The sequence below is a fragment of the Streptomyces sp. GLSS-08 genome (genome assembly GCF_056387915.1).
This window is the reverse complement of record NZ_JBWJAQ010000014.1, coordinates 1-115,343: the sequence shown is the minus strand read 5'-3', so window position 1 is coordinate 115,343 and position 115,343 is coordinate 1. Positions and strand designations below refer to the sequence as shown.

The window sequence follows — 115,343 nt, the reverse complement described above, 5'->3', positions numbered from 1 at the left end:
GGGGTCGCGGGCCTCTCGCACAACCGAACCAGGCCGAACCGGCGGACTAGCCCTTCGACGCCTTCTTCTCCGCCGCGTCCTGGATGACCGCCTCCGCCACCTGCTGCATCGACATCCGCCGATCCATCGACGTCTTCTGGATCCACCGGAACGCCGCCGGCTCCGACAGCCCGTACTCCGTCTGCAGCACCGACTTCGCCCGGTCCACCAGCTTCCGCGTCTCCAGCCGCTGACTCAGGTCAGCGACCTCCTTCTCCAACTCCTTCAGCTCCGTGAACCGCGACACCGCCATCTCGATCGCCGGCACCACGTCACTCTTGCTGAACGGCTTCACCAGGTACGCCATCGCACCCGCGTCACGCGCCCGCTCCACCAGATCCCGCTGCGAGAACGCCGTCAGCATCAGCACCGGCGCGATGCTCTCCTCGGCGATCTTCTCCGCCGCCGAGATCCCGTCCAGCTTCGGCATCTTCACATCGAGGATCACCAGGTCCGGCTTGTGCTCCCGGGCAAGCTCAACGGCCCGCTCACCGTCGCCCGCCTCACCCACGACCGTGTAGCCCTCTTCCTCCAGCATCTCCTTGAGGTCGAGACGGATCAGGGCCTCGTCCTCGGCGATGACGACACGGGTCGTCAGCGGAGGCACGTGCGACTTGTCGTCGTCGGGCGCGTCCACGGGCTGGGGCGACTCGGGGGCGGTCACGGGGGCTCCTCATAACGGGCCGGGCAGGTAGTGCTGCTAATGAAGACTACCTAGGGGCGGCCGCCTGCGATGACCCGGTATGCTTCCGCAGAGCTACTCACGCCGGGTTGGTGGAAGGGTATACACGGAGGTCTCAAACACCTCTGCCTGAGAGGGCTTGCGGGTTCGAATCCCGCACCCGGCACAGATCCCGCAAAGCGGATGTCCACCTTCTCGTGAACATCCGCTTTTTGGTGCACACAGTCACGGTCAGTGACTCAGGGTGCTCACATGAGCTACCACAGCACAGAGGTACGACAGAGGGCGCTCACACTCCTGCGGGGCGGAGCCCGGAACGCCGACGTCGCGCGACGATTCGAGATCCCTCTCGGGACGATCAGCTATTGGAAGCACATGGACCGCGCGAAACGTGGCGAGTGTCCCGGGCGCATTCAACCGTCGTGCCCTCGATGCGACGACGAGCTGGATTTTCCTGCCTACGCGTACCTTCTGGGCCTGTATCTCGGTGACGGCCACATCATCCAGAACCGAGCGATGCACGTACCGAGCCTGTCCGTCTCCTGCGCCGATGCTCACCCCGGACTCATGGACGAGTGCGAGCAAGCAATGCGCCGGGTTCTTCCAGCAAACTCGGTCTGCCGGATCCGCCGGAAAGGCTGCCACGAGGTGAAGCTCTACTCCAGACACCTTTGGTGCCTCTTCCCCCAGCACGGGCCCGGGAAGAAGCACGAGCGGGCGATCGTGCTGGCGGGCTGGCAGCGGGAGATCGTCCACGCTCACCCCTGGGAGTTCGTCCGGGGGCTCGTCCACTCCGACGGGTGCCGGATCACCAACTGGACGACCCGCGTCGTCGCCGGTGAGCGCAAGCGCTATGAGTACCCCCGGTACTTCTTCACCAACGTCTCCGACGACATCCGCCGGCTGTACACGGACACCCTCGACAAGCTCGGCATCGCGTGGACGCACTGCACCCGGCACGGGAACGCCTACAACATCTCCGTGGCCCGCAGGGACGACGTGGCCCTGATGGATGCGCACGTAGGTCCCAAGTACTGAGTCCGGCGCGGTGGGCCCCTCCTCATGAGGGGCCCGGGGCCGGTCACTTGGGGGCGTCGTCCTCGCCGATGTGGTGGACGCGGACGAGGTTGGTCGAGCCGGAGACGCCGGGCGGGGAGCCGGCGGTGATCACGACCATGTCGCCCTGCCGGCAGCGCCCGATCTTCAGGAGCTGCTCGTCGACCTGGTCGACCATGGCGTCGGTGGATTCGACCTGCGGCCCTAGGAAGGTCTCGACGCCCCAGGTGAGGGTGAGCTGGGACCGCGTCGCGGGGTCGGGCGTGAACGCCAGGAGGGGGATCGGCGAGCGGTAGCGGGACAGGCGCCGGACGGTGTCGCCGGACTGGGTGAAGGCGACGAGGAACCTGGCGCCGAGGAAGTCGCCGATGTCGGCGGCGGCACGGGCGACGGCGCCGCCCTGGGTGCGGGGCTTGTTGCGCTCGGTGAGGGGCGGGAGTCCCTTGGCGAGGATGTCCTCTTCGGCGGCTTCGACGATGCGGGCCATGGTGCGCACGGTCTCGACGGGGTACGCGCCGACGCTGGTCTCGCCGGAGAGCATGACGGCGTCGGTGCCGTCGATGACGGCGTTGGCGACGTCGGAGGCCTCGGCGCGGGTGGGGCGGGAGTTCTCGATCATGGAGTCGAGCATCTGGGTGGCGACGATGACGGGTTTGGCGTTGCGCCGGGCGAGTTTGATGGCGCGCTTCTGGACGATGGGGACCTGTTCGAGGGGCATTTCGACGCCGAGGTCGCCGCGGGCGACCATGATGCCGTCGAAGGCGGCGACGATGTCGTCGATGTTGTCGACGGCCTGGGGTTTTTCGACTTTGGCGATGACGGGGAGGCGGCGGCCTTCTTCGTCCATGATGCGGTGGACGTCGTCGATGTCGCGGCCGCTGCGGACGAAGGAGAGGGCGATGACGTCGAAGCCGGTGCCGAGGGCCCAGCGGAGGTCTGCTTCGTCCTTGTCGGAGAGTGCGGGGACGGAGACGGCGACGCCGGGGAGGTTGAGGCCCTTGTGGTCGGAGACCATGCCGCCTTCGATGACGGTGGTGTGGACCTGGGGGCCTTCGACGGCGGTGACTTCGAGGCAGACTTTGCCGTCGTCGACGAGGATGCGTTCGCCGGGGGTGACGTCGGTGGCGAGTCCGTCGTAGGTGGTGCCGCAGGTGTGGCGGTCGCCTTCGGTGTCGGGTTCGACGGTGATGGTGAAGGTGTCGCCGCGTTCGAGGAGTACGGGTCCTTCGCGGAAGCGGCCGAGGCGGATCTTCGGGCCTTGAAGGTCGGCGAGGATTCCGACGCTGCGGCCGGTTTCGTCGGAGGCTTTTCTTACGCGCTGGTAGCGCTCCTCGTGCTCGGCGTAGGTGCCGTGGCTGAGATTGAATCGGGCTACGTCCATTCCGGCTTCGACCAGTGCTTTGATCTGGTCGTACGAGTCGGTGGCGGGCCCCAGAGTGCAGACGATTTTCGCTCGGCGCATGGTCTGAGCCTAGGCCTTACCGGTGGGTAGCGAATTGGGTGTGTGTGTCTGCCCAACAGCCTTTGGATGAAGGGCTGTTGACGAGTGTTGAATTGTGCATGGGGTCGCTCCGATGAGCGCTGCGGTACTACAAATTCGGGGGTGCCATGGTGAATCGGGCGGTGACCTCGGCGTGGATGTGCTGGCGCTGGGGTTCGAGGTCGAGGGGTGCGGTGTCGTCGGGGGTTTCGCCGGCGTAGGTCATGGTGCGCAGGGTGCGGTCGGCGGGGTGGGGCCGGGCGGGGTCGGTGTCGGTGAGTTCGATGAGTGAGGTGAGGGTGGTGTCGAGGGCTTCGGCGTATTCGCGGGCGCGCTGGACGGCGTCGTGGACGGCTTGGCGGCGGGCTTCACGGTAGGCGGGTGAGGTGGGGCGCAGGGTCCAGGTGGGGCCGTCGACGCGGGTGAGGTCGAGGTCGGCGAGGCGGGTGGTGAGTTCGCCGAGTGCGGTGAAGTCGGTGAGCTCGGCGGTGAGGTGGACGTGGCCGTGGTAGGCGCGGATGCGTTCGCCGCGGCCGTGTTTGGTGAGTTCGGGGCTGATGGTGAGGGTGCCGGTTTCGAGGTGTTCGACGGCGTCCGCGTAGGTTTTGACGAGGTCGAGGGTGGTGGTGTTGCGGCGAGTGAGGTCGGCGAGGGTGTCGTGCCGGTTGGTGCCGCGGGCGCTGACGGTGATGTTGATGCGGGCGGTTTCGGGGGCGGTTTCGAGGTGGGCTTCGCCGCGGACGGTGAGGTGGGGGGTGTCGGGGGTGCCGTGGGCGGGTGTGGTCCTGGGGTCGTCCGGGGTGGGGGTCATACGTCCTACTGTGGCACTGCTGGGCGGGTTCCGGGGGTTTGCTGGTCACCAGATCGAAACCTGCGGGATCTGTTCGGGGGCGTGGTGGGTGGGTGAGAATCTACGCGCGTCGTTGACCATCGCCCCAGGGAGCCACAGAGATGCCGTTGAACCGCCGGAAGTTCCTGAAGAAGTCCGCTGTGACGGGTGCCGGGGTGGCGTTGGCCGGTGGGGTCGGTGCGCCGGCTGCCGAGGCTGCGGCCGGGGGGAGCGGGAAGCGTCCGAAGCGGTATGCGCTGACGGTGATGGGGACGACCGATCTGCACGGGCATGTCTTCAACTGGGACTACTTCAAGGACGCGGAGTATTCCGACGCCAAGGGCAACGCGATGGGTCTGGCGCGGATTTCGACGCTCGTGGACCAGGTGCGTGCGGAGAAGGGCCGCCGGAACACGTTGTTGCTGGATGCGGGCGACACGATTCAGGGCACTCCGCTGACGTACTACTTCGCGAAGGTGGATCCGATCACCGCGAAGGGTGGTCCGGTGCATCCGATGGCGCAGGCGATGAACGCGATCGGTTATGACGCGGTGGCGCTCGGCAATCATGAGTTCAATTACGGGATCGAGACGCTGCGGAAGTTCGAGTCGCAGTGTGATTTCCCGTTGCTGGGTGCGAACGCGCTGGACGCGAAGACGTTGAAGCCGGCTTTCCCGCCGTATTTCATGAAAAAGTTCCATGTGCCAGGTCTGCCGCCGGTGCGGGTGGCGGTGCTGGGGCTGACGAATCCGGGTATCGCGATCTGGGACAAGGCGTATGTGCAGGGGAAGTTGACGTTCCCGGGGCTTGAGGAGCAGGCGGCGAAGTGGGTGCCGAAGCTGCGGTCCATGGGTGCGGACGTGGTGGTGGTGTCGGCGCACAGTGGTTCGTCGGGTACGTCGTCGTACGGTGATCAGTTGCCGTACGTGGAGAATTCGGCGGCTCTGGTGGCGCAGCAGGTGCCGGGGATCGACGCGATTCTGGTGGGTCATGCGCATGTGGAGATTCCGGAGCTGAAGGTCACCAACGCGGTGTCGGGCCGGACGGTCGTGCTGTCGGAGCCGCTGTGTTATGCGGAGCGTCTGTCGTTGTTCGACTTCGAGTTGGTGTTTGAGAAGGGGCGGTGGCGGGTCGAGTCGGTGGCGGCGTCGTTGCGTGATTCGCGGACGGTGGCGGACGATCCGCGGATCACGAAGCTGCTGGGTGCTGAGCATGCGGCGGTGGTGAAGTACGTCAACCAGGTGGTGGGGACGGCGACTCGGACGTTGACGACAGTGGAGGCGCGGTTCAAGGACGCGCCGATCATCGATCTGATCACGAGGGTGCAGGAGGACGTGGTCAGGGCGGCGCTGGCGGGGACGGAGTATGCGTCGTTGCCGGTGATCGCGCAGGCGTCGCCGTTCTCGCGTACGTCGGAGATCCCGGCGGGTGAGGTGACGATCCGGGATCTGTCGAGTCTGTACGTGTACGACAACACGTTGGTGGCGAAGTTGCTGACGGGTGCGCAGGTGCGGGCGTATCTGGAGTACTCGGCGGAGTATTTCGTGCGGACGGCTGCGGATGCGGTGATCGACACGGAGAAGCTGACGAACGCGAATGGCCGGCCGGACTACAACTACGACTATGTGTCGGGGTTGACGTATGACATCGACATCGCGCAGGCGCCGGGGTCGCGGATCAGGAATCTGTCGTACGACGGGGCGGCGTTGTCGGACGGGCAGCAGTTCGTGTTCGCGGTGAACAACTACCGGGCGAACGGTGGTGGTGCGTTTCCGCATGTGGCGTCGGCGAAGGAGTTGTGGGCGGAGTCGACGGAGATTCGTACGCGGATCGCCGAGTGGGTGACGGCGAAGGGTGTGCTGGACCCGGCGGAGTTCGCGTCGGTGGACTGGCGGCTGACGCGGGACGGTGTGCCGGTCTTCTAGGTCCGGGACGTTTTGAGTTGCTGTTCGGCCGGGGCGCGGTGGTGGTGGCGCCCCGGCCGCGTGTGTGTCGGGTCAGTGTCCGGTGGGTGGCAGCAGGGAGTTGATGTTGCTGCCGTTCCGGGTGATCAGGGCGTCGTCGTAGCGCAGGAGTTGGGGTGAGGCTCCGTAGTCGGGGCCGGTTTGGGTGTCGATGTGGGTGTAGACGACGCCGTCGCGCACGGCGAACGGGCCGTTGCTGCCGTCGCCTTCGCGGTTGGCCTTGACCGTCCACAGGCGTTTTCCGGTGTTGGCGTCGAACTTGGCGGCGTCGTACTTGGTTCCGCTGCAGCAGGTCTTCGGCGGCGTGCCGGTCCCCTCCGGTGAGCAGTACCGCGAGCCGTAGCAGCGCGGTGGAGCGCATGGCTACGAGCTCGCGGAACTCGTCGTGACTTGAGGCCTCCATCGACCCTCCCCTTCTCGCATCCATCACGACGTGGTGAGCGGTCTGCGGCTGTCCCTCGTGGGTGAACTGGTGTCGCTTTTCAGCGTTCGTCGATCAGGGGGGTGAGGACGGGGGTCTGGCGGGCGGTGGGGATGTGGGGGCGGGGTTCGAGTCCGAAGGTGGTGAAGGACGTCCGTTCGGGGAGGGGGTAGGGGTCCTTGCCGGTGAGGGCGTTGAGGATGGTGGCGCTGCGCCAGGCGGCGAGGCCGAGGTCGGGGGTGCCGACGCCGTGGGTGTGGAGTTCGGCGTTCTGGACGTGGACGCGGCCGGTGACGCAGGGATCGAGGACGAGGCGGAACCGGTCGTCGATGCGGGGGCGTTCGGCGGTGTCGCGGCGGAGGTAGGGGTCGAGTCCGGCGAGGATGCCTCCGAGGGGGCGTTCGCGGTAGCCGGTGGCCAGGACGACTGCGTCGGTGGTGAGGCGGGAGCGGGTGCCCTGCTGGACGTGTTCGAGGTGGAGTTCGACCTTGGTGGTGGCGACGCGTCCGGCGGTGCGGACGTTGACGGCGGGGGTGAGGACGGCGTCGGGCCAGCCGCCGTGGAGGGTGCGGCGGTAGAGCTCGTCGTGGATCGCGGCGAGGGTGTCGGCGTCGATGCCTTTGTGGAGTTGCCACTGGGCGGCGACGAGCCGGTCGCGTACGGGTTCGGTGAGGGCGTGGAAGTAGCGGGTGTAGTCGGGGGTGAAGTGTTCGAGGCCGAGTTTGGAGTACTCCATGGGGGCGAAGGCTTCGGTGCGGGCGAGCCAGTGGATCTTCTCGTGGCCCGGGGGGCGGTTCTTGAGCAGGTCGAGGAAGACTTCGGCGCCGGACTGTCCGGCGCCGACGACGGTGATGTGGCCGGCGGTGAGGAAGTGTTCGCGGTGTTCGAGGTAGTCCGCGGCGTGGATGACGGGGGCGCCGGGGGCTGCGACGAGGGGTTGGAGGGCTTCGGGGATGTGGGGGGCGGTGCCGACGCCGATGACGATGTTGCGGGTGTGGGTGCGGCCGAGGGCTTCGGCTTCGCCGTCGGTGTCGAGTTGGGTGAAGTCGACTTCGAAGAGGGCGCGTTCGGGGTTCCAGCGGACGGCGTCGACCTGGTGGCCGAAGTGGAGTCCGGGGAGGTTGTCGCTGACCCAGCGGCAGTAGCTGTCGTATTCGGCGCGCTGGATGTGGAAGCGCTCGGCGAAGTAGAAGGGGAAGAGGCGGTCGCGGGCTTTGAGGTAGTTGAGGAAGGTCCAGGGGCTCGTGGGGTCGGCGAGGGTGACGAGGTCGGCGAGGAAGGGGACTTGGAGGGTGGTCCCGTCGATGAGGAGGCCGGGGTGCCAGTCGAAGGCGGGGCGCTGTTCGTAGAAGACGGTGTCGAGTTCGGTGAGGGGGTGGGCGAGGGCGGCGAGGGAGAGGTTGAAGGGGCCGATGCCGATGCCCACGAGGTCGCGTGGGGCTTCGGGTTCGTGTGGGGGGTGGGGTGTCGGGCTCATCGGGCTGTGTGTCCTTCCACCAGTTTCAGGAGTGCGGCCAGGTCGTCGGGCCGGGTGTGCGGGTTGAGGAGGGTGGCTTTGAGCCAGAGGCGGCCGTCGGGGGTGGCGCGGCCGAGGACGGCGCGGCCTTCGGTGAGGAGGGTGCGGCGTACGGCGGCGACGGTGTCGTCGGTGGCGTGGGCGGGCCGGAAGAGGACGGTGCTGAGGGTCGGCCGGTCGTAGAGGTCGAAGGCGGGGTGGGCTTCGACGAGGGTGGCGAGTTCCTGTGCGTGGGCGCAGACGCGGTCGACGAGGGCGCCGAGTCCTTGGCGGCCGAGGGTTTTGAGGGTGACGGCGATTTTGAGGATGTCGGGGCGCCGGCTGGTGCGCAGGGAGCGGCCGAGGAGGTCGGGCAGTCCGGCCCGGGTGTCGTCGTCGGCGTTGAGGTAGTCGGTGGGGTGGTTCAGTACGTGCAGGTCGTGGGGGTTCTGTACGGCGAGTAGGCCGGCGGCGACGGGTTGCCAGCCGAGTTTGTGCAGGTCGAGGGTGACGGTGTGGGCGCGGGCGAGGCCGTCGAGTCTGCTGCGGTGGCGGTCGCTGAAGAGGAGGCCGCCGCCGTATGCGGCGTCGATGTGGAGGCGGGCTCCGTGGGCTGCGCACAGGTCGGCGATGTCGGTCAGGGGGTCGATGAGTCCGGCGTCGGTGGTGCCTGCGGTGGCGGCGACGGTGAACGAGCCGCGGGGGCCGTGCAGTTCGGTGAGGGCGGCGTCGAGGGCGGCGGGGTCCATGGTGCCGGCGGGGGCGGGGACGACGACGGGGTCGGGCAGGCCGAGGAGCCAGGCGGCGCGGCGCAGTGAGTGGTGGGCGTTGGCTCCGCAGACGAGTGTGGTGCCGTGGTGGGCTTCGCGGGCGAGGAGGAGGGCGAGCTGGTTGGATTCGGTGCCGCCGGTGGTGACGACGGCGGCACCTTTCTTCGGTTGTGTGTTCGCTTCGAGTGGGTCGGCGTCGCCGGGGCCGGCCGGTGTGGGTGCGTAGATCTCCGCGGCGAGGGCGTCGGTGACGAGTGCTTCGAGTGCGGAGGCGGCGGGGGCCTGGTCCCAGGAGTCGAGGGAGGGGTTGAGGGCGGAGGCGGCGAGGTCGGCGGCGGTGGCGACGGCGAGCGGCGGGCAGTGCAGGTGGGCGGCGCACAGGGGGTCGGCGGGGTCGGCGGCGCCTGCGGCGAGGGTGCGGACCAGGAGCCGCAGGGCGTCGTCGGAGCCTTCGCGGGGCAGCACCTCGCCGACGGTGTCGCGTACGTTCCGGGCGACGGCCTGGGGGCCGCCCGCGGGCAGGGGGCCGCCGCGTGTCTCGGCGCCGTCGCGCAGCGCGTCGAGGACGGTGTCGAGCAGCGGCCGCAGTGCGGCGGAGCCGCCGGGACCTGAGGCGAGGGGCGGCGAGCTCATGGGCGTCCTCCGAGGGCCGCGGGGCGGGGGGCTCCAGCGTGTACGCGCGAGGACCGCCGTGCCCGAAAAGCTCCACGACGCAAACCCGAAAGGGGGTACTGCCACGTGGGAGGAACGTGCGGGGGACTGTGGGGTGCTAGGGGCACCGTGGGGCAGGGTTCCCTGTGTGCCGGGGTTCGGCGGGGGCGGGGTTCGGCGGGGGGCGGATTCCCCCCGCGTGCCGAGGTCCGGCAGGGGACGGGATTCCCCGGGTGCCGGGGTTCGGCGAGGGGGCGGATTCCTGCGTGCCGAAGTCCGGCGCAGGGCCGGGCTGACTGCCTGCCCGGTTCGGCCAGGGGCGGGACTCCCCGCGTACCGGGGTGGGCGCGGGGCCGGTTCCTTGCGCGGCCAACTCGGCAGGGGCCCGTCGCCGTGCGTGCCCCGGCTCAGCACGGGCTCGATCCCCCGCGTACCGGGGTCCGGCGCGGGACCCGGCTGCCTGCGTGCCCGGTTCGGCGCGGGGGCCGATTCGCCGCGTACCGGGGTCGGCGCGGGGCCGGATCCCTGCGCGCCCCGCTCGGCACAGGCCCGACGCCCTGCGTACCCGGCTCAGCACGGGCTCGATCCCCCGCGTACCGGGGTCCGGCGCGGGACCCGGCTGCCTGCGCGCCCGGTTCGGCGCGGGGGCGGGACTCCCCGCGTACCGGGGTAGGCGCGGAACCGGGTCCCCCCGCGCCCCGCTCGGCGCGGACCCGATTCCCTGCGTGCCGGGGTCCGGCGCGGAGCCCGGCTCCCCCGCGCGCGACCGGTTCGGGGCGGAGCCCGGCTGCCCGCGCGACCGGTTCGGCGGGGGGCCGGGTCCCCGGTGTGTGCGGCCCGGCGCGGGTGCGGGAGGGGGCGTTCGGTTGGTTCCGGGCGCCCCCTCGTGTCGTACGGCGCCGGGACCGTGTCCCGTTCCTACGCGTGCCTCACCCGCAGAGCCCGCGCCAGGTCGTGGAGCTGGTCGGCGAGTTTGCGGCGGAGGGCGGGGATGGGGTCGGCGTCGCGCAGGCACTCTTCGCCGAGGTGGAGGGTTTCCGCGGAGACGGCGGTGACGGGGAAGGCCCAGCGTCCGGCGGCCTCGGCGATGGCGGGGCCGCGGCGGGCGGCGACGGCGATCGCGTCGTGCCAGTACCGCTCGACGTAGGGGCGGAGCAGGTCGGTCTGTTCGGGCTGCCAGAAGCCCTGCGCGGTGGCGGTGAACAGGTAGTTGGAGAGGTCGTCGGAGGCGAACATCTCGTCCCACGCCTTGCTCTTGGCCTGCGGGTCGGGCAGTGCGGCGCGGCAGCGGGCGGCGCCCTCCTGGCCGGTGGCGCTGGGGTCCTGGACGAGTTCGGCCTCGATGACGGCGTCGTCGATGGCGCCGAGGACGGCGAGCCTGCCGAGGATGCGCCAGCGCAGTTCGGGGTCGAGTTCGGGTCCGCCGGGGACGGTGCCCTCGGAGAACCAGGCGCTGATGGTGTCGGGGTGGGCGGCGACGTCGATGCAGTGGCGTACGGCGGTGAGCCGCAGGCCGGGGTCGGAGCCGTCCTCGGTGCGGCGGATGAGGTCGCGGCACAGGTCGGTGAGGGTGGCGAGGGCGGCGGGGCGGTCGGTGGCGGGGAGGTAGCGGTCGGCGACCTGGACGGTGGCGAAGGACAGCACGCCCTGGACGACGGCGAGGTCCGTCTCGTGGGGGAGGTGGGCGCGGGCGGCCTCCAGGTAGGCGGCAGGGGGCAGTTCGCCGTCGCGTACCGCGTCGCGCAGGGCGTTCCACACCACGGTGCGGGTGAGCGGTTCGGGCAGGCGGCACAGGGAGGTGCGGAGGGTGGCGAAGGATTCGGGGTCGAAGCGGATCTTGGCGTAGGTGAGATCGCCGTCGTTGAGGAGGAGCAGTGCGGGCCGTTTGCCGATGGGGGTGGGGGCGCTCTGCGGTACGTCGAGTGCGAGGCGGGTGCGCGGGGTGAGGCGGCCGCCGTGGGTGAGGTCGTGGTCGTAGAGGCCGACGGTGATGCGGTGCGGGCGGCTGCCCTCGCGGTCGACGGTGAGGGTGCAGGTGCCGTCGGCGCCGGCGGTGACGGCGGGGGTGAGGGTGTCGACGCCGGTGGTGCGGAGCCAGGCCTGGGCCCAGGCGTGCACGTCGCGTTCGGTGGCGTCGGCGAGGGATTCGATGAAGTCGGCGAGGGTGGCGTTGCCGAACTTGTGGCGGGCGAAGTGGGTGTTGATGCCGGCGAGGAAGTCCTTCTCGCCGAGCCAGGCCACCAGTTGGCGGAGTGCGGAGGCGCCCTTGGCGTAGGAGATGCCGTCGAAGTTGAGCATCGCGGAGGCGGTGTCGGGGACGGCGTCGGGGTCGGGGGCGACGGGGTGGGTGGAGGGGCGCTGGTCGGCGTCGTAGCCCCAGGATTTGCGGGCGACGCCGAAGTCGGTCCAGGTGTCGTCGAAGCGGGTCGCTTCCGTGAGGGTCTGGTAGCCCATGTACTCGGCGAAGGACTCGTTCAGCCAGATGTCGTCCCACCAGCGCAGGGTGACGAGGTCACCGAACCACATGTGGGCCATTTCGTGGGCGATGACCATGGCGCGGGTCTGCCGCTCGGTGTCGGTGACGGCGGAGCGGTAGATGAACTCGTCGCGGAAGGTGACGAGTCCGGGGTTCTCCATGGCGCCGGCGTTGAACTCGGGGACGAACGCCTGGTCGTAGGAGTCGAAGGGGTAGGGCTCCTCGAACTTCTCGTGGTAGCGGTCGAAGCAGGCGCGGGTGACGTCGAGGATCTCGTCGGCGTCGGCGTCCAGGTGGGGGGCCAGGGAGCGGCGGCAGTGGATGCCGAAGGGCAGGCCCTGGTGTTCGGTGCGTACGGAGTGCCAGGGGCCGGCGGCGACGGCGACGAGGTAGGTGGAGACCGGTGGGGTGGGCGCGGCTTTCCAGCGGCCCTCGCCGAGGTGTTCGGTGATGCCGTTGGCGAGGACGGTCCAGCCGTCGGGGGCGAGGACCGACAGCTCGAAGACGGCCTTCAGGTCGGGCTGGTCGAAGGCGGCGAAGACGCGCTGGACGTCGTCCATGAAAAGCTGGGTGTAGAGGTAGGTCTCGCCGTCGGTGGGGTCGGTGAAGCGGTGCATGCCCTCGCCGGTGCGGGAGTAGCGCATGGCGGCGTCGACGCGCAGTTCGTGCTCGCCCGCGGTGAGTCCGGTGAGCGGCAGCCGGTTGCCGGTCAGGGTGGCGGGGTCCAGGCGCTGCCCGTCGAGGGTGACGGAGCGCAGGTCGGCGGGCTTGAGCTCGACGAAGGTGTCCGCGTCCGCGCGGGCCGTGAAGTGGATGACGGTGCGGGAGTCGAAGGTCTCGTCTCCGCCGGTCACGTCGAGTGCGATCGTGTAGCGGTGGACGTCGAGGAGCTTGGCACGGGTCTGCGCTTCGTCGCGCGTCAGTACGGACATGGGGGACATGCTGCCTGATGCCCCCGGGATGGCACAGCGTCGGATCGGTACACGGCCTTTGTCCGCGGGGCGGCGGCGGCCGTGTCCCGGGTGGGTCGCGGGTCCCGGACGGTCACGCCAGGTGGCCGCGCCCGACGGGCGTGCGGATCGTGCCCGCGGGGCCGGCTGTCACTCCCCCGGGTCGGACGGGCCGCTGCCCGCGGGGCCGGCTGTCACTGCCCCGGGTCGGACGGGCCGCTGCCCGCGTGGTCGGCGATGTGCTCGTGGTGGCGGATCACCTCGGCGATGATGAAGTTGAGGAGTTTCTCCGCGAAGGCCGGGTCGAGTTTCGCGTTCTCGGCGAGCTGGCGCAGCCGGGCGATCTGGCGGGCTTCGCGGGCGGGGTCGGCGGGCGGCAACTGGTGCTCGGCCTTGAGGTGTCCGACCTGCTGGGTGCATTTGAAGCGTTCGGCGAGCATGTGGACGACGGCGGCGTCGATGTTGTCGATGCTGTCGCGGAGCCGGCCGAGTTCGGCGCGCACGGCGGGGTCGGTCCCGCCGTTGCCGCCCGGGGTGGTCGCTTCGTTGGTGTTGCCGTGGGTCATGGGGGTCCACCTTAAGGGGCGGCCGGCCCTTCGATGATCGGCGGATCGTCGGTGTCCGGCCGCTCCGGTGTCCGGTCGCTCCGGCCGCTCCGGTCGCCGGGCACGGTGCGGCCCTGCTGTTCGCGGAAGCGGACGGGTGCCGTGCCGACCTTGCGGGTGAACGAGCGGGAGGGCCTCGCCCCGGCCGGGTGCGGTGAACGCGCAGGCCCGGCGCGCGGTCGCCGGACGCGTACGAGCGCGGGTGGCGGCGTACGGCAGGACGCCCGCGGTGCGGAAGGACACCCGCGAGCCGGTCACGGGCGTCCTGTGTGCCGTGTGCGGGCGTCCCGTGCGCCGTGCGCCACCGCGGGCGTCCAGTGCGCCGTGTGCGTCGGCTCCGGCGGCCGTCGGGTCTAGAGTCCGGCCGCCGCTCGGGCTATGTCCGCCGCGAAGGTCGACACCTCGCTGTAGACGCCCGGGTAGCCGGCGCGCGCGCAGCCCTCGCCCCAGCTGACGATGCCGACCTGGAGGTACGCGCCGGTGTCGTCCTTGCGGAACATGGGGCCGCCGGAGTCGCCCTGGCAGGTGTCGACACCGCCCTGCGGGAATCCGGCGCAGATCTCGTCGCCGGGGACGAGGTCGCTGCCGTAGGCCTGGCGGCAGGTGGCGTCGTCGACGAAGGGGACGGTGGCCTTGAGCAGGTACCGCTGCTGGGCACCGCCCTCGCGCGCGGCGCCCCACCCGGCGACGGTGAAGTTCCCGCTGTTGTAGGCGGTGGTGGTGGCGATCTTCAGGGTGGGCTGTTCGATCGGCCTGGCGAGTTTGATGAGGGCCCAGTCCTTGCCCTTGCCGTTGTAGCCGGGTGCCTGGAGGACCTTGGTCGATTTGACCTTGGTCGCGCTGCTGCTCTGCAGGTCGACGACGCCGGCGGTGGCGGTGATGGACGTGTTGTTTCCGGAGCCGTTCACACAGTGCGCGGCGGTCAGGACGACGTCCTTGGCGTACAGGGCGCCGCCGCAGCCCATGGAGAGGCGGACCATGAACGGGAACTCGCCCTGCGCCGCCCGGGTCCCGCCGACGACGGGCTGCGGTGCGGCCTGCGCGGACAGGGGCTGGAGGGAGACGGCGGCGAGGGTCACGGCGCCGGTGGCGAGCAGGCGTCTGAGTCCGGTGAGCTTCTGGAGAGTCTTCAACGTGCTTCCTTTCGTGGGGGGTTGCACCACGAAGCCGAGTCGCATGGCATGGCCCCGACAACGTGGGGGTTGGATTATCGAGATCCGCGCGCTCGTCCCACAAGGCGCCCTTTCCGGCCACGGCGGACGGCGCTCTAGAGTGGAGAAGAGGAGTCCAGGTCCCCCCAGGGCCTGTTCCGGCGTCTTCAGGGGGTGCGGACGTGGCGAACGGCGGACCGGTCGAGCACGGCTACCCGCACCTGGACACCGTGCGGGCGTCGATCACCGCGCTGTACCGGCGGCTGTCCTGCGACACGGTCCAGACGTTCGCGGCCAGCGTGGCCCCCGCCGACGTGGCCTTCTGCGACACCGACGACCTGCATCTGGGCGCCCAGCGCGTCGCCCGCGAGTTGGTGCGCCACTACCGGTTGCCGGACGCCCGGATGGTCGTCGGATTCCGCGAGATGACCCATGCCGCGAACGTCGAACTCACCGCAGGGCCCGAGTACTTCGTGGAACTCAACGACCGGTTCCGCACCCATCGGCGTGACATCGGGGCCGCCCTCGCCCACGAGGTGATGCACGTCTACCTGCACCGTCTGGACCTCTCCTTCCCCGGCACCCGGGACAACGAGATCCTCACGGACACGGCTGCGGCGTATCTCGGCGCGGGGTGGCTCCTGCTGGACGCCTTCCGCGAGGACGCCGCCTCCTCGCAGAAGCTCGGCTACCTCACCCCGGAGGAGTTCGGTTACGTCCTCGCCAAGCGCGCCCTGGTCTTCGGCGAGGACCCGTCGGTCTGGTTCACCAGTCCGCAGGCGTACACCGCGTACACCAAGGGGCTTCAGCAGGCGCGCAGGGACGAGCGGCAGCCGCCGCTGACCGCGGCGGGCTGGGCGGGCCGCCGCCGCTACGCGCAGGACCGCAGGCACGCCCAGGCCCACGGGACCTGGCCTGACTCCCGGCCGGACGCGCCCTACACCTTCGCCGCGGACGACGGCGGGCCGCTCCGCGTCTCCTTCCCCTGCCCCACCTGCCACCAGCGCATCCGCATCCCCGTCCGCGGTCGCGTCCGGGCCCGCTGCGCCCTGTGCCGGACGGTCCTGGAGTGCGACACCTGAACGGGCGACGGGGCCCGGGCGGACCCGGCGGGGGCGGGCACCGGCCTCCCGGCGGACTCCGGCTCGCGCGCGCCACGGCACCCCGGCCGACTCCGGCTCGCGCGCGCCACGGCACCCCGGCCGACTCCGGCTCGCGCGCGCCACGGCACCCCGGCCGACTCCGGCTCGCGCGCGCCACGGCACCCCGGCCGTCGCGATGCCCCCCGTCGCTGCAGCACCTCGTCCCGCTACAGCACCCCGTCTCTCGCTACAGCCCCCGTCCGTCGCCACAGCCCCCGTCCGTCGCCCCGTACACCGCCGCCGGACGGACCGCTTCCGCCAGTAGTTCCCTGGCGGTCTCCCCGGCCTGGACGGGTGTCCATCGCGCGCACTTGTCGGCGGTGGGGCCCGGGCGCCAGCCCTCCATCACCGTGATGCGTCCGCCCTCCGCCTCGAAGACCCGTCCGGTGACGCCCGCGCAGGCGGCGGAGCCGAGCCAGACGACCAGCGGCGACACGTTCTCCGGGGCCATCGCGTCGAAGGCGTCGGGGCTGCCCGGCGCGGCCATGGTCAACGCGAAGGTCCGTTCGGTCATGCGGGTGCGGGCCGCCGGGGCGATCGCGTTGACCTGGACGCAGTACCGCGCGAGTTCGGCCGCGGCGACCAGGGTCAGCCCGAGGATCCCGGCCTTCGCGGCGCTGTAGTTGCCCTGTCCCACCGACCCCGACAGGCCCGCCCCGCTGCTGGTGTTGACGACGCGGGCCCGCGGCGGGCGCCCCGCCTTCATCTCGGCCCGCCAGTGCGCGGCCGCGTGCCGGAGCGGCAGGAAGTGACCCTTGAGGTGGACGCGCAGTACGGCGTCCCAGTCGTCCTCGTCGAGGTTGACCAGCATCCGGTCGCGCAGGAAACCGGCGTTGTTGACGAGGGTGTCGAGGCGCCCGTAGGCGTCCAGGGCGGTGCGTACGAGGGAGGCGGCGCCCTCGGTGGTCGCGATGTCGCCGCCGTGGGCCACCGCCGTACCGCCGGCCGAGCGGATCTCCTCGGTGACCCGCGCGGCGGGGCTGTCGGGGTCCGGGGTGCCGTCGAGGCCGACCCCGAGATCGTTGACGACGACGCGGGCGCCCTGCGCGGCGAACGCGAGGGCGTGCGCCCGGCCGAGTCCGCGGCCCGCGCCCGTCACCACCACGACCCGCCCCTCGCACAGCAGCGGTGCACTCATGTCAGCTCCCCTTGTTGACGTTCGCGGCATCGAGGAACGCGGGCCGTTCCCCGCCGCCGTGCACGAGCAGGCTCGCGCCGGTGATGTAGGCGGCGGCGTCGGAGGCGAGGAAGACGGCGGCCCGGCCCACGTCGCCGGGTTCGGCGAGGCGGCCGAGCGGGACGGTCCGTGCTACGGCGGCGACCCCGTCGGCGTCGCCGTAGTGCAGGTGGGAACGCTCGGTGCGGACCATGCCGACGACGAGGGCGTTGACCCGGATGTCGGGGGCCCACTCCACGGCCATCGAGCGGGCCAGACTCTCCAGGCCCGCCTTGGCCGCGCCGTAGGCGGCCGTGCCGGGTGAGGGCCGGGTGCCGCTGACGCTGCCGATCATCACGATCGCCCCCCTGCTACGGAGCAGCCGGCGGCGCGCGGCGAGCGAGGCGGTCAGCGGCGCGGTGAGGTTGAGCTCGATGACGCGGGCGTGCCGCTCGGCCTCCGACTCCGCGAGGAGCCGGTGCGGTGTGCCTCCGGCGTTGTTGACAAGGACGTCGACCCGGGGCAGGTCCTCGAAGAGGTCGCGGACGGCGGCCGGGTCCCTCAGGTCGACGGCGGCGAAGCGGACGCCCGCGAGGGGCCGCGGCGGCGGCCGGCGCGCGCAGACCACGACGTCGGCGCCCGCTGCGGCGAAGGCCCGCGCGATCCCGGCGCCGACCCCCCGGGTGCCGCCCGTGACGACGACGGTCCTGCCGCCGAGATCCGCGTTGTCCACAGGGCCTCCCGCTCGGATGCGTTCGCTGCTAGCTTCGGCAGTGCACCTAACAAACGTTTGGTGGAAAGGTAGCTGATGCGTCCATGGGTGTCTCCACCTCGTCCCCGGAAAAGGGGATTTCCGTAGTCACGGTCGACTACCCGCCGGTGAACGCGCTGCCGGTGCGGGGCTGGTTCGCGCTGGCCGACGCTCTCCGGTCGGCCGGGCGCGACCCCGAGGTCCGCTGCGTCGTGCTGAGGGCCGAGGGGCGCGGGTTCAACGCGGGCGTCGACATCAAGGAGCTGCAGCGGGACACCGGCGGTCACGGCGCGCTGATCGGGGCGAACAGAGGCTGCTTCGAGGCCTTCGCCGCGGTGTACGAGTGCGAGGTCCCCGTCGTCGCCGCGGTGCACGGCTTCTGCCTGGGTGGCGGCATAGGCCTGGTGGGGAACGCGGACGCGATCGTGGCCAGCGAGGACGCCACGTTCGGGCTGCCCGAGCTGGACCGGGGCGCGCTCGGCGCCGCCACGCATCTCGCCCGGCTGGTCCCGCCGCACCTCATGCGCGTCCTGTACTTCACCTCGCGCACCGTGACCGCGGCCGAGCTGCTCGCGCACGGCTCGGTCTGGCAGGTCGTGCCGCGCGGTGGACTCGACGCGTCCGCGCGGGCGCTGGCCCGCGAGATGGCCGCCAAGGACGGCGGTCTCCTCCGGCTGGCCAAGGCCGCGATCAACGGCATCGACCCCGTCGACGTGCGGCGCAGCTACCGCTTCGAGCAGGGCTTCACCTTCGAGGCGAATCTCAGCGGGGCCGCCGGCCGCGTCCGCGACACCTTCGGCGCCGGGCAGGGCAGGCACGGCAGGCAGGAGGAGGCACGGTGAGCGACAAGACGATGTCGGCGGAGGAGGCCGTCGGCCGGCTGGAGAGCGGGATGACACTCGGCATCGGCGGCTGGGGCTCACGCCGCAAGCCGATGGCTCTGGTGAGAGCGCTGCTCCGGACGAACATCGGTGATCTCACCGTCGTGTCGTACGGCGGGCCGGACGTCGGTCTGCTCGCCGCGGCCGGGCGGATCCGCAGACTCGTCGCCGCCTTCGTGACCCTCGACTCGATCCCGCTCGAACCGCACTACCGCGCGGCGCGGCAGCGGGCGGACTTCGAGCTGACCGAGGTCGACGAGGCGATGTTCATGTGGGGGCTGCACGCGGCGGCGAACCGGCTGCCCTTCCTGCCGGTGCGGGCCGGGCTCGGCTCGGCCGTGATGCGGGTCAACCCTGGCCTGCGGACGGTCACTTCGCCGTACGCCGACGCGTCGACGGGGATCCGGGAGGAGTTCGTCGCCATGCCCGCACTGCACCTGGACGCCGCGCTGGTCCACATGAACCGCGCGGACCGCCTCGGCAACGGCCGGTATCTGGGCCCCGACCCGTACTTCGACGACCTGTTCTGCGAGGCCGCCGACGCCGCCTACGTTTCGTGCGAACGGCTCGTGGACACCGCCGCCCTGACCCGGCAGGCCGCGCCCCAGACGCTGCTGCTGAAGCGGTCGTACGTGACCGGGGTGATCGAGACGCCGAACGGCGCGCACTTCACGTCCTGCGCCCCGGACCACGGCCGTGACGAGGCCTTCCAGAAGCTGTACGCCACCACGCCGTACGCCGAGTTCGCCGCGCGTTTCCTCGACGGCGACGAGCGGGCCTACCAGCGCGCCGTCCAGGCCTGGCAGAAGGAGCGGACCCCGTGAGCACGCCCGCGGCACCCCCGCCCCCGGCCCCGCCCGCTCCCCCGCCCGCCGGGGCGCCGCCGGCCGGGTCCACGGCACCTCTCCCGCCGCCCACCCGCGCCGAGTACTGCGTGATCGCCTGCGCCGAGGCCTGGCGGGGCGACGGTGAGGTGCTCGCCGCCGCGATGGGTGTGATCCCGTCCCTGGGCGCCCGGCTCGCCAGGCACACCTTCGCGCCGGACCTGCTGCTGACCGACGGCGAGGCGATGCTCGTCGGGCCGGACGGCACTCCGGAGGGCTGGCTGCCCTACCGGCAGCATCTGGCCATGGTGACGGGTGGCCGGCGGCACGTGATGATGGGCGCGAGCCAGCTCGACCGCTTCGGCAACCAGAACATCTCGTGCATCGGCGACTGGTCCCGGCCCGCCCGCCAGCTGCTCGGCGTGCGGGGTGCTCCGGTCAACACCCTGAACAATCCGACCAGTTACTGGGTGCCGAAGCACTCCCCGCGCGTCTTCGTCGTAGCGGTCGACGTGGTGTGCGGGGTGGGGTACGACAGTGCCTCGGCGGCGGGACCGAGCGCCACCCGCTTTCACCGCATCCCCCGGGTCGTCTCCGACCTCGGCGTCTTCGACTTCGCCACCCCGGATCACGCGATGCGCCTCGTCTCCCTGCATCCAGGTGTCACGGTCGAGCAGGTCAGGGCGGCGACGGGGTTCGAGCTGCACGTGCCGGACGAGGTGCCCCGCACCAGGGAACCGACGCGGGAGGAGCGGGAGCTGCTGCGCGAGGTCATCGACCCGGAGGGCGTCAGGGACCACGAGGTTCCCGACGCCGGCGCGGTCGCAGGTCCGGGCACGGCCACCGGTCCCGGCACCATCACCGCGCGTGGGGCCGGGCGCTGATGGAGACCTCGTTCACCCGGCTCGTCGGCGTCCGGTACCCGATCGTGCAGACCGGCATGGGATGGGTGGCCGGCCCGCGCCTGGTCTCCGCGACGGCGAACGCGGGCGCCCTCGGGATCCTGGCCTCCGCGACGATGACGCCCGACCGGCTGCGGGAGGCGGTACGGGAGGTCAAGTCCCGTACGGACGCGCCGTTCGGGGTGAATCTGCGGGCGGACGCGGGGGACGCGCGCGACCGGGTGCGGATCCTCGTCGAAGAGAAGGTGCGCGTCGCGTCCTTCGCCCTGGCCCCCTCGCGCGAGCTGATCGCCGAGCTGAAGGCGGCGGGCGTGGTCGTCGTCCCCTCCGTCGGGGCGCGGCGGCACGCCGAGAAGGTGGCCGCCTGGGACGCCGACGCGGTGATCGTCCAGGGCGGCGAGGGCGGCGGGCACACCGGCGAGGTGGCGACGTCCGTACTGCTGCCGCAGGTGGTGGACGCGGTCGGTGTCCCGGTCGTCGCGGCGGGCGGCTTCCACGACGGCCGGGGGCTGGTGGCCGCACTGGCGTACGGCGCGGCGGGCGTGGCGATGGGCACGCGCTTCCTGCTGACGTCCGACTCGACGGTCCCGGACGCCGTGAAGGCGAGGTACCTGGCGGCGGCGGTCGGGGACGTGACGGTCACGACGGCCGTGGACGGACTGCCGCACCGCATGCTGCGCACGGACCTCGTCGACTCCCTGGAGGGCGCGGGCCGCACGGCGTCCCTGGTCCGGGCGCTCCGCCGGGCCGCCGGGTTCCGGAGAGTCTCCGGTCTCTCCTGGTCCCGGATGATGCGTGACGGGCTCGCCATGAGACACGGCAGGGACCTCACCTGGAGCCAGGTCCTGCTCGCCGCCAACGCGCCCATGCTGCTCAAGGCGTCGATGGTCGACGGGCGTACGGATCTCGGGGTGATGGCGGCGGGGCAGGTCGCGGGTGTGATCGAGGATCTGCCCTCGTGCGCGGAGCTGGTCGAGCGGGTGATGGCGCAGGCCCACGCGACACTGCACGCGCTGCCGACACCCGAGGCCTCGGCCCCCGGGGCGCCCCCGTCCGGGGCACCCACCCTCTGAGTCCCGCGCCCTGGGCACCCACACCCTGAGACCGCGCGTCGAACACCCACCCCCGAGAGACCCGCCCCCGGAGCACCCACCCCCTCGCACCCGCCCCGAGACACCACCCCGGAGCGCCCACCCCCGAGACACCCCCCCGGGACACCCACCCCCAGATCACCTCCGTCCGGACCGGCTGTCCCGGGTGGGCCCGCCGGTCCGGGGGAAGTTCAGAGCCGCTCGATGATCGTCACGTTCGCCTGGCCGCCGCCCTCGCACATGGTCTGGAGCCCGAAGCGGCCGCCGGTGCGCTCCAGTTCGTGCAGCAGGGTCGTCATCAGCTTCACGCCGGTGGCGCCGAGGGGGTGGCCCAGTGCGATCGCGCCGCCGTTGACGTTGACCTTGTCCGGGTCCGCTCCGGTCTCCGCGAGCCAGGCGAGGACGACCGGTGCGAAGGCCTCGTTGATCTCGACGAGGTCGATGTCGTCGAGGGTCATGCCGGTCTTCCTGAGGGCGTGCGCGGTGGCCGGGATGGGCGCGGACAGCATGCGGACGGGGTCCTCACCGCGTACGGAGAGGTGGTGCACCCGGGCGCGCGGGGTCAGCCCGTGGTCCCGTACGGCCCGCTCGGAGGCGAGCAGCATCGCGGCGGCGCCGTCGGAGACCTGGGAGGAGCAGGCGGCGGTGATCGTGCCGCCCTCGACGACCGGCTTCAGGGCGGCCATCTTCTCCGGCGAGGTGTCCCGGCGCGGGCCCTCGTCGGCGGTGACCTTCCCGTACGCCACGGTCTCGCGGGCGAAGCGGCCCTCGTCCAGGGCGCGTACGGCCCGCTGGTGGGAGCGGAGCGCGAACTCCTCCTGGGCGCGGCGGGTGATGCCCCACGTGGCGGCGATCAGTTCTGCGCCGTGGAACTGGTTGACGGGCCGGTCGCCGTAGCGGGACCGCCAGCCCTCGCTGCCCGCGAAGGGGCCCTGGGTGAGGCCGAGCGGTTCGGCGGCCTGCCGGGAGGCGAAGGCGATGGGGATCTGGGTCATGTTCTGGACGCCGCCCGCGACCACCAGGTCCTGCGTGCCGGAGAGGACCGCCTGGGCCGCGAAGTGGACGGCCTGCTGGGAGGATCCGCACTGGCGGTCGACGGTGACACCGGGCACCTCCTCGGGCAGTCCGGCCGCCAGCCAGGAGGTGCGGGCGATGTCCCCGGCCTGCGGGCCCACCGTGTCCAGGCAGCCGAAGACGACGTCCTCGACGGCGGCCGGATCCACCCCGCACCGTGCGACGAGGGCCCTGAGGACGTGCGCGCCGAGGTCCGCCGGGTGGGCGCCGGCCAGTCCCCCGCCCCGTCGCCCGACGGGTGTGCGGACCGCTTCGACGATGTAGGCCTCGGCCATGACGGTGTCCCTCCGGGGTTCACGTGTCGCGTAGGGAGATCCCGTCCAGCACCATCGACAGGTACTGCCGGGCGATCTCCTCCGGGCTGTGCTGCCCGCCGGGCCGGTACCAGGACGCGGCGACCCAGACCGTGTCGCGCACGAACCGGTAGGCGAGCCGGATGTCCAGGTCGGCGCGGAAGACCTCGGCGGCGACACCGCGCTCCAGGGTGCTGAGCCACGCCTTCTCGAAGTTGCGCTGCGACGCGGCGAGGAAGGCGAAGCGCTCATGCGCGGCGAGGTGTTTCGACTCCTTCTGGTAGATCGCGACGGCGGCGCGGTGCCGGTCGATCTCCCGGAAGGACTCGGTGACCAGGGCCTCCAGGGTTTGTCTGGGGCCGAGTTCGGCGGCGAGGACGGTGTCGTAGCCGTCCCAGAGCTCGTCGAGGAAGGTCCGCAGGATCTCCTCCAGCATCGACTCCTTGGAGTCGAAGTGGTAGTAGAGACTGCCCGCGAGCATTCCGGCGTGGTCGGCGATCTTGCGGACGGTGGTGGCGTTGTAGCCCTGTTCGGCGAAGACCTCGGCGGCCGTGCCGAGCAGTTCACGGCGTCGCTCCGGTGACGCGGTCACCTGGGACTTCTTCTTGGTAGGCACGGGTCCATTGTGGTCCCTCGGCCCTTCGTCCTACGCATGCCGGCTGCTGACGGAGACGACCTCGCCGGTCATGTACGAGGAGTAGCCGGACGCCAGGAAGACGATCACGTTGGCCACCTCCCAGGGCTCGGCGTACCGTCCGAAGGCCTCCTGGGCGGTGAGTTCCGCCAGGAGTTCGGGGGTGGTCACCTTCACCAGGTGCGGATGCATCGCGAGGCTCGGGGCGACGGCGTTGACCCGGACCCCGTGGGCGGCGGCCTCCACGGCCGCGCACCGGGTGAGCGCCATGACCCCGGCCTTGGCCGCCGCGTAGTGCGCCTGCCCGGCCTGGGCGCGCCAGCCGATGACGGAGGCGTTGTTGACGACCGCTCCGCCCCGGCCGTGCGCCGCGAACCGGCGCAGTGCGGCCCGGGTGCACCGGAACGTGCCGGTCAGTGTCACGTCGAGCACCTTCGACCACTGCTCGTCGGTCATGTCGACGAGGGGTGAAGTGCCGCCCAGGCCCGCGTTGTTGACGACGATGTCCAGGCGGCCGTGGAGTCCGGTCGCGGTGTCGAAGAGGGCCTGGACCTCGGTCTCGTCGGTGACGTCGCAGGGCAGCGCGGCCACGTGCGCGGCGCCGAACTCCTCGGCGAGGGCGGCGGCGGTCTCCTGGAGGCGGCGTGTGTGCGCGTCGCTGATCAGCACGCGCGCGCCCTCCTCCAGGAAGCGGCGTGCGGTGGCCCCGCCGATGCCGGCGCCCGCCGCGGCCGTGATGACGGCGGTGCGGCCCCTCAGCAGCCCGTGCCCGGGCACGTACGCCGGACTCTCGACGTCGCTCATGCCTCCAAGCTAACCTACCAAACACTTGTTAGGGAAGCCGGGCCGCGATCGCCCCGCGGCTTCCGTCGTCCCGCGACCGCCGCCGTCCCGCGGCCACCAGCGCCCGATACCGGCCATCGCCCCGATTTCCGCCGCCGTCACGATTCCCGCCGCCGTCACGATTCCCGCCGCCGTCCCCAGCCCGCCACCGAAGGGTGCCGTCCATGGACCTCACGCACTCCCCCGCCGACGAGGCGTTCCGCGCCGAGGCCCGGGCCTGGCTCGCGCGCCACGTCCCGCCGGCGCCGCTGCCCTCCCTGGAGACCGCTAAGGGCTTCGCCGCGCACCGCGCTTGGGAGGCCGAACTGGCCGCCGACCGCTGGTCGGTGGTGTCCTGGCCGGCGAAGTACGGCGGCCGGGACGCGGACGTATTCCAATGGCTGGTCTTCGAGGAGGAGTACTACGCGGCCGGCGCCCCGGGCAGGGTCGGCCAGAACGGCGTCAGCCTGCTCGCCCCGACGCTCTTCGCCCACGGCACCGAGGAGCAGCGGGCCCGCGTGCTTCCCCCCATGGCCCGCGGCGAGACCGTCTGGGCGCAGGCGTGGTCCGAGCCGGAGGCGGGGTCCGACCTGGCCTCGCTCACCTCCCGCGCGGTGCGCGCCGACGGGGGCTGGCTGCTGAGCGGGCAGAAGACGTGGTCGTCGCGGGCGGCGTTCGCGGACCGGGCGTTCGGACTGTTCCGCAGCGACACGGCCGCGCCGAAACGGCACCTGGGGCTGACGTATCTGATGTTCGGTCTGCGGGCGCCCGGCGTCACGGTCCGGCCCATCGGCCGCCTCGACGGGAAACCCGCCTTCGCCGAGATCTTCCTGGACGAGGTCTTCGTGCCGGACGAGGACGTGATCGGCGAGCCGGGCGACGGCTGGCGGGTCGCCATGTCGACGGCGGGCGACGAACGCGGTCTGACGCTCCGCTCCCCCGGCCGTTTCCTCGCCGCCGCTGGCCGGCTGACCGCGCTGTGGCGCGCCCACGCCGATCCGGCGGACACGGCCCTGCGGGACCGGGTGGCGGACGCGGTGATCGGCGCCCGCGCCTACCAGCTGTTCGCCTGCGCCCAGGCGTCCCGTCTCGCCGCGGGCGAGGCGCTCGGAGCGGAGTCCAGTCTGAACAAGCTCTTCTGGTCCGAGTACGACATCGCGCTGCACGAGACGGCGCTCGATCTGCTGGGCGCGGACGGGGAGTCGGCGGGCACCGGCTGGGCGCAGGGGTACGTCTTCGCGCTGGCCGGCCCGCTGTACGCGGGCACCAACGAGATCCAGCGCGACATCGTCGCCGAGCGGCTGCTCGGCCTGCCGAAGGGCCGCCGCTGATGCGTTTCCTCCTCGACGCCGAGCAGCGGGCCTTCGCGCGCTCGCTCGACGCGATGCTGACGTCCGCGGACACACCCGCCGTCGTCCGGGCGTGGGGTGCGGGCGACCGCGCGCCGGGCCGCGTCCTGTGGTCCCGGCTCGCCGACGCGGGCGTCTTCGCGCTGCCGGTGTCCGAGACGTACGAGGGGGTCGGCCCGCTTCCCGTGGAACTCGCGGTGGCGTTCGTCGAGTTGGGGCGGCACGGGGTTCCCGGGCCGCTGGTGGAGACGGCGGCGGCCGCCGTCCTGCTGGCGGAGCTCGGCGCCCCGGGGCCGGCCGGGCGTCTGCTGCCGGCGCTGGTGTCGGGCGGGACCCTCGCCACACTGGCCCTCGGGGACGCATGCGTGCTGGACGGCGAGGCGGCCGGGGTGATCCTGGTGGTGACCGGGGACGAGCTGCGGGCGGCCCCAGGGCACGGTCCGGTGCACGGCTCCCTGGACCGGGCCCGCCGGCTGACCCGCCCCCTGCCGGGCGGTGAGGTCCTCGCGGCGGGTCCCGGCGTCACCCGCGCGAGCGCCCGCGCCCTCCTCTGGGCCCGGCTCGCCACCGCCGCCCAGGCCCTGGGCATCGGGCTGGCGCTGCTGGAGCGGACCGTCGCGTACGTGGGGCGGCGCACCCAGTTCGGTGTTCCCGTCGGCTCGTTCCAGGCCGTCAAGCACCGGCTCGCGGACGCCAAGACGGCCCTGGAGTTCGCCCGGCCGCTGCTGTTCGGCGCCGCCGTCACCATGGACCCCGCCGACGTGGCCGCCGCCAAGGTCACGGCCTGCGAGAGCGCGTACGCGACGGCACGGGCGGCCCTCCAGCTGCACGGCGCGATCGGCTACACCGCGGAGTACGACCTCTCGCTGTGGCTGACCAGGGCCCGCGCCCTGCGGACCGCGTGGGGCACGCCGTCCGAGTGCCGGGCCGGTGTCCTCGGTGGGGGTGGTCGCGGCCGGTGAGTTCCCGGTACTGCTCCCCGTCGGAGCCGTGATCCGCGTCCCCGGCCCGTACCGGGCGCGGGCAGGCCGGGCGCGCCGCCGGCGGGAAGGGCGACCCTGCGCCCCTGACGGCGCGGGAGTCGACGACCGGGCGGATCTCCCGGGGCTGTCAGTCCCGCGGCACGTTGCCGATGACGGCCGTGCGGCCCGTCGCGCGCAGGACGGTTGGCGCGCCGGTCAGCAGCACCGCGTCGTAGGGGCCGAGGGTCGCTCCGGCCACCTCGGCGCTCCCGTCGAGCGCGACGACCAGCGCGGGCGCGGCGGTCAGGGGCAGCGTGCCGCGTACCACCGCGACGGTCGGGGCGGGACGGCCGCCGTCCCTTCTCCACATGACGTTGAGGTTCACCACCGGCCCGGCGATGAGCCGGCAGTGGGTCGGCTCGTCACCGCGGAAGTGCTGCGGGGCGTGGCGCGTGTCGACGAGCCGGCGCTCGCCGCCCACCGTCAGGTCCATCCCGGCGCCCTCGACGAGGGTCAGGGTGCGGTCGACGCCGGGGAACGCGGAGAACGGTCCGTCCGCGCCGACCTCGGCGAGGCTCACCCGGCAGGCGAAGTCCGTCATGTCCGCGCCCTGCGGCCAGGCCGCGATCTCGCGCGTGGCGCCGCCGCCGTCCTTCCAGGGCACGGCAACCCGCCCCGCGGCGGGCAGCGGCCGGATCACCGGACGATCCCCCGCGCGCGTGCCGCCGCCAGCCACTGCGGGAACTCGCCGACCAGGCGGTCGTACAGCTCCGCGTCAGAGACCTCGCGCGGTTCCTGGCCCGCGTGGAAGAAGCCGGCGTTGTCGACGACCCGCTTCTCGGGTACGGCGAGTTCGTCGAGCTTGTGCAGGAACTCGAACTGCCTGCTGCCCGGGTCGCCGAAGCCGATGAACTGCCAGAACAGCGGCAGTTTCGCGGCCTTGCACAGGTACCGTTCGGCGGCGAGCTTGTTGATCGGTCCGCCGTCGGTCTGGAAGACGACGAGGGCCGGGTCCGTGGAGCCGCTGTCGAGGTAGTGGTCGATGACCGCGTCCATCGCCAGGTGGTAACTGGTCCTGCCCATGTGCCCGAGCCTCGCCGCGATCTGCTCGATGCGGCCCCGGTGCCCGGCGAGCGCGATGTCGGTGACGGCGTCTATGCCGGTCGAGAAGAAGACGACCGGGACCGTCCCGTCGTCGTCGAAGTGCGCCGCGAGACCGAGCACGCGGTCGGCGAGCGCCTGCACGCTGCCGTCCTTGTAGTACGGCTTCATCGAGCCCGAGTAATCGACGACGAGGTAGACGGCGGCCCGCTGGCCGTCCAGCCCGTTCCTGGTGAGGGAGAGCCCCGCGGTCTTGTACAGGCTGACCAGGGCGGGCGCCGTCTCCGCCACCTCGGTGAGGCTGATTCCGGTCATACGGGCTCCCTTCCCGGGGCGTCGTGGGGTGACGCGGGTGCCGAGATTACGTCACCGTGCCCACGTCACCCGGGGCCCACCCCACCCCTCCGGCCTGCGTTCGCTGTTCCTGGCCGGGTCCGCTGCCTCGCGGCCGGCGGCGCCCGGCCCGGTCCGCCTCCGTGCCCGGTGCCGCCGTACCCTGTGCTGCATGAAACGTGCCGTCGGCCTGCTGTGGGCCACCGTCCCTCTCGTGGCCGCGGCGGCCGTCTCGTGCGCGCCGGCCGGTCACCCCGGCACGCAGCACGACAAGGGCCGGGCCACCGCGTCACGGCACGCCGGGCCCGGGAGCGCGAAGGCGGAACCGGCGGCCGGCGGCGGGCGGACCGCCCGCCGGCAAGCCGGGCTGGCGGCGCCGGACAAGAAGGAACTGGCGCAGCAGCTGGTGTCGAGTGCCGAGAACTCCACGCTCGACTGGCGCGGACAGTACGGCTACATCGAGGACATCGGCGACGGGCGGGGCTACACCGCGGGCATCGTCGGCTTCTGCTCCGGCACCCACGACCTGCTGACCGTGGTGGAGCGCTACACGAAGGGCCACCCCGGCAACCGCCTCGCCCGCTACCTCCCGGCGCTGCGCGACGTCGACGGCACGGACTCCCACCGCGGCCTCGGCCCGGGGTTCACGGCTGCCTGGCGGGCGGAGGCCGGCGTCGCGGCGTTCCGCCGGGTTCAGGACGCCGAACGGGACCGCGTGTACTTCCGTCCGGCGGTCCGGCGCGCCGAGCGCGACGGCCTCGGCACGCTCGGGCAGTTCGTCTACTACGACGCGATGGTCATGCACGGCGCGGGCCGCGGCCCCGACGGCTTCGACGGCCTGCGCGAGCGGGCCGTCGCGGAGGCGGACACCCCGGCCGAGGGCGGCTCCGAGAAGGAGTACCTCGACGTCTTCCTCGACGTCCGCCGTCGCGCCATGAAGGCCTCTGCCGACCACCGCGACACGACCCGCATCGACACCGCCCAGCGCCGCTTCCTCTACGACGGCAACCTGGATCTGGACACCCCGCTGGAGTGGAAGGTGTACGGGGAGCCGTACCGGGTGGAGTAGCCGGCCCGGGTGCGGACGCACCACGGCGCCCGCCCAGGTCCGGTCGGGGACGGGGCAGGCGCCGCGTTCAGTTCCGCACGCCTTTGTACGGGACGTCTGTGGGGGTGGAGCGTCCGGCTCTCAGACCATCAGGGAACGGTCCGTCGGGCGGATCGGCGCCGGCAGGTCGCTGGCACCGGTCAGGAAGCGGTCGACCCCGCGGGCGGCCGAGCGGCCCTCCGCGATGGCCCACACGATGAGCGACTGGCCGCGGCCCGCGTCACCGGCGACGAAGACGCCGGGCACGTTGGTCTGGTAGTCGCCGTCGCGGGCGATGTTGCCGCGCTCGTCGAGGTCGAGGGCGAACTGCGAGACCAGGCCGTTCTGGACGTCGGTGCCGGTGAAGCCCATCGCCAGCGTCACCAGCTGGGCGGGGATCTTCCGTTCCGTGCCCGGCTTCTGGGTCGGCCTGCCGTCGACGAACTCGACCTCGACGAGGTGCAGCCACTGGACGTTGCCGTCCTCGTCGCCCTCGAAGTGGGTGGTGTTGACGGAGTAGACCCGCTCACCGCCCTCCTCGTGCGCGGAGGTGACCTTGTAGAGCATCGGGAAGGTCGGCCACGGCTGGTGCGGGGCGCGGTCCTCGCCGGGCCTCGGCATGATCTCCAGCTGCGTGACGGAGGCGGCGCCCTGACGGTGGGCGGTGCCCACGCAGTCGGCGCCCGTGTCACCGCCGCCGATCACGACGACGTGCTTGCCCTCGGCGGTGATCGGGGGCGTCACGAAGTCGCCCTCCTGCACCTTGTTGGCGAGGGGCAGGTACTCCATCGCCTGGTGGATGCCGCTCAGTTCGCGGCCCGGGACGGGCAGGTCACGGGCGGTGGTGGCGCCGGCGGCGACGACCACGGCGTCGTACCGCTTGCGCAGGTCCGTCGCCTTGAGGTCGCGGCCGATCTCGATGCCGGTACGGAAGCGGGTGCCCTCCGCGCGCATCTGCTCGATGCGCCGGTTGATGTGCCGCTTCTCCATCTTGAACTCGGGGATGCCGTACCGCAGGAGGCCGCCGACGCGGTCCGCGCGCTCGTACACCGCGACCGTGTGACCGGCCCGGGTGAGCTGCTGGGCGGCGGCGAGACCCGCCGGTCCCGAGCCGACGACGGCGACCGTCTTGCCGCTGAGGCGCTCGGGGATCCGCGGGGCGACGTCCCCGGTGTCCCACGCCTTGTCGATGATCGAGACCTCGACGTTCTTGATGGTCACGGCGGGCTGGTTGATGCCGAGGACGCAGGCCGACTCGCAGGGCGCCGGGCACAGGCGGCCGGTGAACTCCGGGAAGTTGTTGGTCGCGTGCAGGCGCTCCGAGGCCGCCTGCCAGTCCTCGCGGTAGGCGTAGTCGTTCCACTCGGGGATCAGGTTCCCAAGCGGACAGCCGTTGTGGCAGAACGGGATGCCGCAGTCCATGCAGCGCGAGGCCTGCGTGGGGATGATCGGCAGCAGCGAGCCCGGGACGTAGACCTCGTTCCAGTCCCTGACGCGCTCCTCGACGGGGCGGGACCTGGCGACCTCGCGCCCGTGGTTGAGAAAGCCCTTGGGATCAGCCATTGGTCGCCGCCTCCATCATCTTCTCGGTGATCTCGGTCTCGGAGAGACCGGCTCGCTCGGCGGCGTCCTTGGCGGCGAGCACTGCCTTGTACGTACTGGGGATGATCTTGCTGAAGCGGCCCACCGCGGTGTCCCACTCGGCCAGGAGCTTCTCGGCGACGGTCGAGCCCGTCTCCTCCTGGTGGCGGCGCACCACGTCGTGCAGCCACTGCTTGTCGGTGTCGTCGAGGGCCTCGACGGCGTTCACGTTGCCCACGTTCACGTTGTCGCGGTGCAGGTCGATGACGTAGGCGACGCCGCCGGACATGCCGGCCGCGAAGTTGCGGCCCGTCTCGCCGAGCACGACCGCGTGACCGCCGGTCATGTACTCGCAGCCGTGGTCGCCCACGCCCTCGGACACCACCGTGGCACCGGAGTTGCGGACGCAGAAGCGCTCGCCGGTGCGGCCGCGCAGGAAGAGTTCCCCGCTCGTCGCGCCGTACGCGATCGTGTTGCCCGCGATCGTGGAGTACTCGGCGAGGTGGTCGGCGCCCCGGTCGGGACGGACGATCACCCGGCCGCCGGAGAGGCCCTTGCCGACGTAGTCGTTGGCGTCGCCCTCCAGGCGCAGCGTGACACCGCGCGGCAGGAAGGCGCCGAAGGACTGGCCCGCGGAGCCGGTGAAGGTGATGTCGATGGTGTCGTCGGGCAGGCCCGCGCCACCGAACTTCTTCGTCACCTCGTGGCCGAGCATGGTGCCGACCGTGCGGTTGATGTTGCGGATCGCGACCTGGGCGCGGACCGGCTGGGCCTCGGTGGCGGAGTTCGCGGCCAGCGCGTCGCCGGCGAGCCTGATCAGCTCGTTGTCGAGCGCCTTCTCCAGGCCGTGGTCCTGCTGGATGACCTGGTGCAGCGCCGCGCCCTCGGGCAGCTCGGGCACGTAGAACAGCGGGGACAGGTCCAGGCCCTGCGCCTTCCAGTGGTCGACGGCGCGGGCGACGTCGAGCGCCTCCGCGTGGCCGACGGCCTCCTCGATGGAGCGGAAGCCCAGCTCGGCGAGGATCTCGCGGACCTCTTCGGCGATGAACTGGAAGAAGTTCACGATGTACTCGGCCTTGCCGGCGAACCGGTCCCGGAGGGTCGGGTTCTGCGTGGCGATGCCGACCGGGCAGGTGTCCAGGTGGCAGACGCGCATCATGACGCAGCCGGAGACGACGAGCGGCGCGGTCGCGAAACCGAACTCCTCGGCGCCGAGCAGCGCGGCGATGACGACGTCGCGGCCGGTCTTCAGCTGGCCGTCGGTCTGCACGACGATGCGGTCGCGCAGGCCGTTGAGCAGCAGCGTCTGCTGGGTCTCGGCGAGGCCGAGCTCCCAGGGGCCGCCCGCGTGCTTGAGGGAGGTCAGCGGGGAGGCACCGGTGCCGCCGTCGTGGCCGGAGATGAGCACCACGTCCGCGTGCGCCTTTGAGACACCCGCGGCGACCGTGCCGACGCCGACCTCGGAGACCAGCTTGACGTGAATCCGCGCCTGCGGGTTCGCGTTCTTCAGGTCGTGGATCAGCTGGGCCAGGTCCTCGATGGAGTAGATGTCGTGGTGCGGCGGCGGGGAGATCAGGCCGACGCCGGGGGTGCTGTGCCGGGTCCTGGCGACCCACGGGTAGACCTTGTGGCCGGGCAGCTGGCCGCCCTCGCCGGGCTTGGCGCCCTGCGCCATCTTGATCTGGATGTCGTCGGCGTTGACCAGGTATTCGGACGTGACGCCGAAGCGGCCGGAGGCGACCTGCTTGATCGACGAGCGGCGGGCCGGATCGTACAGCCGGTCCGCGTCCTCGCCGCCCTCACCGGTGTTGGACTTGCCGCCCAGCTGGTTCATGGCGATGGCCAGGGTCTCGTGCGCCTCCTTGGAGATGGAGCCGTACGACATGGCGCCGGTGGAGAAGCGCTTGACGATCTCGCTGACCGGCTCGACCTCGTCGATGGAGATCGGCTCGCGGCCGGAGGTGAAGCCGAACAGGCCGCGCAGCGTCATGAGGCGCTCGGACTGCTCGTTCACGCGGTCCGTGTACTTCTTGAAGATGTCGTAGCGGCGGGTGCGCGTGGAGTGCTGGAGGCGGAAGACCGTCTCCGGGTCGAACAGGTGCGGCTCGCCCTCGCGGCGCCACTGGTACTCGCCCCCTATCTCCAGGGCGCGGTGCGCGGGCGCGATGCCGGAGGCCGGGTACGCCTTGGCGTGGCGGGCGGCGACCTCCTCGGCGACGACGTCGAGACCGGCGCCGCCGATCTTCGTCGCGGTGCCGCTGAAGTACTTCTCGACGAAGGCCCGGTCCAGGCCGACGGCCTCGAAGACCTGGGCTCCGCGGTAGGAGGCGACGGTCGAGATGCCCATCTTGGACATGACCTTCAGGACGCCCTTGCCGAGGGCGTAGATCAGGTTGCGGATGGCCTGCTCGGGCTCGATGCCCTGAAGGAACGTGCCCGCGCGGACCAGGTCCTCGACGGACTCCATCGCCAGGTAGGGGTTGACGGCGGCGGCGCCGTAGCCGATGAGGAGGGCCACGTGGTGGACCTCGCGGACGTCGCCGGCCTCGACCAGCAGGCCCACCTGGGTGCGCTGCTTGGTGCGGATGAGGTGGTGGTGGACGGCCGCGGTGAGCAGCAGCGACGGGATCGGCGCGTGCTCGGCGTCCGAGTGCCGGTCGGACAGGACGATCAGCCGGGCGCCGTTGCCGATGGCGGCGTCGGCCTCCGTGCAGATCTCCTCGAGCCGGGCGGCCAGCGAGTCGCCGCCGCCGGAGACCCGGTACAGGCCGGACAGCGTCGCGGCCTTCATGCCCGGCATGTCGCCGTCGGCGTTGATGTGGATGAGCTTGGCCAGCTCGTCGTTGTCGATCACCGGGAACGGCAGGGTGACGCTGCGGCAGGACGCGGCGGTCGGCTCGAGCAGGTTGCCCTGCGGGCCCAGCGACGAGCGCAGGGAGGTGACGAGCTCCTCGCGGATGGCGTCCAGCGGCGGGTTGGTGACCTGCGCGAACAGCTGCGTGAAGTAGTCGAAGAGCAGCCGCGGGCGCTGCGAGAGCGCGGCGATCGGCGTGTCGGTGCCCATCGAGCCGATCGGCTCGGCGCCGGCCCTGGCCATCGGCGCGACGATGACGCGCAGCTCTTCCTCGGTGTAGCCGAAGGTCTGCTGGCGGCGGGTGACCGAGGCGTGCGTGTGCACGATGTGCTCGCGCTCGGGCAGGTCGGACAGCTCGATCTCGCCGGCTTCCAGCCACTCCGCGTACGGGTTCTCGGCGGCGAGGGCGGCCTTGATCTCGTCGTCCTCGATGATGCGGTGCTCGGCGGTGTCCACGAGGAACATGCGGCCGGGCTGCAGGCGGCCCTTGCGGACGACCTTTGCGGGGTCGATGTCGAGGACGCCGACCTCGGAGCCGAGGACGACGAGGCCGTCGTCGGTGACCCAGTAGCGGCCGGGGCGCAGGCCGTTGCGGTCGAGGACCGCGCCGACCTGGGTGCCGTCGGTGAAGGTGACGCAGGCGGGGCCGTCCCAGGGCTCCATCTGCGTGGCGTGGTACTGGTAGAACGCGCGGCGGGCCGGTTCCATGGAGGCGTGGTTCTCCCAGGCCTCCGGGATCATCATCAGCACGGAGTGCGGCAGGGAGCGGCCGCCGAGGTGCAGCAGCTCCAGGACCTCGTCGAAGGACGCCGAGTCGGAGGCGTCCGGCGTACAGACCGGGAAGATGCGGTCGAGCTTCTCGCTGCCGAACAGGCTGGAGACGAGTTGCGACTCGCGGGCCTTCATCCAGTTGCGGTTGCCCTTGACCGTGTTGATCTCGCCGTTGTGCGCGACGAAGCGGTACGGGTGGGCGAGCGGCCAGCTGGGGAAGGTGTTCGTGGAGAACCGGGAGTGCACGAGCGCGATCGCGGAGGCGAAGCGGCGGTCGGACAGGTCCGGGAAGAAGGGCTCCAGCTGGCCGGTGGTCAGCATGCCCTTGTAGACGATGGTGCGGGCCGACAGGGACGGGAAGTAGACACCGGCCTCGCGCTCGGCGCGCTTGCGCAGCACGAACGCCCTGCGGTCCAGGTCGATGCCCGTGGCGGCGTCCTGTCCGGCGACGAAGAGCTGGCGGAAGGCCGGCATCGTCGAGCGGGCGGTGGCGCCGAGCAGCTGGGGGGCGACGGGGACGTCGCGCCAGCCGAGGACGGTGAGGCCCTCTTCCGCGGCGAACGTCTCGATCTGTGAGACAGCGTGGGCGCTGTCCTCCGGCAGGAAGGCGATGCCGACCGCGTACGAACCGGCCCCGGGCAGCTCGAACCCGGCGACCTCACGGAAGAAGGCGTCCGGGACCTGGGACAGGATGCCGGCGCCGTCGCCCGAGTCGGGCTCGGATCCGGTGGCACCGCGATGCTCCAGGTTGCGCAGAACCGTGAGCGCCTGCTCGACCAGCGCGTGGCTCGCCTCGCCGGTGAGGGTGGCCACGAAGCCGACGCCGCAGGCGTCGTGCTCGTTGCGGGGGTCGTACATACCCTGCGCGGCAGGGCGAGCATCCATGAAGGACCAGTTCTGGCCATTCGCGGAGTGCTGGGACGGCTGGCGCGGCGTACGCATCGGCTCTCCCGTCGTCGTCGTGGCTGGGGGCACCTCCCAGGCTCTTGAGGCTCTGGGGGAGCGATTGCCGAGGGACGACGTTGGCCCTCTGCGGTGGAGTGCAAAATTTCGTGCAGGTTACATGATGGAGCGGTTCTCGGGAACCGGATACTCCGTTTCAGCATGCGGACACCGCGGTCGCGGTGGGGGTACCGCGCACGGCGGTGAAGTGTGGGGGACCCATGTGGACAGATCGATGTCCTCGGGCCCGGGCGGGGCGGGCGGCTTCGCCGGTCACGCAGGGTGCGGCGCGGGCCTCATTGCCCACGCGCTTACGGGTCATGCCCGGTGGTTAAGCGTTCGAAACCGCCGGGTAACGACTAGTTATGCAGCCCTTCGCATAAGTGCGCTGCGCCTCATCCTACGGCCGTACCGAACCAGCTGCCCAGGACGTACGTCACACCGGCCGCGGCGCCACCGAGGGCCAGCTGCCGCAGCCCGCTGTACCACCAGGAACGCGCGGTCACCTTGGCCACGAGCGCGCCGCACGCGAAGAGTCCGACGAAGGCGAGCACCAGCGCGGGCCACAGGGCGGTCGCACCCAGCAGGAAGGGCAGGACGGGGAGCAGGGCGCCCAGGGCGAAGGAGCCGAAGCTGGAGACGGCGGCGACGGACGGCGAGGGCAGGTCGCCCGGGTCTATGCCCAGTTCCTCGCGCGCGTGGATCTCCAGCGCCTGCTCGGGATCGCGCGAGAGCTGCCTTGCCACCTCCCTCGCCAGCCCGGGCTCGACACCACGGGCCTCGTACAGCTCGGCGAGCTCGCGCTCCTCGTCCTGCGGGTGCTTGCGCAGTTCCCGGCGCTCGACGGCCAGTTCCGCCTCGACCAGCTCGCGCTGGGAAGCGACGGAGGTGTATTCGCCCGCGGCCATCGAGAAGGCGCCGGCCGCGAGTCCCGCGAGACCGGTGATGACGATCGTCTGGTGCGCGACGGAGCCGCCGGCGACGCCCGTCATCAGGGCGAGGTTGGAGACGAGTCCGTCCATCGCACCGAACACGGCGGGGCGCAGCCAGCCGCCGTTGACGTCGCGGTGGGTGTGGTTGTCGCGGTGCGCCTCGTGCAGTGCGGCTTCGGTGTCGATGATGGCCATCTCGGTCCCCCAGCAGGCTCTTTATTGGACGGATTCTACTTTTCGACAACAGCAAAGGTACGCCTTGAATTTCCTGCCCGCCAGCAAGGAAAGGCTGCGCTAACCTGCGCCTTTGCCCGTCAGCGCTCATCCGTGGCGGGCCGCGCGCAGCTGTCGACCGGGTGACGCTGCGGGCCGCGAGGCCGTGCCGGGCCGTTCCGGTGGGACAGATCCGCAAAGGGTTCCGCGCACGGTTCCGCCCCGTGGTGCCGCACACGGTTCCGCGCTGTGGCTCCGCGCTGTGACCGGAGCCGGGAGAGAAGAGGCACCGGATGGCTCCCATCGCCTGCATTCCCTCGGTCCCGCCGCCCCAGGACGCCGCCCGCCTGCGGGACCGGGCGCGCGGGGCACTGCTCGGGCTCGCCGTCGGGGACGCGCTCGGGGCACCCGCCGAGAACATGAAGCCGTCCGAGATCCGGGCGCGGTGGGGCCGTATCACCGGGTACGTCGCCGAGCACCCCGCCGGGACCGACGACACCGAGTACGCGATCTTCTCCGGACTGCTGCTGGCCCGCCACGGCTCGGCGCTCACCGCGGCCCATGTGGAGACGGCCTGGCACCACTGGATCGCGGACCGGGACGAGGGGCCGTTCCGCGGCGCCGGGTTCAGCGAGCGGGGCACCCTGGAAAACCTGCGCCGGGGGCTGGCGGCGCCGATCTCCGCCCAGCACCGGCACGCGTGGAGCGACGGTCTCGCGATGCGCGCGGCACCCTTCGGCGTCTTCGCGGCGGGCCGCCCGGCCGAGGCGGCCCGCCTGGTGGCGATCGACGGCTCGGTCAGCCACGAGGGGGAGGGCATCTACGGCGGGCAGGCGGTCGCGGCCGGGGTCGCGGCGGCGATGACCGGCGCTCCCACCATTGCCGTGGTGGCCTGCGCCCTCGCCGTGGTCCCGGACGACTCCTGGACGGCCCGGTCGCTGCGGCGCGCGGTCGCGGTCGCCCACCGGGGTGAGCGCGCGGTCCGCTCGGCGGTCGTCATCGGCGGTTACCCGTGGACGGACCTCGCACCGGAGGCCGTCGCGCTCGCCTTCGGCGCGTACGCGGCGGCCGACGGCGACTTCACGGAATCCGTGCTCACCGCGGTCAACATGGGCCGCGACGCCGACACCACGGCGGCGGTGGCCGGGGCGCTGGCCGGTGCGACTCGGGGCGCCGCCGCCATTCCGGCCGAGTGGGCCGCGGCCATCGGCCCGGCGCTCGGCAGCTGCCTTCCCTCGATGGCGGGCCACCACGTGCTGGACGTGGCGGAGCTGCTGACCCCGGAGGACGACGAGCAGTGGACCGCGGGGCCCGGCGCTGTACCCCGGGAATTCCTCGACGACCCCGGCGGCGCGCGCCTGCGGCCCGACCCGCACACGTACGTGATCACCGGCGAGGTGCGGCCGTGACCCCCGGTCCGGTGGGGGACGAACCCGGCGTGGACGCCGCCTCGGCGCTTGGCGAGGAGACGCGGACGGCGCTTCTCTCCGGCACGCGGACACACGCGGAGCCCTCGGCGGGCGGTGACGCGCCCGCCGTGGGTGCCGCCGTCACGCGGCCGCCGGCACCCCAGGACACGGCCGCCGCCGTCACGCGGCCGCCGGCACCCCAGGACACGGCCGCCGCCCTCGCGGACACCGCGGACACGGTTTCACCGGCACCCCCCGGTGTCCGGCCCCCGAGCCACGGCCGGCCGCCGGCATCCCAGGACACGGCCGCTGTCGTCCCCGCGGACGCCGCAGACACGGCCGTTGTCGTCCCCGCGGACACCGCGCACACGGCTTCACCGGCACCCCCCGGTGTCCGGCCCCCGAGCCACGGGAATGAGCCTGCGGCCCCCGGCGTCCAGCACTTGAGCATCGAAGTACGGCTTACGAACCCCGTCACCGAACCCCCCGCCCCACACGAAGCCCTCCTCCCGGCCCTCCCCACGGAGGCGTCCCGCCCGCCGGCTTTCGGCAGCCCGCCCGCGAGCCTCCTCAACCGACCCCCCGTCCCGGACGAAGCCCTCCCCTCGCCCGACCCGACGAGGACACCTCCCCCACCAGCCCCCGGCAGCCCGCCCGCGAGCCTCCTCGTGGCGGGCGCCCCGGGCGGGGCCGGTGTCGCGGTGCGGCGGATCGAGGGGTTGTTGCTCGGGCTGGCCGCGGGTGACGCCGCGGGATGGCCGGCCGCCCGGCACCGGGCCGCCCGCATGCCCGAGTGGACGCGGCGGCTCACCCGTGAGCTGGACACGTTCGCGGAGCAGAACGCGACCACCACCCTGCCCGTGCCCATCGCCCTCAACCAGCCGCCCGAACCCCTGCGGCTCGGCCCCTCGGACGACGCCGAATGGGCCGCCTTCGCGGCCGAGGCGGTCCTGCGGGCCGGGGACGGCAGCGCCCTCGGCGACCTCAGCCGGGAGCGCCGGATGCGCGCCGCGATCGACCTGGCGTGGAACGCCGTCGCCGGCGAGGTGGCCGCCGCGGCCGAACGCGCCCCGGAGGTCGAGTCGGCCGTGCTGCCGCTGCGCGCCCGGATCTCGGTCCGGGCCGGCCTCGGCAACCTCGTCGCCGGCCTGCGCCCGCCCGCCACCGGCCACGACAACCCCCACTACTTCGACGACGCCGCCTGCGTACGTGCCTGCGTGCTCGCCGTGGCGCACCCGGGCGACCCCCGACTCGCCGCGGAACTGGCCGAGTTCGACGCCCGCTACACCCAGGACGGTGACGGCGTGCACGGCGCCCGCGCCATGGCCGCGGCCGTCGCGCTCGCCCTGACCGGAGCGCACGTCGACGCCTGCGTGACGGCCGCGCTCGCCGAGCTGCCGGCGGCGACGGAGATCGGCCGCAACGCGCGGCACGCGCTCGCCCTCGCGCGGGGCGCCGACAGCACCTTCGGTCTCGTACCCCTGCTGGAGCATCAGATCGTCGACCACGTCTACAGCTACGGCATCGCGGCCGCCGAGACCGTCCCCGTCGCCCTCGCCCTCGCGACCGCCGCGCGGGGCCGCATCGCCGAGGCGGTGCCGGCCGCCGCGTGCCTGTCCCGGGTAGCCGACTCCGCCCCGGCCCTGGCCGGCGCCCTGACCGGCGCGCTCGGCGGCGGCGACACCATCCCCGCCGCCTGGCGCGACGCCTGCCGCACCCTCTCCGGCTGCGCCCTGCCCCGCCTCACGGGCACCGACCTGGTGGAACTCGCCGGACTCCTGGCAGCCACGGAACTGAGCACACCAGGAGGATGATTCGGGCATGACGCCCACAACCATGGAAACCCTCGAAGAACGGATCACCGGGGCCCTCGTCGGCGCCGCCGTCGGCGACGCCCTCGGCGGACCGGTCGAGGGGTACAGCCCCGAGCAGATCCTCGAACGCCACGGCGGCCGCGTGCACGGCGTCGTCGGCCCCTGGAACGGCGACACCTGGCGCACCGCCCGCCCGATCGCCCCCTACCACAAGGGTGACGGACACGTCACCGACGACACCCTGATGACCCACGCCCTGGTCCGGGTCTACGCCACGGTCCGCGACCACCTCGACGCCTACGCGGTCGCCGGGCACCTGGTCCCCGACCTCATGGGCACGCCCCGCTGGATCCCCGAACTGGAGGCCGAGGCCCTCCCGCTCCAGCGGATCTTCCTCGCCGAGAAGTGGCTGGTGGCCCGGATCCACTACGGGCACGTCGACCCGCGCGAGGCCGGCACCGGGAACATCGTCAACTGCGGCGCGGCGATGTACATGGCACCGGTCGGCCTGGTCAACGCCGCCGACCCCGCCGCCGCGTACGCCGAGGCGCTCGACGTCGCCGGTGCCCACCAGTCGTCGTACGGCCGTGAGGCGGCGGGGGTCTTCGCGGCGGCGGTCGCCGCGGCGTGCGCGCCGGGGGCCAGCCCGGCCTCGGTCGTCGACGCCTGCCTCGCGCTGGCCAAGGACGGCACGCGGGCCGCCGTCGAGGCGGTCTGCGAAGTCGCCGTCCGGCACACGGACTTCGAGTCGGCGCTCCGCCCGCTGCGGGAAGCCGTGGCCCCCTTCGACACCGTCGGCCCCGACTACCGCGCCCCCTCGCTCGGCGCCCGCCGCCCCTCCCGCCTGCACGCCATCGAGGAACTCCCCGTCGCGCTGGGCATGTTGCTGGTCGCCGGCGGCGACTACCGGCACACCGTGCTGGGCTGCGTCAACTACGGCCGGGACTGCGACTCCATCGCCACCATGGCCGGCGCCCTCGCCGGCGCTCTGGGCTCCGAGGTCCCCCGCGACTGGTCCAAGACGGTCGCGGAGTCGAGCCGCCTCGACCTGCACGCGCCCGCGACGACCCTCGCCGAGGTCACCCGCGAGATCTTCGACCGGGACGTCCGGCGCCGAAGGGCCCACGAGGCGGCGTTCGCGGCGCTCACGGGGGCACCGTGCTCCGCCTGACCTGGGTCCAGCCCGAGGACCTCCTCGGCCACGAGCTGCGCCAGGCCGCCCAGGACGGCCGCGAGACCGTGGCCGTCACGGCCCGCTGGCGGGCGGCGGGCGGACCCGAGGCGCCCGCCCGGGCGGGCGCCTCACCGACACCCGCCTCCCCGTATCTGCGCGTCCTCGCGGAGGACCTGCTCGACGAACTGGCCGACCTGCCCGGCGCCCTGGCGGACCGGGAACCGACCGGCCTCGGACGGATCAGGGACCGCTGCCCGGACTGGCCCGCCCGGGTTCCGGCCGGTCCCGCACCCGCCCCGGCCGGCCCCCGCCGGCTGGAAGCCGCCTGGCTCGGCCGGGCCGCGGGCTGCCTGCTGGGCAAACCGGTGGAGAAGCTCCCCCTGCGGGGCATCCGCGAACTGGCCCGCGCCGCCGGCAACTGGCCGCTGAGCACGTATTTCACGGCCCGCGGAGTCCCCGCGGAACTGGCGACGGCCCACCCCTGGAACAAGCGCTCCGCGCCCACCTCACTCGCCGAGAACATCGACGGCATGCCGGAGGACGACGACCTCAACTACCCGCTGCTGAACCTGCTGTTGCTCCAGCGGTACGGCCGCGGGTTCACCACCGCCGACGTGGCGCGGCTGTGGCTGGACGAACTCCCCGCGGGCCGCACGTTCACCGCGGAGCGCGTCGCGTACCGCAACCTCCTCGCCGGCGTGGAACCCCCGCGCACGGCCCGCCATCGCAACCCCTTCCGTGAGTGGATCGGCGCCCTGATCCGCGCGGACGTCCACGGCTGGACGAACCCCGGCGACCCGGCGGCCGCCGCGGAACAGGCCCACCGGGACGCCACCCTCACCCACACTGCCAACGGGGTGTACGCGGCGATGTTCGCGGCGGGGACCCTCGCCGCGGCGGCGGGCGGCAACAGCGACGTCCACGCGTGCCTGCGGGCGGGACTCGCCGTCGTCCCGGCCGGCTCCCGGCTGGCCGAAGCCGTCCGTCACGCCGTCCGGCTGGCCCGTACGACCGAGGACTTCGACGCCGTCGTCGACGAACTGCACGCCGCGCACCGCGCCTACCACTGGGTCCACGCCGTCCCCAACACCGCCCTGATCGCCGCGGCCCTCACCCATGCGGACGGGGACTTCGCGGGCTCCGTCTGCCGTGCCGTGTCGGGCGGCTGGGACACGGACTCCAACGGCGCGACGGCGGGCAGCGTCGCGGGCCTGCTGGCCGGGCACCCCGCCGCCCTCCCCGAGCGGTGGACCGCTCCGCTCAAGAACCGGCTGGCCACCTCGATCGCCGACTTCGACGGCGTCGGCTTCGACACCCTCGCCCAGCTCACCCACCGCCAGAGCCACCAGGAGGCCTGCCGCCCATGACTCTCATCGCCGTACTCGGCAGCACGAACATGGACCTCGTCACGTACGTAGCCAAGGCCCCGCAGCGCGGCGAGACGGTGAGGGGCCGCGAGTTCCGCACGGTCCCCGGCGGCAAGGGCGCCAACCAGGCGATCGCCGCGGCCCGCGCGGGCGCCGACGTCTCGATGATCGGCGCGGTGGGCCAGGACGCCTTCGGCACCGGACTGCGGTCCACCCTCGAACACTCCGGCGTGGACACCGACCACCTGCGCACCGCCGAGGGCCCGTCCGGCACCGCCCACATCGTCGTGGACGACGAGGGCGGCAACGCCATCGTCGTCATCCCGGGCGCGAACGGCACCGTCGACCACCTGGCCCCCGGCGACGAGGCCCTCATCGCCGCCGCCGACGCGCTCCTGCTCCAGCTGGAGATCCCGCTGGCCGCCGTCGTCGCGGGCGCCGAGGCCGCGCGCGGGCACGGCGTCCGCACGGTCCTGACCCCCTCCCCCGTCCAGCCACTGCCACCCGAACTCCTCGACGCCGTGGACCTGTTGGTCGCCAACCAGCACGAGGCCGCCGCGCTCAGCGGTGTCATCGAACCCCGGGAGGCGGCCAAGACCCTGCTCGCACGGGTCCCGGCCGTGATCGTGACGCTCGGCGCGGCGGGCTGCCTGTACGTCGCGCGGGATCACGACCCGATCAGTGTCCCCGTGCCGCGGGTGACCGCCGTGGACACCACCGGCGCGGGCGACACCTTCGTCGGCACCCTCGCCGTCGCGCTCGGCGAGGGCAGGCCGATGCGGGCCGCCCTCGCCTGGGCCTCGGCCGCCGCCGCGCTGTCGGTGCAGCGGGCCGGCGCCTCGTCCTCGATGCCCTACCGCTCCGAGATCGACGCCCAGGCGTCGCGGCCCGCGTCATGAGCGCCCGCCAGGAACACGGCCCGAGCGGACCGGGGCGGCACTCCGCAGCCCGCCAGGAACCCGGACCAGGCGGACCCGCGCAGCCCTCCCCGGCGGCAGGCCGGGAACAGGACACGTCACGGGAGCACGGCGCCGGTACGGCGACGGAGCACGGCCCGCTGACCGGCCTGCGCGTGCTCGACCTCGCGACCCTCTTCGCGGGACCGCTGGCCGCCACCATGCTGGGGGACTTCGGCGCCGAGGTGATCAAGGTCGAGCACCCGGCCAAGCCTGATCCCTCCCGGGGGCACGGCCCGTCCAAGGACGGTGTCGGCCTGTGGTGGAAGCTCCTCGGCCGCAACAAGCGCACCATCACGCTCGACCTGTCGAGCCCCGGCGGCCGCGACACCCTGCTCCGCCTCGCCGCGACGGCCGACGTCGTCGTCGAGAACTTCCGCCCCGGCACCCTGGAGAAGTGGGGCCTCGGCTGGGAGAAGCTGTCGGCCGCCAACCCGCGGCTGGTGCTCGCCAGGGTCACCGGCTTCGGCCAGTTCGGCCCGTACGCGCACCGCCCCGGGTTCGGCACGCTGGCCGAGGCGATGAGCGGGTTCGCGGCGATCACCGGCGAACCGGGCGCCCCGCCGACCCTGCCGCCCTTCGGCCTGGCCGACTCGATCGCCGGCCTGGCGACGGCGTACGCGGTGATGACGGCACTGACGGCCCGGGACCGCACGGGCGAGGGCCAGGTGGTCGACATGGCGATCATCGAACCGATCCTCACCGTCGTCGGCCCGCAGCCCCTCTGGTACGACCAGCTCGGCCACGTCCAGCCCCGCACCGGCAACCGCTCCGCCAACAACGCGCCCCGCAACACCTACCGCACGGCCGACGGCATGTGGGTCGCGGTGTCCACGTCGGCGCAGTCGGTCGCGGAACGGCTGATGCGGCTGGTCGGGCGCCCGGAGCTGATCGACGAACCGTGGTTCGCGTCGGGCGCGGAGCGGGCCCGCAACGCGGACGTGCTGGACGAGGCCGTCGGCACGTGGATCGCCCGCCACACCCGCGAGGAGGTGCTGAGCGCCTTCGAGAAGGCGGAGGCGGCGGTGGCGCCGGTCCAGGACGTACGGGACGTCATGGCGGACCCGCAGTACGCGGCCCTGGACAGCATCACCACCGTCGACGACCCCGAACTGGGCCCGCTGCGCATGCAGAACGTCCTCTTCCGGCTCTCCGCGACGCCCGGCGCGATCCGCTGGGCCGGCCGGCGGCACGGCGCGGACACGGCGGCGGTGCTGACCGAACTCGGCCTGACGGAGCCCGAGCTCGACCGCCTGCGGTCGGAGGGCGCCCTGTGACCACGCAACCGGTCCTGACCTGGCTGTACGTCCCCGGCGACCGGCCCGACGTGGTGGTCAAGGCGCTCGCGTGCGGCGCGGACGCCGTGATCGTCGACCTGGAGGACGCGGTCGCCCCCGCCCGCAAGGAGTACGCCCGCGCGGCCACCGCGGAGCTGCTCTCCGACGTCGCCCCGGTCGCCGTCCACGTCCGTGTGAACGCCCTGGACGGCCCCCTGGCCGAGGCCGACCTGAAGACGCTCGCCCCGCTGCCCGGCCTGTCCGGTCTCCGGCTGCCGAAGGTGACCTCGCCGTGGGACGTCGTGCGGGTGGCGGAGGGCGCCGTCCGCGCCGAGGGCGGCGCCCTCGGGCTGTACGCCCTGCTGGAGACGGCCCTCGGCGTGGAGCAGGCGTTCGCCGTCGCGTCCGCGCACCACGCCCTGCGCGGCATCGCGCTCGGCGAGGCCGACCTGCGGGCCGATCTCGGCGTACGGGAGGGCGCGGGCCTGGACTGGGCGCGCGCCCGGGTGGTCGTCGCCGCCCGGGCGGCGGGTCTGCCGCCGCCCAGCCAGTCGGTCTACCCGGACATCCGGGACCTGGACGGGCTGGCCGTGTCGTGTGCGCACGGCCGTGCCCTGGGCTTCCTCGGGCGGGCGGCCATCCATCCCCGGCAGCTCCCGGTCATCGAGCGGGCGTACCTCCCGACCCCGGAGGAGATCGAGTCCGCCGAGGCGGTGGTCGAGGCCGCCGCGGTCCACCCGGGCGCGCTGGCGCTGCCCGACGGCCGGTTCGTCGACGCGGCGGTGGTGGCGGGCGCCCACCGCACCCTTGCGCTGGCCCGCCGCGGCTGAGGCGTGCGTGTCCGCGGCCCGCACACGCGAAGGGCGCCGGATCCGTGATCCGGCGCCCTTCGACCCGTCGTGGCGGGTCCGGTCAGTTCTTCTTGGCCGACCCGGCCTCGTCCCTCTCGGACGCGGCGGACCCGTCGGCGCCGGCGGCGTCCGCGGAGCTCTCGGCCCCGGGCTTCCTGCCCAGCTCGACGGCGTCACCGTCCGACGTGGCCCCCGTCTTCCCGTCGGTCCTGACGCCGGACGTGGCCGTCGTGGCGCCCGTCTCCCCGTCGGTCCCGGCGCCCGTCACCGTGTCCGTCTCGCCGTCGGTCCCGGCGCCGGTCACGTGGTCCGTCTCGCCGTCGGTCCCGGCGCCGGTCACGTGGTCCGGCTCGACGTCGGTCCCGGCGTCCGGCTTGCCGCCGGACGCGGCCTTCTTGCCGTCGGTGTCCCTGGCGTCCTCCGCCGAGCGGTCCGTGCCCGTGCCCGGCTCGACGACCTCCTCGCGTCCGGGCCGCATCCGCGCGGACAGGACCAGGTAGACCACGGCGAGGACGAAGACCACCATCGCGGTCCAGTCGTTCAGGCGCAGGCCGAGGAAGTGGTGGGCGTCGTCGACGCGCATGTACTCGATCCAGCCGCGGCCCACGCAGTACGCGGCGACGTACAGCGCGAACGCCCGGCCGTGCCCGAGCTTGAAGCGGCGGTCGGCCCAGATGACGAGGAAGCCGACGCCGACGCACCACAGCGACTCGTACAGGAACGTCGGGTGGTAGTAGCCCGGCACCCGCCCGTCCGTCGAGGACGTGATGTGCAGCGCCCAGGGAACCGACGTCTCCCGGCCGTACAGCTCCTGGTTGAACCAGTTGCCCCAGCGCCCGATGGCCTGGGCGAAGACGATGCCGGGCGCGAGGGCGTCGGCCCACGCCGGCAGCGGGATGCCGCGGCGGCGGCAGCCGATCCACGCACCCACCGCACCGAGCGCGATCGCGCCCCAGATGCCGAGGCCGCCCTCCCAGATCTTGAAGGCGTCCACCCAGTCACGGCCCTCGCTGAAGTACAGCTCGTAGTCCGTGATCACGTGGTAGAGCCGTCCGCCGACGAGACCGAACGGGACGGCCCAGACCGCGATGTCGGCCACCGTGCCGGGACGCCCGCCGCGGGCGACCCAGCGCTTGTTGCCGAGCCAGACGGCCACGAAGACGCCGATGATGATGCAGAACGCGTAGCCGCGCAGCGGAATGGGGCCGAGGTGCAGCACCCCGCGCGACGGGCTGGGAATGTAGGCAAGTTCCATGGCAGGGTCGACGCTACCGTGCCGGGCCGGGCCGACGGCGGGCAGCCCGGCTACGGGTCCATAACGGGGAGCGCCCGCGGCTCGCCCGAGACCCGGGTCTCGGGCGAGCCGCGGGGCTGCGGCGGAGGGGCTCAGCCCTCCTTGTTCTCCGCCTGCACCAACTGCTTCAGCTTCGCCGGGGTCATCGCCCGGTCCGCGTAGATGTTCCTGCCGCCGAACAGCACGGTCGGTGTGCCGCCGAAGTGGCCTGCCTGGAACGCTTGGTTCGACTTCAGGACCCAGGTGTCGTGCGTGCCGTCGTCGACGCACTTGCGGAACGCCGGGGTGTCCAGCCCCTTCACCTCGCCGGCCAGCTCGATGAGCCTGTCCGGCTTCGCGAAGGCGTCGTCGGTCTCCTGGGGCTGGTTGTCGTACAGGGCGTCGTGGTACGCGGTGAACTTCCCGGCGTCCTGGGCGCAGGCCGCGGCGTTGGCCGCCCGGCGGGAGCCGCTGCCGCCCATGTTCCCGTCGATCAGCGTGGCGAGGCGATAGTCGACCTTCAGCTGCCCGGCGTCCACCAGCTCGTGGATGGTCGGGCGGTACGCCGTCTCGAAGGACTTGCAGGCCGGGCAGCGGAAGTCCTCGTACACCGTGAGGGTGGACCTGGCGGCGTCCTGGCCCACGGGGATCGCGAGGCCGTCCTTGCCCCGCGCCCCCGAGGGCGACACGACGGGGCCCGCGGCGTCGCTCTTGTCGTCCTTGCCCGCGTTGGCGGCGACGACGCCCACCACCGCGGCGAGACCGAGGACGCAGACCACCGACGCCCCCACGATCAGCGCCCGCCGGCGCTTCTCCCCGGCCTTCTGCTTCTCTCGCTCGACCGCCAGCCGCTCGCGGGCGGTGCGCTTCCCGTCACGCTTCTTCTCGCTCACATCCGGCAGAACGAACCGGGGAGGCGCAGCGCGCCTCCCCGGCCCCAGGTCCACTCGTTCGAGTGAGCGGATCACCGGTGTGCGTCACGCCGTGCCGCGCACGCCCTTCGCCAGATCGCTCGCGAGGGCGCGTACGGCGTCCAGCCCGGCCGCCTCGTCCGGCGCGTCCAGCATCCGCTTCACGAAGGCCGAGCCGACGATCACGCCGTCGGCGAAGCCGGCCACTTCGGCGGCCTGCGGGGCGTTGGAGACGCCGAGGCCGACGCAGACGGGCAGGTCCGTGGTGGCCTTGGTGCGGCGCACCAGGTCCTGCGCCTGGGCGCCCACCGACTCGCGGGTGCCGGTGACGCCCATCAGCGAGGCTGCGTAGACGAAGCCGGAGCCCGCCGCGGTGATCTCGGCGAGCCGGGCGTCCTTGCTGCTGGGAGCGACGACGAAGACGGTCGCGAGACCGTGCTTGTCGGCGTGCTCCCGCCACAGCGCCGACTCCTGCACCGGCAGGTCGGGCAGGATGCACCCGGCCCCGCCCGCCGCGGCGAGTTCGGCGGTGAAGCGCTCGACGCCGTAGCGGTCGATGGGGTTCCAGTACGTCATCACGAGCACCGGCTTCCCGGTGGCCGTGTGCGCCTCGCGGACCGTGCGCATCACGTCCGCGATCCGGACGCCGCCGCGCAGGGCGATGTCGTCGGCGGTCTGGATGACGGGACCGTCGAGGACGGGGTCGCTGTGCGGCAGCCCCACCTCGACGACGTCGGCGCCGCCGTCGAAGGCGGCCTTGATCGCCGCGATCCCGCCGTCCACGGTCGGGAAGCCGGCCGGGAGGTACGCGATCAGGGCGGCCCTGCCCTCGGCCCTGGCGCCGGCGAGCGTGTCGCCCAACAGCTGGATGTTGCCGCTCACTTGGCGTCCCCCTCGATCTCGGCGCCGTCGCCGGCCTCGTCCGCCTCGACGACGGCGTCGGTGTCGTACAGCCCGAAGTAGCGGGCGGCCGTGTCCATGTCCTTGTCGCCGCGCCCCGACAGGTTGACCACGATCAGCCCGTCCTCGCCCAGTTCCCTGCCGACCTCCAGGGCGCCGGCCAGCGCGTGTGCGCTCTCGATGGCCGGGATGATGCCCTCGGTGCGGGAGAGCAGGCGCAGTGCCTGCATGGCCGCGTCGTCGGTGACGGCGCGGTACTCGCCGCGTCCGCTGTCCTTGAGGTAGGAGTGCTCGGGGCCGATGCCGGGGTAGTCGAGGCCGGCCGAGATCGAGTACGGCTCGGTGATCTGCCCCTCCTCGTCCTGGAGGACGTAGGACCGCGAGCCGTGCAGGATGCCCGGCTCGCCGGCGGTCAGCGTCGCCGCGTGCTCGCCGGTCTCGATGCCGTGCCCGGCGGGCTCGCAGCCGATGAGGCGGACGCCGGTGTCCGGGATGAAGGCGTGGAAGAGGCCGATGGCGTTGGAGCCGCCGCCGACGCAGGCGACGGCGGCGTCGGGGAGCCGTCCCGCGCGCTCCAGGATCTGCCGGCGCGCCTCGACGCCGATCACCCGGTGGAAGTCCCGCACCATGGCCGGGAAGGGGTGCGGGCCCGCCACCGTGCCGAAGAGGTAGTGGGTGCGGTCGACGTTGGCGACCCAGTCGCGGAACGCCTCGTTGATGGCGTCCTTGAGGGTGCGGCTGCCGGACTTCACGGCGATGACCTCGGCGCCGAGCATGCGCATCCGGGCCACGTTCAGGGCCTGTCGCTCGGTGTCGATCTCACCCATGTAGATGGTGCAGTCGAGTCCGAACAGCGCGCAGGCGGTGGCGGTGGCCACGCCGTGCTGTCCGGCACCGGTCTCGGCGATGACCCGCGTCTTGCCCATGCGCCGGGTGAGCAGCGCCTGGCCGAGCACGTTGTTGATCTTGTGGGAGCCGGTGTGGTTCAGGTCCTCGCGCTTGAGGAACACCCGGGCGCCGCCCGCGTGGGCGGCGAAGCGCGGCACCTCGGTGAGGGAGCTGGGGCGCCCGGTGTAGTGGACGAGCAGGTCGTCCAGTTCGCGGGCGAACTCGGGGTCGGCCTTGGCCTTGTCGTACTCGACGGCGACCTCGTCCACGGCGGCGACGAGCGCCTCCGGGATGAACTTGCCGCCGAACGCGCCGAAGTACCCCTCGGCGCTGGGGATCAGACCCTCGGGGTCGGGAATGAAGAACTCGCTGGGCATGCGGATACCTCACAGGGGCGTTGGCCCCGGTCACGGATCGGACAGGAGTCACGTCGTCGACGCACGCGCGCATCAAGCCGCGGGTGCCCGGCGGCCCGTCCCCGTCGCCGCCGACGGGCGGGGCGGCGGTGGAGGGACCGGTCAGACCACCCGGAGGGCGGACCGGGCCGGGGCCGGTGGGAGCGCGCGCACGCGCACGCGCCATCGCATGCCGTTGACCTGCCCCGGTTCGTCCCCGATGACGTAGCGGACCCGGCGGCCGTGCACGCGGCGGGCCGGGGCCCGGCAGCCGCGCGGGCGGCAGCCGCGGGCGAGGCGGGCGTAGGGATCCCGCGTCGTCCGGGCGGCGGGGAGCGGGGCGGCCGACCGCAGGCATCCGGCGGCGCCGGGCGAGCGCAGGCTCACCCGGTGCCGGGGTGCGGTCGGGCCGGCCACGGGAGCGTCAGCCCCGTCCGTGGCGCAGCGCGGGGTGGGCCCCGGCCGCGACGAGGTCGGAGACCGCGGCCCTGGGGTCGCGGCCGGTGACGAGGGACTCGCCGACCAGGACCGCGTCGGCGCCGGCGTTGGCGTACGCGATGAGGTCGTGCGGCCCGCGGACACCGGACTCGGCGATCTTGACGAGGTGGTCCGGGATCTCGGGGGCGACCCGCTCGAAGGTGGTGCGGTCGACCTTCAGCGTCTTCAGGTCGCGCGCGTTGACACCGATCACCTTCGCGCCGGCGTCCACCGCCCGTTCGGCCTCGTCCTCGTCGTGCACCTCGACGAGCGGGGTGAGCCCGATGGACTCGGCGCGCTCGATGAGGGACTCCAGGGCGGCCTGGTCGAGGGCGGCCACGATCAGCAGGACGAGGTCGGCGCCGTAGGCCCGGGCCTCCCACAGCTGGTACGACGTGACGATGAAGTCCTTGCGCAGCACGGGGATGTCGACCTTGGCGCGGACGGCCTCCAGGTCGGCCAGCGAGCCGCCGAAGCGGCGCTGCTCGGTCAGCACGGAGATGACGGCCGCACCGCCCGCCTCGTAGTCCGCGGCGAGCGCGGCCGGGTCGGCGATCGCGGCGAGCGCGCCCTTGGAGGGGCTGGAGCGCTTGACCTCGCAGATGACCTTGACGCCGTCACCGCGCAGGGCGGCCACGCCGTCCTTGGCCGCCGGAGCCTTCGCGGCGCGCTCCTTGAGCTCGTCGAGGCTGACGCGCGCCTGTCGCTCCGCGAGGTCGGCACGGACTCCGTCGATGATCTCGTCGAGCACACTCACGCGAGCGGCCCCCTTCCCTGCGGTGGACGGTTTGAGCGGTCGGGCGGTCGACCCGGGTCCGCCGTCCCTGACGGTTGAGACGGGTCACTGCGATGGTATCCGGAGGAGGGCGCAGGCCTCGCATCCGGTTGACGCCGGTCCCACTACCTGGACGTTCGCCCATTGATCAAGGGTGGAGCCAGTCACCGGACGGCAGGTTCCGGACAATGGTGAAGGCCAGCAGCAACACGCCGACGCCCCACAGGTGGACGGGACCGAGGTCGATCCGCACCGGCCGGCCGCGCGCCGTGCGGACCACCCAGACGGACCACACCACCGCGAACACCAGGTACCCCGCGACGGCGAGCGCGTTGTCCGTGAGCGCCGCCGCGAAGTCCCCGTGCACGAAGGCGTGGGCGCTGCGCAGGCCGCCGCAGCCGGGGCAGTAGAGCCCGGTGAGGCGCAGCAGCGGGCAGAGGGGGTAGTGCCCCGGCTCGTTCGGGTCGACGGTTCCGACGTAGGCGAAGGCGCCGACGACGGCGGCGAGCACACCGGCGGGGACCGCCAGCCGCCGCGCCGCCCCGGTCGGCGGACCGGTGCCCGCGTCCGGCGGGGTCACCCTGTGGGTTTCGGCGTTCACCCGGAGCATTCTGCCCCGCGCGGCGCACCGGCGCCCGTCGCGCACGGGGCCGTCGCGCACGGCGAAGCGGCCCCCGGCAGACTCCGGAGGCCGCTCGACGACGTGCGAGGTCGGGCGGGAGGCCTCAGCCCTCCGCGCCCGCGACCTGGGGCGCCGAGTGCGGCTTCTGGACGTGCGCCTCCTTCGGCTGGCCCATCCCCATCGCGCGCATGATGCCGCCGACGACACCACCGAGGACGACGATGACCATGCCGGCCCAGAAGCCCAGCGGGTTGGCCAGCACCATGAACGCGCCGGAGACGCAGAAACCGATGAAGGCGATGATGACACCGGTCCAGGCGGCCGGGGTGTGGCCGTGGCTGCTGCCCGCCATGACTTAGCTCCTCGTTGCTGTGTGCGTGTGTGAGTCGGACGCTCGGCGTCCATTGTCCCGTACTCGCGGGTCCGCCTTGAGCGCGGGGTGGCCCCTTCCGCGGCGGCCGGGCCGGATCGGGACGGACGTCCCGGGCCGAAGGTCCCGGCGGCCCCGGAGGGCGGGGGGGTCTCAGGTCCCGGCAGCCTCCGGCAGCCCCGGGGAGGGTCGTGTCTCGAATCCCGGCAGCCCCGGGGAGGGGTGTCTCAGGTCCCGGTCGGGTCCTCGCCGCGGTCCAGGGCCTTCCACAGGTCCTCGGGCCGGTCGGGGTCCACGGGCTTGGTCCTGCGCGGCCGGGGGGTGCCGTCGCGCTCGTAGCGGCCGGACATGGCGGGCCACAGCCGCCCGTAGCGCAGCGCGAGCAGCCCGGCCAGCAGGATGAGCCCGCCGCCGGCCGCGGCCACGTACGGCCAGGCGGTGTGGCCGAGCGCGTGCACGGTCGCGGAGGTGGCGCCGGACGCCTGGGCGGCCTTGTCGTCGAGCGCGGAGCTGTCCTCGGCACCGAGCAGGGCGGCCGTGGCGACGCCGGCGCCCGAGAGGGCCAGCAGCGCGGAGACGAGGAGGCGCCCGGAGCGGCGTACGGCGAAGACGGCGACGAGCGCGGCGAGGCTGACCACGGCGAGCGCGGCGGGCACGCCCGTGACGTCGCTGCCCTTCGCGGACAGCGGGAACTCGCCGCCGGCCACCGACGTGGTGCCCTCCGACCAGCCCTGCCGGGTGGCGAGCAGCGTCACGGCGGCGCCGAGCGCGCCGCAGAACAGCGCCACGGCCAGGCTGCGGCGGCCGGACCCGTCGGGTCCCGCGGCGGCTTCGGATCGGGGGTGAGGCACAGCAGTCACGTACTCCACTATCGCCTGAACCCCGGGCGAACCGTCACCCGGGGTTCACGTGAGAAGCGTCCTATTTCCCGAGCCGGTTCGCCGTGTGCACGGCGCGGAGCACCGCCGCGGCCTTGTTGCGGCACTCGGTGTCCTCCGCGACCGGGTCGGAGTCGGCCACCACACCGGCACCGGCCTGCACGTAGGCCGTGCCGTCCCGCAGCAGCGCCGTACGGATGGCGATGGCGGTGTCCGAGTCGCCGGCGAAGTCGAGGTAGCCGACGCAGCCGCCGTACAGGCCGCGCCGGGAGGGCTCCAGTTCGTCGATGATCTGCATGGCGCGCGGCTTGGGCGCTCCGGACAGGGTGCCCGCCGGGAAGCAGGCGGTCAGCACGTCGAATGCCGTACGTCCCCGGGCGACCCGGCCGGTCACCGTCGAGACGATGTGCATGACGTGGGAGTACCGCTCGATGGACATGAAGTCGACGACCTCGACCGAACCGGGCTCGCAGACCCGCCCCAGGTCGTTCCGCCCGAGGTCGACGAGCATGAGGTGCTCGGCGCGTTCCTTGGGGTCGGCGATCAGCTCGTCGGCGAGTGCCTGGTCCTCCTGGACGGTGGCGCCGCGCGGCCGGGTGCCCGCGATGGGGTGGACCATCGCCTGCCCGTCCTCGACCTTGACCAGGGCCTCGGGGGACGAGCCCACGACGTCGAAGCCCTCGAAGCGGAAGAGGTACATGTACGGCGACGGGTTGGTCGCCCGCAGGACCCGGTAGACGTCCAGGGCACTGGCCGTGCAGGGGGTCTCGAAGCGCTGGGAGGGCACGACCTGGAAGGCCTCGCCGGCGCGGATGCGCTCCTTGATGTCCTCGACGGCGTCCTGGTACTGCGGGCCGCCCCACAGCGCCGTGTACTCGGGAAGCTCGGACGGCGGGAGCGCGGCCGGGGGCTGCGAGACCGCGCGCGACAGGTCCGCCTCCATCGCGTCGAGGCGGGCGACGGCGTCCGCGTACGCCTCGTCGACACCCGTGTCGAGGTCGTTGTGGTTGATGGCGTTGGCGATCAGCTGGACCGTGCCGTCCCAGTGGTCGAGGACGGCGAGGTCGCTGGTGAGCAGCATGGTCAGCTCGGGGAGCTTCAGGTCGTCCCGCTCACCGGGGCCGATCTTCTCCAGGCGGCGCACGACGTCGTAGCCGAGGTAGCCGACCATGCCGCCGGTGAAGGGGGGCAGGCCGTCCCCGCGCGGTGTGTGCAGCGCCTCGATCGTGGCGCGCAGCGCGGCCAGCGGGTCGCCGTCGACGGGCACGCCGACGGGGGGCGTGCCCAGCCAGTGGGCCCGGCCGTCGCGCTCGGTCAGCGTCGCGTGGCTGCGGACGCCGACGAAGGAATAGCGAGACCAGGACCGGCCGTTCTCGGCCGATTCGAGCAGGAAGGTGCCGGGGCGCTCGGCGGCCAGTTTGCGGTACAGGGCGACGGGGGTGTCGCCGTCCGCGAGGAGCTTGCGGCCGACGGGGATCACCCTGCGGTCGGTGGCCAGCTTGCGGAACGTCTCGAGGTCCATGACGGCTGACCCTACTGACCGGCGGACTGTGTGCCCGGCCCGGCGTCCGTGAGCAGGACGTCGGCTTCGAAGCAGGTCCGGGCGCCGGTGTGGCAGGCGGCGCCGGTCTGGTCGACCTTGACGAGGACGGTGTCGGCGTCGCAGTCGAGCGCGACGGACCTCACGTGCTGCACGTGTCCCGAGGTGTCGCCCTTGACCCAGTACTCCTGGCGGCTGCGGGACCAGTAGGTGCAGCGGCCCGTGGTGAGGGTGCGGTGCAGGGCCTCGTCATCCATCCAGCCCAGCATCAGCACCTCCCCGGTGTCGTACTGCTGGGCGATCGCGGGGACGAGCCCGTCGGCGCCGCGCTTGAGACGCGCGGCGATGCCGGGGTCGAGGCTGCTGGGCGGGGGCGTACTGGTCATGGCGACCATTGTGCCGCGCCCGCCGGACGCACCCGGCGGGCGTCCACTGGGCGGACCGGGTCGCGTTCCCGCCGGATGTCCACTGGGCGGAGTGGCGCGGCGGTCGTAGGCTGGCGTCATGTCGACCCATGCGAAGCGTGAACGACTTCTCCTCGCCGATCTGTTGGAGGCCGAGGGGCCGGACGCCCCCACCCTGTGCGACGGCTGGACCACCCGTGACCTAGCCGCGCACGTCGTGGTGCGCGAGCGCCGCGCGGACGCGGCGGGCGGAATTCTGATCAAGCAGCTCGCGCCCCGGCTGGAACGGGTGCAGGCGGAGTTCGCCGAGAAGCCGTACGAGGAGCTGATCCAGCTCATCCGTACGGGGCCGCCGCGATTCTCGCCCTTCTCCCTGAAGCAGGTCGACGAGGCGTCGAACACGATCGAGTTCTACGTCCACACCGAGGACGTGCGCCGGGCCCGGCCCGCCTGGACGCCCCGGCCGCTGGACTCCGTCTTCCAGGACACCCTCTGGTCGCGGCTGGAGCGCACGGCCCGGCTGGTGGGCCGCGGCACGCCGACGGGCCTGGTGCTGCGCCGCCCGGACGGCCAGACGGTGGTCGCCCGCAGGGGCACCCCGGTGGTGACGGTGACCGGCGAGCCCTCGGAGCTGCTGCTCTTCGCCTACGGACGCCAGAGTGTGGCCGCCGTGGAGCTGGAGGGCGACAAGGAGGCGATCGCGAAGCTGCGGGAGGCGAAGCCGCTGGGCATCTGACCTCCCGGTCCGCGCGCAGTGACTGCCGCGCGGGCCTCTGGGGTGCCCGGACGGCGCCCGGAGCCGGAGGCCGCGGACGGTCTCCTTCTTCGGGTGTCCACCCAGGACGGCTCCGGATCCGCTCCGGGGTACGTCCGCGCTACTTCGGCAGTTCGGCGCGGCGCAGGGGGCCGGAGCAGAGGGCCACGACGCCGCCGAGACCGCAGACCGCGGCGCTGACGACGAAGACGGGGCCGGTACCCCAGACGCCGATGGCGGTGGCCGAGACCGGCATGCTGAGCGGGGCGAAGCCGAGGCTGACGATCCCCGCCACCGCGCTGACCCGGCCGAGATAGGCGGGGTCGGTCTCGGTCTGCAGCAGCGCCCCGCACAGGACTCCGCTGAGGCCGGCGAGCAGTCCGACGAGCAGGGCGACTCCCGTCGCGACGGCGACGCCGGGCACGTGGGCGAGGGAACCCATCGCCACGCACCCGAGGAGGAGCGCGACGGCCATGACGCGCCCGGCGTACGGCAGCCGTCCCCGCGCGGTCAGCAGCAGGGAGACGAGCCCGGCCCCGGTGCCGAACCCGGCGAGCACCCAGCCCATGCCGGCGGCTCCCCACCCGCGCTGGTCCGCGAGCAGGGCCAGCCCCACGTTGAGCGGACCGACGAAGCCGAGGTCGCCCAGGGCTATGGAGACGATCAGCGGGGCGAGCACCGGGTGCCGCCGGATGTAGCGCAGCCCGTCACAAAGCTCCCGCCACGCGTTCGGAGACGCCGGCCGAGCACCGTCGACCACCCCGTCCCCGGCGGCGGGGGCAGCCCCGACGGGCAGCTCGGATTCGGCGGATCCGGCGAGCGGTCCGGCCGCGGCGGACACGGCGACCCCGACGGCCGGCTCCGGCCCGGCGGCCACGGCAGCCGCGCCGGTCCTCCCGATTCCGGCGGCCGCGGCAGACGCGTCAACCCGTCCGGCCCCGTCCACCGGCTCGGCTCCGGCACTCGACTCCGGCCCGGCGGGTACGGCTACCCCGGCGGCCGGTGCAGGTCCGGCGGGTGCGGCAGCGCTGCCGACCGGCTCGGCTTCCGCACTCGACTCCGGCCCGGCGGGTACGGCTACCCCGGCGGCCGGTCCAGGTCCGGCGGACACGGCAGGCCCGTCAGCCGGTCCGCCTCCGTCAACCGGCCCGGTTCCGGCGGCTGTGGCAGGGCCGTCGGCCGGCTGCGGGGGCAGGTCTGTCATCCGAACGGAGACCAGCAGCGGCACGGACACGGCGATCAGCAGGCCCGCCAGGCCGAAGGCGGCCGCCGCGCCGCCCGCGGCCACCCCGAGGCCGCCGAGCGGGGCGCCCACGACGTTGGCGAAGCGGATCGCGAGACCGCGCATGCCCTGGACGCGGGCGAGCTGCCCGCGTCCGGTGATGCGGGCGGGAAGCGCGCCGACGGCCGGCATGAAGACGGCGTCGACGGTGCCGAAGACCAGGGCGAGCAGGGCCAGCGGCCACAGACCCGGCTCGGCCGCGAACAGCAGCGCGGCGACCGCGAGGACGGCCGCGCAGCGCACGGCGTCACTGCCGATGACGACCTTGCGGGGTCCGAAGCGGTCCGCGACCACTCCTCCGCCCAGCATGAGCAGGGCCCGGGGCACGGCGCTCGCGGCCGTCACGAGTCCGGCCTGCGCAGGCGTTCCGGCCTGGACGGCCGCCCAGGACAGGGCGAGGTAGTAGATGTTGTCGCCGAGCATCGACGCGGTGTAGGCGCCGAGCCAGCGCAGGACGTTGCCGTCCCGGTGGGCGGGCCGTTCGGCGGCGACGGCGGGCTCGACGGCGTACGCGGTGCCGGCGGTCACGGGCGGCGTCCTCTCGGGCACGGAACGGGCGGCCGGACACGGGCGGCGCCACGCTCCCGCGCCCCTCGGTGTCGCCGGACGCCCGGGCTGCACGGCACCGCCGCCTCGCGGCACGGCCCCGTTCCTCGTACGTCGCGAGCACGGCGAGCGGCTCGCCGGTCGGCGCGGACAGCCTATCGGCCGTCCGCCGGCTCAAGGCCGCGGAGTCGCCGCCCTGGACCGGGGCGCCTCCCGCGCCCCTTCGGAGCGACCGGTCCGGCCGGGATCCAGCAGGGTGCGGGCGGCCAGCGCGAGCGAGAGCTCCACCACGTCCGTCGGGCGGGTCAGGGAGCGGCCCGTCAGCTGCTCGCAGCGGCGCAGCCGGTTCAGGACGGTGTTGCGGTGGCAGTAGAGCCGGGCGGCGGACCGCTGGGCCGAACCGTCGCAGGCCAGCCAGGCGGTGAGGGTGTCCAGCAGGATGTCCCGGTCGGAGGGGTCCAGGCGCAGCAGGGGACCGAGGACCCGCTCGGCAAGCGCCGCACCGAGGGCGGGCGCGGAGACGACGAGGGCGGCGGGCAGGTTCTCCTCCAGTACGACGGTGCCCCCGGCCCGCGGACACGCGCGCAGCGCCGTGTCGGCGAGCCGCCGGGCGTCCCCGACCGCTGCGAGGCCGTGGACGACCGGGCTCACCCCGATCCGGGTGCCGGGCGGGGCGCTCAGCCGGCGGGCGATGTCACCGGCGTCCTCGGCGAGCCCGTGGGCGCGCGGACGCTCCTGCGCCCCGCCCCCCTCCCCGGTGCCGTCGTGCACGTGCCCCTCGTGGCCGTCGTCGGCCCGGTCGTGCTGGCCGTCGCCGCGGGGACCACCGTCGTCGCCGGGCAGGTGCTCTCCGTCGCCCGGCAGCTGGCCGCGCGGAAGGCGCGTGTCGCCGGGCGGGCGGGCGTCCTGCCCGCGCCCGTCACCGCGGAGCGGCCCGGTGTCGCCGTGCGGGCGCCCGCCGAGCAGGACGATGCCGTAGTCGCCGCCCGCCTCCCGGTGCCACTGCACCCGCAGGCCCGGGAGATCCACCGGGACGCGGCCGTGCGCCGGGACGGCGGCGCTCTGCGCCAGGACGACGGCGTACCGTCCCTGCTCGGGCAGGCCGAGCCCGGCGGCCGTCGCCGGGAGGTCGGCGATGCGGGCGGTGCCGTCCAGCAGCGCGGCGGTCATCAGCCGCAGCCGGTTCTCCCGGCGCCAGGTCAGTTCGCGCTCCGTCTGGCGGTAGGCGTCGGCGACGATCGCGCAGTGCTCGTCGACGAAGTTCCACACGTCGGCGGCCACGTGCACGAGGAGGCGGACGTCCGTGGGATGGCGGCGGGTCGTCTCGTCGACCAGCCCCTGCCAGACCATGCCGCCGCCGAGGCGGAAGGCGCGCAGCAGGGCGTCCAGCGGGAGGCCGCGTTCGGCGCGGGTCCTGCCGATCCCCCAGGAGCAGCGGCGCGCCGCCTCGCGCAGTTCGCCGGGCCGCAGCAGGGAGCCCACGTTCAGCCGGAGCGAGCGCTGCACCTCCTCACGGACGCTGTCGACGTCCGCGTGGATCGCGGCCCGGTACGCGGGTTCGCGCTCCCGCAGGACGGCCATCAGGGCCTCGGTGAGCTCGGGCAGTCCCGCCAGCAGGACCCGGGCGGCCCGGTGCAGCACGGAGAGCGCCTCCGCGTCGACGGCCGGGCGGGCGGCGGGCACGAGTGGCCGCGGACCGGACACGGTACGGACGTGGTCCTGTACGAGGTGCTGCATTCGCTGTCCTCCACCGGAATCGGCTCGGACCGGCTCGGCACGGTGCGCCGCCGCACGGCACGCCGGTCCCGCCGGAGCTTCCTGAGCCCGCAGGATGGCATACCGCCCGGTCGGTACCTAGGGGTGTGCGGCGGTCTTCTCCGCCCGGTCCACCAATCGGGACAGCTCGACGCGGGAACGGACCCCCAGAGCTGCGAAGACGTTCCGCAGGTGGTGGTCCACTGTGCGCGGACTCACGGACAGCCGCAGCGCCACCTCACGGTTGGTGGCCCCCTCCGCGACGCAGCGGGCGATCCTCAGCTGCTGCGGTGTCAGCACGGCCAGCGGCCCCGGCGGTTCCTGGGCGCCGGCCTCGCCGGTCGCACGCAGTTCCGCCCGTGCCTGCGTGGCCCAGCCGAGGGCCCCGCCGCGCTCGAAGGAGACCAGCGCGTCGCGGAGCCTGCCGCGGGCCTCGCCCGGCCTGCGCCGCCGCCGCAGCCAGGCTCCGTGGAGGAGCAGGGTGCGGCCGCGCTCGAAGTCGCCGCCCGCCCGGTCGTGGCAGGCCAGCGCGGTGGCGAAGAACGGCTCGCACTCCTCGGGACCGGCGAGCAGTGCCTGGCAGCGGGCCAGCTGGGCCGGTGCCTGGGGGTCGGCGCCCTGCGCGGCCCAGCCGGCGAACTCGGCGACCGCGGCCCGGGCTGCCCCGGGCTGGCCGGCCCGGGCCGACGCCTCCACGAAGCAGGGGATGGCCAGCATGCGGACGGCGAAGTGGCCGCTCCGCGGGCCGGGACCCACCAGCGGGCCGAGGCGGGCGGCGGCCTCGGGGACCCGGCCCCGGCCGAGGTCGGCCCGGGCTCTGGCCCACTGGGCCAGGGTGGCCGCCTGGACCAGGCCGTGCGGCGCGGCCACGCGTTCGGCGGCGGTGGCGTGTTCGGCCACGGCGTCGGGGTCGCCCTCGACGGAGGCGGCCAGGGCGAGGATGGCGTGGTGGTGGGCCGCGATGTTGCGCTGCCCGGTGTCGAGGGCGGTGCGCAGTCCGTCCTCGGCGTGGGCGCGGGCCCGGGCGTGGCGGCCGGCGCGCAGTTCGCCGTAGGCGAGGTGTTCCAGGGCCTGCGGCACGAGGACGTACGGCCCGCGGGCCCGGGCGAGGGCCAGGGCGCGGGAGTTGATCCGGCAGGCGGCCACGAGGTCGCCGACCACGAGGGCGGCGACCCCGGCGTGCAGCAGGCGGTCCGGGTCGTCGGTCGCCTCGGTGCACCCGCTCGCCAGGTATCCCCGCAGCCGTTGCCGTCCGGCGTGCAGGCGTCCGTGCATGACCGCGGACATCCCGGCGCGGTACTCGGCGAGGCGCTGGTCGGGGTCGGTGCGGGCCGAGGGGTGGTCCAGCGCCTCCAGGTAGGCCGCCGCGTCGCCCATCGCCCAGGCCGCCTCCATGGCGGCGAGGCGTGCCGCGAGGGAGCGGGGAGGGTCGTGCGGCGCGAGCAGTTCGGCGGCCAGGAGCAGGGTCTCGCGGGCGTCGGCGACGGGCCCGTCGTACAGGGCGAGCCGGCCGCGGACGAGTTCGGCGGCTCCGCGCACGGCGTCGGGCAGGTCCTCGCGGCCGGCCGCGTCGAGCAGTTCCCCGGCCCGGTCCGGGAGTCCGCCGAGCCGGGCGTGGTCCGCCGCGGCGGTCAGCCGGACGGCCCGGGGGCCCTCGGCCACGGCGAGTTCCGCGGAACGCGCGTAGGCCGCGGCCCGCTCGGGGTGCGTCGGCCGCCGGCGGGGACCGGCGGCGGCGCCCGCGGCGGCGGCCAGTTCGTCACCGAGCCCCGGCGCGGGGCCCTCGGCGGCGGAGGCCCGGTGGTACAGCAGCGGCAGCGCGTACCGGTCACCTTCACGGGCGCCGTCCGGCTCGTCATCCTGGTCAGGGCCGTTCGGGCGGGACGGCTCGGGGGCCGCGCACAGCTCCGCCGCGAAGGCGTCGGCGAGGAGGCGGTGGGCGGCACGGCGGCGGGCGCGCGGAGCGGCGGCGTAGACGGTACGGGCCCACCGCGGGTCCACGAGGCACAGGCGGCCCCCGGCCGGCCGGACGACGCCCGCGGCCTCCGCGGCCTCGACGACACCGGCGTCGAGCCCGGCCGCCCCGGCCGCCCGCAGTACGACCGCGGCGTCCACCCCGGCTGCCCCCGGGTCCCGCTCCTGCTCGGCCGCGGCCAGCAGCAGCAACAGCGCCACGGCGGCGGACGGCCCGTCCGCTGCGGGGGCACCCGGGTCAGCGGCCGGCTCGGGACCGGACGCCGCAGCGCCGGAGCCCGCCCCGGCACCGTCGGACACGCCGGGGTCCACACCGGCGCGCCCGGGATCGCAAGCCCCCGGCCGCACACCGCCCGGCACCTCCTGGGCCGCACCGCCGGACGACCGACCGCGGGCGACGTCCGGCGCGTCACCGGCCGCACCCGCGGGCACACCCCCGGCCGCGCCGCGCCGAGCGTCGCCGCCCACGCCCCCGGTGGATCCGGAATCCTCGGAGGACCCGCCCCGTGGGTCACCGGCCGCGTCGTCCCGCACACCCGCGCCCCGATCGCCCCCGGCGCCGTATACAGCGGGCCCCGGCGTTGCGGTGTCCCGGTGGCCCCCGGGAGCGGGAGCGGGGACGGGGGCGGGCGCTCCCGCCGCGTCCCCTCCACGCGGCGGGAGCTGCTCGGTGCCCGGTGCCGGGACGCCGGGCGGTCCGGCCGTGCGGGCGCGGGACAGCGTCGGGGCAGGTCCTGCGGCGGGCCCGGCGCCGGGCGGCGGCACGGGGCCGAGGGCATGCCCCGGCTCCTCCAACGACCCCCGCGCGGGCGGGGGTTCAGCACTCCGGCCGTAAATCCGGAGTGGACTTCGCGCAGTCGTCATTCCGGTCACGACCGTCACGTTACTTCCGCGTAACCGAACGCGGAAGTCCTGCCTTCACTTGTTCCGCTCCGCCCGGGCACCCGGCGTGACCAGCCGGAAGGTGCCCGCCGGGACGGTGCGCGATGGGCACGGTCCCAGCCGCGGCGCGGCAAGTTTGTGCGGCCGCACAGTGCCCGGCGGGCCCGCACCGCCGGGCACGCCCCCGAACCGGACGGGCGATCGACGGGCGGACACGCCGATGACGGCCGCTTGTCACACGGCCGTCATCGGGGCACCGGCCGGGGAGCCCCCGCCATGGGAGGGGGCGCCGCCGGGTCAGGAGGTGTGCGGGCAGTTGCCGCGGTACTCCGCGATGGAGAGGGACGGCCGCGGCAGCGGGCAGAGGAACTGCTCGTAGCGGGTGTCGTTGTCGATGAACCGCTTCAGCCAGGAAATGCTGTACTTCGCGATCGTCGTGTTCGAGCTGTTGGGCGTGAAGTGCGTGGCGCCGTTCAGCTCCAGGTAGGCCTTGTCGAGCGAGCTGGGCAGGCTCGTGTAGAAGGGCTCGGAGTGCGAGGCCACCGGCGCGATCGTGTCGCCGTCGGCGCCGAAGATCAGGGTCGGCGTCTTGATCTCCGGCCAGGTCTTGTCGAGGTTCCAGCCGGTGAGCGGGATCGCCGCCTGGAGCGAGGGACGGTCCTTGGCGGCCTCCAGGGTGCCCCCGCCGCCCATGGAGTGGCCCATCACGCCGAGCCGGCTGCTGTCGATGCGCGTACGGACGGTGCTGCGCGAGGTCAGGTAGTCGAGTGCGGCCAGCAGCTGGTCGCCACGGCTGGCGGGCTGGTCGAGGGTCGTGTTGGTGTCGATGGTGAACACCACGAAGCCCTGGGAGGCGAGCCGAGGTCCGAGCCAGGCGATGGACGACTGGTAGGCGGTGTAGCCGGGCGAGATGGCGATGGCGCCGAACGTGCCGTCGCTGGTCGACGTCGGGTAGTAGATGGTGCCGCCGCCGAAGCCGGTGACGGAGAGGGAGGAGACGGACGTCTCGGAGACGGCGTACGAGCCGCGGGACGCTTCGATGCTCGACTGGGTCGGCGCGGGACCGCGCTCGTAGGGGTTCGCGGCGGCCTTTGTCCCGGCGGCCTGCGCTCCGGTGGCCTGACCGGCGACGAGCCCGCCGAGGGCCAGGAAGGCCGCGAGGCCGGACCGGACGAGGCGGGACTTGAGGCGGCTCGGCCGGGATCCGGCCGGGGCGGTGCCGACGGGGGCGGCGGTGGGGAGTTCGCTGCTCGGCTGCTGCACGACGGTGTGCATCCTCTCGGAAGGGGCGACGGACCCGGCCGCGGGTCGGCGTACCGCGGGGCGTGGGGCGCCGGAAGGAACGCCTCCGGCACGGCGGGATCCGTCTCGGTTGGTTGCAGCGGCAACTGTCCCGGCCCGCCCGCCCCCGCACATCGGCAGAATCACCGGTCTCGCTCGGGACCGGGCCCGGCCACCACGGCAAAACGCCCGTCCGCACGGGTCCCGCTCACACCCCCGGCGGGCCGTAGTCCGGAGCGAGGGAGGTGAGGGCCTGGGGGACGGCTCCCGTCCGGCAGGCCCTGGCACGCGGGCGTCAGCGGACGGGGTGCCCGGCCTCCCGGAGGGTGTCCTTCACCTGCCCGATCCGCAGATCACCGAAGTGGAAGACGGACGCGGCGAGCACCGCGTCGGCCCCCGCGGCCACGGCGGGCGGGAAGTCCCCCAGCCGGCCCGCTCCCCCGCTGGCGATGAGCGGCACCGTGACGTGCTTGCGGACGGCCTCGATCATCTCGATGTCGTAGCCGTCCTTCGTGCCGTCCGCGTCCATCGAGTTGAGCAGGATCTCGCCCGCGCCCAGCTCGGCGGCCCGGTGCGCCCACTCGACGGCGTCGATGCCGGTGCCCTGACGGCCGCCGTGGGTGGTGACCTCGAAGGAGCCGGTCCCGGTGCGGCGCGCGTCCACCGACAGCACCAGCACCTGCCGGCCGAACCGCTCGGCGATCTCCCGGATGAGGTCGGGGCGGGCGATGGCGGCCGTGTTCACGCCCACCTTGTCCGCGCCCGCCCGCAGCAGCCTGTCCACGTCCTCGGCGGTGCGCACGCCGCCGCCCACCGTCAGCGGGATGAACACCTGCTCGGCGGTGCGGCGCACCACGTCGTACGTGGTCTCGCGGTTGCCGGAGGACGCGGTGATGTCGAGGAACGTCAGCTCGTCGGCGCCCTCGGCGTCGTACACCTTGGCCATCTCGACGGGGTCGCCCGCGTCGCGCAGGTTCTGGAAGTTGACGCCCTTCACGACCCGGCCGTTGTCGACGTCCAGGCAGGGGATGACTCGTACGGCGAGGGTCATGCTGCGGACACTCCTCGGTACGCCTCCACCTCGACCTCGACGACCAGACTGGGGTCGACGAAGCCGGAGACGATCAGCATGGTCGCGGCGGGCCGCACGGCGTCGAACAGCTCCTTGTGCGCGCGCCCGACGTCCTCCACGTCCCGGGCGTGCGTCAGGTACATCCGCGTACGGACGACGTCCTCGCGCCCGAGACCGAGCTCCTTCAGGGCGGCGAACGCCACGTTGAAGGCGTTGACGGTCTGCTCGTACGGACCGCCGCCGGCGATCTCGCCGTCCACTATGGAGGTGCACCCGGAGACCAGCACCAGGCCGTTGGGCAGCTGCACCGCGCGGGAGTACCCGAAGGTCTCCTCCCAGGGCGCGCCCGTCCTCACACGTCGTACGTCGCTCACTGGGCAACCGCCTCCAGGGCCTCTTCCAGGGTGAACGCCTTCGCGTACAGCGCCTTCCCGACGATCGAGCCCTCGACACCGAGCGGCACGAGTTCGGCGATGGCCCGCAGGTCGTCCAGGGAGGACACGCCGCCGGAGGCCACCACGGGGCGGTCCGTCACGGCGCACACGTTCCGCAGCAGCTCCAGGTTCGGGCCCTGGAGCGTGCCGTCCTTGGCGATGTCGGTGACGACATAGCGCGCGCAGCCCTCGGAGTCGAGGCGCGCCAGCGTCTCGTAGAGGTCGCCGCCGTCGCGGGTCCAGCCGCGACCGCGCAGCGTCGTGCCGCGTACGTCGAGACCGACCGCGATCTTGTCGCCGTGCTCGGCGATGACCTTGGCGACCCACTCGGGGGTCTCCAGGGCGGCCGTGCCGAGGTTCACCCGGGTGCAGCCGGTGGCCAGGGCGGCGGCGAGGGTGTCGTCGTCGCGGATGCCGCCGGACAGCTCCACCTTGATGTCCATCGCCTTCGCGACCTCGGCGATCAGCGTGCGGTTGTCGCCGGTGCCGAACGCGGCGTCCAGGTCGACCAGGTGCAGCCATTCCGCGCCCGAGCGCTGCCAGGCGAGGGCGGCCTCCAGCGGGGAACCGTACGACGTCTCCGTCCCGGACTCGCCGTGCACCAGGCGGACGGCCTGGCCGTCGCGGACGTCGACGGCGGGGAGGAGTTCGAGCTTCGAAGGCATCAGAGGGTTCCGATCCAGTTGTTCAGCAGCTGCGCTCCGGCGTCACCGGACTTCTCGGGGTGGAACTGCGTGGCCCACAGGGCGCCGTTCTCGACGGCCGCCACGAAGGGCTTGCCGTGGGTCGACCAGGTGACCAGCGGGGCCCGCAGCGCCGGGTTCGCGGTCTCCAGGGACCAGTCGTGGACGGCGTAGGAGTGGACGAAGTAGAAGCGCGCGTCGGCGTCGAGTCCCGCGAAGAGCTGCGTACCGGCCGGGGCGTCGACGGTGTTCCAGCCCATGTGGGGCACGATGTCGGCCTGGAGCGGCTCGACCGCGCCGGGCCACTCGTCCAGGCCCTCGGTCTGCACGCCGTGCTCGATGCCGCGGGCGAAGAGGATCTGCATGCCGACGCAGATGCCCATGACCGGGCGGCCACCGGCCAGCCGGCGGCCGACGATCCAGTCGCCGCGCGCCTCCTTCAGACCCTGCATGCAGGCGGCGAAGGCGCCGACGCCCGGTACCAGCAGCCCGTCGGCGTTCATGGCGGTGTCGAAGTCACGTGTGATCTCGACGTCGGCCCCGGTGCGGGCGAGGGCCCGCTCGGCGGACCGGACGTTGCCGAAGCCGTAGTCGAAGACGACGACCTTCCTGCGCGTGCTCAATTCCACACCTCCAGCCGCATGACGCCCGCGACGAGGCACATCGCCGCGCCGATGGAGAGCAGCACGATCAGGCCCTTGGGCATCTGCTGCTTGACGAAGGAGTAGATGCCGCCGAGCAGGAACAGCCCGACGACGATCAGGAGGGTCGACAGGCCGGTCACAGCGCGCCCTTCGTGGAGGGGAGGATGCCCGCGGCGCGCGGGTCGCGCTCGCTCGCGTACCGCAGGGCGCGGGCCAGTGCCTTGAACTGGCACTCCACGATGTGGTGCGCGTTGCGGCCGTAGGGCACGTGCACGTGCAGGGCGATCTGGGCCTGGGCGACGAAGGACTCCAGGATGTGCCGGGTCATCGTCGTGTCGTACTCGCCGATCATCGGCGCCATGTTCTCGGGCTCGGTGTGCACCAGGTAGGGGCGGCCGGAGAGGTCGACGGTGACCTGGGCGAGCGACTCGTCCAGCGGGACCGTGCAGTTGCCGAAGCGGTAGATGCCCACCTTGTCGCCGAGCGCCTGCCGGAAGGCGGCGCCGAGGGCGAGGGCGGTGTCCTCGATGGTGTGGTGCGAGTCGATGTGGAGGTCGCCCTCGGTCTTCACGGTCAGGTCGAACAGACCGTGGCGGCCGAGCTGGTCGAGCATGTGGTCGTAGAAACCGACGCCCGTCGCCACCTCGACCCTGCCGGTGCCGTCGAGATCGATCTCGACGAGGACCGACGTCTCCTTGGTCGTCCGTTCCACGCGGCCTACGCGGCTCATGCGCTGTGCTCCTTCGGGGGTGTGGGGGTGTCCCCCACGAGACTCTGTAGTTCACGGACCGCGTCCAGGAACGCGTCGTTCTCGGCCGGGGTGCCGGCGGAGACCCGCAGCCAGCCCGGCACGCCGTTGTCCCGGACCAGGACGCCCCGGTCGAGGATCCTCTGCCAGACGTCGTGCGCGTCCTCGAACCGCCCGAACTGGACGAAGTTGGCGTCGGACGCGGTGACCTCGTAGCCGCTCGCGCGCAGTTCGGCGACCAGCCGGTCCCGCTCGGTCTTCAGCTGCTCGACGTAACCGAGCAGCGTGTCGGTGTGCTCCAGGGCGGCCAGCGCGGTCGCCTGGGTGACGGCCGACAGGTGGTACGGCAGCCGTACGAGCTGGACGGCGTCCACGACCGCGGGGTGCGCGGCGAGGTAGCCGAGGCGCAGCCCGGCGGCGCCGAACGCCTTCGACATCGTGCGGGAGACGACGAGATTCGGCCGATCTTCGAGCAGCGGGAGCAGTGACGCCCCGTGGCTGAACTCGATGTACGCCTCGTCGACGACCACCATGGACGGCTTCGCCGCCTGCGCGGCCTCGTAGAGCGCGAGGACGGTCTCGGGCGGGACGGAGTTGCCGGTGGGATTGTTCGGAGTCGTGATGAAGACGACGTCCGGACGGTTCTCGGCGACGGCCTGTCCGGCGGCGGCCACGTCGATGGTGAAGTCCTCGTTGCGCGGGCCGGAGATCCAGCCCGTGCCCGTGCCGCGCGCGATGAGCGCGTGCATCGAGTACGAGGGCTCGAAGCCGATCGCGGTCCGGCCGGGGCCGCCGAAGGTCTGCAGCAGCTGCTGGATGACCTCGTTGGAGCCGTTGGCCGCCCACACGTTCTCCGGGTCGAGCGCGTACCCGCCGGTGTCCGTCAGGTACCGGGCCAGCTCGGTGCGCAGCTGCACCGCGTCCCGGTCGGGGTAGCGGTTGAGGCCGCGGGCGGCCTCGCGGACCCGCTCGGTGATCCGCTCGACGAGCGCCTCGGGCAGCGGGTACGGGTTCTCGTTCGTGTTCAGCCGCACGGGCACGTCGAGCTGGGGTGCGCCGTAGGGGGACTTGCCGCGCAGTTCGTCGCGGACGGGAAGGTCGTCGATGCCGGTCACTCGCTGGGCACCTTCCATCCGAACCGGGCCTTGATCGCGGCGCCGTGGGCGGGCAGGTCCTCGGCCTCGGCGAGCGTCACGACGTGGTGGGCGACCTCGGCGAGGGCGTCGCGCGTGTAGTCGACGATGTGGATCCCGCGCAGGAAGGACTGGACGCTCAGGCCCGAGGAGTGGCAGGCGCAGCCGCCGGTGGGCAGCACGTGGTTGGAGCCGGCGCAGTAGTCGCCGAGCGAGACGGGCGCCCAGGGGCCGACGAAGATCGCGCCCGCGTTGGTGACCCGGCCGGCCACGGCGGCCGCGTCGGCGGTCTGGATCTCCAGGTGCTCGGCGCCGTACGCGTCGACCACCCGCAGACCCTCCTCGACGCCGTCGACCAGCACGATCGCGGACTGCCTGCCCGCCAGCGCGGGGGCGATCCGGTCCTCGACGTGCCGGGTGGCGGCGACCTGCGGGGCCAGCTCCTTCTCGACCGCGTCGGCCAGCGCCACCGAGTCGGTGACGAGGACGGCCGCCGCGAGCGGGTCGTGCTCGGCCTGGCTGATCAGGTCGGAGGCGACGTGCACCGGGTCGGCGCTGTCGTCGGCGAGGATCGCGATCTCGGTGGGACCTGCCTCGGTGTCGATGCCGATCTTTCCGGTGAAGTAGCGCTTGGCGGCGGCGACCCAGATGTTGCCGGGCCCCGTGACCATACGGGCGGGGGCGCAGGACTCGGTGCCGTGGGCGAACATCGCGACGGCCTGGGCGCCTCCCGCGGCGTACACCTCGTCGATGCCGAGCAGCGCGCAGGCGGCCAGGATCGTGGGGTGCGGCAGGCCGCCGAACTCCTTCTGCGGTGGCGAGGCGAGGGCCATGGACGGGACACCGGCCTCCTGAGCCGGGACCGCGTTCATGATCACGGAGGACGGGTAGACCGACCGGCCGCCGGGCGCGTACAGGCCGACGCGCTCGACCGGCACCCACTTCTCGGTGACCGAGCCGCCGGGCACGACCTGGGTGGTGTGCGCGGTGCGGCGCTGGGCGCGGTGCACCAGCCGGGCGCGGCGGACGGACTCCTCCAGGGCGGCGCGCACGGCCGGGTCGAGCTGCTCCAGGGCGTCGGCGAGCGCCCGGGCGGGGACCCGGACGGACTCGAGGCGGACGCCGTCGAATCTCTCCGCGTAGTCGATCAGCGCCGCGTCGCCCCGATGGTGCACGGCCTCGCAGATCGGACGCACCTTCTCCAGGGCGGCCGCGACGTCGAAGTCGGCTCGGGGCAGCAGGTCGCGCAGGGCCGAGCCCTCGGGGAGGGCGTCGCCGCGCAGATCGATTCGGGAGATCACATGGCCAATTCTCTCAGACCGCCGTCGGGCGCCGGACGCCCGTATCAATGGCTGATACGAGCCCTGGACAACGGGCCGGACCGTGGCCGGAACCGGTGGCCGGCGCCCGCCCCGGGAGATCATCGTCACCGCCCGCGTTCCGCCCGTCACGGAACGGGCATTGAACGGTTGTGCGAAACCGGCGAGTAGCCGGGAAGGAAGGGTGAGACGTGACCGAGGGTGCCGACGCGAGGAACGGGGACCTGCCCGACGAGCTGACCGCCGCCGAGGCCGGCATGTGGCAGGCCTTCCGCAACGGCAGCGTGTACGACCTGCGCAGCGGCGACACCGTCGTGGACGATCCGCACGGGGGGCACCCCTGGGGACCCGAGCGCAGCGTACGGGCGCGGATCGTGGCCTGGCTGCTGCTGGACGGGCCGCCCGCGCTGGACGGCCGCGTCTCCTCCCTGAAGCTGACCGGCGTCCAGATCATGGACACGCTCGATCTCGCGGGCGGCACGATCGAGCCGTACCTGGAGCTGAAGGGGTGCCGGTTCGAGAAGGAGATCCTGCTGCCGGAGGCCCGGTTCACGACCGTACGGCTGGTCGACTGCTCGGTGCCGCGTCTGGAGGCGGCCCGGGTGCACACCGAGGGCGACCTCCATCTGCCGCGCTGCCGCTTCCACAACGGCGTGCGGCTCACCGACGCGCGGATCGGCACCGACCTGCTGCTCAACCAGGCCGTGGTCTACCGGGACCGGCGCATGCGCTCGATCACCGGCGACGGCATGAGTGTCGGCCAGGACCTGCAGGCCGAACTGCTGGAGTCGCACGGCGAGCTGAGCCTGCGCGGGGCCCAGGTCGGCGTCTCGCTCAGCCTGCGCGGCAGCCGGCTGACCAATCCCTACGGCCGTCTCGCGCTGAACGCACCCCAGCTGACGGTCGAACGCACGCTGTACCTGACCCCGGCGGGCGTCGGGAATCCACTGCTGACCGGCGGGGGCACCCCGGCGCGCGGCACCCGGCTCCAGCGGTTCGTGTGCCAGGGCGGCATCCGGCTCGACGACGGACGCTTCGGGGACGCCGTCGACTTCGACCAGGCCCGCTTCGTCCTGGAGGACGACCAGGAGATCTCCCTGCGCCGGGTGCAGACGCCCGAGCTGCGCTTCCTCGGGGAGCGGCCGGAGCGCGGCAAGGTCGTGCTGTCGGGCGCGCGGGTGGTGAACCTGGTCGACAGGGCGGCCAGCTGGCCCGGCCCCGGCAACGTCCACATGGGCGGCTTCGGCTACGAGAACCTGGTGCCGCAGGGCGCGTTCCCGCTGACCCGGCGCCTGGAATGGGTGGCCGCGGCGACCGCCGAGTACAACCCGGAACCGTACGAACGCCTCGCGGCCGTGCTGCGCGGTTCCGGCGAGGACGAGGACGCGCGCGAGGTGCTCCTGGAGAAGCAGCGCCGGCGCCGCGAGACGCTGCCGCTCGCGGGCAAGCTGTGGGGGTACGCCCAGGACTGGACGGTCGCCTACGGGTACCGGCCCGGCCGGGCCGCCGTGTGGATGGCGGTGCTCTGGGCGGCCGGCTCGTTCGCCTTCGCCCACGCGAGCCATCCGCCGATCACGGACGGCGAACATCCGCCGTGGAACCCCTCGCTGTTCGCCCTGGACCTGCTGCTGCCCGTCATCGACCTGGGCCAGGTGGGCTACTGGCAGCTGCGGGGCGGGTGGCAGTGGCTGGCCGCGGTCGTGATCCTGCTGGGCTGGGTCCTCGCCACGACGGTGGCGGCGGGAGCGACCCGCACCCTGCGCAGGAACTGATGGGGCCGCGGACGCCCGAGAGCCGGGCACCACCCATCTTTTGCTCGTCCTTGACCATCGGCCGGGCAACCGGGACACGGTTACGAAAGCGTCACCGGATACCCCCTGGCCCTGTCCCCACCTGCGGTTTTCAATGGGTCCACAATGGCACTGCTGCGCGCTCTCATCCGTACCGCCCGGATGGCGACCCACACGTCGCGCCTCGCGGTCGGACTTCCCGCCGACGACGAGGTGCTCCTCGACGCCCCCGACGAGCGGCTCGGGCCGGCGCTCGTCGCCGCGGGCCAGGGCGAGTACGGGCCCGCGGCCAAGCTCCTCGCCACCACCCGCGACGCCGCGGAGTGGGAGAACCGCGACCGCTACGCCGTCCGCCTGGCCGTCTTCGCCCGCTCCCGCGACACCTGGCTCCGCGCCTGGCAGGCCGCGGCACCCCACGACCCCGACGCCCTGCTCGTCAGGGCCGAACTCGCGGTCCGGCGGGGCTGGGAGTCGCCCGCCCGCGCCGAACTGCTGCGCCAGGCCGCCCCGTTGATCACCTCCGCCGCCGAGGGCGACCCGCGCGATCCGGTGCCCTGGCGCATCGCGCTCGACCACGCCCGCGGCACGAACACCGGGCACACCGAGTTCGAGAAGCTGTGGGGCGAGGCCGTACGCCGCTCCCCGCACCACTACGGCTGCCACGTGGCGGCGCTGCAGTACCTCTCGGCCGCCTGGTACGGCTCCCACCACGAGTGCTTCGACTTCGCCGAGCGGGCGGCACAGGACGCGCTGCCCGGTTCCCTGGTGCGGGCGCTGCCGCTGCGGGCCGCCTTCGCCCACCTGACCGAGGGCGGCGGGCCCGCGGTACCGCGCCGCCGCCTCGACCGGGCGGCCGACCTGGCGATCGGGGTGTCCGCGGCCCATCCGGCCGCCGACCCCTGGCCCGCGGAGGTCCGCAACCTCCTGACCTGCGTCCTGGTCACGCTCGGCCGCTGGGAGGACGCCCTGGAGCAGCTGCGGCGGATCGGCCCGTACGCCACGTCGTTCCCCTGGGACCGGGTCTCGGACGACCCGCTGGGCCAGTTCCTGGAGCTGCGGGACGGGATCCGGCTGGAGGTGGCCGCCGGGCTGCCGCTGGGCTCGCCGGGACGCCCCGGCCATCCACGGGGTGGGCGGCGCGGACGTGCCGCCTCCGGCGACCATTAGGCTTTGCCGTCGTGACCACCGTCCGGCTCCCGCTCTTCCCGCTGAACTCGGTTCTGTTCCCGGGGCTCGTGCTTCCCCTGAACATTTTCGAGGAGCGCTATCGCGCCATGATGCGCGATCTCCTGAAGACCCCCGAGGACGAACCGCGCAGGTTCGCCGTCGTCGCCATCCGCGACGGCCACGAGGTCGCCCCCACCGCACCCGGCATGCCGGATCCGACCGCCGTACTGGAGCGCGGACCCGCCGCCGGTTTCGGCGACGAGCCCGCCGCGGCCTTCCACGAGGTGGGCTGTGTCGCGGACGCGGCGACCATCCGCGAGCGCGCCGACGGCAGCTTCGAGGTGCTGGCCACCGGGACCACCCGGGTGCGGCTGCTGTCCGTGGAGGCCTCGGGCCCGTATCTCACCGCCGAGCTCGAGGAGCTGGAGGAGGAGACCGGCGACGAGGCCGGCCCGCTCGCCGAGGGCGTGCTGCGGGCCTTCAGGCAGTACCAGAAGCGGCTGGCCGGGGCCCGGGAGCGCTCGCTCACGACCGGCGCGGACCTGCCGGACGAGCCGTCCGTCGTCTCGTATCTCGTCGCGGCCGCCATGATGCACGACATCCCGGTGAAGCAGCGGCTGCTCCAGGCGCCGGACACCGCCTCGCGCCTGCGCGACGAGCTGACCCTGCTGCGCGCCGAGACGGCGATCATCCGCAATCTGCCGTCGTTGCCGGCGTCGGAGCTGACGCGCGGCCCGACGAGTCTGAACTGACGTCCGTCCCGACGCGTCCCCCGGATCCGAGAAGGCGATGGCGAAGAAGCCGAAGAAGCAGCAGCCCGGCGGCACCCCGGCCACGGTGGCCCTCACGGCCGCGGGCGTCCCGTACACGGTCCACGCCTACGAGCACGACCCCGCGCACCCCTCGTACGGCGAGGAGGCCGCCGAGGCGATGGGCGTCTCCCCCGAGCGGGTGTTCAAGACCCTCGTGGCGGACGTCGACGGCGCCCTCGTGGTCGCCGTCGTCCCCGTCGCCGGCTCCCTGGACCTCAAGGCCCTGGCCACGGCGGTCGGCGGCAAGCGCGCCGCGATGGCGGACCCGGCGGCGGCCGAGCGCACCACGGGATACGTCCGCGGCGGCATCTCCCCCCTCGGCCAGCGCAGGAAGCTCCGCACGGTCCTCGACGCCTCCGCCGGACACCACGCGACGATCTGCGTCTCGGCCGGCCGCCGAGGCCTGGAGGTGGAGCTGTCCCCGGACGACCTGACCACCCTCACAGGAGCGGTGACGGCCCCGGTGTCCCGCGCCTGACCACCGGCCGGCGAGATCCACCGGCTGGTGAGATCCACAGGCTGGTGAGATCCCACCGGCCGGTGAAATCCAGCCCGTCCGGCGTTTGAGGACGAGCGCGCAGCGCGACGAGGGGGGTCCGGGGGCGCAGCCCCCGGGAACGGGACGGGAAGGGGCGGAGGGGGCGAGACACCCCACGCCCGCCCCCGGCACCCGGGGACCTACGCCCCCGCGGAAGGCACCGACGCGGCCACATGACCGCCGGGATACGGCTCGGGATCCCGGGGCCCGAACATCGCGGTCAGCCCGAGATGCACGGCCAGCCCGGCCAGCGACCACGCGAGCAGCGCCCCCTTGGCGTTCAGCTTCAGCGGCGCCGAGAAGGTGACCCCCTTGCCGACGGCCCTGGCGTGGGCGATCACGTTTGACGTGGGCCCGAGCCACACGCCGATCCGCCAGGCGAGCAGCGACCCGAGCAGCCCTCCCACCGCGAGCCCGACCACGAGCGGCACACCCCCGCGCCGCCGCACCAGGAACACCCCGAGCGCACTGAGCGCCCCGAACGCGACCGCGAGGAGGGTAAACGTTCCGTCAACTCCGATGGCCTGCTCGCCCTCGGTGTCCTTGAAGTACACGACCCACTTCTTGTCGACGATGCCGCCGACGAGGGGCACGTGCGGAGCGAGCCACCACCACAGCAGACCGAGCAGCACCCCGCCGAGCGCCACCGCCACGGTGACGACGGCGGCCTCCCGCACCTCGGTCTTCATCCCGGGGCCGTCCTGTTCGTACAGGGAGGCCCCGGTGGCGCCGTCGGCGGGCGGCGCCTGCCAGTCGTGGTGCGGAGAACCCTGGTGCGGCGGCGGAGGCGGAGTCAGCGGTGCGGTCACCCTGACATCGTGCCAGGCCCGCCTGTGGGCCGCGTCACCGGACGGCCGCCCGGCGGTACGCCCAGGTCGCGAGCGCCAGCGAGGCGACGCCCACCCCGGCGCACACGGCGAGATCACCGACGACGAAGGCCCAGTCGGGACGGGCGTCGAAGGCCCGCGCGAACGCCTCGACGCCGTACGTGGACGGCAGCAGGTCACGTGCGTACCGGACCACCGTCGGCAGCCGCTCCGGCGGGAGCACCCCGAGCAGCAGCGCCGCCGACATGCCCAGCTGGCCGAGGAGCGTGGCGAGTTCGGGCCGCGGAGCGAGCAGCCCGAGCGCGGCCCCGAGCCCGGCGAGCGCGGCGCCCGCGAGCGGGATCACCGCGGCGAGCACCCACAGGTGCGTCATCGGCAGCCCGAAGAGCACGGAGCCGAAGACGGCGGTGGCGAAGGTCCCCGGCACGGTGAACGAGGCGTACGCGCCGGCGGCACCGAGCACCACCGCGGCGGGCGGCACCGGCAGCGTCGCGTAGTGGTCGAGTCCGCCGCCGGCCCGCAGCTGTCCGAAGTACTGGGCGAGGAGGTTGAGGGCGACGAAGGCCACCACCAGGACCGACGCGCCGGCCACCACGGAACGCGCCTCGCCGCCGCCGTCCACCACGCCGCGCATCAGGATCATGATCCCGACGGACTGGAAGGTGGCCACGAACAGCAACGGGATCCGCGCGACCCGGGCCCGGGAGAGCTGCGCCCGGTACACGGCGGCCAGCGACGGCCACAGCCGTGCCCGTGGCCCCAGTTCCGCGGCGTCGCCGGGATCCTCGGCCACGGGCAGCGCGCCGCCCGGCAGAACCCCAGCGGGTACGACACTCACGTCGAGCTGCTCCTCTTCGCTCCGGCAGCCGTCCTGTTCCCGGCGCCCGCGACCCCGCGCGGGCGGCACCCGGCGGCACCTCCGGCGTCCCGTACGGACACCGCGGCCTGTCCGCTCACGATTTCACCAGCCCCTGCCCGTTTCCGCCCAGCGCCAGGTACACGTCCTCCAGGCTCGGGGTGGCCAGCGTGAAGTCGTCCAGGGCGGCGAAGGCGGCGCCCCCGGTGACCGTGGCGACGGCCGCGCGGGCCTCCTCGGGCGCGAGCCGCAGCGTCCAGCGGCGGCCGGACTCGACGGCGCGGGCGCGCAGCGCGGCGACCTCGGGGACGTGCAGGGGGGCGCTCTGCCGCCACACGAGTTCGACCCGCACCTCGCCTGCGACCTGTTCCTTGAGCCCGGCCGGGGTGTCGCAGGCGATGACCCGGCCCCGGTCGAGGACGGCGACCCGGTCGAGCACGGTCTCCGCCTCGATGACGTTGTGCGTGACGAGCAGGACGGTCGTGCCGTGCTCGGCCCGGCGCCGGTCGACCGCGGCCCACACGGCCCGGCGGGCGACGGGGTCCATGCCGGTCGTCGGCTCGTCGAGGACGAGCAGCGGGCGCTCGCCGACCAGGGCGGCGGCGAAGCAGGCGAGCCGCCGCTGTCCGCCGGAGAGCCTCCGCAGCGGGCGGGAGGCGAGGGGCGTGAGGCCGAGCTCGTCCAGGACCGCGTCCCGCTCGGCGCGCGCCTGCCGCAGTTCCAGTCCGCGCAGCCGCCCGGTCGTCTCCGCGGCGAGCGACACGGTCAGGTCGTCGAGGGCGGTGGACTCCTGCCCGAGGTACGCGAGGATGCGCGCCGCCCGTTCCGGGTGGCGCACGATGTCGTGGCCGAGGATCTCGACGGTGCCGCCGTCGGGCCGCATCAGCCCGGTCAGCTGCCGTACGAGGGTGGACTTGCCGGCACCGTTGGGCCCGAGCAGTCCGAAGATCTCGCCGCGCCGGATGTCGAGGCGCACCCCGTCGTTGGCCCGCACCTCGGGTGTCGCGGGGGAACCGCGCCGTCCGCGCACCGCCGGGTAGGTCTTCGTCAGGCCCCGGACGGCGCACACGACAGCACCACCGTGTCCCCTTCGGACTGCCTGTGCCGTGCGCGTACTCACGAGGGACGAGACTACGGGGTCCGATGCCCCGTTATGCGTCCGGGGCCGTCGCTCACTCCCCCGCGGGCGCGTGCTCCGCCGCCGTGCGCACGTCGATCTCGCGCCAGAAGCCGGCCCGGATCGCGTACCGGTCGTGCTCGTCGATCTGGTCGTCCTTGTGCGCGAGGAGTCCGAAGCGGGCGGCGTACCGCAGCAGCTCCCCGTCCACCCGGTGCGGGACGCGCGGGTACATCGCGGAGAGCTTCTGCAGGTGGTTCTGGTCCGTGAGCCGGGCCATCCAGCGGCGTGCGAACACCTGTCCGACCTCGTACGGGTCGCCGCCGACGGTGGTGATGTCCTCCTCGCGGTCCGCCCAGCGCTGCTCTGCGGAGGTGAGCTGGGCGAGCGTGGGCAGCGAGGCGGACTCGGCGGACTCACCGGCGCCGCCCGGGCGCTCGACCCAGCCCTTGTCGGAGGACCAGCGCAGCGTCGCGGTCGTCGGGTGCTGGGCGGGCTGGGTGCCGGGCCCGCGCAGGGCGGCGAGATCCTTGGGGGTGGGGACGCCCTTGGGTGCGGGGACCCGCTCCTGCGTGCCGTCGCGGGGCTCGGCCGCCGTGACGTGCTCGGTCTGCTCCGCGGTCCGGTCGGCCGCGGCGGAGGGCGCCGACTCGGGCAGCGGCGCGGAGAGGATGGCGGCGATCTCGGGCCGCGGCACGGGCGACGGCGCGCAGACCCCGCCCGTCTCCTTGGCGCGGACGGCCCCGGTGATCCAGATCCGGTCGAGCACGCGGCGCTCGTCGGCCTCGGCGACGAGGTCCTCGGACTGGTTGTAGTCGCCGTCGGCGGCCTGCACGGCCCACAGGTGGACGGCGACGCCGTGCTCCTTCGCCGCCATCATGCCGGGCAGCAGATCCCCGTCGCCGGTGACCAGGACCACGTCGGAGCAGGCGCGGTTGCGCGCCAGTTCGGTCAGCTCGGCGTGCATGGCGGCGTCGACGCCCTTCTGCGCCCACCGGCCGTCGCTGCGGGTCAGCGCGCCCAGGCGGACCGTCACCCGCGGCATCACGCGCAGTCTGCGGTGCTCGGGCTGGGGTACGCGGTCGGGGGCGCCGTCGAACCAGTAGATGCGCAGCAGGGGCCGTTCCGTGTCGGACTCGGCGCGCTCGCGCAGCCCCTGGATGAGGGCGGCGTGGTCGACGGTGATCCGGGAGCGAGAGGGTTCCCCGGCGAGAAGACTGGCGGCGGCCCCGAGCAGGTACCCGGCGTCCACCAGGACGATGCAGCGGTCCACGGGTCCACCCTCTTTCCGGTTTCCGGGAGGTTCGCTTCGGGCCTGGTTCGAGTCTGCCCGACGGCGCGAAGGTTAACGGCCCGAACTCGATCTTCGGCGTGGCGCAGCGGCGGATCGTTCCCCGACAGCGCTTATCACGCACGGTAATTATCCGACATGCGCGGCTTGTCGGCCCGTGTGAATCTGGTTCCGGCCCTGGCCCCTAGATCCCCTTCAGGAGGCAGATCACCATGGCCAAGAACAAGAACCGCAAGCAGGGCGCCGCCCAGGACCGTTCCCCGCAGCCGGACCAGGCTCCGGAGCACGCGCGTTCGACCGCGACCGAGGCAGCGCAGCTGGCTCAGGTCCAGGGCAGCCCCTCCGATGTCGCCCGTAAGCACCAGAAGCGCTTCGGCCACAACTGAGGCGGGCGACAGGGCCGTTGAGGCCTGAGCACGCAGCGAGGGGCGCACCCGCGGGTGGGTGCGCCCCTCGCTGCGTCCGTCCGGCCGGCCCGCCGCGGGCCTTGCCCGGTCGCTCTCCCGGTGGTCAGCCCGCCAGGCAGGCCGGTCCGAGCAGGACCTTCAGGTCGCCGAAGAGGGCGGGGTCGGGCTTGACCCGGTGCCGGTCGAGCCGGAGCACGGTCGTCTTGCTCGGGCCCTGGAGCCTGATGCGGACCTCGCTGTCGCCCTTGTGGTGGCTGAGGATCTCCCCGAGCCGGCTGACCATGGGCGGGGTGACCTTCACCGTCGGGATGGTCAGGATCACGGGCGCGTTGGTGCCCGCGTTCGACAGGTCGGGGACCATCAGCTCCATCGCGACGAGCCGCGGCACGTCCTCGCGCTTGTCGAGGCGTCCCTTGACGAACACCACGGCGTCCTCGACGAGTTGGGTCGACACCAGCTGGTAGGTCGCCGGGAAGAACATGCACTCGATGGAGCCCGCGAGGTCCTCCACCGTCGCGATGGCCCAGGCGTTGCCCTGCTTGGTCATCTTGCGCTGGAGGCCCGAGATGATGCCGCCGATGGTCACGACCGCGCCGTCCGCGTGCTCACCGCCGGTGAGCTGGGAGATGCCCGCGTCCGCCTTGTCGGACAGGACGTGCTCCAGGCCGAAGAGCGGGTGGTCGGAGACGTACAGCCCGAGCATCTCCCGCTCCTGCGCGAGGAGATAGGTCTTGTCCCACTCGTCGGTCGTGAACTCGACGTCGAGTCCGAAGCCCGGCTCGTCCGCGGCGTCGTCGCCCATGCCGCCGAAGAGGTCGAACTGGCCCTCGGCCTCCTTGCGCTTGACCTGCACCACGTTGTCGATCATCGGCTCGTACTGCGCGGTGAGGCCCTTGCGGGTGTGCCCCATCGTGTCGAACGCGCCCGCCTTGATGAGCGATTCGGTGGTGCGCTTGTTGCAGGCGACCGCCTCGACCTTGTCGAGGTAGTCGGGGAAGGACGAGTACTTCCCCTTGGCCTTGCGGCCGCGGATGATCGCCTCGACCACGTTCGTGCCGACGTTGCGGACGGCGGAGAGCCCGAAGAGGATCACGTCGTCGCCCTGGGCGGCGAAGTTGTGCTCGGACTCGTTCACGTTGGGCGGCAGGACCTTGATGCCCATGCGCCGGCACTCGTTCAGATAGACGGCCGACTTGTCCTTGTCGTCCTTGACCGAGGTCAGCAGGGCCGCCATGTACTCGGCCGGGTAGTTGGCCTTGAGGAAGGCGGTCCAGTACGTGACGAGGCCGTACGCGGAGGAGTGCGCCTTGTTGAACGCGTAGCCGGCGAAGGGCACCAGGACGTCCCACAGGGCTTGGATCGCCTCGTCGGAGAAGCCGTTCTTCTTGGCACCGGCCTGGAAGATGGTGAAGTTCTTCGCCAGCTCCTCGGGCTTCTTCTTGCCCATCACGCGGCGCAGGATGTCGGCCTCGCCGAGCGAGTACCCGGCGATGATCTGGGCGGCCTTCTGCACCTGCTCCTGGTAGACGATGAGGCCGTAGGTCAGGCCCAGCGTCTCCTTCAGGGGCTCCTCGAGCTCCGGGTGGATCGGTGTGATCTCCTGGCGCCCGTTCTTGCGCTCCGCGTAGTTGATGTGCGAGTTCATGCCCATCGGACCCGGCCGGTACAGGGCCGAGACGGCGGAGATGTCCTCGAAGTTGTCGGGCTGCATCTGGCGCAGCAGCGAACGCATCGGCCCGCCGTCGAACTGGAACACGCCGAGCGTGTCGCCGCGGCAGAGCATCTCGTACGTCCTGGGGTCGTCCAGCGGGACCTGGAGGAGCTCCAGCCTGACGCCCTTGTTGGCCTCCACCATCTTGACGGCGTCGTCCATGATGGTCAGGTTCCGCAGGCCCAGGAAGTCCATCTTGAGCAGGCCGAGCGACTCGCACTGGGGGTAGTCCCACTGCGTGATGGTGACGCCGTCGGTGTGCCGCACCCAGATCGGGGCGTGGTCGACGATGGGCTCGCTGGACATGATCACGCCGGCGGCGTGCACGCCCATCTGCCGGACCAGGCCCTCGACGCCCTTGGCGGTGTCGATGACCTTCTTGACGTCCGGCTCGTTCTCGTACATCGCGCGGATCTCGCCGGCCTCGCTGTAGCGCGGGTGCGAGGGGTCGGTGATGCCGTTCAGGTCGATGCCCTTGCCGAGGACGTCGGCGGGCATGGCCTTGGTGAGCCGGTCGCCCATCGCGTACGGGTAGCCCAGTACCCGCGCGGAGTCCTTGATCGCGTTCTTGGCCTTGATCTTGCCGTACGTGCCGATCATGGCGACCTTGTCGGCGCCGTACTTCTCGGTCACGTACCTGATCACCTCGACGCGCCTGCGCTCGTCGAAGTCGATGTCGACATCGGGCATGGAGACGCGCTCGGGGTTCAGGAACCGCTCGAAGATCAGACCGTGCTCGATCGGGTCGAGGTCGGTGATGCCCATGGCGTACGCGACGATCGAACCGGCCGCGGACCCTCGGCCGGGGCCGACGGCGATGCCGTTCTTCTTGGCCCACATGATGAAGTCGGCGACGACGAGGAAGTAGCCGGGGAACCCCATCTGGATGATGACGTCCATCTCGTACTCCGCCTGCCTCTGGCGGTCCTCGGGGACACCGCCCGGGTAGCGGCGGCCCATGCCGACCCGGACCTCCTCCTGGAACCAGGTGACCTCGGTGAACCCCTCCGGGATGTCGAACTTCGGCATGAGGTTCTTGGCCTCGAACATGCCGGTGGTGTCGATCTGCTCGGCGACCAGGAGGGTGTTGGCGCAGCCCTCCTGCCAGGCGTCCGAGGAGTCGATGGCGTACATCTCGTCCGTGGACTTCAGGTAGTAACCGGTGCCGTCGAAGCGGAAGCGGTCGGGGTCCGAGAGGTTCTTGCCGGTCTGGATGCACAGCAGTGCGTCGTGGGCGGTCGCCTCGTGCGCGTACGTGTAGTGCGAGTCGTTCGTCACCAGGGGCGGGATGCCGAGCTTCTTGCCGATCTCCAGGAGGCCGTCGCGGACCCGGCGCTCGATCTCGATCCCGTGGTCCATCAGCTCCAGGAAGTAGCGGTCCTTGCCGAAGATCTCCTGGTACTCGGCGGCCGACTTCAGGGCCTCGTCGAACTGGCCGAGGCGCAGCCGGGTCTGCAGCTCGCCGGACGGGCAGCCGGTGGACGCGATGAGCCCCTCGGACCACTGGGAGATGGTCTCCTTGTCCATGCGCGGCCACTTCTGGAGCCAGCCCTCGGCGTACGCGTCCGAGGAGAGCTTGAAGAGGTTGTGCAGGCCCGTCTTGTTCGCCGCCCAGATCGTCTTGTGCGTGTAACCGCCCGAACCGGACACGTCGTCGCGCTTCTGGTGCGGCTGGCCCCACTGGATCTTGCGCTTGTTGCGCCGGGACTCGGGGGCGACGTACGCCTCGATGCCGATGATCGGGGTGACGCCCGCCTTCTGCGCCGTGTGGAAGAAGTCGTACGCCCCGTGGAGGTTGCCGTGGTCGCTCATCGCGATGTGCGTCATGCCCATCTCGTTGCACGCCGCGAACATGTCCTTGAGCCGCGCGGCACCGTCCAGCAGCGAGTACTGGGTGTGGACGTGCAGGTGCGTGAACGGCGGCTTTGACACGGCTTCGGCCTCCAGGAAGAACAGAAGAACAATCGTCGACAGGCTGCGGACAGTCTGGTGGGACAGCGTCGAAGTCTATGCCGCGGCACTGACACTCCGGGGGCTCTCCCCCGTACCTTCGTGCGGGGCGCGCGGGCACTCCCGCGTACCGTCGTCCGTTGAAGCGGACGGGGCCGTCCGTCCCCACCAGGGCGGCGCGACCGTCCCCCATGTCACGCACCACCTGCACCAGGAGGCACCCAGCGATGTCGGTCCCGCAGCTCAGCGCCGAGCAACGCGGCGAGCAGATCCTCGCCGTCTTCGACACCGCGTTCGGCGAGCTCCTGGCCGCCGACCCGGCCGCGTTCCGTGTGAAGTTCCGCAAGATGGCGGCCAGCGCCTTCGCGTTCTACCGGGGCACGGCGGGCCTCTTCTACCACGACCTGGACGCCGACAAGCGGGGCGGCCCCTACCTGGACGAGCGCACGTCGCGGGTGTGGATCCACGGCGACCTGCACGCCGAGAACTTCGGCACGTACATGGACGCCCAGGGCCGTCTGATCTTCAACGTGAACGACTTCGACGAGGCCTATGTCGGCCCCTTCACCTGGGATCTCAAGCGCTTCGCCGCCTCCGTGGCGCTGATCGGGTACGCGAAGGCGCTCAGTGACGAGCAGATCACCGAGCTGGTCAGGGTCTACGCGCGGGCGTACCGCGAGCGCATCCGCGCCCTGTCCACGGGCGCCAAGAGCGACGAGGTGCCCCCCTTCACGCTGGACACCGCCGAGGGCCCGCTGCTGGGCGCGCTGCGCGTCGCGCGCTCGCTGACCCGCTTCGGGCTGCTGGACTCGATGACCGAGATCCGTGACTTCGAGCGCCGCTTCGCGGAGGACGGCGGCTCGGTCGAGCTGGACGCGGCCACGCGCTACAAGGTGCTCGCCGCCTTCGACGGCTATCTGGAGACGCTCCCGGAGTCCTCGCTGACCCGCCCCGACTCCTACCGGGTGAAGGACGTCGTGGGCCGCCGCGGCATCGGCATCGGCTCGGCGGGCCTGCCGTCGTACAACATCCTCCTTGAGGGCAACAGCGACGCCCTGGAGAACGATGTCGTGATCTACGTGAAGCAGGCCCAGACCCCGGCCGTCTCCCGGCACATCACGGACGCCTCGATCCGCGAGTACTTCCAGCACGAGGGCCACCGCACGGTGATCTCGCAGCGTGCCCTCCAGGCGCACGCCGACCCGTGGCTCGGCTGGACCGAGCTGGACGGCGCGGGCCAGCTCGTCGCCGAGGTGTCGCCGTACGCGGTCGACCTGGACTGGGGCGACATCGACGACCCGGAGGAGATCGCGACGGTGGTCGCCGACCTCGGCCGCGCCACGGCCACGATGCACGCGGCGGCGGACGACGAGAGCGGCCACTCGGAGCTGGTCCCGTTCTCCACGGAGCGGGCCATCGACGCGGCGATCGCGGCCGACGAGGATGGCTTCGCCGACCTCCTGGTCGACTTCGCGCACGACTACGGGGCACGCGCGCGTGCCGACCACCAGATCTTCGTGGACCTCTTCCGCAACGGCCGGATCCCCGGCCTGTAGCCGCCCGCTCCCGGCCTGTAGCCACCCGCTGCCGGCCCGTGGGCCCCACGGGCCGGGCGGGGCGGCCGCGGGCCCGGGCCGCCGCACAACGCTCGGGTGGCACACAGGAACCCTTTAGGGGGCTCTTACGGCGGCCCGTGGGACACTCTCCAGCGCTATGGACATATCCGGGACCCAGCTCAGAGCCCTTCGCGCGGCTCTGTTCACGGCCGTCGTCGTGACGCTCTCGACGGCGTCGCACGTGCTGCTGTCCCGGGCTCCGCTGCCCCTGAGCACCGTGGCCGCGATCACCGGCGCCGTCTTCGCCGCCTCGTACGCGCTCGCGGGCCGCGAGCGCGGCTTCGGCCGGATCGCCGCCCTGCTGATCCCGCTGGAGCTGGCCGCCGACACGGTGTTCACCACGGGTCAGCACGTCTGTTACGGCCAGGCGGGCGGCCCGGTCGCCGGTCCGCTGCGCTCGGTCGGCATCGACGTGCTGTGCGGCGGCGCCGACGTCGGCGCCCCGCTCGCCCGCGTGAGTGCGGGCCACGGCGGCTCCGCGGCGGCCCTGCTCGCGCACGCCGACCCGGGAGCCGCCTGGCTGCTGCTCGGTGCGCACGTGGGCGTCGGGCTGCTGGCCGCCGCCTGGCTGCGGCGCGGCGAGCGGGCCCTGGCACAGCTGCTGCGCGCGGTCGGCGCCGCCACCTTCCGGCCCCTGCTGCTCGCCGTCGCCGCCGTGCGGGTACGGCTCGCTCCGGTGCGCAGGCCGCCGCGTCCGGTCCGCCGGGCCGCCGCCGCCCGGACCTCGCTGTTCGTGCACTCCCTGGGACGCCGGGGACCGCCCCGCTCCGCCGTTCCCGCCTGAGCAGGAGCCCGGCAGGAGCCCGGAGTCCGGCCTGAGCACCAGCAGTCCCCCCGACGTATTTTGCGTACGACGTGTGCGCGTCCCCCAGGGAGATCACCACTATGAGCAAGCGGAACAGCCAGGCGTCGAAGATGGCGGCCCGTGAGCGGCTGCGCCAGGAGCGCGAGCGCCAGGCCAAGCGCGACAAGGTCAAGCGGCAGGTCATCGTGGCCTGCTCGGTCGTCGGTGTCCTCGCGATAGCCGGCGGCATCGGGTACGCCGTGGTGCAGAACAACAAGCCCGGCTACTGGGAGGCCGCCAAGGACGACAAGCTCGTCAAGCCGGCCCACACGACCGGCGCGAAGGGCACGACCGTCGTCATCGGCAAGAGCGGTGCCGAGAAGACCCTGGACATGTACGAGGACCCGCGCTGCCCCGTCTGCGCGAGCTTCGAGCAGGCCGTCGGCGCGACCGTCCACAAGGACGTCGAGGACGGCAAGTACAAGATCCGGTACATCGGCGCCACGTTCATCGACAACGGCTCACCGGGCGAGGGCTCCAGGAACGCGCTCAGTGCCATGGGCGCGGCGCTGAACGTCAGCAGCGACGCCTTCCTGGAGTACAAGACCGCCCTCTACTCGGCGAAGTACCACCCCGAGGAGACGGACGACAAGTTCAAGGACGACGCGTACCTGATCAAGGTCGCCGACACCGTGGACGCCCTCAAGGACAACAAGGCGTTCCAGAAGGCGGTGAAGGACGGCACCTACGACAAGTGGGCGCTGGAGATGTCGGCCACGTTCGACAAGAGCGGTGTCTCCGCGACGCCGACGCTGAAGATGGACGGCAAGGAGGTGGTCGGCTCGGACGGCAAGACCGCGCCGATGACCGTCGCCGAGTACCGGACGGCGATCGACAAGGCGCTCAAGGCCTGACGTACCGGCAGCCAAGAGCGGGCGAACTTTCGACAGTTCGTCCGCTCTTTCGCGTACCGGTCAGTAATCTGATCGTCCGTGACCAGTCGATACAGATCCATCGAATCGCAACACACCACGGGCGTCGCCGAGTTGCGCGCCCCCCGCCGCCGTACGGTCGTCAAGGCCGCGGCGGCCACCGCCGTCCTCGCGGCTCCGCTCGCCGCCGCGCTCCCGGCCCGGGCCGCCGCCGGGAGCCCGGCGTTCCTGCACGGCGTCGCCTCCGGCGACCCGCTGCCCGACGGGATCCTGCTGTGGACCCGGGTGACCCCCGCGTCCGAGGCGATACCCGGTTCGGGGCTCGGCCCCGACGTCGAGGTCTCGTGGACCGTCGCCGAGGACAAGGCGTTCGGCACGGTCGTCGCCAAGGGGTCCACCATCGCCTCGGCCGCCTCCGACCACACCGTCAAGGCGGACATCCGCGGCCTGCGCCCGGCCACCGACTACTGGTTCCGCTTCTCCTGCGGCGGCACCGACTCGCCCGCCGCCCGCACCCGTACCGCCCCGGCCGCCGACGCGGGCGTGGCCGGTCTGCGCTTCGGCGTGGTCTCCTGCGCCAACTGGGAGGCGGGCTACTTCTCGCCGTACCGGCACCTGGCCGCGCGCGGCGACCTGGACGCCTGGCTGCACCTGGGCGACTACATCTACGAGTACAAGTCCGGCGAGTACGCGGCGCGCGGCACGGTCGTGCGGCCGCACGCCCCGGCGAACGAGATCCTCACCCTCGCCGACTACCGCACCCGGCACGGGCGTTACAAGACCGACCCGGACCTGCAGGCCCTGCACCACGCGGCGCCGGTCGTGGCGATCTGGGACGACCACGAGTTCGCCGACAACGCCTGGCCGGGCGGGGCGGTGAACCACACCGAGGGCGCCGAGGGTGCCTGGTCCGCCCGCCAGCGGGCCGCGAAGCAGGCGTACTTCGAGTGGATGCCGGTCCGTCCGGCGATCGAGGGCACCACCTACCGCCGGCTGCGCTTCGGCAAGCTGGCCGACCTCTCGCTGCTCGACCTGCGCAGCTTCCGCTCGCAGCAGGCGTCCTCGGGCAGCGGCGCGGTGGACGACCCGGACCGGACGCTCACCGGCCGGGCGCAGCTTGACTGGCTCAAGGCGGGCCTGCGGGCCTCGGACGCCACCTGGCGGCTGGTCGGCAACTCGGTCATGATCTCGCCGTTCGCGGTGGGCTCCCTCCCGGCCGACCTGCTCAAGCCGCTCGCCAAGCTGCTCGGGCTGCCGCAGGAGGGCATCGCCCTCAACACCGACCAGTGGGACGGCTACACGGACGACCGCCGGGAACTGCTCGCTGACCTGCGCGCCAACGCGATCCGCAACACCGTCTTCCTGACCGGCGACATCCACATGGCGTGGGCCAACGACGTGCCGGTCGACGCCGGCACGTATCCGCTGTCACCCTCGGCCGCGACGGAGTTCGTCGTCACCTCGGTCACGTCCGACAACCTCGACGACATCGTCAAGGTGCCCGAGGGCACCGTGTCGACGATTGCCTCGCCGCTGATCCGCGCCGCCAACCGGCACGTCCACTGGGTCGACACGGACCGCCACGGCTACGGCGTCCTGGACATCACCGCGGACCGCGCGCAGATGGACTACTACGTGCTCTCCGACCGCAGGGACCCGGACGCGACCTCGTCCTGGGCGCGTTCGTACCGCACGCGCAGCGGTACGCAGAAGGTCGAGCGGGTGTACGCGCCCGTGCGTTAGCCCGGCAGCACCTGCGGACCGGGGGCGATTTTCGGCCACCCACACTTCACCCCCGGTCTGTTAACGGGAGATCACCCCACTACGGCGGGTGGCGCCACGCACGGTCCGAATCCGGACACACCACCCGCCGTGGTCACCGCGCTCGTTACGTCCCGGTCTCAAACTCGGCACCGAGACCGAACTTCTTCTCCCAATTGCCCTTGTTCGCCTGACGTTTGATTGGGCCGGAACGTTTCTCTTCAAGATTCATCATGTCCACGTAATCTCCCGGCGGCGGCCAGAAAAAGGCCCTCCCCACCGCATCCGCTAGGAGTCAGCATGCGTGCACTTGCCCGAATATCACCCCTTGTGCGCAGACGCCTTCTCGGCACGGCCGTCATGGCCGGAACGCTCATGCTCGCTCCCCTCTCCGCGCCCACCGGCGTCGCGGCGGCCACGGCTCCGGCCACCGACTGCGCCGACGAGGCCGGCTCCGTCGCCCGCGAGGCCCGCCCCAGGGCCGGTCAGCACGCGGCCGAGCCCAACGAGGTCACCCAGGCCAGGGCCCAGGCCATGGACGCCGACCTGCACAAGAAGCTCGACAAACTGCGCGCGAGCGGCGGGCGGCTGTCCGCCGCGGCCGCCACGGCCACCATCCCGGTGTACTTCCACGTCATCCACGACGGCGCCACCGGCCGGCTCAGCTCGGCACAGATCAGCAGCCAGCTGAACGTGCTGAACGCGGCCTACGCGGGCCAGGGCACCGGCAACACCGACTCTGGTTACCAGTTCACGCTGGCCGGCACCGACTACACGAACAACGCGACCTGGTACAACCTCAGTTCGGGCTCGACGGCGGAGAAGGCCATGAAGACCGCCCTCCGCAAGGGCGGCGCGAACGCCCTCAACATCTACACCGCCAACCTCGGCGGCGGGCTGCTCGGCTGGGCCACCTTCCCCAGCAGCTACAAGTCCAGCCCCACCATGGACGGCGTGGTCGTCCTCGACACCTCGCTGCCCGGCGGCTCGGCCGCGCACTACGACGAGGGCGACACCGCCACGCACGAGGTCGGTCACTGGATGGGGCTCTACCACACCTTCCAGGGCGGCTGCAACGGCAACGGCGACTACGTCACCGACACCCCGGCCGAGAAGAGCGCCGCCTACGAGTGCCCCACCGGGCGTGACACCTGCACCAGCAAGTCGGGCGTCGACCCGATCCACAACTTCATGGACTACACGTACGACGCCTGCATGTACCAGTTCACCTCGGGCCAGGTGACGCGCATGCAGCAGAGCTGGGCCGCCTACCGGGCCGCCGGCTGAGCCCCGCGGGGAGTGTCGCCAAGGTCACTCCCCGACCCCTCAGAGCGAGTCGAGGAAGCCGAGCGCCACCTTCCAGGTGGCCTCGGCCGCCTCCGCGTCGTGGTCCGGCAGGCCGGGGTCCGTGTAGAGGTGCCCGGCACCGGCGTACCGGTAGATCTCCACGTCGGCGCCGACGCGCTGCATCCGCAGGTACCACGCGCTCAGCCAGTCGTCCGTCTCGAACGCGTCGGGCTCCGCAACGTGCAGCTGGACCGGCAGCTCGTCCACCGAGGCGCTCTCCGCGATGTCGGAGGTGCCGTGCAGGAGCAGCAGCCCGCGGGCCTTGTCGTCGCCGAGGGCCAGGGTCTGCGCGACGGAGGCGCCGAACGAGAAGCCCGCGTACACCAGCCCCCGGTCCGAATAGGGGGCTGCCGCCAGGATCGCTCGCTTGAGCAGCTCGTCCTTGCCGATCTCGTCCTTGAAGGCCATGCCCTCCTCGACGGTCTCGAAGGTGCGTCCCTCGAAGAGATCGGGCGTCCACACCTCGTGTCCCGCCGCGCGCAGCCGCTCCGCCGCCGCACGCACCGCGGGGCGCGGCCCGTAGGCCGAGTGAAAGAGCATGATGTTCATGAGGCCATGGTGCCAGCCCGCACCAGCAGTGCCGGTCGGGGCCGTACCCGGGATCCGACGCAGATCACAGGTTCAGGTGCGCCTCAGCCGGTTAGGTTCGCAGGCATGGAGAACGTACTGCGTCCGCTGATCGTCGTCGGCGGCTCGGTCGTCCTCACTCTGGTCGCCGGCTGGGCCGTCGACCAGTTGTTGCGACGCACCGACGCCCGGCACCACGAGACCCCGATGTGGGGACTGCTGCGCCGCGGCCGGGTCCCCTTCCAGCTCGTCCTCTGCGCGGCCCTGCTCAGAGGGGGGTACGAGCAGGTCGAGCTGTTCCGGGACCACCGGGTCGTCATGGGCCGCGCCCTGACCCTGGTCCTCATCGGCTCGGCCGCCTGGCTGGTGGTGCGCATCGCGGCGGCGATCGTCGAGACCTCGTACACCCGCTACGCGAACGCCCACCGCGATCCCGCCCGGGTCCGCCGGGTGCGCACCCAGGTGTCCCTGATCCAGCGCGTGGTCACCGCGATCGTCGGGGTGATGGCGGCCGGTGCGATGCTGCTCACCTTCCCGGCGATGCGGGCGGCCGGCGCCTCCCTGCTGGCCTCGGCCGGAATCCTCGGCATCGTCGCCGGTGTCGCCGCCCAGTCCACCCTGAGCAACCTCTTCGCGGGTCTGCAGATCGCCTTCGGCGACATGGTCCGGCTCGGCGACACGGTCGTGGTGGACGGCGAGTGGGGCGTGATCGACGAGATCACACTCACGTTCCTGACGGTAAGGACCTGGGACGAACGCCGGATCACGATGCCTGTGTCGTACTTCACCTCGAAGCCCTTCGAGAACTGGTCGCGCGGCAGCGCCCAGATGACCGGCATCGTCTTCTTCCACCTCGACCACACCGCCCCCGTGTCCCAGATGCGCGACAAGCTCCGCGACATCCTCCGGGAGTGCCCCGCCTGGGACGGCCGCGACTGGGGTCTGGCCGTCACCGACACGACCCCCAGCACCATCCAGGTCCGCGCCCTGGCGACCGCGAAGGACGCGGACGACATATGGACGGTGCGGGTCACGGTGCGCGAGCAGATGATCCGCTGGCTGGCCGCCGAACACCCCTACGCACTGCCCCGGGTCAACACGGCCGACGCGGTACTGCTGCCGTCGGGCAGGAGGAACGGGCGGTCGCCCTTCGAGGGGGCACCCCGGCGGGTCCACGAGACACCGCGGACCGGCCGCGGCTGACCCCTCACGGGCGGCTCAGCAGCACCCGGCGGCGGGGCCCGGTGACCACAGCTCGACCTGTGGCCGCCGGGCCCCGTTCCACGTCGTACGCCGGTGGACCAATCGCACCCGGCGGCACCGCCGCTCACCGCGGGCCGCGCACGTCCGCTGCCGCGGCATGCCCACCGCAGGCCGTGCCCGTCCAGAGGCCGCGGCCCGCTCACCGCAGGCTGCGCACGTCCAGATGCCGCAGCACCCGGTCCACGATCTCCGGGTCGGCCCCCGGCTCACTGCGCGCGGACAGCACCTCGTGCCGGGCCGCGCTCATCATCTCCGCCTGGATCCGGCGCACCTTCTTGATCCGCCGGGCCCGCTGCGCGTGCGCCTCGCGGCGCTCCTCGTCGCCCAGTTCGGGACTGATCCGCAACCCGATGTCGAAGGCCCGGCGCAGCAACTGCTCGGACAGCTCCTCCGGCAGCTCCTCCACCTCCTCGATCTCCTTCAGGCGGCGCTTGGCGGCCTTGGCCGCGCGGATCGCCAGCCCCTTCTCGATCTGCTTCACACTGTCGGTGTCCGCCCGCACCCCGAGCTTCCTGACCAGGAACGGCAGGGTGAGCCCCTGGAGCAGGAGCGTCGCCATGATGACCCCGAAGGCGATGAAGATGATCTCGTCCCGGTTCGGGAAGGGCGAACCGTCGTCCATCTTCAGCGGGATCGCCAGCGCCAGGGCCACCGAGGCCACGCCGCGCATCCCGGACCACCACATCACCACGGTCTCGCGCCACGAGGTCGGGATGTCCTCGTCGTAGTCCCGCTTCGCGTGCAGCCGCTTGGTCAGCCAGGTCGCCGGCAGCAGGTAGAACAGCCGGACGAGTACCACCACGGCGACGATGGCCCCGGCCCAGCCCAGCATCTCGCCCCAGCGCCCCTCGGCGGTGCGGACGGCGTTGTGCAGCTCCAGCCCGATGAGGCCGAACGCGACGCCGGTGACCAGCGTGTCCACCACGTCCCAGACGGTGTGCCCGGCCAGCCGGGTCATCACGTCGTCGGCGTCGGTGGAGTACTCGGCGAGGAACAGCGCGGTCGTCAGCACGGCGAGCACCCCGGACCCGTGCAGCTCCTCGGCCAGGACGTAGGAGGCGTACGGCACCAGCAGGGTCAGGCCGATCTGCAGGGTGGGGTCGCCCAGCAGGTCCATCAGCTTGTTGGCGCCCCAGCCGAGCGCCACTCCGATGACGAGGGCGACCACCGCGGACAGCACCAGGTCGAGGGCGGCGCGCCGCAGGGAGAACGTTCCGCTGACGGCGGCGGCGATCGCGACGTGGTACAGCACGATGGCCGTCACGTCGTTGAACAGGCCCTCGCCCTCCAGTATCGACACCAGCCTGCGGGGCAGCCCCAGCTGTCCGGCGACCGCGGTCGCCGCCACCGGGTCGGGCGGGGCGACCAGGGCGCCGAGCGCGACGGCGGCGGCGATCGGCAGGCCGGGCACGATGGCACCCGCGACCACGGCCACCACCACGGTCGTGACGAACACCAGCGCCACGGCCAGCAGGAAGATCGGCCGCTTGTTGGCCGCGAACTGTCTCCACGAGGTGCGCCGCACCGCGGCGTAGAGCAGCGGCGGCAGCAGCGCGGGCAGGATCAGGTCGGGCGGGATGTCCACGTTCGGGACGAAGTCGAGCAGCGCCAGCACGATCCCGAGGAGCGTCATAAGGATCGGCGCGGGCAGCCCGAACCGTTCGCCGACCGGGACGCTCACCACGGCCCCGAGCAGCAGCACGAACAACAGGGCCAACTGATCCACGGTTCTCAGCGCTCCGACGGTCTAGACGATCATGAAAGGCCAGACGTCCAGCGTGCCACGTGACGAATCCTCACGCCGCGACGGCAGGGGGCCGGGAGGGTCGCACCGCCGGCCACCGCTCCGTGCGGGGAGCACCGTCGGCAACCGGCCCGGGTCGGCCGGCGCTACAGGGAGCGGCGCATCGACCGGTGCGGAATCCCGGCGTCGGGGAACTCCGGCCCGTACGCGACGTAGCCGAGCCGCTCGTAGAAGCCCAGCGCGTGGGTCTGCGCGTGCAGGTCCACCGCGGTCAGTCCACGCGCGCGTGCCGCGTCCTCGATGGCACGCACCAGCGCGGCCCCGACGCCGAGGCCGCGTGCCTCCCGCGTCACCGCGAGCCGCCCCAGGGAGCCGACGGCCGCGTCGCCGCCGGTCCTGGCGGCGGCCGCCGCGCCGTGCAGGAGCCGGCCGGTGCCGAGCGGCACCCCGTCGTCGCGGACCGCCAGGACGTGCAGGGCACCGGCGTCGTACGCGTCGTACTCGATGTCCTGGGGGACCCGCTGCTCGACGACGAATACCTCCTTGCGGACCGCGAAGCACGCCTCACGGTCGGCGGCGTCCTCCGCGACACGCACCACGTAGGCGGCGGTCATGCGTAGCTTTCCTCCCGCACCTTGTCCAGCGCCTGCTGGAGGTCCTGCGGGTACTCGCTCCCGAACTCCACCCACTGCCCGTCACCGGGGTGCTCGAAGCCGAGCCGCACGGCGTGCAGCCACTGCCGGGTGAGGCCGAGCCGCTTGGCGAGCGTCGGGTCGGCGCCGTAGGTCAGGTCGCCGACGCAGGGGTGGCGGTGGGCGGCCATGTGGACGCGGATCTGGTGGGTGCGGCCGGTCTCCAGCTTGACGTCGAGCAGCGAGGCCGCACGGAACGCCTCGACCAGGTCGTAGTGCGTGACGGAGTCCTTGCCCTCGGCGGTCACCGCCCACTTGTAGTCGTGGTTGGGGTGCCGTCCGATGGGGGCGTCGATGGTGCCGCTCGTCGGGTCCGGGTGGCCCTGGACCAAGGTGTGGTAGCGCTTGTCGACCGTGCGCTCCTTGAACTGGCGCTTGAGCGACGTGTACGCGTACTCCGACTTGGCGACGACCATCAGGCCCGACGTGCCCACGTCGAGGCGGTGCACGATGCCCTGGCGCTCGGCGGCACCCGAGGTCGAGATGCGGTACCCGGCGGCGGCGAGCCCGCCGATCACGGTCGGCCCCGACCAGCCGGGACTGGGGTGGGCGGCCACACCGACGGGCTTGACGATCACGAGCACGTCGTCGTCGTCGTGCACGATCTCCATGCCCTCGACGGGCTCGGCGACCACCTGCACGGGGGCGGGCGCCTGGGGCATCTCCACCTCGAGCCAGGCGCCGCCGTGCACCCGTTCGGACTTGCCGACCACCGTGCCGTCGACGAGCACCTTGCCTGCCGCGGCCAGCTCGGCCGCCTTGGTACGGGAGAAGCCGAACATGCGGGAGATGGCGGCGTCGACGCGCTCGCCCTCCAGGCCGTCCGGCACGGGCAGGGTACGGATCTCGGGAATCGTGCTCACCCGTCGAGTATGCCGGACGGGTCCGGCACCACCTGACCAGAACCCGAACGCCAGTGCCCGTGGAAGGGGGTGCGGTCAGTCCTTGTGGACGGTCCCGTCGGGGTCGAGTCCGCGGAAGGACAGCAGCACGATCAGGATGCCGCCGCAGACGATCGCCGAGTCGGCGAGGTTGAAGACCGCGAAGTGCTTCGGCGCGATGAAGTCGACGACCGCGCCCTCGAAGACGCCGGGCGTCCGGAAGATCCGGTCGGTCAGGTTGCCCAGCGCGCCGCCCAGCAGCAGACCGAGCGCGATCGCCCACGGCACGCTGTAGAGCTTGCGCGCGAGCCGGGCGATGACCACGATCACGGCCGCCGCGATCACCGTGAAGATGATGGTGAAGGCCTCACCGAAACCGAAGGCCGCACCCGCGTTGCGGATCGCCTCGAACTTGAGCCAGTCCCCGACGACCTCGATCGGCGCGTGGTGCTCCAGCTTCGCGACGACCAGCATCTTGCTGACGAGGTCGAGGGCGTACGCCAGCGCGGCGACGGTGAACAGGACCGCGATCCGGCGCCTGCCCCTGGGCCGCGCGGGCCCGTCCGCCGCCCCGTCCGGGGCGCTCTCGCCCGCGCCCCGGTCCGGCGCCGTGGAGCCGGCGCCGGACCGGTCGGCCGGGACCCGCGCACCGTCGGAGCCGGACCGCTCCCCCGGCGCCGCGTGCCCCTCGGACCGCTCCGGCTCGGCCCCCGACGCGTTAGGGGTTTCCGGCGTACCGATGATGCGCTCCGCCTCTGCCACGTGAGTCCCTCAACCTAGGTGCCTGACTGAGGAGAGAGTACGGCACGAGTCTCCCTGGCCACGTGCTCAGGACGGTCAGGAACGGCGCTCCTGCTTCTGCTTGCACTCGACGCACAGAGTGGCCCGCGGGAAGGCCTGCATCCGCGCCTTGCCGATGGCGTTGCCGCAGTTCTCGCACAGCCCGTAGGTGCCCGCTTCGAGACGATTGAGGGCACGCTCGGTCTGGTCGAGCATCTCGCGCGCGTTGGCCGCGAGGGACATCTCGTGCTCACGGGTGATGTTCTTGGTGCCGGTGTCAGCCTCGTCGTCACCGGCACCGTCGCCGGAGTCCCGCATCAGGCCGACCAGGGCCTCCTCGGAGGCCGTGATCTCCGCGCTCAGCCGCGCCGACTCGGACGCCAGCCCGGCGCGCGCCTCCTCGACCTCCTCCGGAGTCCAGGGGTCCTCGCCGGGGCGCACCGCGAGCTCGCCGGGTTCCGCCCCGGCGAGCCGCGCCTTGGGGACCGCGCCGGGGTTCTTCGCCGCCGTGGCCGTGCCAGGGGTCTTCTTCGCAACCACCGTCGTGGCTCCCGTCTTCTTCGCGGCCTCCGCCGCGCCCTCGGCCGCGGACGCGACCGCCTTGTCGGCCCTGCTGGTGCTCTTGGGGGCCGCACTGCTCGCACCGGCCCTCCGGTTCTCCTCGTCGCCCTGCACGGCGGCGCCCTCCGCCGGGCCCGGCGCCTCCGGTACGGCCTTTTGTGCCGAGGCCTTCTTCCCGCCGGAGGTGCGTGCCCTCTTCGCGGGAGCCTTCTTCACCGGCGTCTTCGCCGGTGAAGTCACCGACGCCGGCTCCGCCGTCGCCCGCGCGGGTGTCCCGTCCGCCCCGGCCGGTGCCGCCTCCGTGCCCTTCCCCGCGGCGGCCGTCCTGCGGCCCGCGGTCTTCCCGGCCACCGCCTCCTTGGCGGCCGTGGCCTTCTTGGCGGCCGTCTTCGCGGAGGAGGCCTTCGCCGAGGATGCCTTCGCCGGGGAAGCCTTCTTCGCGGCCGTCTTCGCGGGGGCCGCCACCACCTCCGAGGCGGTCGTCCGCCTGGCGGCGGTCTCCGTGGCGGACGTCTTCGATGCGGACCCCTTCGATGCCGACGTCGTCGACGCGGACGTCTTCGTGGCGGCGGCCTTTCCCGCGGCGCGCGCCGCGGGTGCCCCCTGTGCGTGCTTCCGGCCCTCCACGTCCTTGGCCGCCGGACCCGTGGATCTGCCGGACGCCGACTGCTGTACGGCGGTCTTCTTCGCCACCATGGCCGCGGCCCCTTCACATATTGTGATCTTGCTCGCGAATCGTGCTGGGACGATAAATCGACTTCACGCCCGCGGCAACGGGGCACGCCCGCGATTCGCCCGCCCCACGGATGCCGTGCGGCGAGCCTGCAACCGTTGTGCCCAGCTCCCCGCCGGGTAATCCGCCGATCCTGGCGTCCCGGGATCCGGACCCGGGGGCCGCGCCATTCGGGTCAGCCCGCAGCCCGGAGCGGCCCTTGACGGCACCGGCCCCGCCCCCCTCAAAAGCGGTCGGCCGCTGTCCCCGCGGCGCCGTACACTGGGCGGAGCGAAAAGCGTGGATGGGGACGAGTAGCGGCGTAGGCGGCCAGGAGCGACCCGGGGACGGTGGAAGCCCGGGGGCCAGCGCGACGTGAAGATCACCCCGGAGCCGCCGGAAGAACACCCCGCACGGGGCCAGTAGAGCCGGCATCGCGACCCCAATGAGGGGGCTCACCGGTGCACACCGCGCACCGGAGGGCCAAGGAGGGTGGTACCGCGGGAGCGCGCCGCACACGGCGTCCGTAGCTACGGCAGAAGAGCTCTCGTCCCTCCGACGGAAGGCAGAAAGTCCGTTGGAGGAAGCTCGCCGATGACAGCGCCGACGTACCGCCAGGTGCCCGCCCAGGTCGACCTGCCCGCCCTCGAGCACGCCGTGCTCGACTTCTGGCGCGAGCAGAAGATCTTCACCAAGAGCCTCGAGCAGTCCGAGGGCCGACCCGAGTGGGTGTTCTACGAGGGCCCGCCCACCGCCAACGGCATGCCCGGCGCCCACCACATCGAGGCGCGCGTCTTCAAGGACGTGTTCCCGCGCTTTCGCACCATGCGCGGCTACCACGTGGCCCGCAAGGCCGGCTGGGACTGCCACGGCCTGCCGGTCGAGATCGCGGTGGAGAAGGAGCTCGGGTTCAACGGCAAGAAGGACATCGAGGCGTACGGCATCGCCGAGTTCAACGCCAAGTGCCGTGAGTCCGTGACGCGCCACACCGACGCCTTCACCGAGCTCACGAACCGCATGGGCTACTGGGTGGACCTCGACGACGCCTACCGCACGATGGACCCCGAGTACGTGGAGTCCGTCTGGTGGTCGCTGAAGGAGATCTTCAACAAGGGCCTCCTGGTCCAGGACTACCGCGTCGCCCCGTGGTGCCCGCGCGACGAGACGGGTCTGTCGGACCACGAGCTGGCGCAGGGCTACGAGACGATCGTCGACCCGTCGGTGTACGTCCGTTTCCCGCTCACCTCCGGTCCGCTCGCCGGCGACGCCGCCCTCCTCGTCTGGACGACGACTCCCTGGACGCTGGTCTCCAACACCGCCGTCGCCGCCCACCCCGGCGTGACGTACGTCGTCGCGACGAACGGCGAGGAGAAGCTCGTCGTCGCCGAGCCGCTCGTCGAGAAGGCGCTCGGCGAGGGCTGGGAGACCACCGGGGAGACCTTCACCGGCGCCGAGATGGAGCGCTGGACCTATCAACGTCCGTTCGAGCTCGTCGAGTTCCCGGAGCCGGCCCACTACGTGGTCAACGCCGAGTACGTGACCACCGAGGACGGTACGGGTCTGGTCCACCAGTCCCCCGCCTTCGGTGAGGACGACCTCAAGGTCTGCCGCGCCTACGGCCTGCCCGTCGTGAACCCGGTCCGGCGGGACGGCACCTTCGAGGAGGACGTCCCGCTCGTGGGCGGCGTGTTCTTCAAGAAGGCGGACGAGAAGCTCACCGAGGACCTCCAGCAGCGCGGTCTGCTCTTCAAGCACATCCCGTACGAGCACAGCTACCCGCACTGCTGGCGCTGCCACACCGCGCTCCTGTACTACGCGCAGCCGTCCTGGTACATCCGCACCACCGCCATCAAGGACCGTCTCCTCCAGGAGAACGAGAAGACCAACTGGTTCCCCGACTCGGTCAAGCACGGCCGCTTCGGCGACTGGCTGAACAACAACATCGACTGGGCGCTGTCCCGCAGCCGCTACTGGGGCACCCCGCTGCCCCTGTGGACCTGCGAGGAGGGCCACCTCACGTGCGTCGGCTCCCGCGCGGAGCTCTCCGAACTGACGGGCACGGACCAGTCCGGCCTCGACCCGCACCGCCCGTACATCGACGCGGTCACCTTCGCATGCCCCGAGGACGGCTGCGGCCGGACGGCGACCCGCGTCCCGGAGGTCATCGACGCCTGGTACGACTCGGGTTCGATGCCGTTCGCGCAGTGGGGCTACCCGTACAAGAACAAGGAGCTGTTCGAGAGCCGCTACCCGGCGCAGTTCATCTCGGAGGCCATCGACCAGACCCGCGGCTGGTTCTACACGCTGATGGCGGTCGGCACGCTCGTCTTCGACAAGTCCAGCTACGAGAACGTGGTCTGCCTCGGCCACATCCTCGCCGAGGACGGCCGCAAGATGTCCAAGCACCTGGGCAACATCCTGCAGCCGATCCCGCTGATGGACCAGCACGGAGCCGACGCGGTGCGGTGGTTCATGGCGGCCGGCGGCTCCCCGTGGGCGGCCCGCCGGGTGGGCCACGGCACGATCCAGGAGGTCGTCCGCAAGACCCTCCTCACGTACTGGAACACGGTCGCGTTCCAGGCCCTGTACGCCCGCACCTCCGGCTGGGCACCGAGCGAGGCCGATCCGGCCCCGGCCGACCGCCCGGTCCTGGACCGCTGGCTGCTGTCCGAACTGCACGCGCTCAGCGACCAGGTGACGCAGGCCCTGGAGTCGTACGACACCCAGCGCGCCGGAAAGCTCCTGTCGGCGTTCGTCGACGACCTGTCCAACTGGTACGTGCGCCGCTCCCGTCGCCGCTTCTGGCAGGGCGACAAGGCGGCCCTGCGCACCCTGCACGAGGTCATCGAGACCGTCACGCGCCTGATGGCCCCGCTCACCCCGTTCATCACCGAACGGGTCTGGCAGGACCTGGTCGTCCCGGTCGCCCCGGACGCCCCGGAGTCGGTGCACCTCTCGTCCTGGCCCCAGGCGGACCTGTCCGCCATCGACCCTGAGCTGTCGAAGCAGATGGTCCTCGTCCGCCGACTGGTGGAGCTGGGCCGTGCCACGCGCGCGGAGTCCGGCGTCAAGACCCGTCAGCCGCTGTCCCGCGCGCTGGTCGCCGCGACCGGCTTCGCGTCCCTCGACCCGGAACTGCACGCGCAGATCACGGAGGAGCTGAACGTCAGCTCGCTCGCCTCCCTCTCCGAGGTGGGCGGCTCCCTGGTCGACACGACGGCCAAGGCGAACTTCCGCGCCCTGGGCAAGCGCTTCGGCAAGGGCGTCCAGGCGGTCGCGAAGGCCGTCGCGAACGCCGACGCTGCCGCCCTGTCCCTCGCCCTGCGCGAGGGCACGGCCTCGGTCGAGGTCGACGGCGAGACGGTCACCCTGGCCCCCGACGAGGTGATCATCACAGAGACCCCGCGCGAGGGCTGGTCCGTCGCCTCCGACTCGGGCGCGACGGTCGCCCTCGACCTGGAGATCACCGAGGAACTCCGCCGCGCGGGCCTCGCCCGTGACGCGATCCGCCTGATCCAGGAGGCCCGCAAGAACAGCGGCCTCGACGTGGCCGACCGCATCGCCCTGCGCTGGACCGCCACCGACCCGGCCGTCATCGCCGCCCTGTCCGAACACTCCGCCCTCATCGCGGACGAGGTCCTCGCCACGGACTTCTCCCAGGCCGAACCCGACGACACCTACGGCCCGGCCTTCACGGACGAGTCCCTGTCCCTGACCTTCCACCTCCGCAAGGCCCACTGACAGCCCGCCCGGAGCCTTCCAGCCCGTCCGGCGTTCGAGGACGAGCGCGAAGCGCGAAGGGGGTCCGGGGGGACGCAGCCCCCGGGCTCGGGACGGGAAGGGGCGGAGGGGGCGGAGAAACCCCCACGCCCACCCCCGCACTGGGCACGGACGAAGGCCCGGGGCCACCGCATCCGCGGTGGCCCCGGGCCTTCGCCGTCCCCGCACCGCACGCACGCACAAAGGCAGCCGCACGGCAAGACAAAAGGGCGGGGCCCCCGGGTGATTCCGGGGGCCCCGCCCTGACGCTGCCGACGCCCAAGGCGTACGGAAGGCCGTCAGTTGTCGTCCTCGTCGATCAGGAAGCCACGCATCGGCGAGGGAGCCTGCTGCATCGGCGACGGCCCCTGCGGCCGCACCGGCGCCATCGGCTGCGTCATGGCCGGGGACATCTGCTGCTGACCGCCGTAGGACGGAGCGGCCTGCGACTGGTTGCCACCCATGCCCTGGTTGCCGTAGCCCGGCGCGCTCGCACCGGCCGGCGCCATGGAGGGCGCGGACGACGACGGCAGCGACGGGGCCGCCGGCGTACGCGGCGGAGCCAGCGAGTCGTCGGCCTGGGTCTCCAGCTGACGCAGCTGCGACTCCAGGTACGACTTCAGACGCGTGCGGTACTCGCGCTCGAAGCCACGCAGGTCCTCGACCTTGCGCTCCAGCGTGGCGCGAGCGGACTCCAGGGAGCCCATCGCCACGCGGTGCTTCTCCTGCGCGTCCCGCTCCAGCGCGTCGGCCTTGGCACGGGCGTCACGCTCGAGGCCCTCGGCACGGCTGCGGGCCTCGCCGACGATCTTGTTGGCCTCGGAGCGGGCCTCGGCGATCGCCTGGTCGGCGGTCTGCTGGGCCAGCGAGAGCACGCGGGCCGCGCTGTCGCCGCCGGGGCCCTGGCCGGGCTGCTGCATCTGCGGGCCGTGATTGCCCATGGGACCGCCCATCTGGCCGCCCATGTGCTGCTGCATCTGTCCCTGCATCTGTCCCTGCATCGGACCGGGACCCTGGCCCATCGGCCCCTGGCCCATCGGACCCTGGCCCATCTGACCCTGGCCCATCGGACCGGGACCCTGCGGACCGCCCTGGCCACTGGGGCCGGCGGGCAACTGCGGCGCACCGCTCGGCAGCTGGGGCGGACCGCCCATGGGGCCACCCATCTGCTGCTGCGGCGGGCCCGATATGCCGGCGGGCACGGGAGCACCCGGACCGCGCATGCCCTGCGGCGGACCCTGCTGCTGATGCTGCTGGTGCTGCTGGTCCTGCTGCTCGGGCGGCTTGCGCATGCCCTGCTGCTGGTTCTGCGCAGCCGCGCGCGTGGCCGCCGCCAGTTTGGCGCGCAGGTCCTCGTTCTCGCGGAGCAAGCGCGTCAGTTCGGCTTCGACCTCGTCGAGGAAGGCATCGACCTCGTCCTCGTCATAGCCTTCTCGGAGGCGGACGGTCGTGAACTGCTTGTTCCGCACGTCCTCGGGGGTCAACGGCATCTCTTCACCTCAACGTAGTCATCGGCAGTCGGCAAGACCGTATCGTCCACAGTCACCTCGCGAGATTGCCCACGAGAGTGATCAGGATGTAGACGATGATCATCAGTACGAAGAAGGACAGGTCAAGTGCCACACCCCCGAGACGCAGTGGCGGAATGAACCGCCTCAGCAGCTTGAGCGGTGGATCGGTGACAGTGTAGGTGGCCTCCAGAACGACCACCATCGCCTTGCCGGGTTGCCATGAGCGGGCGAACTGGAAGACGTAGTCCATGACCAGCCGGAAGATCAGCACGATGAGGAAGCACATCAGCGCGACGTAGAGAATCTCCAAAACCACGCCCATGATCCGTGCGTCCCTCTCCCCTGTTCCGTGCCGTGTCCGGTCCTGCGTCTCAGCTCTGGTTGAAGAACCCGCCCTCTGCGATGCGGGCCTTGTCCTCCGCCGTGACATCGACGTTAGCAGGCGACAACAGGAACACCTTCTGCGTCACCCGCTCGATGCTGCCGTGAAGACCAAACACCAAACCGGCCGCAAAGTCGACAAGTCGCTTCGCGTCCGTGTCATCCATCTCGGTCAGATTCATGATCACCGGGGTGCCCTCACGGAAGTGTTCCCCGATGGTACGGGCCTCGTTGTAGGTCCGCGGGTGCAGCGTGGTGATCCGGTACGGCTCTCGCTCGGACACGACCTTGGGCATGATCACCGGTGCGTTCTTCTCCATGTTCTGACGTTCTTGTGTGATGGACGCCACGGGGGCGATTCGCGCGGGACGCCCGGATTCCGCGGCGAGCGAAGCGGAATGCGGCACGGGGTCGCGCTGCACCGGCGGCTGCACCACTCGCACCGGTTCGTCCCTTTGTGGCTGATGTGCCTGGTGCGACTGGTGAGACGGCTCGTGCCGCCTGCGGTCCCGCTCGGGCTCCGGGTCGAGCTCGGGCTCGAAGTCGTCGTCGGGGTCGAATCCCCTGCCGTCGTACCCATCGTCCTCCACGAGGCCGAGGTAGACCGCCATCTTGCGCATCGCGCCGGCCATGCTCTGAGTCCTCCGCTCTGTGGTGGATCGGCTGACGACTTGCCAAGTGCCTGCGATCCACGAGGTCGTTTTGCCCGCCTATCGGCGGAATGACCATATTTTCTGCTGTGGTCCGACTTCTTGGCGACGTTACCCGAGCCCGGGGCGGACGCCGAGTACCGCGGTGCCGACGCGTACATGTGTCGCTCCGGCCGCCACGGCCTGCTCGAGGTCCGCACTCATCCCTGCGGAGACCATGTTCGCAGCCGGATGAGCGCCGCGCAGGACAGTCGACAAATCCATCAGCCGCTCGAACGCCGCCGGTTGACGACCCGCGTACGGCCCGGTGAGGGGGGCGACGGTCATCAGTCCGTCGAGCCGGAGCCCTGGGGCGCCCGCGACGAGGTCCCCCAACTCCTCGATCCCGCCCGGGCCCACGCCGCCGCGCTCGCCCCGGCCGCTCTCCCCCGCGTCGAGCGCGACCTGGATGAGACAGCCCAGTTCCCGCCCCGTCCGGACCGCTTCCTTCGACAGAGCCGTGACGAGCTTGGGACGGTCGACGGACTGCACGACATCGGCATAACCGACCACGGAGCGCACCTTGTTGGTCTGCAACTGACCGACAAAATGCCACGAGAGGGGCAGATCCTCGCACTCCGCGGCCTTGGGTGCCGCGTCCTGGTCCCGGTTCTCGGCGACGTGCCGCACACCGAGTTCCGAGAGGATCCGCACATCGCTCGCCGGGTAGGTCTTGGTGACCACGATCAGGGTCACCTCTTCCCGCCCGCGCCCCGCGGCCGCGCACGCCGCGGCGATGCGTTCTTCCACTTCCGCCAGATTTACGGCGAGTTGCGCCTTACGGTCCGTCATGCCCCATCAGTCCAGCCAGACATAGCCGGCGAGCCGCCCGGTCGCGCGGTCCCGTCGGTACGAGAAGTGGTCATCCGATTCGATCGTGCACACCGGCGACTGCTCCCGGTCGCGCACCCCGAGCCGTTCCAGCTGCGCGTGCACGCCGGCGGTCACGTCGACCGCCGGCGTGCCCCAGCTCGTCTCGGCGTACGCCGCGGGCTCGGCCGCGGCGACGTCGGCACGCATGGCGTCCGGCACTTCGTAGCACCGGCCGCAGACCGCGGGCCCGGTGCGGGCGACGATCCGGGACGGCTCGGCGCCGAGTTCCGCCATCGCCGCGACCGCGGCCGGTACGACTCCGGCGACCATGCCGGGCCGCCCGGCGTGCGCGGCGGCGACCACCCCGGCGACGGGGTCGGCGAGCAGCACCGGCGTGCAGTCCGCGGTGAGTACGGCGAGGGCGAGGCCGCGCCGGACGGTGACGAGCGCGTCGACCTCGGGTACCGGCCGGTCCCCCCACGGCTCGTCGACCACCGCCACGTCGGGTCCGTGCACCTGGTTCATCCAGACGACCCCGGCCGGGTCGAGTCCCAGGGACTTGGCGGCCAGTTCGCGGTTGGTGCGTACGGCGTCGGGGTCGTCGCCGACCGCTCCGCCGAGGTTGAGCTCCTCGTACGGAACGGCGCTCACTCCGCCCCACCGGTCGGTGAAGGCGAAGTGGGCGCCGCCCAGTGTGCTCGTTCCGGAGCGATGTCCTATCACTTCAGGAAGTCCGGCACGTCCAGCTCTTCGGCCGCGCTGTCCGAGTAGGAGCGGGACGGCGGGACCGGCGGGGCGACCGGCAGCTCGTTGACCGGCTCCGGAGCGGGCTCCGGCGCCTCCTTCGGCGTGACGCTGCCGAGCGAGCCGAAGGTCGGGCGGCTGTCGGAGGAGCGCACCGGGGTGGGCTCCTCACGCTTGGCCGACGAGGACCCGAGGACGGTGTCCCGCTTGGACGGCGGCTGACCGCCGTCGAAGCCGGCGGCGATGACGGTGACCCGCACCTCGTCGCCGAGGGCGTCGTCGATGACCGCGCCGAAGATGATGTTGGCCTCGGGGTGCGCGGCCTCGCTCACCAGCTGGGCGGCTTCGTTGATCTCGAACAGGCCGAGGTCGGAGCCGCCGGAGATGGAGAGCAGCACGCCGCGCGCGCCGTCGATGGAGGCTTCGAGGAGCGGCGAGGAGATCGCCATCTCCGCGGCCGCCACCGCGCGGTCGTCGCCGCGGGCCGAGCCGATGCCCATGAGGGCCGAACCCGCCTCGGACATCACGGACTTGACGTCGGCGAAGTCGAGGTTGATCAGACCGGGCGTGGTGATGAGGTCGGTGATGCCCTGCACACCGGACAGCAGGACCTGGTCCGCCGACTTGAACGCGTCGAGGACCGAGACCTGGCGGTCCGAGATGGACAGCAGCCGGTCGTTGGGGATGACGATGAGGGTGTCGACCTCTTCGCGGAGTTCCGCGATGCCGTCCTCGGCCTGGTTGGCCCGGCGGCGCCCCTCGAAGGTGAAGGGGCGCGTGACCACGCCGATGGTGAGGGCGCCGAGTGAACGGGCGATGTTGGCCACGACGGGTGCTCCGCCGGTGCCGGTGCCGCCGCCTTCACCGGCGGTCACGAAGACCATGTCGGCCCCCTTGAGGACCTCCTCGATCTCCTCGCGGTGGTCCTCGGCCGCCTTGCGGCCGACGGCCGGGTTGGCTCCTGCGCCGAGTCCGCGGGTGAGTTCACGGCCGACGTCGAGTTTGACGTCGGCGTCGCTCATCAACAGAGCTTGCGCGTCGGTGTTGATGGCGATGAACTCGACGCCCTTGAGACCGACCTCGATCATCCGGTTGATGGCATTGACACCACCGCCGCCGACACCGATGACTTTGATGACTGCGAGGTAGTTCTGCGGTGCTGCCACGTCGAAGGCCTCTCGCCTCGAGTTACGTGTCGCCGCCTCGCTGTCTCGCGATCCGACGACTGATGCCGAATGGGACGGTCCGAACGCCGACCCGAACCCTAACGCTGAAGTTTAGGGTTACCAGTGTGTCTGTTCCTTGGACTCTTCCGAACAGGACACTAAGTCGACAAGTGGCGCACGTTCAACGAACACGCCGAACCTCCCGTTTTTCTTTTCACCCTATGTGATCAGGCGTAGCGCTGCCCAACCAGGGTGCTGGCCTGCACGGATGTGCGTCAATTCCCGGCTGACGCAGGGGCGGTGGGCACGCTGACGTCGAAGTCCCTGGCTCCGGAGGCTGCTTTCATGAGGGCGGTGAGCGTACGGGCCTTGGCGCGGCCCTGCTCGCCGCTGCCCCAGGTGACGGTGCGGCCGCCGCTCAGCTCCAGCGAGATGGAGTCGTACGAGCGGACCTTGACGGTGCGGGTGTCGCGGGCGACGGCGGCCGGCAGGTCGCCGGCGACCCGGACCGCCTCGCGGACCAGCCGGCCGGTGCCGAAGCGGCGCAGCCCGGCGGAGTGGGAAACCGTCAGTTCGAGTGCCGGGACGCCCTTCGGGGGGCGTGAAACCGTGGCGAATCGCACTCCCTTCGCGTCCACTTCGACGTACTTGCCGCTCTTTTCAGGGTGTTTGACGATCAGGACCGGGGTGCGTTCGGTCACTTTCAGCGCGATTCCCCGGGGCCAGGACCGGACGACGTCGACCGAGTCGATCCGGGGCAGTTTCCGGCGCAGTCGTGCCTCGATGGCGCCGGTGTCGACCGACACGAGCGGGGAGCCGACCGGCACTTCGGCCGCGTCGCGCACCTGCCGCGCCGTCAGCACCCGCGTGCCGGAGGCGGACACCTTCTCGACGCGCAGCCAGTGGGAGCCGTAGAGGACCCAGACGGAGGCGGCCCCGGTCAACACCAGGGCGAGCAGAAGGATGATGAGCGTACGAGGTCGGGGCAGCCGCCCCACGCGGGGCGGCCGGGGCGGGCCGGACTGCGGTTTCTGCCGTTCGCCACGTTCGGCGGTCGTCGGTCCGGCCACGCTCCCTGCCTCCTGTCACGCGCGGTGGCGCGACGCAATCGCCTCGTACACCATGCCGACGAGCAGGTCGTCGGCGTCCCGGCGGCCGAACTCGCTGGCGGCGCGGGACATCTCGAACAGCCGGTGCGGGTCGGCCAGCACGGGCAGCACGTTCGCCTGGATCCACTCGGGCGTCAGTTCCGCGTCGTCGACCAGCAGTCCGCCGCCCGCCTTGACCACCGGCTGGGCGTTGAGCCGCTGTTCGCCGTTGCCGATGGGCAGCGGGACGTAGGCGGCCGGAAGCCCGACGGCGGAGAGTTCGGCCACGGTCATCGCACCCGCCCGGCAGAGCATCATGTCGGCCGCGGCGTACGCGAGGTCCATCCGGTCCACGTACGGTACCGGGATGTAGGGGGGCATCCCCGGCATCTGCTGGACCTGCGGCAGTTCGTTCTTGGGCCCGACCGCGTGCAGGATCTGGATGCCGGCCTGCTGGAGGTACGGAGCGACCTGCTGGACGACCTCGTTGAGGCGCCGGGCGCCCTGCGAGCCGCCGGAGACCAGCAGGGTCGGCAGGGCGGGGTCCAGGCCGAAGGCGGCCCGGGCCTCGGGGCGTACGGCGGCGCGGTCCAGCGTGGCGATGGAGCGGCGCAGCGGGATGCCGATGTAGCGGGCGCCGCGCAGCTTGCTGTCCGGCGTCGAGACGGCGACCTGGGCGGCGTACCGCGAGCCGATCTTGTTGGCCAGGCCCGGCCGCGCGTTGGCCTCGTGGATGACGATCGGCACCCCGAGGCGCTTGGCGGCGAGGTAGCCGGGGAGGGCGACGTAGCCCCCGAAGCCGACCACGGCGTCCGCCTTGGTGCGCTCCAGGATCTGCTCGGCGGCCTTGATCGTGCCGCGCAGCCGTCCGGGGACGGTGATCAGCTCGGGCGTGGGCTTGCGTGGCAGCGGCACGGCGGGGATCAGCGCGAGATCGTAGCCCCGCTCGGGCACCAGTCGGGTCTCAAGTCCGCGCTCCGTGCCCAGGGCCGTGATTCCCACGGTCGGGTCCTGCCTGCGCAGGGCGTCCGCGAGGGCGAGCGCGGGCTCGATGTGGCCGGCGGTCCCCCCGCCGGCGAGTACGACATGCACCGAAATTCACCGCTCTCCGGACGAACGCGCCGAGGCACGCCGTCGCATCGTGTTCCATCTCCGAGGCTCTCCAGAACCTCTGACCGCAGCACGCTTTCTACCAAAGCGGGGTTGCCGCATGGCAAGCGCAGCCCGCGCAGCGGGCTCGTCGCGTGCGAAGGCGATCAGCAGCCCGATGGCGAACATGGTCGGCAGCAGGGCGGAACCCCCGTAGGAGAACAGCGGGAGCGGGACTCCGGCGATCGGCAGCAGGCCGAGCACCGCACCGATGTTGATCACGGCCTGCGCCGTGATCCAGGTGGTCACGCCTCCCGCGGCATACCTGACGAAGGGGTCCTCCGTGCGTCCGGCCACGCGGATACCCGCATAGCCTAGAGCCGCGAAGAGGGCGAGCACCGACAGCGTCCCTGACAGACCCAGTTCCTCCCCGGTGATGGCGAAGATGAAGTCGGTGTGCGCTTCCGGCAGTTGACCCCATTTCTCCACGCTCGCGCCGAGCCCGGATCCGAAGAGCCCACCGGACGCGAGGGCGTAGATCCCGTGCACGGCCTGCCAGCACTGGTCGTTCGCGCCGGGATCCGTCGCGCCGATGCAGGCGAGCCGTGACATGCGGTTGGGGCTGGTCTTGATGAGGATGACGCCGATCGTCGCGGCGACGGCCAGGACGCCCGCGAAGAGCCGCGTGGGGGCACCGGCGAGCCACAGCAGGCCGAACAGGATCGCGGTGAGGATGATCGCGGTCCCCATGTCGCCGCCGAGCATGATCAGCCCCAGCAGCATGAAGGCGACCGGCACCAGGGGCACCAGCATGTGCTTCCACTGGGCCAGCAGCCGCCTGTCCTCCTTGCGGGCGAGCAGGTCGGCGCCCCACAGCACGAGCGCGAGCTTGCCGAACTCGCTGGGCTGGAGCTGGAAGGGCCCGCCGACGGAGATCCAGTTCTGGTTCCCGTTGACCGACATCCCTATCCCCGGCACCTGCACCAGGATCATCAGGAAGACCGATCCGGCCAGTATCGGGTAGGCCAGCGCCCGGTGCAGCTTCACCGGCATCCGCGAGGCGAGCAGCAGCAGCCCGGTGCCGATGACGGCCGCCAGGAACTGCTTGCGGAAGAAGTACGACCCCGGCAGGGACAGCTGGAGCGCCTTGATCATCGAGGCCGAGTAGACCATCACCAGGCCGAGCACGGTGATCAGCAGGCTGCTGCCGAAGATCAGGTAGTACGCGGTCAGCGGCCGGTCCCAGGCGCGGCGGGCGCGCACGACGAAGCCGCGCAGCGGGTTCTCGCCCGGGTGGCGCGGCGCCGCGGGACGCCTGGCGGCCCGCTGCACGGGGGGCCGGCCGGTACGGCTACTGGGCATCGGGGTCTCCGGGCCACAACGGTGTCACGCGTCCGTCCCTCCCAAGGTCGCCCGGCAGGCGGCCGGGTCAGGCGCCGAGTTCGCGAACCGCCTCCGCGAACGCGTCACCGCGCTTGTTGTAGTTGGCGAACATGTCCATCGAGGCGCAGGCCGGGGCCAGCAGTACCGTGTCCCCCGGCTCCGCGAGCCGTCGCGCCTCCTGGACAGCCGCGCGCATCGCCCCAGTGTCCGTCCGGTCCAGGTCGACGACCGGGACTTCGGGCGCGTGTCGCGCCAGCGCTTCCCGGATGAGGGCGCGGTCGGCGCCGATGAGCACGGCGCCCCGGAGCCGCTTCGCGGACCTTGCGACCAGCTCGTCGAAGGACGCGCCCTTGGCGAGGCCGCCCGCGATCCACACGATCGACTCGTAGGCGGCCAACGAGGCTTCCGTGGCATGGGTGTTGGTCGCCTTGGAGTCGTCGACGTACGCGACGGCGTCCACGTCCGCGACGTGCGCGATGCGGTGGGCGTCCGGCCGGAAGGCCCGCAGCCCGTCGCGTACGGCCGCCGCGGGCACCCCGTAGGCGCGCGCGAGGGCTGCCGCGGCAAGGGCGTTGGCGATGTTGTGCGGGGCGGGCGGCTGGACGTCAGAGACCTGCGCCAGCTCCTGGGCGTTCTTCTGCCGGTCCTCGACGAAGGCGCGGTCGACCAGGATGCCTTCCACGACGCCGAGTTGGGAGGGTCCCGGCGTGCCGAGCGTGAAGCCGACCGCCCGGCAGCCCTCCTCGACGTCCGCCTCGCGCACCAGGTCCTCGGTGGCCTCGTCGGCCACGTTGTAGACGCAGGCGACGCGATTGCCCTCGTAGACACGGCCCTTGTCGGCGGCGTACGCCTGCATGGAGCCGTGCCAGTCGAGGTGGTCGGGCGCGAGGTTGAGGACGACGGCGGAGTGGGCGCGCAGGGAGGGAGCCCAGTGCAGCTGGTAGCTGGAGAGTTCGACGGCGAGCACGTCGTAGGGTTCGTCGCCGAGGACCACGTCGAGCAGCGAGACGCCGATGTTGCCGACGGCCGCGGTGCGCAGCCCGGCCGCCTTCAGGATCTCGGCGAGCATCTGCACGGTCGTGGTCTTGCCGTTGGTGCCGGTGACCGCGAGCCAGGGCGCCGCGTCCGGGCCGCGCAGGCGCCAGGCCAGTTCGACGTCGCCCCACACCGGGACGCCCGCCTCGGCGGCCGCAATGAACAGCGGCTTGTCGGGCTGCCAGCCGGGCGTGGTGACGACGAGTTCGGTGCCCGCGGGCAGGGTCGCCCCGTCACCGAGCCGCACGGAGACGCCGAGCGCCTCCAGCTCCGCCGCCTGGGCCCGCGCGCGCTCGTCGTCGCCGTCGTTGACGACCGTGACGACGGCGCCGAGGCCGTGCAGCACGCGGGCCGCCGGGATGCCGGAGACGCCGAGCCCGGCGACGGTGACGTTCTTCCCCTGCCAGTCGGTCACTTCTTGGCTGCCCATCCTGCGTAGAAGAGGCCGAGTCCGACGATCACGCACATGCCCTGGATGATCCAGAAGCGGACCACGACCAGGACCTCGGACCACCCCTTGAGTTCGAAGTGGTGCTGGAGCGGTGCCATGCGGAAGACGCGCTTGCCGGTGAGGCGGAAGGAGCCGACCTGGATGACGACCGACATGGTGATCAGGACGAAGAGGCCGCCGAGCAGCGCGAGCAGGAACTCGGTGCGGGAGCAGATCGCGAGACCGGCCAGCGCGCCGCCGAGGGCCAGTGAGCCGGTGTCACCCATGAAGATCTTGGCGGGCGAGGTGTTCCACCACAGGAAGCCGAAGCAGGCGCCCATGAGGGCGGCCGCCACGACGGCGAGGTCGAGCGGGTCGCGCACCTCGTAGCAGGCGCCCGGATTGGCGAGGGTCTGCGCGTTGGCGCAGGACTCCTGGAACTGCCAGACGCCGATGAAGGTGTACGCGCCGAAGACCATGACGGAGGCGCCGGTGGCGAGGCCGTCCAGACCGTCCGTCAGGTTCACGCCGTTCGACATCGCGAGGATCATGAACAGCGCCCAGACCACGAACAGGACCGGGCCGATGGACCAGCCGAAGTCCTGCACGAAGGAGAGCTTCGTGGAGGCCGGGGTGTTGTTGCGGTTGTCCGCGAACTGCAGCGAGAGCACCGCGAAGGAGACGCCGACGATCAGCTGGCCGGCCATCTTGGCCTTGGCCCGCAGACCGAGCGAACGCCGCTTGACGATCTTGATGTAGTCGTCCAGGAAGCCGACCACGCCCATGCCCGCCATCAGGCCGAGGACCAGCAGCCCGGAGAACGTCGGCGGTTTGCCGGTGATCACCTTGCTGAGGAAGTAGGCGATGATCGTGGCCAGGATGAACGCGATGCCACCCATGGTCGGCGTACCGCGCTTGCTGTGGTGCTCGCGCGGGCCGTCGTCCCGGATGTACTGGCCGTAGCCCTTGCGGGCCAGCAGCTTGATCAGCAGCGGCGTGCCCACGAGAGTCAGGAAGAGACCGATGACTCCCGCGAACAGGATCTGGTTCATCATCGGGCTGCGACCTCACCCTCGGTGCCGGTCTCGAGCAGCGCGTGCGCCACCCGTTCGAGCCCGACCGACCGGGACGCCTTCACGAGTACGACATCCCCTGGGCGCAGCTCGCTGCGCAACAGGTCGACAGCCGCCTGTGCGTCGGACACGTGCACCGACTCCTCACCCCACGAACCCTCGTTATATGCGCCCAGTTGGAGCCAGGACGCTTCCCTGCCCCCGACCGCGACGAGCTTGCTGACGTTGAGCCGGACGGCGAGCCGTCCGACCGCGTCGTGCTCGGCGAGCGCCTCGTCCCCGAGCTCGGCCATCTGACCGAGCACCGCCCAGGTCCGCCGCCCCTTGCCCATCGCCACGAGCGCGCGCAGGGCGGCTCGCATGGACTCGGGGTTCGCGTTGTAGGCGTCGTTGACGACCGTCACGCCGTCCGGGCGCTCGGTGACCTCCATCCGCCAGCGGGAGAGGGAGCCCGCCTCGGAGAGCGCACGGGCGATCTCGTCTGCGGACATGCCCAGCTCATGGGCGACGGCGGCCGCGGCGAGCGCGTTCGACACGTGGTGCTCACCGTACAGGCGCATGGTCACATCGCTGCACCCGGAGGGTGTGCGAAGGCTGAAGGCGGGCTGTCCGGTCTCCGTGAGCCGGACGTTCTCGGCACGTACGTCCGCTTCGTCGGACTCTCCGAAGAGAATCACGCGGGCTTTCGTGCGGGAGGCCATGGCGCGGACGAGGGGATCGTCGGCGTTGAGGATCGCGGCGCCGTCCTCGGGCAGGCTCTCGACCAGCTCGCCCTTGGCCTGGGCGATCTGCTCCCGGCCGCCGAACTCGCCGATGTGGGCGCTGCCGACGTTGAGGACGAGGCCGACCTTCGGCGGGGTCAGGCCCGCGAGGTAGCGGATGTGCCCGATACCGCGGGCGCCCATCTCCAGGACGAGGAACCTGGTCTCCTCGGTGGCGCTGAGCGCGGTGAGCGGCAGCCCGATCTCGTTGTTGAGCGAGCCGGGCGTGAAGACGGTCGGCGCCTTGCGCCGCAGCACCTGGGCGATCAGGTCCTTGGTGCTGGTCTTGCCCGCGGAGCCGGTGAGGGCCACGAGGGTCGCGCCGAGCCGTTCGACGACGTGCCGTGCGAGGGCGCCGAGCGCCGCCTGCACGTCCTCGACGACGATGGCGGGCACCCCGACCGGCCGCGAGGCCAGTACGGCGGCCGCACCGGCGTCGACGACCGCGCGCGCGTAGTCGTGGCCGTCCACGCGTTCGCCGACGAAGGCGACGAAGAGGCTGCCGGACTCCACTTCACGGGAGTCCCGGACGACGGGTCCGGTGACCATGACCGACGGATCCGGTATGTCGTGCGTCTGCCCGCCGACGACTTCTGCGATCTCGGCGAGAGAGAGGGCGATCACAAGTTCATCCCTGGGTCTTCTGGATAGCTTCGCGAAGCACCTGGCGGTCGTCGAAGGGACGGACCACCCCGGCGATGTCCTGGCCCTGCTCGTGGCCCTTGCCGGCGACCAGCACGGTGTCGCCGGGTTGTGCGCGGGCGACGGCGGCGGCGATGGCGGCGGCCCGGTCCTCGAAGACCGCGACCTCGCCGCGCTGGTGCGAGGGCACCTCGGCGGCGCCCGCGAGCATGGTCGCGAGGATCGCCAGCGGGTCCTCGGAGCGGGGGTTGTCGGAGGTCAGTACGGCGGTGTCGGCGAGCCGCGCCGCGGCGGCGCCCATCGGCATCCGCTTGGTGGTGTCCCGGTCGCCGCCGCAGCCGAGCACGATGTGCAGGCGGCCCTCGGTGACCTTGCGCAGGGCGCGCAGGACCGACTCGACGGCGTCCGTCTTGTGGGCGTAGTCGACCACCGCGAGGTAGGGCTGGCCCTCGTCCACGCGCTCCAGGCGGCCCGGTACGCCCGGCACCGCGGCGATGCCGTCCGCGGCGTCCTGCGGGCCGATCCCGGCGGCGGCGAGGGCGACGATCGCGGCGAGCGTGTTGGCGACGTTGAAGGTGCCGGCGAGCGGCGACCTCGCCGTGATCCGCTCCCCCTGGGGGCCGGTCACGGTGAACGTCGAGTCCATGGGGCCGACCTGGACGTCCTCGGCCCGCCAGTCGGCGTCCGGGTGGCCCTCGGCGGAGAAGGTGACGACCGGGACGGTGGCCTCCTTGACCAGCCGGCGGCCGTACTCGTCGTCGAGGTTGACCACGCCGAGCCTGCTGCGTTCCGGCGTGAACAGCTGCGCCTTCGCCTGGAAGTAGTCCTCCATGCCGGAGTGGAACTCCATGTGCTCCGGGCTGAGGTTGGTGAAGACGCCGATGTCGAAGACGCAGCCGTCGACCCGGCCGAGGACCAGCGCGTGGCTGGACACCTCCATGGCGACCGCCTCGACGCCGCGCTCGCGCATCACCGCGAACAGGGCCTGGAGGTCGGTTGCTTCGGGGGTCGTGCGCTCCGACTTGATGCGCTCGTCGCCGATGCGCATCTCGACCGTGCCGATCAGGCCGGTGGAGCGGACCGTCTTCAGGCCGCCCTCGACGAGGTACGCCGTGGTGGTCTTGCCCGAGGTTCCGGTGATGCCGATCTGGAGCAGGTCGCGGCCGGGGTGGCCGTAGATCGTGGCCGCGAGTTCGCCCATCTCCCGGCGCGGCTCGTCGACGACGAGCACCGGCAGACCGGTGGCGGCGGCGCGGTCGGCCCCGGTCGGGTCGGTCAGCACGGCGGCGGCGCCGAGCCCGGCCGCCTGCGTCACGAAGTCGGCGCCGTGCATCCGGGCGCCGGGCAGGGCCGCGTACAGGTCCCCGGGGCGTACGGCACGGGAGTCGTGCGTGATGCCCGTGATGTCCGCGGCCGGCGCCGGGACGGTGACGCCCAGCTGATCGGCGAGCTCCGCGAGGGGTGTGGCGGAGATCCGAACCGGTCGCGGCGGCCCCGGAAATGTCACAGGAACGCCCTTCTGGGTGGTTTGGGACTGATCAGCGTGTGGCACGGCGGTGAGCGTACCGGGCACACCCCCGCCGGAGCGAAGTGAGGGGCGCGGGTGGCCCTGGTTCCCGTGGTCGGGAGTGATCGTTGTCACGAGCTGGTTCCTGGTCGGTGTTCCGGATGGTGCTGGATTTCCGGTCGGTGCTGATCAGGGCGTGGAGCCGGGGTTCAGGGCGTGAAGCTGACGGGCAGCCGGGCGGGACCGGCACCGGTGGGCGGGATCTGGAGGGTCTTGAGGGCGAACTCCATGACCTGCTTGTAGATGGGTCCGCAGATCTGACCGCCGAAGTAACTGCCCCTGGTGGCGTTCTGGATCGCGCAGTAGACGGTGACCCGCGGTTTGTCCGCGGGCGCGAATCCGGCGAACGACGAGGTGTATCCGTGGTACTTCCCGGTGGCCGGATCCACACGGTTGGCCGTACCGGTCTTGCCCGCGACCCGGTAGCCGGGGATGCGGGCCCGGGCCCCGGTGCCCTCCTCGTCGTCCACCACGGACTCGAGCATCTGGGCAAGGGTCTTCGCCGTCTTCTTGCTCACGACCCGCGTCTTCTTGGGCTTCGGGGCGGGAGCGAAGCGCCCGTCGGGTCCCTTCGCGCCGCGCACGAGCGTCGGCTCGACGCGTACGCCGCCGTTGGCGATCGTCGAGTAGACGGAGGTGGCCTGCATCGCGTTGATCGACACGCCCTGGCCGAAAGGGATCGTGTACTGCTGCGAGGTGGACCACTTGTCGGCGGGCGCGAGGATGCCCTTCGTCTCGCCCGGGAAGCCGAGTCCGGTGGGGCTGCCGATGCCGAACCTGCGCAGGTACGAGTGGAGGATGCGGTTGGCCTGCTTCTGCGTCCTGCCGAGCTGACCGGTGGCCAGGATGGTGCCGATGTTGCTGGACTTGGCGAGGACGCCGTTGAGCGTCAGGTTCCAGGTCGGGTGGTCGATGTCGTCCTGGAAGAGCCGGTCGCCGCGGTGCAGCCGGTTCGGCACGACGACGTGCGTCGCGGGCGTGGCGACGTTCTCCTCCAGCACGGCGGCCATCGACATGACCTTGGCGGTGGAGCCGGGCTCGAAGGCGTCCTGGAGGGCCGCGTTGCCCAGCGCCGCCGAGCTGGCCTGGGAGAGGTCGTTCGGGTCGAAGCCGGGCGAGTTGGCCATGGCGAGGATCTCGCCGGTCCGGGTGTCCTGCACCATCACGTACCCGCGGTCCGCCCCGGACTTCTTCACCTGCTCGGAGATGGCGTTCTGCGCCGCCCACTGGATGTCGCGGTCGATGGTCAGCTCGACGTCGGAACCGGCCACCGCGGGCGTCTCGGTGGAGCCCGCGGTCGGCACCTGGCGCCCGCCGGACTGGGCGTAGCGGATCTTGCCGTCCTTGCCGGCGAGTTCCTCGTCCAACTGCTGCTCGACCCCGCCGCCGCCCTTGCCGTCGGCGTTGACCCAGCCCAGTATCCCGGCGGCGAGTTCGCCGTTGGGGTACACGCGCTTGCTGGCGGGCACCGCGAGGACGCCCGCGAGGACGTTGACGGTGCCCTCGTCGGTCTCGGCCTTCGCCGCGAGCGTGGTCTTCAGGTCCTTGATCTGCTTCCAGACCTGGGGCGTCTGGCGGTGCGCCAGCAGTGTGTAGCGGGAGTTCTTCGCGCCCAGCTTCCCGGCGACGGTCTCCATGTCCTGGCCCAGGATCGGGGCGAGGAGCGCGGCGGCCTGCTCGGGCGCGTCGGTCGTCTTCGTCGTACCGGGCGTGAACATCATGGGGTCGGCCGTGATGTCGTACGCGTCCACGCTGGTCGCGAGCTCCACGCCGTTGCGGTCCGTGATGCCGCCGCGCTCGGCGGCCAGCGTGCGTCCGACGTAGCGGTTCTGCTCGGCCTTCGCCGCGTACGCGCTCGCGTCCACGGCCTGCACCTGGAGCAGCCGTACGACGAAGGCGAGCATCACCAGGGTCAGCGCCAGGCTGACCATGCGCAGCCGGGGGCGCGGGCTGCCGAGGCGGATGATGCGCGGGGCGCCCGGCCGGGGCGCGCCCGGGCGGCGGCCGGGGCGGGCGCCGGGGCCCGGACGCGACCGGCCCGCGGGGCAGGCGGG

At 72.4% G+C, this 115,343-nt stretch carries 97 protein-coding genes, 1 tRNA gene and 1 pseudogene; 31 read left to right on the top strand and 68 right to left on the bottom strand.

Annotated elements, in window-relative coordinates; genetic code table 11:
• Nucleotides 1-46 precede the first annotated feature (46 nt).
• Complete coding sequence (locus tag AC0ZLC_RS24410; protein WP_476754091.1) at nt 47-703, bottom strand: ANTAR domain-containing response regulator; 657 nt, start codon at nt 701-703, stop codon at nt 47-49.
• A gap of 101 nt (nt 704-804) precedes the next feature.
• On the opposite strand from AC0ZLC_RS24410, the gene AC0ZLC_RS24405 reads away from it, so the two are divergent.
• Nucleotides 805-887, top strand: a tRNA-Leu gene (locus AC0ZLC_RS24405).
• An 86-nt stretch (nt 888-973) separates the two neighbouring features.
• Nucleotides 974-1,759 carry a transposase gene (locus AC0ZLC_RS24400; RefSeq protein ID WP_476754090.1) on the top strand — a complete coding sequence of 262 codons (786 nt, stop codon included), beginning with the start codon at nt 974-976 and terminating at the stop codon, nt 1,757-1,759.
• 43 nt (nt 1,760-1,802) lie between these two features.
• On the opposite strand, the gene pyk is transcribed toward AC0ZLC_RS24400, so the two are convergent.
• Nucleotides 1,803-3,239 carry a pyruvate kinase gene (gene pyk, locus AC0ZLC_RS24395; RefSeq protein WP_476754089.1) on the bottom strand — a complete coding sequence of 479 codons (1,437 nt, stop codon included), beginning with the start codon at nt 3,237-3,239 and terminating at the stop codon, nt 1,803-1,805.
• A gap of 127 nt (nt 3,240-3,366) precedes the next feature.
• Nucleotides 3,367-4,068, bottom strand: a complete 702-nt coding sequence (locus AC0ZLC_RS24390) for an SIMPL domain-containing protein (protein ID WP_476754088.1) — start codon at nt 4,066-4,068, stop codon at nt 3,367-3,369.
• A gap of 140 nt (nt 4,069-4,208) precedes the next feature.
• Here AC0ZLC_RS24390 and AC0ZLC_RS24385 point away from each other — a divergent pair, with 140 nt between their 5' ends.
• On the top strand, nt 4,209-6,011 hold the full coding sequence (locus tag AC0ZLC_RS24385; RefSeq protein WP_476754087.1) for a bifunctional metallophosphatase/5'-nucleotidase: 1,803 nt from the start codon (nt 4,209-4,211) through the stop codon (nt 6,009-6,011).
• 72 nt (nt 6,012-6,083) lie between these two features.
• Here the strand turns inward: AC0ZLC_RS24385 and AC0ZLC_RS24380 are convergent, their stop codons facing one another.
• The 7 genes and pseudogenes from AC0ZLC_RS24380 to AC0ZLC_RS24350 form a co-directional block, all read right to left on the bottom strand.
• On the bottom strand, nt 6,084-6,230 hold the full coding sequence (locus AC0ZLC_RS24380; RefSeq protein ID WP_476754086.1) for a hypothetical protein: 147 nt from the start codon (nt 6,228-6,230) through the stop codon (nt 6,084-6,086).
• Between the two features lie 103 nt (nt 6,231-6,333).
• Nucleotides 6,334-6,453 (bottom strand): annotated as a pseudogene (locus tag AC0ZLC_RS24375) (SigE family RNA polymerase sigma factor); the annotation flags it as partial.
• A gap of 79 nt (nt 6,454-6,532) precedes the next feature.
• Nucleotides 6,533-7,948, bottom strand: a complete 1,416-nt coding sequence (locus AC0ZLC_RS24370; RefSeq protein WP_476754085.1) for a lysine N(6)-hydroxylase/L-ornithine N(5)-oxygenase family protein — start codon at nt 7,946-7,948, stop codon at nt 6,533-6,535.
• Entirely contained in the window at nt 7,945-9,369 is a 1,425-nt protein-coding gene (locus AC0ZLC_RS24365) for a pyridoxal phosphate-dependent decarboxylase family protein (protein ID WP_476754084.1), read from the bottom strand. The genes AC0ZLC_RS24370 and AC0ZLC_RS24365 overlap by 4 nt, the downstream gene beginning before the upstream one ends.
• 936 nt (nt 9,370-10,305) lie before the next feature.
• Nucleotides 10,306-12,804: an aminopeptidase N gene (gene pepN, locus AC0ZLC_RS24360; RefSeq protein WP_476754083.1), complete on the bottom strand. Its 2,499-nt coding sequence runs from the start codon at nt 12,802-12,804 to the stop codon at nt 10,306-10,308.
• Between the two features lie 203 nt (nt 12,805-13,007).
• Complete coding sequence (locus tag AC0ZLC_RS24355) at nt 13,008-13,379, bottom strand: chorismate mutase (protein ID WP_476754082.1); 372 nt, start codon at nt 13,377-13,379, stop codon at nt 13,008-13,010.
• A gap of 392 nt (nt 13,380-13,771) precedes the next feature.
• A complete protein-coding gene (locus AC0ZLC_RS24350; RefSeq protein WP_476754081.1) occupies nt 13,772-14,551 on the bottom strand; it encodes a S1 family peptidase in 780 nt (259 codons plus the stop codon).
• Between the two features lie 200 nt (nt 14,552-14,751).
• Between AC0ZLC_RS24350 and AC0ZLC_RS24345 the strand changes: the two genes are divergently transcribed.
• The gene (locus AC0ZLC_RS24345) at nt 14,752-15,651 is read left to right on the top strand and encodes a hypothetical protein (RefSeq protein WP_476754080.1); all 900 of its coding nucleotides are present in this window, start codon (nt 14,752-14,754) and stop codon (nt 15,649-15,651) included.
• 247 nt (nt 15,652-15,898) lie between these two features.
• Here AC0ZLC_RS24345 and AC0ZLC_RS24340 read toward each other — a convergent pair whose 3' ends face one another.
• Nucleotides 15,899-16,849, bottom strand: coding sequence for an SDR family oxidoreductase (locus AC0ZLC_RS24340; protein WP_476754079.1), 951 nt, complete (start codon nt 16,847-16,849; stop codon nt 15,899-15,901).
• A gap of 1 nt (nt 16,850) precedes the next feature.
• Complete coding sequence (locus AC0ZLC_RS24335) at nt 16,851-17,600, bottom strand: SDR family oxidoreductase (protein ID WP_476754078.1); 750 nt, start codon at nt 17,598-17,600, stop codon at nt 16,851-16,853.
• Nucleotides 17,601-17,683: 83 nt separating this feature from the next.
• Here AC0ZLC_RS24335 and AC0ZLC_RS24330 point away from each other — a divergent pair, with 83 nt between their 5' ends.
• From AC0ZLC_RS24330 to AC0ZLC_RS24315, 4 genes are all read left to right on the top strand, one after another.
• Entirely contained in the window at nt 17,684-18,460 is a 777-nt protein-coding gene (locus AC0ZLC_RS24330) for an enoyl-CoA hydratase family protein (protein WP_476754077.1), read from the top strand.
• Nucleotides 18,457-19,323: a CoA transferase subunit A gene (locus AC0ZLC_RS24325; protein ID WP_476754076.1), complete on the top strand. Its 867-nt coding sequence runs from the start codon at nt 18,457-18,459 to the stop codon at nt 19,321-19,323. Before AC0ZLC_RS24330 ends, AC0ZLC_RS24325 begins: the two co-directional genes overlap by 4 nt.
• 110 nt (nt 19,324-19,433) lie before the next feature.
• A complete protein-coding gene (locus AC0ZLC_RS24320) occupies nt 19,434-20,207 on the top strand; it encodes a CoA-transferase subunit beta (protein ID WP_476754159.1) in 774 nt (257 codons plus the stop codon).
• Nucleotides 20,207-21,298: an NAD(P)H-dependent flavin oxidoreductase gene (locus AC0ZLC_RS24315; RefSeq protein ID WP_476754075.1), complete on the top strand. Its 1,092-nt coding sequence runs from the start codon at nt 20,207-20,209 to the stop codon at nt 21,296-21,298. The genes AC0ZLC_RS24320 and AC0ZLC_RS24315 overlap by 1 nt, the downstream gene beginning before the upstream one ends.
• Nucleotides 21,299-21,507: 209 nt before the next feature.
• Here AC0ZLC_RS24315 and AC0ZLC_RS24310 read toward each other — a convergent pair whose 3' ends face one another.
• Genes AC0ZLC_RS24310 through AC0ZLC_RS24300 form a run of 3 tightly spaced genes read right to left on the bottom strand, consistent with a single transcriptional unit; the run spans nt 21,508 to nt 24,121 of the window.
• Nucleotides 21,508-22,665, bottom strand: a complete 1,158-nt coding sequence (locus tag AC0ZLC_RS24310; protein WP_476754074.1) for an acetyl-CoA C-acetyltransferase — start codon at nt 22,663-22,665, stop codon at nt 21,508-21,510.
• A gap of 19 nt (nt 22,666-22,684) precedes the next feature.
• Complete coding sequence (locus AC0ZLC_RS24305; protein ID WP_476754073.1) at nt 22,685-23,299, bottom strand: TetR/AcrR family transcriptional regulator; 615 nt, start codon at nt 23,297-23,299, stop codon at nt 22,685-22,687.
• A 30-nt stretch (nt 23,300-23,329) separates the two neighbouring features.
• Nucleotides 23,330-24,121, bottom strand: coding sequence for an SDR family oxidoreductase (locus AC0ZLC_RS24300; protein WP_476754072.1), 792 nt, complete (start codon nt 24,119-24,121; stop codon nt 23,330-23,332).
• A gap of 203 nt (nt 24,122-24,324) precedes the next feature.
• Here AC0ZLC_RS24300 and AC0ZLC_RS24295 point away from each other — a divergent pair, with 203 nt between their 5' ends.
• Nucleotides 24,325-25,470 (top strand): acyl-CoA dehydrogenase family protein, encoded by a 1,146-nt coding sequence (locus tag AC0ZLC_RS24295; protein WP_476754071.1) that lies wholly within the window; start codon nt 24,325-24,327, stop codon nt 25,468-25,470.
• Nucleotides 25,470-26,450, top strand: a complete 981-nt coding sequence (locus tag AC0ZLC_RS24290) for an acyl-CoA dehydrogenase family protein (protein ID WP_476754070.1) — start codon at nt 25,470-25,472, stop codon at nt 26,448-26,450. The genes AC0ZLC_RS24295 and AC0ZLC_RS24290 overlap by 1 nt, the downstream gene beginning before the upstream one ends.
• 148 nt (nt 26,451-26,598) lie before the next feature.
• On the opposite strand, the gene AC0ZLC_RS24285 is transcribed toward AC0ZLC_RS24290, so the two are convergent.
• Together AC0ZLC_RS24285 and AC0ZLC_RS24280 are read right to left on the bottom strand one after the other, a co-directional pair.
• The gene (locus tag AC0ZLC_RS24285; RefSeq protein ID WP_476754069.1) at nt 26,599-27,150 is read right to left on the bottom strand and encodes a HutD/Ves family protein; all 552 of its coding nucleotides are present in this window, start codon (nt 27,148-27,150) and stop codon (nt 26,599-26,601) included.
• Nucleotides 27,147-27,866 carry a vWA domain-containing protein gene (locus AC0ZLC_RS24280; protein WP_476754068.1) on the bottom strand — a complete coding sequence of 240 codons (720 nt, stop codon included), beginning with the start codon at nt 27,864-27,866 and terminating at the stop codon, nt 27,147-27,149. Before AC0ZLC_RS24280 ends, AC0ZLC_RS24285 begins: the two co-directional genes overlap by 4 nt.
• Before the next feature lie 190 nt (nt 27,867-28,056).
• Between AC0ZLC_RS24280 and AC0ZLC_RS24275 the strand changes: the two genes are divergently transcribed.
• On the top strand, nt 28,057-28,953 hold the full coding sequence (locus AC0ZLC_RS24275; RefSeq protein ID WP_476754067.1) for a chitosanase: 897 nt from the start codon (nt 28,057-28,059) through the stop codon (nt 28,951-28,953).
• 120 nt (nt 28,954-29,073) lie between these two features.
• Here the strand turns inward: AC0ZLC_RS24275 and AC0ZLC_RS24270 are convergent, their stop codons facing one another.
• The 3 genes from AC0ZLC_RS24270 to AC0ZLC_RS24260 form a co-directional block, all read right to left on the bottom strand.
• A complete protein-coding gene (locus AC0ZLC_RS24270; protein WP_476754066.1) occupies nt 29,074-30,534 on the bottom strand; it encodes a glutamate synthase subunit beta in 1,461 nt (486 codons plus the stop codon).
• Nucleotides 30,527-35,119 (bottom strand): glutamate synthase large subunit, encoded by a 4,593-nt coding sequence (gltB, locus tag AC0ZLC_RS24265; protein WP_476754065.1) that lies wholly within the window; start codon nt 35,117-35,119, stop codon nt 30,527-30,529. Before gltB ends, AC0ZLC_RS24270 begins: the two co-directional genes overlap by 8 nt.
• A gap of 395 nt (nt 35,120-35,514) precedes the next feature.
• On the bottom strand, nt 35,515-36,246 hold the full coding sequence (locus tag AC0ZLC_RS24260) for a VIT1/CCC1 transporter family protein (RefSeq protein ID WP_476754064.1): 732 nt from the start codon (nt 36,244-36,246) through the stop codon (nt 35,515-35,517).
• Between the two features lie 311 nt (nt 36,247-36,557).
• Between AC0ZLC_RS24260 and AC0ZLC_RS24255 the strand changes: the two genes are divergently transcribed.
• From AC0ZLC_RS24255 to AC0ZLC_RS24225, 7 genes are all read left to right on the top strand, one after another.
• A complete protein-coding gene (locus AC0ZLC_RS24255) occupies nt 36,558-37,673 on the top strand; it encodes an ADP-ribosylglycohydrolase family protein (protein WP_476754063.1) in 1,116 nt (371 codons plus the stop codon).
• Nucleotides 37,674-38,116: 443 nt separating this feature from the next.
• Complete coding sequence (locus AC0ZLC_RS24250) at nt 38,117-39,487, top strand: ADP-ribosylglycohydrolase family protein (protein ID WP_476754062.1); 1,371 nt, start codon at nt 38,117-38,119, stop codon at nt 39,485-39,487.
• Nucleotides 39,488-39,494: 7 nt separating this feature from the next.
• Nucleotides 39,495-40,658 carry an ADP-ribosylglycohydrolase family protein gene (locus AC0ZLC_RS24245; RefSeq protein ID WP_476754061.1) on the top strand — a complete coding sequence of 388 codons (1,164 nt, stop codon included), beginning with the start codon at nt 39,495-39,497 and terminating at the stop codon, nt 40,656-40,658.
• Complete coding sequence (locus AC0ZLC_RS24240; RefSeq protein WP_476754060.1) at nt 40,646-42,028, top strand: ADP-ribosylglycohydrolase family protein; 1,383 nt, start codon at nt 40,646-40,648, stop codon at nt 42,026-42,028. Before AC0ZLC_RS24245 ends, AC0ZLC_RS24240 begins: the two co-directional genes overlap by 13 nt.
• Nucleotides 42,025-42,927, top strand: coding sequence for a ribokinase (gene rbsK / locus AC0ZLC_RS24235; protein ID WP_476754059.1), 903 nt, complete (start codon nt 42,025-42,027; stop codon nt 42,925-42,927). Before AC0ZLC_RS24240 ends, rbsK begins: the two co-directional genes overlap by 4 nt.
• Nucleotides 42,924-44,261 carry a CaiB/BaiF CoA transferase family protein gene (locus tag AC0ZLC_RS24230; protein WP_476754058.1) on the top strand — a complete coding sequence of 446 codons (1,338 nt, stop codon included), beginning with the start codon at nt 42,924-42,926 and terminating at the stop codon, nt 44,259-44,261. The genes rbsK and AC0ZLC_RS24230 overlap by 4 nt, the downstream gene beginning before the upstream one ends.
• Entirely contained in the window at nt 44,258-45,091 is an 834-nt protein-coding gene (locus tag AC0ZLC_RS24225; RefSeq protein ID WP_476754057.1) for an HpcH/HpaI aldolase/citrate lyase family protein, read from the top strand. Before AC0ZLC_RS24230 ends, AC0ZLC_RS24225 begins: the two co-directional genes overlap by 4 nt.
• Nucleotides 45,092-45,173: 82 nt before the next feature.
• On the opposite strand, the gene lgt is transcribed toward AC0ZLC_RS24225, so the two are convergent.
• From lgt to hisI, 11 genes are all read right to left on the bottom strand, one after another.
• Nucleotides 45,174-46,367 carry a prolipoprotein diacylglyceryl transferase gene (lgt, locus tag AC0ZLC_RS24220; protein ID WP_476754056.1) on the bottom strand — a complete coding sequence of 398 codons (1,194 nt, stop codon included), beginning with the start codon at nt 46,365-46,367 and terminating at the stop codon, nt 45,174-45,176.
• 131 nt (nt 46,368-46,498) lie between these two features.
• A complete protein-coding gene (locus tag AC0ZLC_RS24215; RefSeq protein WP_476754055.1) occupies nt 46,499-47,278 on the bottom strand; it encodes a DsbA family protein in 780 nt (259 codons plus the stop codon).
• An 84-nt stretch (nt 47,279-47,362) separates the two neighbouring features.
• On the bottom strand, nt 47,363-48,178 hold the full coding sequence (trpA, locus tag AC0ZLC_RS24210; RefSeq protein ID WP_476754054.1) for a tryptophan synthase subunit alpha: 816 nt from the start codon (nt 48,176-48,178) through the stop codon (nt 47,363-47,365).
• Nucleotides 48,175-49,461 (bottom strand): tryptophan synthase subunit beta, encoded by a 1,287-nt coding sequence (gene trpB / locus AC0ZLC_RS24205; RefSeq protein ID WP_476754053.1) that lies wholly within the window; start codon nt 49,459-49,461, stop codon nt 48,175-48,177. The genes trpA and trpB overlap by 4 nt, the downstream gene beginning before the upstream one ends.
• A 141-nt stretch (nt 49,462-49,602) precedes the next feature.
• The gene (trpM, locus tag AC0ZLC_RS24200) at nt 49,603-49,896 is read right to left on the bottom strand and encodes a tryptophan biosynthesis modulator TrpM (protein WP_476754052.1); all 294 of its coding nucleotides are present in this window, start codon (nt 49,894-49,896) and stop codon (nt 49,603-49,605) included.
• Nucleotides 49,897-49,903: 7 nt separating this feature from the next.
• Entirely contained in the window at nt 49,904-50,713 is an 810-nt protein-coding gene (trpC, locus tag AC0ZLC_RS24195; protein WP_476754051.1) for an indole-3-glycerol phosphate synthase TrpC, read from the bottom strand.
• 166 nt (nt 50,714-50,879) lie between these two features.
• A complete protein-coding gene (locus AC0ZLC_RS24190) occupies nt 50,880-51,341 on the bottom strand; it encodes a DUF2752 domain-containing protein (protein WP_476754050.1) in 462 nt (153 codons plus the stop codon).
• Between the two features lie 115 nt (nt 51,342-51,456).
• A complete protein-coding gene (locus tag AC0ZLC_RS24185; protein ID WP_358852213.1) occupies nt 51,457-51,705 on the bottom strand; it encodes an HGxxPAAW family protein in 249 nt (82 codons plus the stop codon).
• A 245-nt stretch (nt 51,706-51,950) separates the two neighbouring features.
• A complete protein-coding gene (locus AC0ZLC_RS24180; RefSeq protein WP_476754049.1) occupies nt 51,951-52,592 on the bottom strand; it encodes a TIGR02234 family membrane protein in 642 nt (213 codons plus the stop codon).
• A gap of 52 nt (nt 52,593-52,644) precedes the next feature.
• Nucleotides 52,645-54,123, bottom strand: a complete 1,479-nt coding sequence (locus tag AC0ZLC_RS24175) for an anthranilate synthase component I (RefSeq protein WP_476754048.1) — start codon at nt 54,121-54,123, stop codon at nt 52,645-52,647.
• 11 nt (nt 54,124-54,134) lie between these two features.
• Nucleotides 54,135-54,536, bottom strand: coding sequence for a phosphoribosyl-AMP cyclohydrolase (gene hisI, locus AC0ZLC_RS24170; RefSeq protein WP_476754047.1), 402 nt, complete (start codon nt 54,534-54,536; stop codon nt 54,135-54,137).
• A 109-nt stretch (nt 54,537-54,645) separates the two neighbouring features.
• On the opposite strand from hisI, the gene AC0ZLC_RS24165 reads away from it, so the two are divergent.
• A complete protein-coding gene (locus tag AC0ZLC_RS24165; RefSeq protein ID WP_476754046.1) occupies nt 54,646-55,281 on the top strand; it encodes a TIGR03085 family metal-binding protein in 636 nt (211 codons plus the stop codon).
• A 139-nt stretch (nt 55,282-55,420) separates the two neighbouring features.
• Here AC0ZLC_RS24165 and AC0ZLC_RS24160 read toward each other — a convergent pair whose 3' ends face one another.
• The 12 genes from AC0ZLC_RS24160 to hisD all read right to left on the bottom strand — a co-directional run bounded on the left by AC0ZLC_RS24160 (nt 55,421) and on the right by hisD (nt 69,034).
• Nucleotides 55,421-57,109, bottom strand: a complete 1,689-nt coding sequence (locus AC0ZLC_RS24160) for an MFS transporter (RefSeq protein ID WP_476754045.1) — start codon at nt 57,107-57,109, stop codon at nt 55,421-55,423.
• Between the two features lie 192 nt (nt 57,110-57,301).
• Nucleotides 57,302-58,864, bottom strand: coding sequence for an RsbRD N-terminal domain-containing protein (locus AC0ZLC_RS24155; protein WP_476754044.1), 1,563 nt, complete (start codon nt 58,862-58,864; stop codon nt 57,302-57,304).
• Nucleotides 58,865-58,981: 117 nt separating this feature from the next.
• Nucleotides 58,982-61,156 carry a helix-turn-helix transcriptional regulator gene (locus AC0ZLC_RS24150; protein WP_476754043.1) on the bottom strand — a complete coding sequence of 725 codons (2,175 nt, stop codon included), beginning with the start codon at nt 61,154-61,156 and terminating at the stop codon, nt 58,982-58,984.
• Nucleotides 61,157-62,035: 879 nt separating this feature from the next.
• A complete protein-coding gene (bdeA, locus tag AC0ZLC_RS24145; protein WP_476754042.1) occupies nt 62,036-63,013 on the bottom strand; it encodes a bis(hydroxyethyl) terephthalate hydrolase in 978 nt (325 codons plus the stop codon).
• A gap of 301 nt (nt 63,014-63,314) precedes the next feature.
• Nucleotides 63,315-64,070 carry an imidazole glycerol phosphate synthase subunit HisF gene (gene hisF / locus AC0ZLC_RS24140; protein WP_476754041.1) on the bottom strand — a complete coding sequence of 252 codons (756 nt, stop codon included), beginning with the start codon at nt 64,068-64,070 and terminating at the stop codon, nt 63,315-63,317.
• Nucleotides 64,067-64,465 (bottom strand): RidA family protein, encoded by a 399-nt coding sequence (locus tag AC0ZLC_RS24135; protein WP_476754040.1) that lies wholly within the window; start codon nt 64,463-64,465, stop codon nt 64,067-64,069. The genes hisF and AC0ZLC_RS24135 overlap by 4 nt, the downstream gene beginning before the upstream one ends.
• Nucleotides 64,462-65,190, bottom strand: a complete 729-nt coding sequence (gene priA, locus AC0ZLC_RS24130) for a bifunctional 1-(5-phosphoribosyl)-5-((5-phosphoribosylamino)methylideneamino)imidazole-4-carboxamide isomerase/phosphoribosylanthranilate isomerase PriA (protein WP_476754039.1) — start codon at nt 65,188-65,190, stop codon at nt 64,462-64,464. The genes AC0ZLC_RS24135 and priA overlap by 4 nt, the downstream gene beginning before the upstream one ends.
• A complete protein-coding gene (gene hisH, locus AC0ZLC_RS24125; protein ID WP_476754038.1) occupies nt 65,190-65,837 on the bottom strand; it encodes an imidazole glycerol phosphate synthase subunit HisH in 648 nt (215 codons plus the stop codon). The genes priA and hisH overlap by 1 nt, the downstream gene beginning before the upstream one ends.
• A complete protein-coding gene (locus AC0ZLC_RS24120) occupies nt 65,828-65,992 on the bottom strand; it encodes a hypothetical protein (RefSeq protein WP_358852224.1) in 165 nt (54 codons plus the stop codon). The genes hisH and AC0ZLC_RS24120 overlap by 10 nt, the downstream gene beginning before the upstream one ends.
• Nucleotides 65,989-66,582 (bottom strand): imidazoleglycerol-phosphate dehydratase HisB, encoded by a 594-nt coding sequence (hisB, locus tag AC0ZLC_RS24115; protein WP_358852225.1) that lies wholly within the window; start codon nt 66,580-66,582, stop codon nt 65,989-65,991. The genes AC0ZLC_RS24120 and hisB overlap by 4 nt, the downstream gene beginning before the upstream one ends.
• A complete protein-coding gene (locus AC0ZLC_RS24110) occupies nt 66,579-67,715 on the bottom strand; it encodes a histidinol-phosphate transaminase (RefSeq protein WP_476754037.1) in 1,137 nt (378 codons plus the stop codon). Before AC0ZLC_RS24110 ends, hisB begins: the two co-directional genes overlap by 4 nt.
• Nucleotides 67,712-69,034 (bottom strand): histidinol dehydrogenase, encoded by a 1,323-nt coding sequence (hisD, locus tag AC0ZLC_RS24105; protein WP_476754036.1) that lies wholly within the window; start codon nt 69,032-69,034, stop codon nt 67,712-67,714. The genes AC0ZLC_RS24110 and hisD overlap by 4 nt, the downstream gene beginning before the upstream one ends.
• Before the next feature lie 209 nt (nt 69,035-69,243).
• On the opposite strand from hisD, the gene AC0ZLC_RS24100 reads away from it, so the two are divergent.
• The 4 genes from AC0ZLC_RS24100 to ybaK all read left to right on the top strand — a co-directional run bounded on the left by AC0ZLC_RS24100 (nt 69,244) and on the right by ybaK (nt 73,299).
• Nucleotides 69,244-70,824 carry an oxidoreductase gene (locus tag AC0ZLC_RS24100; protein ID WP_476754035.1) on the top strand — a complete coding sequence of 527 codons (1,581 nt, stop codon included), beginning with the start codon at nt 69,244-69,246 and terminating at the stop codon, nt 70,822-70,824.
• A 144-nt stretch (nt 70,825-70,968) separates the two neighbouring features.
• Nucleotides 70,969-72,009, top strand: coding sequence for a hypothetical protein (locus tag AC0ZLC_RS24095; protein ID WP_476754034.1), 1,041 nt, complete (start codon nt 70,969-70,971; stop codon nt 72,007-72,009).
• Nucleotides 72,010-72,020: 11 nt separating this feature from the next.
• Nucleotides 72,021-72,761 (top strand): LON peptidase substrate-binding domain-containing protein, encoded by a 741-nt coding sequence (locus AC0ZLC_RS24090; RefSeq protein ID WP_476754033.1) that lies wholly within the window; start codon nt 72,021-72,023, stop codon nt 72,759-72,761.
• 37 nt (nt 72,762-72,798) lie between these two features.
• The gene (gene ybaK, locus AC0ZLC_RS24085) at nt 72,799-73,299 is read left to right on the top strand and encodes a Cys-tRNA(Pro) deacylase (protein ID WP_476754032.1); all 501 of its coding nucleotides are present in this window, start codon (nt 72,799-72,801) and stop codon (nt 73,297-73,299) included.
• Nucleotides 73,300-73,499: 200 nt separating this feature from the next.
• Here the strand turns inward: ybaK and AC0ZLC_RS24080 are convergent, their stop codons facing one another.
• The 4 genes from AC0ZLC_RS24080 to AC0ZLC_RS24065 all read right to left on the bottom strand — a co-directional run bounded on the left by AC0ZLC_RS24080 (nt 73,500) and on the right by AC0ZLC_RS24065 (nt 77,432).
• Complete coding sequence (locus AC0ZLC_RS24080; RefSeq protein ID WP_476754031.1) at nt 73,500-74,168, bottom strand: AAA family ATPase; 669 nt, start codon at nt 74,166-74,168, stop codon at nt 73,500-73,502.
• 34 nt (nt 74,169-74,202) lie between these two features.
• A complete protein-coding gene (locus tag AC0ZLC_RS24075) occupies nt 74,203-75,024 on the bottom strand; it encodes an ABC transporter permease (protein WP_476754030.1) in 822 nt (273 codons plus the stop codon).
• A 115-nt stretch (nt 75,025-75,139) separates the two neighbouring features.
• On the bottom strand, nt 75,140-76,111 hold the full coding sequence (locus tag AC0ZLC_RS24070) for an ABC transporter ATP-binding protein (RefSeq protein WP_476754029.1): 972 nt from the start codon (nt 76,109-76,111) through the stop codon (nt 75,140-75,142).
• A gap of 103 nt (nt 76,112-76,214) precedes the next feature.
• Nucleotides 76,215-77,432: an NYN domain-containing protein gene (locus AC0ZLC_RS24065; protein WP_476754028.1), complete on the bottom strand. Its 1,218-nt coding sequence runs from the start codon at nt 77,430-77,432 to the stop codon at nt 76,215-76,217.
• Between the two features lie 230 nt (nt 77,433-77,662).
• Here AC0ZLC_RS24065 and AC0ZLC_RS24060 point away from each other — a divergent pair, with 230 nt between their 5' ends.
• Nucleotides 77,663-77,836, top strand: a complete 174-nt coding sequence (locus tag AC0ZLC_RS24060) for a hypothetical protein (protein ID WP_476754027.1) — start codon at nt 77,663-77,665, stop codon at nt 77,834-77,836.
• A gap of 124 nt (nt 77,837-77,960) precedes the next feature.
• Here the strand turns inward: AC0ZLC_RS24060 and dnaE are convergent, their stop codons facing one another.
• Nucleotides 77,961-81,500 carry a DNA polymerase III subunit alpha gene (gene dnaE / locus AC0ZLC_RS24055; RefSeq protein ID WP_476754026.1) on the bottom strand — a complete coding sequence of 1,180 codons (3,540 nt, stop codon included), beginning with the start codon at nt 81,498-81,500 and terminating at the stop codon, nt 77,961-77,963.
• Between the two features lie 245 nt (nt 81,501-81,745).
• Between dnaE and AC0ZLC_RS24050 the strand changes: the two genes are divergently transcribed.
• The 5 genes from AC0ZLC_RS24050 (at nt 81,746) to AC0ZLC_RS24030 (ending at nt 87,898) form a co-directional block, all read left to right on the top strand.
• Nucleotides 81,746-83,074 carry a DUF2252 domain-containing protein gene (locus AC0ZLC_RS24050; protein ID WP_476754025.1) on the top strand — a complete coding sequence of 443 codons (1,329 nt, stop codon included), beginning with the start codon at nt 81,746-81,748 and terminating at the stop codon, nt 83,072-83,074.
• Nucleotides 83,075-83,231: 157 nt separating this feature from the next.
• Nucleotides 83,232-83,918: a hypothetical protein gene (locus AC0ZLC_RS24045; RefSeq protein ID WP_476754024.1), complete on the top strand. Its 687-nt coding sequence runs from the start codon at nt 83,232-83,234 to the stop codon at nt 83,916-83,918.
• Nucleotides 83,919-84,019: 101 nt separating this feature from the next.
• Nucleotides 84,020-84,832: a DsbA family protein gene (locus tag AC0ZLC_RS24040; RefSeq protein WP_476754023.1), complete on the top strand. Its 813-nt coding sequence runs from the start codon at nt 84,020-84,022 to the stop codon at nt 84,830-84,832.
• Between the two features lie 78 nt (nt 84,833-84,910).
• Nucleotides 84,911-86,593: an alkaline phosphatase D family protein gene (locus AC0ZLC_RS24035; protein ID WP_476754022.1), complete on the top strand. Its 1,683-nt coding sequence runs from the start codon at nt 84,911-84,913 to the stop codon at nt 86,591-86,593.
• Nucleotides 86,594-86,911: 318 nt separating this feature from the next.
• On the top strand, nt 86,912-87,898 hold the full coding sequence (locus AC0ZLC_RS24030) for a zinc metalloprotease (RefSeq protein WP_476754021.1): 987 nt from the start codon (nt 86,912-86,914) through the stop codon (nt 87,896-87,898).
• 39 nt (nt 87,899-87,937) lie between these two features.
• Here AC0ZLC_RS24030 and AC0ZLC_RS24025 read toward each other — a convergent pair whose 3' ends face one another.
• Nucleotides 87,938-88,507, bottom strand: a complete 570-nt coding sequence (locus AC0ZLC_RS24025; protein WP_476754020.1) for a dienelactone hydrolase family protein — start codon at nt 88,505-88,507, stop codon at nt 87,938-87,940.
• 105 nt (nt 88,508-88,612) lie between these two features.
• Here AC0ZLC_RS24025 and AC0ZLC_RS24020 point away from each other — a divergent pair, with 105 nt between their 5' ends.
• Nucleotides 88,613-89,728, top strand: coding sequence for a mechanosensitive ion channel family protein (locus AC0ZLC_RS24020; protein ID WP_476754019.1), 1,116 nt, complete (start codon nt 88,613-88,615; stop codon nt 89,726-89,728).
• 199 nt (nt 89,729-89,927) lie between these two features.
• Here the strand turns inward: AC0ZLC_RS24020 and AC0ZLC_RS24015 are convergent, their stop codons facing one another.
• From AC0ZLC_RS24015 to AC0ZLC_RS23995, 5 genes are all read right to left on the bottom strand, one after another.
• Complete coding sequence (locus AC0ZLC_RS24015) at nt 89,928-91,514, bottom strand: Na+/H+ antiporter (protein WP_476754018.1); 1,587 nt, start codon at nt 91,512-91,514, stop codon at nt 89,928-89,930.
• Nucleotides 91,515-91,678: 164 nt separating this feature from the next.
• Nucleotides 91,679-92,146 (bottom strand): GNAT family N-acetyltransferase, encoded by a 468-nt coding sequence (locus tag AC0ZLC_RS24010; RefSeq protein ID WP_476754017.1) that lies wholly within the window; start codon nt 92,144-92,146, stop codon nt 91,679-91,681.
• Nucleotides 92,143-93,087: an RluA family pseudouridine synthase gene (locus AC0ZLC_RS24005; RefSeq protein WP_358855662.1), complete on the bottom strand. Its 945-nt coding sequence runs from the start codon at nt 93,085-93,087 to the stop codon at nt 92,143-92,145. Before AC0ZLC_RS24005 ends, AC0ZLC_RS24010 begins: the two co-directional genes overlap by 4 nt.
• A 75-nt stretch (nt 93,088-93,162) precedes the next feature.
• Nucleotides 93,163-93,867, bottom strand: a complete 705-nt coding sequence (gene lspA / locus AC0ZLC_RS24000; RefSeq protein WP_476754016.1) for a signal peptidase II — start codon at nt 93,865-93,867, stop codon at nt 93,163-93,165.
• Between the two features lie 75 nt (nt 93,868-93,942).
• Nucleotides 93,943-95,142, bottom strand: coding sequence for a TraR/DksA family transcriptional regulator (locus AC0ZLC_RS23995; protein WP_476754015.1), 1,200 nt, complete (start codon nt 95,140-95,142; stop codon nt 93,943-93,945).
• Between the two features lie 610 nt (nt 95,143-95,752).
• Between AC0ZLC_RS23995 and ileS the strand changes: the two genes are divergently transcribed.
• A complete protein-coding gene (gene ileS / locus AC0ZLC_RS23990) occupies nt 95,753-98,899 on the top strand; it encodes an isoleucine--tRNA ligase (protein ID WP_476754014.1) in 3,147 nt (1,048 codons plus the stop codon).
• A gap of 317 nt (nt 98,900-99,216) precedes the next feature.
• Here the strand turns inward: ileS and AC0ZLC_RS23985 are convergent, their stop codons facing one another.
• The 14 genes from AC0ZLC_RS23985 to AC0ZLC_RS23920 all read right to left on the bottom strand — a co-directional run.
• Nucleotides 99,217-100,407: a DivIVA domain-containing protein gene (locus AC0ZLC_RS23985; RefSeq protein WP_476754013.1), complete on the bottom strand. Its 1,191-nt coding sequence runs from the start codon at nt 100,405-100,407 to the stop codon at nt 99,217-99,219.
• Between the two features lie 52 nt (nt 100,408-100,459).
• Nucleotides 100,460-100,750 (bottom strand): YggT family protein, encoded by a 291-nt coding sequence (locus AC0ZLC_RS23980; RefSeq protein ID WP_121403530.1) that lies wholly within the window; start codon nt 100,748-100,750, stop codon nt 100,460-100,462.
• 49 nt (nt 100,751-100,799) lie between these two features.
• On the bottom strand, nt 100,800-101,441 hold the full coding sequence (locus AC0ZLC_RS23975) for a cell division protein SepF (RefSeq protein WP_358855320.1): 642 nt from the start codon (nt 101,439-101,441) through the stop codon (nt 100,800-100,802).
• Nucleotides 101,442-101,570: 129 nt separating this feature from the next.
• Nucleotides 101,571-102,290 carry a YggS family pyridoxal phosphate-dependent enzyme gene (locus tag AC0ZLC_RS23970; protein WP_476754012.1) on the bottom strand — a complete coding sequence of 240 codons (720 nt, stop codon included), beginning with the start codon at nt 102,288-102,290 and terminating at the stop codon, nt 101,571-101,573.
• A gap of 6 nt (nt 102,291-102,296) precedes the next feature.
• Nucleotides 102,297-103,004, bottom strand: coding sequence for a peptidoglycan editing factor PgeF (gene pgeF, locus AC0ZLC_RS23965; RefSeq protein ID WP_476754158.1), 708 nt, complete (start codon nt 103,002-103,004; stop codon nt 102,297-102,299).
• Between the two features lie 26 nt (nt 103,005-103,030).
• On the bottom strand, nt 103,031-104,221 hold the full coding sequence (gene ftsZ / locus AC0ZLC_RS23960) for a cell division protein FtsZ (RefSeq protein ID WP_476754011.1): 1,191 nt from the start codon (nt 104,219-104,221) through the stop codon (nt 103,031-103,033).
• A 275-nt stretch (nt 104,222-104,496) separates the two neighbouring features.
• Nucleotides 104,497-105,291, bottom strand: coding sequence for a cell division protein FtsQ/DivIB (locus tag AC0ZLC_RS23955; protein WP_476754010.1), 795 nt, complete (start codon nt 105,289-105,291; stop codon nt 104,497-104,499).
• Between the two features lie 15 nt (nt 105,292-105,306).
• The gene (murG, locus tag AC0ZLC_RS23950) at nt 105,307-106,401 is read right to left on the bottom strand and encodes an undecaprenyldiphospho-muramoylpentapeptide beta-N-acetylglucosaminyltransferase (RefSeq protein WP_356170210.1); all 1,095 of its coding nucleotides are present in this window, start codon (nt 106,399-106,401) and stop codon (nt 105,307-105,309) included.
• 6 nt (nt 106,402-106,407) lie between these two features.
• Nucleotides 106,408-107,760, bottom strand: coding sequence for a putative lipid II flippase FtsW (gene ftsW, locus AC0ZLC_RS23945; protein ID WP_476754009.1), 1,353 nt, complete (start codon nt 107,758-107,760; stop codon nt 106,408-106,410).
• Between the two features lie 67 nt (nt 107,761-107,827).
• A complete protein-coding gene (gene murD / locus AC0ZLC_RS23940; protein ID WP_476754008.1) occupies nt 107,828-109,246 on the bottom strand; it encodes a UDP-N-acetylmuramoyl-L-alanine--D-glutamate ligase in 1,419 nt (472 codons plus the stop codon).
• Entirely contained in the window at nt 109,228-110,298 is a 1,071-nt protein-coding gene (gene mraY / locus AC0ZLC_RS23935; RefSeq protein ID WP_358855322.1) for a phospho-N-acetylmuramoyl-pentapeptide-transferase, read from the bottom strand. The genes murD and mraY overlap by 19 nt, the downstream gene beginning before the upstream one ends.
• Nucleotides 110,298-111,704 carry a UDP-N-acetylmuramoyl-tripeptide--D-alanyl-D-alanine ligase gene (locus tag AC0ZLC_RS23930; protein WP_476754007.1) on the bottom strand — a complete coding sequence of 469 codons (1,407 nt, stop codon included), beginning with the start codon at nt 111,702-111,704 and terminating at the stop codon, nt 110,298-110,300. Before AC0ZLC_RS23930 ends, mraY begins: the two co-directional genes overlap by 1 nt.
• 4 nt (nt 111,705-111,708) lie before the next feature.
• On the bottom strand, nt 111,709-113,229 hold the full coding sequence (locus AC0ZLC_RS23925) for a UDP-N-acetylmuramoyl-L-alanyl-D-glutamate--2,6-diaminopimelate ligase (protein WP_476754006.1): 1,521 nt from the start codon (nt 113,227-113,229) through the stop codon (nt 111,709-111,711).
• Nucleotides 113,230-113,438: 209 nt separating this feature from the next.
• Nucleotides 113,439-115,343 (bottom strand): peptidoglycan D,D-transpeptidase FtsI family protein (locus AC0ZLC_RS23920; RefSeq protein ID WP_476754005.1); only part of this gene is annotated, 1,905 nt, incomplete at its 5' end.

Coding starts and splice junctions, on each gene's coding strand:
- AC0ZLC_RS24400 (WP_476754090.1), top strand. CDS start 974: ATGAGCTACCACAGCACAGAGGTACGACAGAGGGCGCTCACACTCCTG.
- pyk (WP_476754089.1), bottom strand. CDS start 3,239: ATGCGCCGAGCGAAAATCGTCTGCACTCTGGGGCCCGCCACCGACTCG.
- AC0ZLC_RS24390 (WP_476754088.1), bottom strand. CDS start 4,068: ATGACCCCCACCCCGGACGACCCCAGGACCACACCCGCCCACGGCACC.
- AC0ZLC_RS24385 (WP_476754087.1), top strand. CDS start 4,209: ATGCCGTTGAACCGCCGGAAGTTCCTGAAGAAGTCCGCTGTGACGGGT.
- AC0ZLC_RS24370 (WP_476754085.1), bottom strand. CDS start 7,948: ATGAGCCCGACACCCCACCCCCCACACGAACCCGAAGCCCCACGCGAC.
- AC0ZLC_RS24365 (WP_476754084.1), bottom strand. CDS start 9,369: ATGAGCTCGCCGCCCCTCGCCTCAGGTCCCGGCGGCTCCGCCGCACTG.
- pepN (WP_476754083.1), bottom strand. CDS start 12,804: ATGTCCCCCATGTCCGTACTGACGCGCGACGAAGCGCAGACCCGTGCC.
- AC0ZLC_RS24355 (WP_476754082.1), bottom strand. CDS start 13,379: ATGACCCACGGCAACACCAACGAAGCGACCACCCCGGGCGGCAACGGC.
- AC0ZLC_RS24340 (WP_476754079.1), bottom strand. CDS start 16,849: ATGAGTGCACCGCTGCTGTGCGAGGGGCGGGTCGTGGTGGTGACGGGC.
- AC0ZLC_RS24330 (WP_476754077.1), top strand. CDS start 17,684: ATGGGTGTCTCCACCTCGTCCCCGGAAAAGGGGATTTCCGTAGTCACG.
- AC0ZLC_RS24315 (WP_476754075.1), top strand. CDS start 20,207: ATGGAGACCTCGTTCACCCGGCTCGTCGGCGTCCGGTACCCGATCGTG.
- AC0ZLC_RS24310 (WP_476754074.1), bottom strand. CDS start 22,665: ATGGCCGAGGCCTACATCGTCGAAGCGGTCCGCACACCCGTCGGGCGA.
- AC0ZLC_RS24300 (WP_476754072.1), bottom strand. CDS start 24,121: ATGAGCGACGTCGAGAGTCCGGCGTACGTGCCCGGGCACGGGCTGCTG.
- AC0ZLC_RS24295 (WP_476754071.1), top strand. CDS start 24,325: ATGGACCTCACGCACTCCCCCGCCGACGAGGCGTTCCGCGCCGAGGCC.
- AC0ZLC_RS24290 (WP_476754070.1), top strand. CDS start 25,470: ATGCGTTTCCTCCTCGACGCCGAGCAGCGGGCCTTCGCGCGCTCGCTC.
- AC0ZLC_RS24280 (WP_476754068.1), bottom strand. CDS start 27,866: ATGACCGGAATCAGCCTCACCGAGGTGGCGGAGACGGCGCCCGCCCTG.
- AC0ZLC_RS24275 (WP_476754067.1), top strand. CDS start 28,057: ATGAAACGTGCCGTCGGCCTGCTGTGGGCCACCGTCCCTCTCGTGGCC.
- AC0ZLC_RS24270 (WP_476754066.1), bottom strand. CDS start 30,534: ATGGCTGATCCCAAGGGCTTTCTCAACCACGGGCGCGAGGTCGCCAGG.
- gltB (WP_476754065.1), bottom strand. CDS start 35,119: ATGCGTACGCCGCGCCAGCCGTCCCAGCACTCCGCGAATGGCCAGAAC.
- AC0ZLC_RS24260 (WP_476754064.1), bottom strand. CDS start 36,246: ATGGCCATCATCGACACCGAAGCCGCACTGCACGAGGCGCACCGCGAC.
- AC0ZLC_RS24255 (WP_476754063.1), top strand. CDS start 36,558: ATGGCTCCCATCGCCTGCATTCCCTCGGTCCCGCCGCCCCAGGACGCC.
- AC0ZLC_RS24245 (WP_476754061.1), top strand. CDS start 39,495: ATGACGCCCACAACCATGGAAACCCTCGAAGAACGGATCACCGGGGCC.
- rbsK (WP_476754059.1), top strand. CDS start 42,025: ATGACTCTCATCGCCGTACTCGGCAGCACGAACATGGACCTCGTCACG.
- AC0ZLC_RS24230 (WP_476754058.1), top strand. CDS start 42,924: ATGAGCGCCCGCCAGGAACACGGCCCGAGCGGACCGGGGCGGCACTCC.
- lgt (WP_476754056.1), bottom strand. CDS start 46,367: ATGGAACTTGCCTACATTCCCAGCCCGTCGCGCGGGGTGCTGCACCTC.
- trpB (WP_476754053.1), bottom strand. CDS start 49,461: ATGCCCAGCGAGTTCTTCATTCCCGACCCCGAGGGTCTGATCCCCAGC.
- AC0ZLC_RS24190 (WP_476754050.1), bottom strand. CDS start 51,341: ATGCTCCGGGTGAACGCCGAAACCCACAGGGTGACCCCGCCGGACGCG.
- AC0ZLC_RS24185 (WP_358852213.1), bottom strand. CDS start 51,705: ATGGCGGGCAGCAGCCACGGCCACACCCCGGCCGCCTGGACCGGTGTC.
- AC0ZLC_RS24175 (WP_476754048.1), bottom strand. CDS start 54,123: ATGGACCTCGAGACGTTCCGCAAGCTGGCCACCGACCGCAGGGTGATC.
- hisI (WP_476754047.1), bottom strand. CDS start 54,536: ATGGTCGCCATGACCAGTACGCCCCCGCCCAGCAGCCTCGACCCCGGC.
- AC0ZLC_RS24165 (WP_476754046.1), top strand. CDS start 54,646: ATGTCGACCCATGCGAAGCGTGAACGACTTCTCCTCGCCGATCTGTTG.
- AC0ZLC_RS24155 (WP_476754044.1), bottom strand. CDS start 58,864: ATGCAGCACCTCGTACAGGACCACGTCCGTACCGTGTCCGGTCCGCGG.
- bdeA (WP_476754042.1), bottom strand. CDS start 63,013: ATGCACACCGTCGTGCAGCAGCCGAGCAGCGAACTCCCCACCGCCGCC.
- hisF (WP_476754041.1), bottom strand. CDS start 64,070: ATGACCCTCGCCGTACGAGTCATCCCCTGCCTGGACGTCGACAACGGC.
- priA (WP_476754039.1), bottom strand. CDS start 65,190: ATGCCTTCGAAGCTCGAACTCCTCCCCGCCGTCGACGTCCGCGACGGC.
- hisB (WP_358852225.1), bottom strand. CDS start 66,582: ATGAGCCGCGTAGGCCGCGTGGAACGGACGACCAAGGAGACGTCGGTC.
- AC0ZLC_RS24095 (WP_476754034.1), top strand. CDS start 70,969: ATGGCACTGCTGCGCGCTCTCATCCGTACCGCCCGGATGGCGACCCAC.
- ybaK (WP_476754032.1), top strand. CDS start 72,799: ATGGCGAAGAAGCCGAAGAAGCAGCAGCCCGGCGGCACCCCGGCCACG.
- AC0ZLC_RS24060 (WP_476754027.1), top strand. CDS start 77,663: ATGGCCAAGAACAAGAACCGCAAGCAGGGCGCCGCCCAGGACCGTTCC.
- AC0ZLC_RS24050 (WP_476754025.1), top strand. CDS start 81,746: ATGTCGGTCCCGCAGCTCAGCGCCGAGCAACGCGGCGAGCAGATCCTC.
- AC0ZLC_RS24045 (WP_476754024.1), top strand. CDS start 83,232: ATGGACATATCCGGGACCCAGCTCAGAGCCCTTCGCGCGGCTCTGTTC.
- AC0ZLC_RS24040 (WP_476754023.1), top strand. CDS start 84,020: ATGAGCAAGCGGAACAGCCAGGCGTCGAAGATGGCGGCCCGTGAGCGG.
- AC0ZLC_RS24030 (WP_476754021.1), top strand. CDS start 86,912: ATGCGTGCACTTGCCCGAATATCACCCCTTGTGCGCAGACGCCTTCTC.
- AC0ZLC_RS24025 (WP_476754020.1), bottom strand. CDS start 88,507: ATGAACATCATGCTCTTTCACTCGGCCTACGGGCCGCGCCCCGCGGTG.
- AC0ZLC_RS24020 (WP_476754019.1), top strand. CDS start 88,613: ATGGAGAACGTACTGCGTCCGCTGATCGTCGTCGGCGGCTCGGTCGTC.
- AC0ZLC_RS24010 (WP_476754017.1), bottom strand. CDS start 92,146: ATGACCGCCGCCTACGTGGTGCGTGTCGCGGAGGACGCCGCCGACCGT.
- AC0ZLC_RS23995 (WP_476754015.1), bottom strand. CDS start 95,142: ATGGTGGCGAAGAAGACCGCCGTACAGCAGTCGGCGTCCGGCAGATCC.
- ileS (WP_476754014.1), top strand. CDS start 95,753: ATGACAGCGCCGACGTACCGCCAGGTGCCCGCCCAGGTCGACCTGCCC.
- AC0ZLC_RS23985 (WP_476754013.1), bottom strand. CDS start 100,407: ATGCCGTTGACCCCCGAGGACGTGCGGAACAAGCAGTTCACGACCGTC.
- AC0ZLC_RS23980 (WP_121403530.1), bottom strand. CDS start 100,750: ATGGGCGTGGTTTTGGAGATTCTCTACGTCGCGCTGATGTGCTTCCTC.
- AC0ZLC_RS23975 (WP_358855320.1), bottom strand. CDS start 101,441: ATGGCCGGCGCGATGCGCAAGATGGCGGTCTACCTCGGCCTCGTGGAG.
- AC0ZLC_RS23970 (WP_476754012.1), bottom strand. CDS start 102,290: ATGACGGACCGTAAGGCGCAACTCGCCGTAAATCTGGCGGAAGTGGAA.
- ftsW (WP_476754009.1), bottom strand. CDS start 107,760: ATGCCCAGTAGCCGTACCGGCCGGCCCCCCGTGCAGCGGGCCGCCAGG.
- murD (WP_476754008.1), bottom strand. CDS start 109,246: ATGGGCAGCCAAGAAGTGACCGACTGGCAGGGGAAGAACGTCACCGTC.
- mraY (WP_358855322.1), bottom strand. CDS start 110,298: ATGAACCAGATCCTGTTCGCGGGAGTCATCGGTCTCTTCCTGACTCTC.